The sequence below is a fragment of the Thalassolituus marinus genome (assembly GCF_020320395.1).
In the GTDB taxonomy this organism is placed as follows: Bacteria; Pseudomonadota; Gammaproteobacteria; order Pseudomonadales; family Oceanobacteraceae; genus Venatoribacter; species Venatoribacter marinus.
In genome coordinates this window covers 1-100,692 of the sequence record NZ_JAEDAH010000097.1, presented here as the reverse complement: position 1 = coordinate 100,692, position 100,692 = coordinate 1, and the positions used below count along the sequence as shown (strand labels likewise).

Sequence of the window (100,692 nt, the reverse complement as noted above, 5' to 3'; positions counted from 1 at the left end):
CGAGAGGGGTAAGGCCCCTCTATGAGGACAAGGGGCTATGAATATTTCACAAAAGTTCAAATAAAAATTTGTGGGACAGCAGTGCGGTATTCACCGGCTTTTTTATGTCCGCAGCATCAATTCAGCGGACGTGCGATTTACCGGTTATCTGACCGATATCGTCAGTATCGGCGATTACCCGGTTGCGGCCCAGATGCTTGGCCTGATAAAGGCTTTTATCCGCTCGCTGCACCAGGGTTTCCATTGAATCGTCCAGCGACATGGTGGCACAGCCAATGCTGGCGGTAATTTGCAAGGGACCTTTCTCACTATCGAATTTCAGGGCGGCGATGCTCTGACGAATACGCTCGGCGATACGCAGTGCCCCGGCACTTTCGGCATTCGACAGCATGATCAGGAATTCCTCGCCACCATAGCGGAAGCACATATCAGTCTGGCGAATGCAATTCGCCATACACAGCGCAGCTTCTTTCAGAACTTTGTCACCCATGCTATGGCCAAATTCATCATTGACCAGTTTAAAGTGATCGAGATCCAGCATGAGAATCGACAACTCCTGGCCATGACGCTTTGACAGCTCAATCTCACGATTCAGGGTTTTGTCCAAGGCGACCCGATTGCTGGCACCGGTCAGGGGGTCGCGGAAAGCTGCCGCCAGCGCTTCGTGGTAACGTAAGGCATTGCGAACCGGATAGACCAGTGTCGTGAGCAGACCTTCAAGGTTTGCCAGTTCATGCTCACGAAAGCGGGTAGAGCGGTGGAAGTTAATATCACCCATATAGTCTTTGTGGGACTGCAGGCGATAACTTGCCGTGTGCACGCTGGTGCGGCCGATACTCATCAACAGGTTGCTGGCTGTGTGTGAGTAACTGATGCCATCGACCAGAACCGCATTCTGGATTTCGTTAAAGAAGATCTCCATCAGCTGGGACAGCTCAAGGGTCGTCTGCAGCTTGCCAGAAAGCTTCAGTAATAATTCCGGGCGGATATCCGGGCGAGCGGCCAGGTCTCCAAAGGAGGTGATGACCTTATCATCCTGTAATTCTGCACCGCCGTTGCTGTGTAACGGACTGACCATATCTACCTCGTCCAGGTAAAAAACTTCTTGGGAGGTAGAAAGCGATTTCTGTGCCAGTTTTGATGTTTGCTAAAAGTCCTTTTAAATCAATGATTTGTGATTTTCTTGGGCGGAATTTCGGCGGATCGTTGACTATTTGACGAACGAATGTTTTTTGCATTCGCCAAAAATATGGCTGAAATACGAGAGCCGGACGACGGTCGACCGGCACTCTGGAGCCGTCAGGCGGTAAGTTCGCCAGTCAGAGCGCGTGCATCCAGTGCCTGGCCATGCAGGGCGGCAGAATCTGGCCCCATCAGATAAAGGTAGGCAGGCATGATGCTTTCCGCTTCCGGTACATTGGCGGGATTCTCTGCGGGGTAGGCCGCGGCACGCATTGAGGTGCGGGTACCACCAGGATTGAGGCTGTATACACGCACATTGCTGGTGTTTTCCAGTTCTTCTGCCATGACCTGCATCAGGCCTTCGGTGGCAAATTTGGAGACGGAATAGGCTCCCCAGTATGCGCGGCCTTCACGACCAACGCTGCTGCTGGTAAAAATCACGGCAGCATCTGGCGCTTCGTTCAGCAATGGAAGCAGGTGCTTCATCAGTACAAATTGGCCATTGACGTTAATCTGCATGACCTTTTGCCAGGTGTCCCAGTGGTAGTTGTCCAGGGGGGTGCGCTGACCCAGCACGCCGGCGTTCAGCAGTACGCCATCCAAACGGCCGAAGTTGTCGGCAATCACCTGAGCCAGTTGCTGGTACTGACTTTCATCTTTTTCTTCCAGATCAAAGGGAAGTACCGCAGGTTGCGGAAGTCCTTCGGCTTCGATCAGGTCGTAGGTGTCGTTCAGAGCTTCCTGAGTACGGCCAAGCAGAATGACGGTTGCGCCAGCGCGGGCGTAGGTTTGCGCTGCTGTCCGACCAATACCATAGCCTGCGCCTGTCACTAAAATGACGCGACCATCAAGAATCTTTGCTTCGTTGCTCATGTTTTTACCTTTGCGGCTGGTGATCTGACTCCCGCAGCCGGTTTTCTCGTCAGTTAAACGGCAACGGCGGCAATTTCTGTTTGCCGCTCTTGCCGCTGATGGTTCATTGAATCAGGCTCAGCAGATCATTCGCTGAATGAATCTGGTAATCGGCCTGCCAGTTATCCGGGTTGTCGTGTGTCTCGATATAGCCATAGCAGGCAGCAATGCTGGTCATGCCTGCAGCCTTTGCTGCTTCGATATCGCGTATGTGATCGCCCACGTACCAGCACAGGCTGGCTTCAGTGTTCAGGTGTTCGGCAGCTTTCAGCAGCGCATCTGGTGCTGGTTTGCGATTGGCGACATCTTCCGGGCAAATCACGACTGGACTGTTGATGCCCTGGCGATGCAGAAACAGATCGGTATACAGGCGTGGTTTGTTGGTCACAACGCCCCAGCTGATGCCGAGCAAGCCGAGTCGTTTCAGCAGTTCATCAAAGCCTTCGAACAGTTTTCCGCTGAAGCCAACCACCTGCTCATACTGATCCAGCAGTTGCTGGCGGCGCTGCGGGAATTGCGGATGGTCATCGTTGATTTCCCAGGTCAGGCGGGTGAGGGCTGCGCCGCCGTTGCTGACCTGCTCGCGGATGGTTTCATTGCTCAGCCTGGGCAGGCCGCTTTGCTCGCGTAGCCCGTTGACGACGTCAAAGAAGTCTGGGGCCGTATCGGCCAGGGTGCCATCAAGGTCGAACAGAATCGCGGCAGGAATTACGCTGCTCATACGGCCTTACGCGTCGCCATCAGATAGTTAACGCTGACATCCTGATCTTTCAGGCTGTACACCTTGGTGATTGGGTTGTAGACCATGCCGGTCATATCTTCGGCCCGCAGTCCGGCTTCACGGCACCAGCGTGTCAGCTCGCTGGGTTTAATAAACTTGTGGTAATCGTGGGTTCCGGTCGGCACCAGACGAAGAACGTACTCAGCACCAATAATGGCGAAGGCGTAGGACTTGGGGCTGCGGTTAATGGTTGAAAAGAACACCTGGCCACCGGGTTTTACCAGCTTATGGCAAGCGCGGATGATGGAGGCCGGGTCTGGCACGTGCTCCAGCATTTCGAGGCAGGTGACTACGTCAAAGCTTTCCGGTTGTTGTGCTGCCAGTGTTTCGACGGCGATGCACTGGTAGTCAACTTTTACGCCGCTTTCCAGAGCATGCAGTTTGGCGGTGGTGAGGTTAGCTTCGCCCATATCGATGCCAGTCACATCCGCGCCGCGCTGGGCCATGGCCTCACTCAGAATGCCACCTCCGCAGCCAACATCGAGCACTTTTTTACCTGCCAGTGGCGCCAGACTATCGATATAGTTGGTGCGCAGAGGGTTGATGTCATGCAGTGGTTTGAATTCGCTTTCCATGTCCCACCAACGGGAGGCGAGGGCTTCAAACTTGGCAATTTCGCTCTGATCAACGTTGTTTGCCTGAATATCTGTCATTCTGGTTTCCTCTGTGGGCCTCAGGCCTCACGAATTCGGTTAAGCCACTGGTTGGCGTTAAAACGGATTTTATCTTCATCCAGTGTGGTCAGTTCACCATTGTTCAGTAATTGGCGGCCGGCGACCCAGACATCCGTGGTGTAGCGACTGCTGTCGGTATAGACCAGTTGTGATATCGGGTCATATACGGGCTGCTGTGGCAGCTGACTAAGATTGACTGCTTGCAGGTCAGCCCATTTGCCGGCTTCTATCGAGCCGGTCTGATCATCAATGCCCAGTGCTTTCGCGCCACCAAGTGTTGCCATGTGAAGGGCCTTACTGGCGGGAATCGCGGCAGCGTCAGCCGCAACGGCTTTGGCCAGCATGGCGGCTGTTTTCATTTCACCCTGAATGTTCAGGTCATTGTTGCTTGCGGCGCCGTCTGTGCCAATGGCAACGTTGATGCCGGCACTGGTCAGCGCATGAGACGGGCAGAAACCGCTGGCCAGCTTAAGGTTTGATTCCGGGCAGTGTACGACAGACGATCCGCTGTGCTGCAGGATGGCAGTATCTTCGTCGTTGATTTGCGTCATGTGGACACAGCTCACGCGCTCGGTAAGAAAGCCCAGGTCTGCCAATCGACGGCTGGGGCGGCAACCAAACTGCTCGATGGATTGCGCCACTTCAAAGGCGGTTTCGTGCAGGTGAATCTGAACCGGCAGGTCCAGCTGGTCGGCCAGTGTAGTGATCTGGCGTAACGGGCCATCACTGACGGTGTACGGGGCATGGGGCCCAAGGCCAAAGGTCAGCAGATCGTGGTGCTTATGGGCGTCGTGAACGGCCAGTGCTTTGCGTATGTACTCGTCGGCGTTCTGGGCGAAGTTGGTCGGAAAATCGAGGATTGGGGTAAAGCAGACGCTGCGTATTCCCGACTCAAGCACGGATGTGGCGGTGCCTTCAGGAAAGAAATACATATCGGCAAATGTCGTGGTGCCGCATTTCAGCATTTCGGCGATTGCCAGGCGGCTGCCGTCAGCCACAAAGGCCTGGTCAACCCATTGTCCTTCCGCGGGCCAGATGTGCTCCTGCAGCCACGTCATTAGTGCAAGGTCATCGGCCATGCCGCGAAACAGTGACATGGCGGCGTGGCCATGAGCGTTAACGTATCCGGGCAGCAGGGCGTGATCTGGCAAGTCGCGGATTTCGCTGGCGGTTCGTGTGGTTTCGCTCTGTGGTTCTATCGCCACTATGCGCCCGTCTTTCACGAAAACGGCATGCTGATCAAGGATGCTGGCACCCTCGTTGGTCATGGGAATTACCCAGCGTGCGTTGATCCTCAGATCTGCCTGCATTGAGAACAATCCTTCAGCTGAACGTAAGGCGTGCATTATAAACCGCCACATCTCCTGCGTCTTGGTGAAATAGCGCCGGGTAAGCGTTGCACTCGCTAGGTATCCTGTTGATTTATGGTATGATTCGGCACTTTATTGGCAGCCCCGTCCTGGCCTGGTATGTGTTTTGATCAGGCCGACGGCAGGCGACCAACCACAAGGACAGAGTCACCCCAAAATGACCATAACAGGGTGATCCGTACAGTACAGGCCGAGTATCTATGGGTGAGTTAGCCAAAGAAGTTCTTCCTATTAACATCGAAGACGAGCTGCAGCAGTCGTACCTCGATTACGCTATGAGCGTGATTGTGGGGCGTGCACTACCGGACGTGCGGGATGGTCTGAAGCCAGTTCACCGTCGGGTTTTGCATGCCATGAACGTGCTCGGTAACGACTGGAATAAGCCTTACAAAAAATCTGCCCGTGTGGTCGGTGACGTAATCGGTAAATACCACCCGCACGGCGATTCCGCTGTATACGACACCATTGTGCGTATGGCGCAGGATTTCTCCATGCGTTACACCCTGGTCGATGGTCAGGGTAACTTTGGTTCTGTGGATGGCGACTCAGCCGCGGCTATGCGTTACACAGAAATCCGTATGGAAAAAATCAGTCACGATATGCTGGCTGATATCGATAAAGAAACGGTCGACTGGGTGCCTAACTACGATGGCACCGAACAGATTCCCGAAGTGTTGCCAACCCGTGTACCGAACCTGCTGGTCAATGGTTCCTCAGGTATTGCGGTCGGTATGGCGACCAACATTCCGCCGCACAACCTGACTGAAGTACTGACCGGTTGTCTGGCGTTGATCGACAATCCGGAGCTGGATGTCGATGCGCTGATGGAATACATCCCGGGTCCGGATTTTCCGACCGGGGCTTTCATCAATGGTCGTGATGGCATTGTTGAGGCCTACCGTACCGGTCGCGGCCGTATCTATCTGCGTGCCCGCCATCATTTCGAAGAAGATGAGAAGAACGGCAAGGTCTCGATCATCTTCACCGAGATTCCTTACCAGGTTAACAAAGCAAGGCTGATCGAAAAGATTGCTGAGCTGGTAAAAGAGAAGAAACTCGAAGGTATCACTGAACTGCGCGATGAGTCTGATAAAGACGGTATGCGTATCGTGGTTGAGCTGCGTCGCGGCGAAATGCCAGAAGTGGTTCTGAATAACCTGTTTGCTCAGACTCAGTTGCAGGGTGTATTCGGTATTAATACCGTCGCTCTGGTGGATGGTCAGCCGCGCACCCTGAATCTTAAGCAGTTGCTGGAAGCCTTCGTTAAACACCGTCGTGAAGTGGTTACCCGTCGTACTATTTACGATCTGCGTAAGGCTCGCGAGCGTGGTCATATTCTTGAAGGTCTGGCGCTGGCGCTGGCTAATATTGATCCGGTCATTGAACTGATTAAAAAGTCTCCGACCGCTGCTGAAGCCAAAGAACGCCTGATTGCAACCGCATGGGCGCCAGGCGATGTGCTGGATATGCTCGAGCGTGCGGGTGAGGATGCCTGTCGCCCGGATGACTTGCCGGAAGAATTTGGTTTCCGCAATGGTATGTACCATCTGTCACCGGTTCAGGCACAGGCCATTCTGGACCTGCGCCTGCAGAAACTGACGGGCCTGGAACATGAAAAACTGATTGAAGAGTATCAGCTGAAGCTGACTGAAATCGCAGAATATCTGGAGATTCTGGCCAGTGCTGAGCGCTTGATGGAAGTGATCCGTGAAGAGCTTGAAGCGGTGCGTGCTGAATACGGCGATGAGCGCAAGACCGAAATTATTGCTCAGAAGCGCGACCTGACTATGGCCGATCTGATTCCGGAAGAAACTCTGGTTCTGACTCTCTCACATGGCGGCTATGCCAAAACTCAGCCGATGGATACTTACCAGGCTCAGCGTCGTGGTGGTAAGGGTAAGTCTGCAGCCTCTGTAAAAGACGAAGATTTTATTGAGCGTATGCTGGTAGTGAACAGCCACGATACCGTGCTGTGCTTCACCGACGCCGGTAAGGTTTACTGGCTGACGGTTTATGATATTCCACAGGCTAGTCGTAACGCCAAAGGGCGCCCGATTGTTAACGTCCTCAATCTGAGTGAAGGCGAACGTATTACCGCTATTCTGCCGGTTGATGAATACCGCGATGACCGCTACGTCTTTATGGTTACCGCAAAGGGGACCGTTAAGAAAACGACGCTCGATCAGTTCAGCCGTCCACGATCCGTCGGTCTGATTGCATGTGAGCTGGACGATGGTGACCATCTGGTCGGTGTGGCCATTACCGATGGTACCAAGGATATCCTGATGATGTCTGACGCTGGTAAAGCGGTCCGCTTCAAAGAGTCCGACGTGCGTGCTATGGGACGTGGTGCCCGGGGTGTGCGTGGTATCAAGCTGGCTGACGATCAGCGCGTTATTTCCCTGATCGTACCGGAAGAAGGCGGAACGATTCTGACGGCTTCAGAACGTGGTTACGGTAAGCGTACCGAGGTAACCGAATTCCCGACCAAAGGGCGTGGTACTCAGGGTGTTATCGCTATGGTGGTTAACGACCGCAACGGCGCTTTGGTGGGCGCTGTGCAGGTATTCAATGGCGATGAAGTGATGCTGATCAGCGATCAGGGAACACTGGTACGTACCCGGGTTGATGAAGTCTCTGTGCTGGGCCGTAATACTCAGGGTGTTACCCTGATTAAAGTCGACAGCAAAGAAAAACTGGTCGGTGTTGAGCGTATCTGTGACGCTGAAGAGTCTGAAGAAGACGGATCTGAAGAAGGCATTGAGGAGTAATAGCAGGTGAATGCTGTAACAGAACGTCCTGTGGATGATGAGATTGATCTGGCAGTAGTTGGCAAGTTACAGCGTAAATCCCTGAAAGCTGTTGGTTAATCAAGTGCAGGGATCGGTCGATCCCTGTTTTTGCTGATATCTGAGTGCGATATTAAATGACACGAGTATATAACTTCTGTGCGGGCCCTGCGGCCTTACCTACTGCTGTGCTTGAACGTGCTCAGCAGGAAATGGCTGACTGGCATGGCAAAGGCCTGTCTATTATGGAAATGAGCCATCGCAGCAAGGATTATGTTTCTGTAGCGGAAAAAGCCGAGCAGGATCTGCGTGATCTGTTGGCTATCCCGGATAACTACGAAGTCTTGTTCATGCAGGGCGGTGCAAGCAGTCAGTTTGCCATGATTCCAATGAACCTGTTTCGTGGGAATTCCGCCGAGGATTTTGTTGCTGATTACCTCAATACCGGGCAGTGGTCGACCAAAGCTATTAAAGAAGCGCAGCGCTACGGTCGGGTAAATGTTGCTGCAACAACAGAGCATAATAACTTCACCTCTGCACCATCCCAGGCAGAGCTGAAGCTCAGCGCAGAAGCGAATTTTGTTCACTACACTCCGAACGAAACGATCGGTGGCGTGGCTTTTGACTACATTCCGGATGTGGGTGATAAGCCGCTGGTCGCGGACTTCTCATCATCAATTCTGTCCGAGCCTCTGGATGTGTCTAAGTTCGGCCTTATCTATGCGGGTGCGCAGAAGAATATCGGCCCGGCTGGTCTGTGTGTGGTGATTGTGCGTGAAGACCTGTTGGGTAAAACCATCCCGGGTACGCCAACTATGTTCGACTACAAGGTCGCCGCGGATAATGCGTCTATGTACAACACGCCGCCAACCTATAGCTGGTATCTGGCTGGCCTGGTGTTTGAGTGGCTGAAAGAGCAGGGTGGCCTGACGGCTATGGCGGCAGTTAATCGCCGCAAAGCGGAGAAGTTGTATGGCTTTATTGATGCCAATGATTTCTATGCCAATCCGGTTGCTATCGCTAATCGCTCTATTATGAACGTGCCATTTACGCTTGCGGATGACGCGCTGGATAAAGTATTCCTGGCAGAAAGTGAAGCGGCTGGCCTGTTAAATCTGGCTGGTCATCGCAGTGTTGGCGGTATGCGTGCATCGATTTATAACGCGGTTGAAGAGCAGGCCGTTGATGCATTGATCGGCTTTATGGGCGACTTTGCCCGTCGTCATGGTTGATTCCATTGTAATTCTGAAGAAAGCAGGCAGCAGATGAGTGAAACACAGGAGCTTGATCAGCTCAGACAGCAGATTGATAGTCTGGATCAGCAGATCCAGCAGTTGATCAATCAGCGTGCCCGTTGTGCGCAGCAGGTTGCGGAAGTTAAGCAAAAGTATGCGCAACCGGGTGAGAGTGTTGTGTTTTATCGGCCCGAGCGTGAAGCTCAGGTTTTGCGCAAAGTAATGGAGCGTAATGAGGGGCCTCTGCCTGATGAGGGTATGGCTCGCTTGTTTCGCGAGGTGATGTCACAGTGCCTGGCGCTGGAAGAACCGCTGCAGGTGGCTTATCTGGGGCCGGAAGGCACCTTCACCCAGCAAGCTGCAGTAAAACACTTTGGGCATGCTGTGCAGTGTCGCGGTCAGGTTTCTATCGCAGATGTATTCCGTGAAGTTGAAAGCGGTGCGGCGCATTACGGTGTGGTGCCGGTTGAGAATTCAACGGAAGGTGTTGTTACTCATACCCACGACAGCTTTCTTGAGTCAGGTTTAAAAATCTGTGGCGAAGTGACGCTGCGTATTCACCACCATTTGCTCAATAAAAATACTGATGCTGAAATTACCCGTATTTACTCGCATGCTCAGTCGCTGGGGCAGTGTCGCCTTTGGCTGGATCAGAATTATCCGAATGTTGAACGGGTGGCGGTAAGTTCTAATGCTGAAGCTGCTCGTCGGGCGAGTCAGGAAGACGGTACTGCAGCAATTGCCGGTGAAGCGGCTGCCGAGCTGTACAATCTGAATGTGGTGCGGGCTAATATCGAAGACCGTCCGGATAATACGACGCGTTTTCTGATTATTGGCAGCCAGGAGACCCAGGCCAGTGGTGAGGATAAATCATCGATTCTGGTTTCCAGTCGTAATCAGCCGGGTGCTCTCTATCAGGTGTTGGAGCCATTCCATAAAGCCGGTATCAGTCTGACGCGAATTGAAACCCGTCCGGCGAGAACCGGAGCCTGGAGTTACGTGTTTTTCATCGATTTTGAAGGACATGTGAATGACGAAAAAATTGCTCCGGTGCTGAATGAGCTACGCCAGGTAGCACTGGACTTTAAATGGCTGGGTTCCTACCCGAAAGCTGTTCTCTGATTCCTTCAGCGCGCTTTGCGCGCTTTTTTCTGAGGCATGGTTATGTCTGTGAATTTTAAAGATTTAGCGGTTGCTGGCGTACAGACTCTGCATCCTTATCAGCCAGGTAAACCGATTGATGAACTGGCACGTGAGCTGGGGCTGAATGAAGCTGACATTGTTAAGCTCGCCAGTAACGAAAACCCTCTGGGACCGGGTCCTAAGGCGTTGGCTGCTGTCGAGCAGGCAATTGCAGACATAACCCTGTACCCGGATGGTTTTGGCTTTGATCTGAAAAAAGCATTGTGCGAGAAGCTCGGCGTTGAAATGAATCAGATCACTCTGGGCAACGGTTCCAGCGATATTCTGGATTTTATCACCCGCGTTTTTGTCAACGATGGTGATAACGTCGTGGTATCTCAGCATGCCTTTGCGATTTATGGCATTGTGGCGGCTATGGTGGGGGCTGAGTGTATTCAGGTGCCGGCAGTTGATTATGGGCATGATCTGGATGCGATGGCTGCAGCCATAAATGAGCGTACCCGCGTCGTATTTGTTACTAACCCGAATAACCCGACCGGCACCTGGGTTGGTCGTGATGCGCTTGTTTCATTCCTGAATAAAGTGCCTGACAACGTGCTGGTGCTGCTGGATGAAGCTTACTTCGAGTATGTTCACGAAGCTGACTACCCGGATGGTATTTCTCTGCTGGCAAATTACCCGAATCTGGTTGTGACGCGTACCTTTTCAAAGGCCTATGGTCTGGCGGCGTTGCGCGTGGGTTACAGCGTTTCCAGCCCGGAACTGGCTGATCTGCTCAACCGTGTTCGTCCGCCTTTCAATGTTAACTCGGCTGCGCTTGCCGCAGCCGCAGCCGCATTGAGTGATGATGAATATGTTGCCAGCAGCATTGCCGTTAACGATGCCGGTATGAAGCAATTGGAGCAGGCGTTTAACGCCATGTCGCTGTATTTTATTCCATCGGTGGGTAACTTTATCGCATTCCGTGTTCCGCAGGGTTTTGACGCTGCTGCTGTGTATCAGGGGCTGCTTCAGAAAGGCGTGATTGTGCGCCCGGTGGCTAACTACGATATGCCGGGTTTTCTGCGTGTCTCTATCGGTACAGAGACCGAAAATAAGGCCTTTATTGATGCGCTTACAGCGGTGTTGTCTTGAGTCTGGCAAGTAACTATGTTGTGCCACGTATTGCCGTTGTCGGCCTGGGGCTGATCGGCTGTTCGTGGGTGAAAGGTTTGCGCGACCGTGCGGCAGTAGCGACGGTTGTCGGCTATGACCGTAATCTGGATTCGATGCAGGAGGCCCTGCGTGTTGGTCTGATTGATGATTTCAGTACGGATATCCAACAGGTTGTACGCGATGCGGATCTGGTCATTTTGTCCGTGCCGATTCTGTCGATGCGTCAGGTGCTGTCTGACCTGAAACCGGCTCTGAACGATAAAACTGTACTGACTGATGTCGGTTCGGTGAAAGGGTCTGTTGCTGCTGATGTCGGTGAGGTGCTTGGTTTCGGTTTTTCGCGCTTTGTGCTGGGCCATCCTATAGCTGGCTCTGAAAAGAGTGGCGTCGCCGCCGCCGATGGCAACCTGTATGTGCGTCATAAAGTTATTCTGACGCCGGAAGAGCATACCTCTCCTGACGCTGTGGCTCTGGTACGCGCTGCCTGGGAAGTCGTGGGCGCCGATATCGAAGAAATGACGGTGGAGCATCACGATGAAGTGCTGGCTGCCACCAGTCATTTACCGCATTTGCTGGCCTACTCGCTGGTTGATACGCTGGCCAACAGCCACGAAAACAAAGAAATATTTAACTATGCTGCTGGCGGCTTTCGCGACTTTACCCGCATTGCCGCCAGTAGTCCGGTGATGTGGCGGGATATTTTCTCAGCCAATAAAGGGCAGATTCTCAAAACTCTGGATCTGTTCAGTCACGATCTCGCATTTCTGCGCCATGCCATTGAGCAGGACGACACGACCACCGTGATGGGTGTGTTAACCCGTGCTAAAGTGGCTCGCGACCATTTTTCTAAAATTCTTGCCCGCAGGGCGTATGTTGATCCTATGAAAACAGCCACTGTTAACTACATTGCGTCACCGTCAGGTGCTCTGTCTGGTTCCTTCCGTGTTCCGGGCGATAAATCCATTTCTCATCGTTCTATCATGCTGGGCTCTCTCGCCAATGGCACGACTGAGGTTACAGGTTTCCTTGAGGGTGAAGACAGTCTGGCAACTCTGCAGGCGTTCCGTGATATGGGTGTAGTGATTGAAGGCCCGCATCGTGGTCGTGTAACCATTCATGGTGTTGGTCTGAATGGTCTGCAAACGCCACCGAATACTCTGTATCTGGGTAACTCCGGTACCTCTATGCGTTTGCTGGCTGGCCTGATGGCGGGTCAGACCTTTGATGTGGAAATGAGTGGCGATGAATCCCTGTCCAAGCGTCCGATGGGACGTGTGGCTGATCCACTGCGTTTGATGGGTGCTCAGGTTGAGACGGCAGAAGGTGGTCGTCCACCAATGAAAGTATTTGGTGCCAATAAGCTGTCTGGCATTCACTACGATCTGCCAATGGCCAGTGCTCAGGTTAAGAGCTGTGTGTTGCTGGCTGGCCTGTATGCCGAAGGTGAAACCTCGGTGACTGAGCCAGCTCCGACTCGTGACCATACCGAGCGTATGCTAAAAGGCTTTGGCTACGATGTGCAGGTAGAGGGCAGTACGGTACGTATTAAGTCCGGCGGTGAACTGACGGCGACCAATATTGATGTGCCTTCGGATATTTCCTCTGCTGCCTTCTTTATGGTGGGGGCAAGCATCGCCAAAGGTTCTGACATTACACTGGAACACGTGGGCATTAACCCGACCCGTATTGGTGTGATCAATATTCTGAAAGCGATGGGTGGCAATATCGAGGTGCTGAATGAGCGCGAAGTTGGTGGTGAACCAGTGGCTGATATCCGTATCCGCAGTGCTCAGCTGAAGGGTATTCATATTCCTGAAGATCAGGTGCCGCTGGCCATTGATGAGTTTCCGGCGCTGTTTATCGCTGCTGCCTGTGCCGAGGGCGAAACGGTTCTGACCGGTGCTGAAGAGCTGCGGGTAAAAGAAAGTGACCGCATTCAGGCCATGGTTGATGGTCTGGTAGCATTGGGTGTGGATGCCAAAGGCACCGAAGATGGCGCCATCATCCAGGGTATGGGTGCGGAAGGCCGTTTTGCCGGTGGCGATATTGTGACCCACCACGACCACCGTATTGCCATGAGCTTTGCGATGGCATCGCTGCGTGGTTCTGCTCCGATCCGTATTCTGGATTGTGCAAACGTCGCAACCTCATTCCCGGGCTTTGTTGAGTTGTCCAATTCGGCGGGTCTGAGCATTGAGCAGAAGGAAGGTTAATGATGTCTGCACTGGTGCCTGTCATTACCGTTGATGGTCCTTCCGGGGCTGGCAAGGGAACAGTATGTGCCCGCATTGCCGCTGAGCTGGGCTGGCATTTGCTGGATAGTGGTGCGCTGTATCGTATCACCGGTCTCGCAGCTGACCGCCGTGGTATCAAACTGGACGATGAATCTTCAGTTGCCCAGGTGGCGGCTGGGCTGGATGTGCGCTTTCAGCCAACGCCTGACGGTGTTCTGACCATTCTGGAAGGTGACGACGTTACCACCACTATCCGAACAGAAGAGGTGGGTAGCCTGGCCTCGCAGGTGGCGGCTTTGCCTGCAGTACGTGAAGCGTTGTTGCAGCGTCAGCGGGATTTTCGTAGTTCACCCGGTGTCGTGGCTGACGGTCGCGATATGGGGACCGTGGTTTTCATTGATGCGCCGGTGAAGGTGTTCCTGACTGCCAGTGCCGAGGAACGCGGCCGCCGTCGCCATAAACAGTTGACTGAAAAAGGCATAAGTGCTAGTTTGCCCGCCCTTATCGAAGACATCCAGGCTCGCGATGAGCGCGACAGCAACCGTGCTGTAGCCCCATTGAAGCCCGCACAAGATGCACTTCTGATCGATAGCACGTCGATGACCATTGACGAAGTCTGCGACCAGATTATGACTCTTGTCCGAACTGCAGGACTGATCTGAGATGGAACTGGCACGCTCGCCGGCTTGAGAAGTTTTAAGAAAGCGTGCTTGGTTTTTTGTCTGACTAACCCCGAATGTCTGGCCATTTGGATAGCGCTACCCGGATAGGGAGCGTATTAACGAACAGGTGTATACCCATGAGCGAAAGCTTTGCAGCATTATTTGAAGAATCTCTGAAAGAACTGGACATGCAGACTGGTTCTATTGTTACCGGTACCGTTGTTGATATCGACAGCGACTGGGTAACTGTGAACGCTGGTCTGAAATCAGAAGCTGTTATTCCACGCAGCCAGTTCCTGAACGAAAAAGGTGAACTGGAAGTTGCTATCGGCGACGAGACTCAGGTGTCTCTGGAAGCGGTTGAAGACGGTTTCGGTGAAACCAAACTGTCCCGCGAAAAAGCCAAGCGCGCAGAAAGCTGGAAAGAGCTGGAGAAAGCCTTCGAAGCTGACGAAATGGTTATGGGTATCATCAATGGTAAAGTCAAAGGCGGCTTCACTGTTGATCTGAAAAACATCCGTGCGTTCCTGCCAGGCTCTCTGGTAGATGTACGTCCAGTTCGCGACACTCTGCACCTGGAAGGTAAAGAACTGGAATTCAAAGTTATCAAACTGGACGCCAAGCGTAACAACGTTGTTGTTTCACGTCGTGCAGTTCTGGAAGCCGCTAACTCTCAGGAACGTGAAGAGCTGCTGGCTAACCTGCAGGAAGGTCAATCTGTTAAAGGTATCGTTAAGAACCTGACCGACTACGGTGCATTCGTAGATCTGGGCGGTGTTGACGGCCTGCTGCACATCACTGACATGGCTTGGAAGCGCATCAAGCACCCAAGCGAAATCGTAGCTGTTGGCGATGAAATCGACGTTAAAGTTCTGAAATTCGACCGTGAGCGCAACCGCGTATCTCTGGGTCTGAAGCAGCTGGGCGACGATCCATGGGTAAGCATCAACGACCGTTACCCAGAAAACGCTATCGTTAAAGCGCGCGTTACCAACCTGACTGACTACGGTTGTTTCGCTGAGCTGGAAGAGGGCGTTGAAGGTCTGGTTCACGTTTCTGAAATGGATTGGACTAACAAGAACATCCACCCATCTAAAGTTGTTCAGGTTGGCGACGAGATCGATGTGATGGTTCTGGATATCGACGAAGAACGTCGTCGTATCTCTCTGGGTATCAAGCAGTGCACCATGAACCCATGGGAAGAGTTCGGTACTAAGTTCAACAAAGGCGACAAGATCTCCGGCAAAATCAAGTCTATCACTGACTTCGGTATCTTCATCGGCCTGGACGGCGGCATCGACGGTCTGGTTCACCTGTCTGACATCAGCTGGAACGATACTGGTGAAGACGCGGTTCGTAACTACAAGAAAGGCGACGAACTGGAAACCGTTATCCTGTCTATCGACCCAGAGCGTGAGCGTATCTCCCTGGGCGTTAAGCAACTGGAAAGCGATCCATTCTCTGAGTTCGTAGCTGAGAACGACAAAGGCGCTATCGTAACTGGTAAAGTTGTATCTGTTGATGCAAAAGCTGCCGTTATCGAACTGGCTGCTGGCGTAGAAGCTGTTCTGAAAGCGTCTGACATCAGCCGTGACCGTGTAGAAGATGCACGTAACGTTCTGAACGAAGGCGAAGAGATCGAAGCAGTTATCGTAACTGTTGATCGTAAGAACCGCGCTATCGCACTGTCTGTTAAAGCGAAAGACGACGCTGCTGACAAGGCTGCTCTGAAAGAACAGCGTGCTAAAGCAGAAGCTGAAATGACTGGTCCTACCACTATTGGTGACCTGATCAAAGAACAGCTGGGTCAGAAAGACTGATTTCTGATTTGTTCTGAAAAAACCCGCTTCGGCGGGTTTTTTTATGTCTGGCGATATTAAGGCTGCTCTGACCTCTGACCTCTGACCTCTGACCTCTGACCTCTGACCTCTGACCTCTGACCTCTGACCTCTGACCTCTGACCTCTGACCTCCGACCTCCGACCTCCGACCTCCGACCTCCGATATGACACAAATGTTGCCTGTTGTTGTTAAATGTTGCGCAAAAAACAAACATCGCTTGCAAAAGGGTTGAGCTAACTGCATGATTTAGCTAGGTTTATTGCCAGGCTTCGTTCTCAAGGAGGGAAAGGCTATGACAAAATCCGAGTTAATCGAGAAAATCGTCACCCGACAGCCACAGTTATCATCGAAAGATGTCGAGCTGGCGGTGAAGACATTGCTTGATCACATGTCTCAGACGCTGTCCTCTGGGGACCGTATTGAGATTCGTGGCTTTGGTAGTTTTTCACTACATTACCGGGCGCCGCGTGTGGGGCGTAATCCTAAGACCGGTGAAACAGTAGATCTTAAAGGTAAATTTGTACCGCATTTCAAGCCTGGTAAAGAGTTGCGTGACCAGGTGAATGACGCACTTGACGATGATGATGAGCTGTAAGCGGAGTTAGTTTTCTATGAAAAAGATCAGGCTTCTGCTGATTGTTATTCTGTTTATATTGGTGCTGGGTTATGCACTGGTCTTTGCTTCTGCTAACTCTCAGGCTGTTGCTATTGATTTTATAATTGGTTCTCCGGTATCTCTGCCGGTTGCCCTCTGGCTTGGACTGGCTCTTATGGTTGGTGTTGTGGCGGGAATGCTGACGGGTATGCTCTCCTCTGCGCGACATCGGGTTTCGCTAAGGCAGCTGAGGAAGGAGCTTGGCGATACGCGCCAGCGTCTCAATAAGTTACCCTGATCAACACTATGATGGATTCTGCACTGGTCTATGTGCTTTTACTGGCGGGGGTCGCAATTGGCTGGACTCTGGGGTTTCGCTTTGCACGCCAGGCTAAGAAATCCACTCCTGATGACTGGATTCCCAGTGTTGAATATCTTCTGGCCGAATCCAGTGATGCTTCACTTGAGCGATTGCTCTCTGCGTCACAAATGGATGATGACTCGATAGACCTCCTGCTCAAATTGGGGCGAACTTTGCGCGAAAAAGGGGAGGCTGATCGGGCTATTCATCTCCATCAATCTCTTTTTGCTAGAACCGGCTTGCCGAGGTCTGCCCAGGTACAGCTGGAGCTTGAGTTAGCTATCGATTATTACTTTGCTGGCTTGTTAGACAGGGCTGAGAGGCTTTTTCTCGAATTGCTGGATGCCCGGGGGCGTACGCAGGAAAGTGCTGCTCGCTATCTGATTGAACTCTATGAGGATGAAGGAGAGTGGCGGCAGATCCTTGAGCTTTATCGTAAGAAAAAACTTCCCGGATCGGCAGGGATGGATAAGAGGGTATCGCACGCGGCCTGTGAGATAGCGGAGATAGCTGCCAGGCAGGGCGATTACCTTGAAACGCAGCAGCTGTGCCGCCAGGCGTTGAAGATTGATTCGGCTTGTTCGCGAGCGTATGTGGTTCAGGGGAATCTGGCTTTTGATCAAAAAGAATACCGCGAAGCTATTCGTTGTTATTTGAAGGCTGTCGATATTGATGATCAGGCGGTTGTCAGTCTGCTGGAGCGACTGGTGGTCTGCTTTCGTGAAGTCGGAGACCTTAGTGGTCTGATGGTGCATCTCACGCGGCACTGGCAGCAGTCACATTACGTCCCTGCTCTTGTCGCTTCAACCGGCTGTAAAGCAGAGCAGGAAGGCGGGGAGGCTGCTGCTTCTGAATTGCTTCAATCTCTTGTTTCATCCCCTTCGAATCAGGGTTTCTTCGCGCTGGTTGAACTGGTTGTGAAGCACAAACTACAGCTCGATAAGTCGCAGTTGCTGGTGCTGTATGGTATTCTGCGCGACATTGTAAATAGCGAACCTAAATTTGTCTGTAAGTCCTGTGGCTTTAAGGCGAAGGAGTTTCAATGGCGCTGCCCAAGCTGTAAGGACTGGTCATCGGTGACGTCCTTTACGCCGGTCATGGCGAAATCGAAACTCGATCTGTAATGGAAGAATTCTTATGACCTCGGAAACAAATAAGGCCTCTCCTGTCATCTCCCCTATCGTCGTTGCCCTTGACTACCCAACCAGACAACAGGCTATTGATATGGCTGCCGCGCTGGATCCGGATCTTTGTCGGGTGAAGGTGGGTAAAGAGTTATTCACTTCAGCAGGACCTGCTGTCGTAGACGATCTTCAGTCGCGCGGATTTGATGTATTTCTTGATCTCAAATTTCACGATATTCCAAACACCTGCGCTAAAGCAGTAGGTGCTGCTGCGGATCTGGGCGTGTGGATGGTTAACGTTCATGCATCCGGTGGGAGACGTATGATGGAAGCGGCGCGAAATGAGATAGAGAAAAAATCTCATAAGCCACTGTTGATTGGTGTAACCGTGCTGACCTCGATGGAGCGCGAAGACCTTGCAGGTATTGGTCTTGATGTTGAGCCGCTAGAGCAGGTCAGACGACTGGCGGCACTAACACAAAACAGCGGCCTTGATGGCGTAGTCTGTTCAGCCCAGGAAGTCGCCGTTATTCGTGATGTTTGTGGTAACGATTTTCTTACCGTGACACCAGGTATTCGCCCGGTAGGCTCTGAGGTTGGCGATCAGCGTCGCATAATGACGCCAGCAGAAGCAATGAGCGCTGGTGTCAGTTATATGGTTATCGGCCGCCCGATTACACAGGTTGCAGACCCGGCTGTTGCTTGTGCAGAGATCCTGAAAACTCTTTAAAAGATCAAGAACATGGATGATCTTTACTGGTATTTAGTTCAGACAAAGCCGCGGCAAGAATTAAAAGCGGCGGCCAATCTCGAAGCTCAGGGAGGAGAGGTTTTCCTACCCTTTGCTCCCCGGGAAACCATTCGCCAGGGGCGGCTTAAGCTAAAGGAAGAGCTGTTATTTCCGGGATACCTTTTTCTCGGTCTTCCAGCGGCCAGCTCGTTATTGTCCAAAGTACGTTCAACCTATGGTGTTAACCAACTTGTTCGTTTTGGTGCCGAGCCGGTGATTGTGCGCCCGCAGCTGATTGCTGATTTGCGCTCTCGCCAGCAGGCTGAGCAACCTCCGCTGCATGATAAAGGCCAGGCGGTACGACTGTTGAGTGGGCCTTTTAAAGATTATGAAGCCATCTTCGATACGTATGAATCGGATCGCAGGGCTATGTTGTTGCTGACGATATTAGGTCAGCAAGTGGAGCTTATCGTTGCGCTGGACGAGATACAGGCAGCGTAAATAAGCGAGATACAATACGAGATAACAAGCGACCTGAGGGATTGTTCGCGTCTAACCCTGGGGCGGTAGCGTGTCTGTTGAAAGTAGCTTCCCTGATATCATTTGGTGTGCTGTCAAAGCTGACGAATATGCTGGGGACATTGATATGTCATACAGTGCAGGTAGGGTTGATAACGTCTCTCACTAAATTTATAACTAAGAGTTTCTGATATGCAAAAAGTTACTAAAGCGGTTATTCCAGTTGCAGGTCTGGGGACCCGAATGTTACCGGCCAGTAAAGCCATCCCTAAAGAAATGCTGACTCTGGCAGATAAACCGTTGATTCAGTACGTCGTGAACGAGTGTGCCGCTGCAGGTATTACAGAGATCGTTCTCGTTACCCATTCTTCCAAGAACGCTATTGAAAACCACTTTGATACCTCATTTGAACTGGAAACCACTCTGGAAGCACGTGTTAAGCGTCAGCTGCTGGATGAGGTTCGCTCCATCACTCCGCCTGGCGTTACTATTATGCATGTTCGTCAGGGGCTGGCTAAGGGGCTCGGTCACGCTGTTTTGTGTGCTAAGCCGCTGATTGGCGAAGCGCCATTCGCGGTTGTCCTGCCAGATGTGCTGATTGATGACTCATCAGCCGATCTTGAAAAAGAAAATATGGCGGCAATGATCAGTTCATTTGAGGATAGTGGTGCGTCCCAGATCCTGGTTGAAGCGGTTGCCAAAGATCAGACCGATAAATACGGTATTGTTGACCTTGATGGTGCTGAGATAGCGCCAGGAGAAAGTGTGAAGCTCACGGGAATGGTAGAAAAACCACCGGTGAATAAAGCGCCATCCAATCTGGCTGTTGTCGGACGTTATGTTTTACCGGCCAAAATCTGGTCGATCCTTGAGCATACGGCTCCGGGTGCTGGAGATGAGATTCAGTTGACGGATGCGATTGCAACCCTGATGGAATCTGATCAGGTTAATGCTTTCTATATGACCGGAAAGTCTCATGATTGTGGTGGTAAGCTGGGGTACATGAAAGCCTTTGTCGAGTACAGCATGCGTCACGATAAAGAAGGTGAAGCGTTCACCGCCTGGATCAAATCCCTTTGATTTCAAAAATCTATAGAATCAGCGGGAGGTGCATCAGTACCTTCCGCTTTGTTGTTTAAGGCAAGTCTGCATTTGGATGGAATAATGAAAATTGCTATTGCTGGTACCGGTTACGTAGGTCTTTCTAATGCAATGCTTCTGGCTCAACATAACGAAGTTGTAGCAGTTGATATCATCGAAGATAAAGTTGAAATGCTCAATCGGAAGGAATCCCCGATTGTCGATGCAGAAATTGAAGACTTCCTGAAGAATAAAGAACTGAACTTCAGAGCTACACTGAATACGGATGAAGCATATACGGATGCAAGCTTCGTCGTTATTGCAACGCCAACGGACTACGATCCGCAAACCAACTACTTCAACACCAAAAGCGTTGAATCGGTTATTAAAGATGTTATGGCGATTAACCCTGCTGCGGTAATGGTGATTAAATCGACCATTCCTGTAGGTTATACCAAGCGACTGAAAGAAGAGTTTGGCTGTGACAACCTGATTTTCTCGCCGGAATTCCTGCGTGAAGGTAAAGCTCTGTACGATAACCTGTACCCATCACGGATTATTGTGGGTGAGCAAAGCAAGCGCGCAGAAACCTTTGCAGGCTTGCTGAAGCAAGGAGCGGTTAAGCAGGATATTCCGGTTCTATTTACTGATAGCACTGAGGCTGAAGCAGTGAAGCTGTTTTCGAATACGTATCTTGCATTGCGTGTTGCTTACTTCAACGAGCTCGACACCTATGCCGAAACCCATGGCCTGGATGCCAAACAGATTATTCAGGGTGTAGGCCTCGACCCGCGTATTGGCAATCACTACAACAACCCATCCTTTGGATACGGTGGTTATTGCCTGCCGAAAGATACCAAACAGCTGCTGGCCAACTTTGATGATGTACCCAATAACATTATCCGCGCCATTGTAGACTCCAATACCACCCGTAAAGACTTTGTTGCCGACTCCATTTTGCGTCGTAACCCTAAGGTGGTTGGCATTTATCGTTTGGTAATGAAAACCGGCTCAGACAACTTCCGCGCTTCGGCCATACAGGGTGTGATGAAACGCATCAAAGCCAAAGGTATTGAAGTGGTGGTGTACGAACCTGTACTGGAAGAAGAGCGCTTCTTTAACTCCCGGGTAATTAAAGATTTAACGGAATTTAAACAGATTGCAGACGTTATTGTGGCAAACCGCCCATCAGCAGAGCTGGAAGACGTAGCTAACAAGGTATACACCCGCGACCTGTTCGGCAGTGACTAACCAACACCGCGCAGCGCCCGACCCGGAACGCCTAACGGATCTATTGTAGGAGCGACATTTTTGTCGCGATGAATTGTGAGCGTGTCATCCCCGTAAATGTCCGCTAGTCGAGTAGCGGATAAATGAATTTGTAAAAATCAAAGGATCAATTAAGTGAAAGTACTCACCGTTTTCGGCACGCGGCCGGAAGCCATAAAAATGGCACCACTCGTTCATGCATTGGCTGCCGATAACCGTTTTACCGCAAAAGTCTGCGTTACCGCACAGCATCGTGAAATGCTCGATCAGGTGCTGGAATTATTTGAAATTAAGCCAGAATATGACCTGAACATTATGAAACCGGGTCAAAGCCTGAATGATGTAACTACCGCTATTCTGACTGGTATGAAACCAGTGTTGGAAGAATTTAAGCCTGATGTTGTACTGGTTCATGGCGATACAGCGACTACCTTTGCTACTGCGTTAGCTGCCTACTATCAACAAATTCCGGTAGGGCATGTTGAGGCGGGGCTCAGAACAGGCAATATCTATTCTCCTTGGCCTGAAGAAGCCAATCGAAAGCTGACTGGTGCTATTACCACTTATCACTTTGCACCTACAGAAACCTCGAAGCAGAACTTACTGAACGAATCTATTTCCCCTGCCAATATTACCGTAACGGGAAATACGGTTATTGATGCATTGTTCTGGGTGCGTAATAAGATTGAACAGGATCAGGAATTAACAGAACAGTTGTCTGGTCAATATCCTTTCCTCGATGCAAACAAGAAACTCATTTTGGTTACTGGCCACCGTCGTGAAAGTTTTGGTGGCGGTTTTGAGCGTATATGCGAAGCGCTACGCCAGATTGCAATTGAACATCCTGATACCCAGATTTTGTACCCGGTGCATCTCAATCCTAACGTACAGGAACCGGTGAATCGATTGCTTAATGGAGTCACTAATATTTTCCTGATTCCACCACAAGATTACCTGCCGTTTGTGTACTTAATGACCAGGGCAAATATCATATTGACCGACTCGGGTGGAATACAAGAAGAAGCACCTTCATTGGGTAAACCCGTATTGGTCATGCGCGATACTACCGAACGACCAGAAGCTGTAGCTGCCGGAACAGTTGTTTTGGTTGGGACTGATGTAGAAAAAATTACCAATCAAGTAAAAACCTTGCTTACCGACTGTGCCGCCTATGAGCGTATGAGTAAAGCCCATAACCCCTATGGTGATGGGCAAGCTTGTGGTCGTATTCTTAACGCATTGATTAACGCCTGATTGTCTAAAAAATCTCCACTTAATAGTAAAGAATTAACTATGAACACCAAAACTGTATCCGTTATTGGTCTGGGCTACATTGGCTTGCCTACAGCTGCTGTTTTTGCTTCACGCAAAGTAAAAGTGATAGGTGTTGATGTAAACCAAAAAGCGGTAGACACCATTAATCGTGGCGAAATACACATCGTAGAACCTGATCTGGACATCGTTGTGCGCGCAGCAGTGACTGAACGTTACCTGCGCGCAACCACAGTTCCGGAAGCCGCTGATGCCTTCTTGATCGCTGTTCCAACACCATTTAAGGGTGACAATCACGAACCGGATCTTAGCTACATTCAATCGGCCAGCAAGGCAATTGCGCCTGTACTCAAAAAAGGCGACTTGGTGATTTTAGAATCGACTTCACCGGTGGGTGCTACCGAACAAATGTCTGCTTGGTTAGCAGAAGCCCGTACGGATTTAACGTTCCCTCAAACACACGGCGAACAGTCTGACATCCGCATTGCCCATTGCCCCGAGCGTGTACTGCCAGGCCATGTTCTCCGTGAGTTGGTGCAAAACGACCGCGTTATTGGCGGTATGACTCCTAAATGCTCCGAGCAAGCAGCTGCCTTATACAAAATATTCGTAGAAGGTGAATGCGTAATTACCAATGCCCGTACTGCCGAAATGGCCAAACTCACTGAAAACAGCTTTCGTGATGTAAACATCGCTTTTGCTAATGAGCTTTCTATTATTTGCGACAAGCTGGATATTAATGTATGGGAACTGATTGCACTGGCTAATCGACATCCACGAGTCAATATTCTGCAACCAGGGCCAGGTGTTGGTGGTCACTGCATTGCTGTAGACCCATGGTTTATCGTCAGCAAAACTCCGGGTGAAGCCCGTTTAATTCGTACCGCGCGAGAAGTGAACGATAGTAAGCCTGAGTGGGTAATTAACAAGGTCAAGCTTGCTGTGGCTGAATATCTTCAAGAAAATCCTGATAAAACAGCCAAAGATGTAACGATTGCTTGTTATGGTCTTTCTTTTAAACCCGATATCGATGACTTGCGTGAAAGTCCAGCCTTGCAAATTGCAATTGATATTTGTGACTGGCATGAAGGTATTGTTAATCTTGTTGAGCCTAATGTGGAAAGTTTGCCAAGTGAGTTTGAAAAGAGAGCAAATCTCGTTAGCTTAATCAATTCCATTGATAATTCAGATATTAACGTAATTCTCGTAGATCATAAGGAGTTTTTAACTAGTGTAGAACTTTTTAAAAAAAATACATATTTGATTGATGCAAAAGGCATAGTTTGAAGGTGGTGTTGTGAAGGTTTCAATTTTTCACAAGTCTATTGCTATGCTGCTTTCCGGTACAGCTATGTCACAGTTAATAGGCATTGCAACATTACCGCTTCTGACTAGATTGTACAGCGCTGATGAAATGGGGGTATTGGCCATATATACTTCTGTTGTGACGACGCTGTTAACTGTTGTTTGTTTGAGGTTGGAGTCAGCTATACCTGTTCAGAAAAGTGAAGAAGATGCAAAAGAAGTCCTATTTTTATGCATACAGCTCGCCGCCATAGTTTCTATGGTGGTTTTTCTGTTAACGATATGTGCATTCTCGTTTGATGTCTTGCCAGAAAATATGCTCGAGTATATTTATTTTATACCTGTTGGAGTTTTTTTTGGTGGGGTTTATGTTGCACTAAATGCGTTTGCGTTATTTAAGGGTGGATTTCAGTATATTGCTAAATCAAGGATTATCCAAGCGGTAAGTTGTGCTGCGGTCCAAGTCTCGGGCGCTTTTTTGTATCAATCTTCGGTATGGTTAATAGTAGGATTTATTCTTAATCTAAGTGCCGGGATTAACTACTTAAAAAAAAGATTGAACCTTAAAAGTGTTTTTTTCTTCTTGGATGTTAGAAAAAGTAAGCAACTTATTCAACGCAATAGTAGTTTTCCAAGATATTCAATAATTGAATCTCTTTTTAATACGGCAGGGGTTCAATTTCCTATATTGGTTATCGCATATGGTATGAGTGTTTCTGAAGCTGGGCTTATATTCTTGGCTATGAAGTTAATTCAAGCTCCCATGGCTATGCTGGGTACCTCGATAGCTCAAGTTTATTATTCTCAGGCTAGTAAAAAATTTGCTGATGGTGAAATATCGCAATTTACAGCCGATGTTTTGAAGATTGCACTCAGATTAGGAGTAGGACCAATAATAGGACTTTCTATATTGGCGCCATTAATAATTAAGTACTTTCTTGGTTATGAATGGGAGCAAGTAGGTCATTACATGTTGATTATGATGCCATGGTATGTGATGCAGTTTATATCGTCCCCTATGTCGCCAATTATGTATATCATGGAAAAGCAAAAGCTATTTATGTATATAACTATCTTTGGTCTATTTTGGAAGTTATCACTTGCATTTATTGGTGTTTTTGTTATGCATGATGCCGTTCAAATGTTGGTGATTGGGAATGTCATCTTTTATTTTTTATGCTTTTACACTTTTTTAAAGATTTCAGGTCTTTCTTTTTTTGCTGTTGCTGATGTAATAGCCAATTCTTTTTTTATTATATCGATTTGGGTTGTCGTTGCTTTATTGCTTAACTTTTTTCTCGAAGAGGTAGTTCGGAATGTTTAGGAAAATATTACGGCCTTTTTTAAGGTTTCTTCTGAGTTGTTTTTTTGAAGAAAAATATCTTAGGGGGCGATATTTTACAGAAAACTATATTGGTTATGGATGGGCATTGAAGTCAATATGGTTAAGGAATGTCCTAAGGATATATCGTCCAGTAGGTATTCCAATTTCGTCGAGTTGTATAGTTTCAAATCATAAAAATATGATTTTTCATCCGGATGATCTTCATATATTTCAAGTTCCTGGTGTTTATTATCAAAATTTTGATGCGAAGATAGTAATTGGTAAAGGAAGTTATATTGCACCTAATGTGGGTATAATAACGGCGAACCATAATTTAGTTGATCTTGATTTGCACAGTCCCGGTAAAGATGTTGTTTTAGGTGAGAATTGTTGGGTCGGTATGAACTCCATGATTCTACCTGGGGTTGTGTTAGGTCCGAGGACTGTAGTCGCAGCAGGTGCTGTTGTCACTAAGAGTTTTATTGAAGGTGATGTTGTGCTAGCTGGTGTTCCCGCTGTTGTAGTGAGTGAAAATTAGGAATGCTTGTGAGAAAAATCTATCTTGTTTGCCCTGCTAGTTTGAGCCAGATGCCTTATGTTCAAATATATATAAATACATTAAAAGAACTTGATATTGACTATGATATAATATCTTGGGATAGAAGAAGTGAACTCCAGGGGTTAAAGAGCAATACTTTTACTGATAATAATTCCTCGCTAAGAAAAGGTTTCTTAAGTTATTACCTTTTCTCTAGATTTTTTAAAAAAAAAATTGGCAAACATAAAAATTGCATTGTTGTTGCATTTGGAATACCTGTTTTTTTCTTTATGGGAAGGTCTTTTCTAAAGAATCATTCGGTGATACTCGACATTAGGGATCATCATAAGCTGCGATACATTTATCCTTTTTTATATCGGGATTTAAATCTATCTGTACTTAATGTTATCTCATCGAAAGGTTTCTGTTCATGGTTGCCAAAGAGTGCACGGTACACAGTAAATCATAATTTTATTTTGCCAGATGGCAGAATTCCATCTCCTAAGCCTATGGATTCCAATATTCACGTTATTTCATGCATTGGTGCGCTAAAAGATTTTGAAATTTTAAGCGAGCTATTGGTTTTCGCAAAAAACTTAGATGAAGCAAGAATTAAATTTAGCTTTCATGGTGAGGGCTTGATTAATGAGCAACTCAAGCATTTGGCAAGTGATCTTTCTACAGTTAATATTGAGTTGACGGGAGCGTATAGTAAAAATGATGAATACTATTTTTACGAGAAATCCGACTGGATTAATATGTTTATGTCGCCAAATAGTTTGAATAATAAAACATGTCTTTCAAATAGGCTGTATAATGCTGCGTATTTTGGGAAGCCATTATTATGCTATAGCGGTAGCTATATTTCTGAAGTTATTGAAAAATTTAATCTCGGTATCGTTTTTACCAGTGTGGATGATTTTTTTGATTCGTTTTTTGCTAAAGCTGCTGCTTTTGATTATGAGAATTATAATATTGGTAGGCAAAAATTTTTTGAATGGGTGTATTCAGAAAATCTAATTTTTGAGAAAAGGTTGAAAGCTATTTTGGGTGGTTCATAGCCATGGTGGAAAATTTTAATGATCGTACTGTTGCCGCTAAATTTATGACATTGGTTGTTGTTTTGGCTCCGATGTTTTTGCAGTATACAATTTTTTTTCCTTTCCTTCTTTTTCCTGAGTTTTTTTTAGTACTATTTTCAGCTTATTTTCTTTTGGTTAATAGAAGGGTTGATTTTTTCTACTCTGCTGTTGTTTTTTCTTTTTATGTTTATCTGTTGAGCATTACAATTATTTATTACTACTCTTATGGGTATCTGGATCTTTTTCTGAGTATTGGCACTTCTGCTAGATTCTTGCTGTATTTGTTCGTTGTTGTTGTTTTGTATCGTAATTTCAATCGTGATTTAGGTGCTCGTTTATTGGTTTATTTGGCTATTTTTAATAGTTTGTATGGCTTGGCTCAATATATTTCCTATAACTTTTTTGGTATTACATTGCCATGGTATTTTTCGTTCCTCAATATACAGTACGGCTCTCGTCTGATTAATGAGCAAGAAGATATATTCAGTGAATTTGGTTTTAGATTCTCAGGGCTTTTTTCTGAACCGGCTCATTTTTCTCAATACGTAGGTTTTGCTTTGTTGGTGGTTAATTTTTATAAGCCAAGTTTGGTTTTCTCAAGACGTTTTGCTATTTTCTCGACATTGTTGTTCGTCTTTGTGCTACTGCTTAGCTCATCAGGCACAGCTTTTATACTAGTTCTTTTTTTTATGTTGGTGTTTTTTTACAGAAATATTTTTGTAAGATTTTCATATTTAAAATTTGTAAAAATTCTCTTATTATCAATCTTTGTGTTTCTTTTGTTTTTCACTACTTCAATTGATGGGTTTTTCTCAGGGCTTGATCGAATTTTGAGGTTTGGAGAATCGTCCACGGTTTATGTTAGAGTTGTCCGGCCGATCGATGTTTTTTTGAATATTGATATTATGCGTAAAATATTCGGTGTTGGGTACGGAAATTTTTCAGTCTATTTAGATAGTATTGGAGGGTTTAATGATTATGAGCAGTCGCTTGGATTTGCTTGGACAAATTCACTTGGAGTTATGTTGGTAGGGGCTGGTCTTGTTGGTACGGCTTTTATTGTGTTTTTTTATTTGCGTGTGTTTTTAAAGTCTGATGCCTTTGGGCGAATAGTAGTTCTTTTTATACTTATTCATTTCTTTTTTTCGGATCTGCCTCATAATATGTTCTTTGTGTCATTTATTCTTTTTGCCCTTTCTCATGAATCTAGGTCTAAAGAAACTCTTGAGTGTTCTGCCCAATTTTCAAGGACAAATCTAAAGATGGCATAATCTGCCTGTGAGGAGTGTTCATGACCAAAGTAAGAAAATTCAATCCAGAGTTCAGAAGATAGGCTGCCAAGCTGGCCCTGCAGGCGGGTATCAGTTGTAGTCAGATTGCTCTCGAAATCGGTGTAGCCCCAAACCCCCTAAGCCGGTGGAGGCGTGAAGCAGAAGCTATCAGCGACAAAGCCATTCAACGCAGTGGAAATTCGCGGGTGAGAGGCTGCGCGTCTTAAACGCAAACTCGCATGACTCACCATGAAAAGAGATTTTTTGCGGGAAGCTGCAACGTACTTCGCCAAGGGCTAGACCTAAAATGCGAGTATTAGTCCCTACGCCTTATGTTGATGCCTGAAGGTATCTGTCAGTGATTATTGCGACTGGGAATTACGTATGCCAAGCAGGCTCCTGGCTGAGAATGGACGTATCACTGTTTGGATAAAGGACATTCATGCTGACAGTGGCGGCCGACAGCTGCTACCCGTATGCACGAAGATCTGCAGGCAGAAGATGAAAGGCTGAGCTTGAACCGTGTTCAAGGTTTATGGTTAAACATGGACTACAGGCTTGCCGCGCAAGAAAGGTCGTGGCTCAAAGCGTTAATCCGTGCCCCGCAGTGGTGTACGGAATCACCTGAAACGGAACCTCGGGGCACAGGAGCCAGACAGCAAACGGGTTACTGACATTACGGAAGTCAAAACTCAGCAAGGCAAATTGTATCTGTGCGTGCTGCTGGATCTGTACAGCAAATTGGTTGTAGGATGAGCGATTCATCACCGGTAGGACCGGAAAGTGGATATGAGAACCGTTGAGATGGCCGTCTGACAAAAGCAGAACGGCGGTGTATCAATCCGGCATTCAGATCGTGGTTCACAGTTTTTCAGTGGCGACTATCAGCGATTACCGAAGCAGCATGACCTGATAAGCAGTATGAGTGCTGTTGGCTATTGTTCTGACAATGCGGCTTGTGAAGGATTTTTGGGCGTTATTAAACGAGAACGGAGCAACCCCAAAGATCACCGCACTCAAGATGAAGCAAGATCGGGTATTTTTGGCTACGACGAACGTTTCCATAACCCGAGCATGAGAAGTAGACTGGCACCACAGTTCCAGAGATTTAGTGCTTTATTAAATCGTCCATGAAAATGGGGTATAACGCTTAGCGCTGCCCTTGATATTACATTCTTTAATACGAGTATTTTTAATGAGAGTTTTGTATCTGACTCCAGCTTGGTTTGGATTTGATAAATTTATTTACGAAGGCGCTCAGAATGTTACGGGCCTGCCTTCTTTTACGTACCCTTTGAAAGCTTTGGTCGAATCAGGTGTTTTCGTTGATATGGTTATTATTTATACTGATCAGCCGCGAGATTATAATATTCAGTCTGATTGGGTTAAAAAAATTACCTTCATGCATCAGTTTAAATATAATTTATCGTTACCTAAAAAGATTTTTTCTATTTTCCGATTTAGAAGACTAGTGGCTAGGCTGCTTGAGGAAAATGATTACGACTTTGTTTATGTTCACGGTTCTTCACCTTCTGTTGCTAATGATATTGTAAGAAGTTTTGGGGTTCCTTTGGGGCAACGACTTTACGGTACCTTTCTTTGGGATAAGGTGAAAAGAAACGGTGTGCTTAAAACAAAATTAAAGCATTTGGTCGAATATTTAAGTTTTGTTACAAAGAAAGAGTTTTTATTGGTAACGGATGATGGCTCGGGTGCAGACAAGTTAAAGAATACTATATTTCCAAAGGGAGATGAGCCTTATGATTTTTATTATTGGAAAAATGGTGTTTCTAGAATTTTCATCGAAAAGGAATACGAAAATTTTTTTATAAATAATTTTTTGCCAAAAGAGCAATTTATTTTCTATTGTGCAAGGTTTGATGCTTGGAAACGGCAGGATCGCGTTTTAAATATATTAAGTTTTCTTAAAAAAGTAGATGTCACTATTAAAGCTGTATTCGCAGGGCCTTTTGATACCCTGGGTATTGACTATTATAATGAAGTGGTCGATTTGGCAAAAGACATGGGTGTTTTGGATCAGTGTATTTTTCTTGGCTCTGTAAGTAAGGAAGATATATATCTTTATAACAAGTATGCTCTGGCGTCCTTGAGCCTCTATGATGTATGTAACGTTACCTCGGTATTTCACGAGATGATGACTTCTGGTGCCCTGATTATAACTAAGGATGAGGATGATGTTAGGCACTATATATCTAATGGTGAAAATGGTTTTTTAGTAAATGATGATGAGGAGTGTGCATGCTTAATCGAATCGATATATAAAAGACCGAGTTTATTTTCCCATGTTCGCGAAGGTGCAAGAAACACTTCGCAGAGGTTGACGATGGAGTGGTCAGAGCGTTCGCAGCATGAAGTTGAATTGATAAAAAAGTATATCAATTAAATATCAGGATTGATTATGTTTGTAAAGCAAAAATTGATGATAACCGGGGGCACCGGTTCATTTGGCAATGCCGTTCTTAAAGGCTTTCTGGATACCGATATTGCCGAAATTCGTATCTTCAGTCGCGATGAAAAGAAACAGGATGATATGCGTAGAAAGTACGCGAACCCGAAACTGAAGTTCTACATCGGCGATGTGCGAGATTATCAGGCAGTGCTGAATGCGACCCGTGGTGTGGATTACATTTTTCATGCAGCGGCATTAAAGCAGGTGCCATCCTGTGAGTTTCATCCAATGGAAGCGGTGAAAACTAACGTACTGGGTACTGAAAACGTATTGGAAGCCGCCATTCAGAATGAAGTGAAGCGCGTTGTGTGTTTAAGCACCGATAAAGCGGTTTACCCCATTAACGCCATGGGTATTTCAAAGGCGATGATGGAAAAAGTAATGGTCGCTAAATCGCGTAACGTAGATTCCACCAAAACTGTTATTTGTGGTACACGCTACGGTAACGTGATGGCGTCCCGTGGTTCGGTGATTCCGCTGTTTGTGGACCAGATGCGTGCTAATAAGCCCTTGACCATTACCGACCCGAATATGACCCGCTTTATGATGACGTTGGCCGATGCTGTAGACCTGGTGTTGTACGCCTTCGAGCACGGTAATAACGGCGATATGTTTGTGCAAAAAGCTCCGGCAGCGACGGTAGAAGTGCTGGCACAGGCTTTGTCAGATCTGCTCGGCAAGCCCGGTTACCCCATTAATGTAATCGGCACCCGTCACGGCGAAAAGCTGTATGAAGCCCTGTTAAGCCGGGAAGAAATGGTATGCGCTGAAGACCTGGGGGGGTACTACCGCGTCCCGCCAGACCTGCGCGATCTGAACTATGGCAAGTTTGTGGAGCAGGGCGAAGAGAAAATTTCTCACACTGAAGATTACAATTCGCATAATACCCAGCGTTTGGATGTGGCAGGTATGCAGCAACTGTTGTTAAAGCTGGAGTTCATTCGTGAGCTGCGTGATGGCCGTTACGTAAACCCCGAGGAGTAAGCCATGCGCGTATTGGTAACCGGCGCCAACGGCTTTATTGGTAAAAACCTGTTGGTGCACCTGGCGGAACGTAAAGACATTGAGGTTGTGTGTTTTACCCGCGAACATTCAGCGGCAGAATTGCCGGCCATGTTGGATGGTGTGCAGTTTGTATTTCACCTGGCCGGTATTAACCGCCCGCAAGATCCGACAGAGTTTACCACCGGGAATGCGGGCTTAAGCCAGCAGTTGGCCGATGCCATGTTGGCAACGGGTTGCAAAGCCCCGGTGGTGTATACCTCTTCCATTCAGGCCGAGTTGGATAACCCTTATGGTGTGTCTAAGCGTGCGGCGGAAGATGCCTTACTGGCCCTGCGCGAGAAGGGCGTGCCAGTTTCGGTTTTCCGCTTGCCAAATGTGTTTGGCAAGTGGGCCAAACCGAACTACAACTCTGCCGTGGCAACCTTTTGCCATAACATTGTGAATGACTTACCGATTCAGATTAACGACCCGGCGGCGGTGGTTAATTTGGTGTACGTCGATGATGTGATTGAGCATTTTTTGGCGCTGCTGGATGCTAAACGCACGGGCGAAGCCTTTGAAACAGTACAGCCGGTGTACCAAATTACTGTGGACGAACTGGCGCAGCAGTTATATCGCTTCCGCGATAGCCGCCAAAGTTTAATTACCGAGCGCGTGGGCACTGGGTTGGTTCGGGCCTTGTATTCCACCTACCTCAGCTATGTGCCGAAAGAGCGCTTTACCTACGAAGTGCCCAAATACGGTGATCCGCGTGGTGTATTTGTAGAAATGCTGAAAACACCTGATGCCGGTCAGTTTTCTTACTTCACAGCGCACCCCGGTATTACCCGTGGCGGGCATTACCACCACACCAAAACCGAGAAGTTTTTGGTGATTAAAGGCAAGGCCAGCTTTAAGTTCCGCCATATGCACACCGGTGAGTTTTACGAGCTGGAAACCACTGGTGAAAAGCCGGAAATTGTGGAAACCATGCCGGGCTGGACACACGACATTACCAATATTGGTGATGATGAAATGATTGTTATGCTGTGGGCGAATGAAATTTTTGATCGGGAAAAGCCGGACACCTACGCTTGCCCGTTAACGCCTGTGGATAAGTGAAACGCCTGTGGCTGAGTAAAACGCCTGTGGCTAATAAATAGTTGGGTACTTTGTTATGACAACCGTTGTTAAAAAATTAAAAGTGATGACCGTGGTGGGAACCCGCCCGGAAATTATCCGTTTGTCGCGCGTAATGGCCAAGCTGGATGAGCACTGCGAACACATTCTGGTACATACCGGCCAGAACTACGATTACGAACTGAATGAAATTTTCTTTCAGGATTTAGGCATTCGTAAGCCAGATCACTTTTTAAGTGCTGCCGGCAGCACCGGTGCAGAAACGATTGGTAATGTAATTATTAAGGTTGACCAAGTTCTGGCCGAAGTTAAACCCGAAGCGGTACTGGTGTTGGGCGATACCAACAGCTGTATGGCCGTATTGCCAGCCAAGCGCCGTAAGATTCCGACCTTCCACATGGAAGCCGGTAACCGTTGTTTTGATATGCGTGTGCCGGAAGAGATCAACCGCCGTATTGTTGACCATACCGCCGATATCAACATGAGTTACAGCACCATTGCGCGGGATTATCTGGTGGCGGAAGGGTTACCGCCGGATCGCATTATTAAAACAGGCAGCCCGATGTTTGAAGTGCTGAATTACTACCGTGAAGGGATTGAAGCCTCTACTGTGCTGGAACGGCTGAACCTGAAAGAAGGCCAGTTCTTTGTGGTGAGTGCACACCGTGAAGAAAACGTCGATTCCGACAAAAACTTTTTGAAACTGGTGGATGTGCTGAACACTGTTGCGGCGTATTACAACTTGCCGGTGATTGTTTCTACCCACCCGCGCACCCAAAAGCGCGTCGATGCTATGGGTGTTACCTTCCACCCGAACGTGCAACTGCTGAAACCGCTGGGCTTTAAAGACTACAACAAGCTGCAGTTAAGCGCGAAAGCGGTATTGTCGGATAGCGGCACCATTAACGAAGAATCATCCATTCTTAACTTCCCGGCCCTGAATATCCGTGAAGCACATGAGCGCCCGGAAGGTATGGAAGAAGCGGCTGCTATGATGGCCGGCCTGGAAGTGGAGCGTGTAATGCAAGGCCTGGCCATTCTGGAAACCCAAGCCCGTGGCGAGCAGCGTGATTTACGGTTAGTGGCTGACTACAGCATGCCGAATGTGGCTGACAAAGTGGTGCGCATTATTCACAGCTACCGTGATTATGTGATGCGGACGGTGTGGAAGCAGTACTGATGCGAATTCTCTTTATCAGCCAGTTGTTTGACCCAGAGTATTCAATTAAAGGATTGGGGTTAATGAAGCACTGGGTAGAACAGGGGCATGAAGTTGAAGTAATAACAACGTTCCCAAATTATCCTACTGGGCGTGTTTTTCCTGGCTATAAGCGCAAACTGAAACAAGTTGAAGTTATCGATGGCGTTAAGGTGGTAAGGCTTTGGAGTCATATTTCACACTCCAAATCCAAGCTGTCACGTGCGGCCACCTACCTTAGCTATACTATTCTGGCACTGTGTTACGCGTTGTTTAGTAAAAAACCAGACGTTGTTTACGCGTATCATCCTCAGGCAACTACTGGCTTGATTGGAATAATTTTAAAAAAACTGAAAGGCGTTCATTTTGTAACCGATGTTCAGGATTTGTGGCCCGATGCACTGGTAGCTACCGGCTTAAATAAGGCAGGGTTGGTTGTCCGGTTAATAGATCGTTGGTGTCGGATTGTATACATGCAAGCTAGCGCCATTGTCGTGCTGTCTCAAGGCTTTAAAACAGCTTTAGTTGAGCGGGGAGTGCCTGAAAGTAAGATACGGACTGTGTATAACTGGTGTCCGGAAGAATTGCACATTAGTGAAGCGCTCGACGGTCAGAATAATAAGGTGGCAGATCAAAAAACGAAAGCTCGGGTTGTTTATGCTGGCAATATCGGTGCTGCTCAATCACTTGCATCTCTTGTTGATGCTGTTGGTACCTTTCCGGATCCCACTGTTGTATTGGAACTCTATGGGAATGGGGTGGAGAAGGAAGAACTGGAAACACTGGTAAAATCTAAACATTACGGAAATGTTATTTTTAAAGGCTATGTGTCATCTTCTGATATTTTTGATGTTTTAATCGGTGCAGACATACTGGCAGTACATCTTCGTAGTGATCCTTTATTTAAAATTACAATCCCATCAAAAACACAGTCCTCCATGGCGGTAGGGAAGCCGATACTTATGGCCGTTGGAGGTGAAGTTAATGACTTGGTGATGCAGGCTGGTGCAGGGGTAACGGCTGAGCCACAGTCTGTTGAATCCATTCAGAAAGCCTTGGGATTGTTGTTAGCCAGGAAGTCTGATTGGGAACAAATGGGGCAGTCAGCTCGTGATTTCTATGAGCAGAATTTTTCTTCGCGAGTAAATTACCAAAAACTCGATGATGTTTTGAAGGACGTATCTCATGACAATTCGTGATGCCACTGAAAATGATTTGCCACAAATTGTAGCTGTTCATCAGAGAGCCTTTGATAGTTTTTTTTTGACTAAATTAGGCCCAAATTTTCTTCATCAATTATATGATGCTTTTGCCTTTCGGCGTGGTGGTGTCTTAAGAGTTCTTTGCAACGAGGATGGGCGAGTAGTTGGCTTTGCTGGTGGGGCTATTGATCCTGATAGTTTTTTTCAAGGGTTAAAGAAAGAAAAAGGATTCGTTTTCCTTATTCGTTCAATCCCGGGGTTATTAAAAAACCCTATCTTGGTATTGAAAAAGCTTTGGTATGCTGTCTTTTATAAAGGTGAGGTGCCATCAACATTATCGCAGGCTGCTCTTTTAAGTAGTATTGGTGTTGAACCTGAAATGGTGGGTAAGTCTTTGGGTAAGAAGCTGTTAGCTGATTTTGAAGAAGTGGTTCATAGCAGGGGAGCGAGCTCGCTATATTTAACTACCGATAAACTTGGAAATGACAATGTAGTCGCTTTTTATATTAAGAGCGGCTACAAGATTGAGTCTGAATTTGTACAAGCCGATGGTCGTAATATGCTACGGCTTATAAAGATTTTTAATGGTGCCTCTAATGAGTGATGTAAAGTTTCTACCATTTGCTTTGCCAGAGATTGGTGAAGAGGAAATTGCTGAGGTTGTTGATTCCTTGCGTTCTGGCTGGGTTACTACTGGCCCAAAGGCAAAAAAATTTGAAGAACAGTTTAGTGAGTTTTTAGGTGATGCTTCACTACAGTCCATCTCTGTAAACTCCGCTACTTCTGGGTTGCACCTGGCACTGGAAGCGTTAGGGGTTGGCCCGGGGGATGAGGTCATTGTTCCTGATTACACCTTTACTGCTACTGCAGAAGTGGTGCGCTATTTAGGTGCTACGCCTGTTTTTGTTGATGTTGATTCAGCAACCTTCAATATGTCTGCGGAATCCTTTGCTGCGGCCATTACCGATAAAACCAAGGTGGTGATGCCAGTTCATTTTGCCGGGCTGGCATGTGATATGGATGCCATTATTAAAGTTGCCAAAGCGCATGGTATTCGTATTGTTGAAGATGCAGCTCATGCATTGCCTACCCATTACAATGGCAAGCTGATTGGCACTTTGGATTCTGACTTCACGGTGTTCAGCTTTTATGCCAACAAAACCATGACTACTGGTGAGGGTGGTATGGTGGTAACCCGTGACGCAGAGCTTGCCAAGCGTTGTCGAATTATGCGCTTGCATGGCATAAGCCGGGATGCCTTTGATCGTTATACATCTACTAAGCCGGCTTGGTTTTATGAGATTGTTGCACCGGGCTTTAAGTACAATATGCCCGATATTGCAGCTGCCATTGGCATACATCAGTTAAAGCGATTGCCAGCATTTCAGCTGAAGCGTAATGACATGGCAGGGTTCTATAACCAAGAGTTATCAGGGTTGCCTTTGGTGCTACCTGCATTACCTGGTACTGGTTCTGAACATGCATGGCACTTGTATCCCATCCGTCTTAAGCCTGAAGCAGGTATTGCGCGGGATGAGTTTATACAGAAAATGGCTGATGAAGGCATCGGTTGTTCGGTGCATTTTATTCCTCTGCATTTACAGCCGTACTGGCGTGACACTTACTCTCTTACTCCTGAAGTGTTCCCAAATGCGCATGCCGCTTATGAGACGGAAGTTTCTTTGCCCTTGTACACTAAGATGACGTGTTCAGACCAGCAGCGTGTTGTTCGTGCAGTCAAGAAGGTGCTTGGTTGTGATTAAGCGGCTTTTAGATGTGCTGGCATCTTTTTTCGGGTTGCTGATTCTTGCCCCTTTTTTTGCCCTGATTGCAATATGGATTAAGTTGGATTCAGCTGGCCCTGTTTTTTTCAGGCAGAATCGAGTCGGTCGTTTTGGCGTGCCATTCAAAATCCATAAATTTCGTACCATGCGTGCGGATGCCGAAAAATCAGGCCGTTTGACGGTGGGAGCAGACTCGCGCATTACTCGTTCGGGGCATTTTCTGCGTAAGGCAAAAATTGATGAACTGCCACAGTTGATCGACGTTCTACTGGGGCGAATGAGTCTGGTCGGGCCGCGTCCGGAAGTTCAGGAGTTTATTGACTGTTATCCCATTGATGTTCGGGAGAAGGTGTTGTCTGTCAGGCCTGGTATCACAGACAAAGCTTCTATTGAAATGGTCGATGAAAACGAAATCCTCGCGAAATATAATGATTCAAGGCAGGCATATATCGATATCATTTTGCCGATAAAGCAATCTTACTATTTAGAATATGTTGATTCGAAGAGTCTGTGTCTTGATCTTAAATTGATTTTTCTGACTCTTAAAAAGATTATCACTCGTTAATTTTAGGTATTTTGAGATTTGCATGACTGGTTTTTATTCTCAGCACTTCTAATTCTAAATTTCACAAAGAGTTTATGGTTTATCTTGGTTTAGAAAACCCCAAAGATGCCGGTAACGTCGGTTCGGTTTTACGGGCGCTGGGGTGCTATCAGGCTGATGGCATCTTTTACACCGGCAGCCGTTATGACCGTGCCGTAAAACACAGTACCGATACGCGTAACGTGGCAGAAAAAGCGCAGATGTCTCATGTCGGGAGTCTGCTTCTGGTTAAAGAGCAATTGCCAGATGATACCCGCCTGATTTGTGTTGAGCTGGTTGTCGGTGCAACGCCGCTGCCGGAGTTTGAGCATCCTGAGCATGCGCTTTATGTGCTCGGCCCTGAAGATGGCAGTATTCCGCAGGATATTGTCAGTGCTGCCGATGAGGTGGTTTATATCCCTACGGTGGGGTGTATGAATCTGGCAGCAACGGTTAATGTTGTGCTTTATGACCGCCTGACAAAGCTTGGCCCGGCAAAGGACATTAAATCAGGGGATGTGCTGATAAAAAGCAGTCGGGATAACCGCAACAGGTTAAGGCGTTGAGGGTTTGACGTTCTGCGTGCTCGGTGTGTAGGAGCGGCCCATGGCCGCGAATCGGGTTGTTAAATCCGCTTATGCAGCGTTCATTGGTGGGCATCGCGGCCATGGGCCACTCCTACAGTAATAATCCCGTAACGTTTGCAGCGCATCCGAAACATGCCTGATAGGTTTGGGTTCAGGGGAATGTCAGCATACTGATGTGGTTATTGCAGCATTTAAAAGGATTTTTATGTTTGAAATACTTCATCATGGCGCGGTTAATGGTGTAACCGGTTCCTGTCATCAGCTGAAACTGGCGAGCGGGCTGTCGTTGTTGGTTGATTGCGGTTTGTTTCAGGGGGCGGAGTCCATTGACCGGGAAAGCGGAAACGAAGATTTTAACCGCAAGCAAATCGATTTTCCGCTGGCAGGTATTCAGGCTTTAGTGGTTACCCACTGCCATATTGATCATGTTGGGCGTATCCCTTATTTATTGGCGGCGGGATTTAACGGCCCGGTGTATGCCAGTGAGGCAACGGCACAGTTACTGCCTCTGGTAATTGAAGATGCTATTAAAGTAGGCGTCAGTCGTGATGAGCGGTTAATCCGCTCGGTGTTGCAGAAGTTGCAGTCGCTGTTGGTGCTGGTGCCTTATAAACAGTGGTTTGATATTGCGGGTATCGCTGGTTTAAAGGCAAAGTTTCATTGTGCAGGGCATATTCTGGGTTCTGCCTATGTGGAGTTTGATCTGGCGGCCGCCTCTTCGGCAGAAAAGCATGGTCGGAAAAAGTCCCATAAAATCGTATTTTCCGGTGATTTGGGTGCTCCGTACTCGCCGTTATTACCAGCACCAAAAGCCCCGTATCGTGCCGATACCCTGGTTATTGAAAGCACCTATGGTGACAGGGTGCATGAATCGCGCCGCCAGCGCCGCGCACAGTTGCAGCAGGTTATTGAAAAGTGTCTGAAGAATGGCGGGACGGTATTAATTCCGGCATTTTCGATTGGCCGTACGCAGGAGTTGTTGTACGAGCTTGAGGAGATTATTCACCGGGTTGGTGCGGCCAATACCCGTAACAGTGGCTCTGACAATGTGTGGGAGCATCTGGATATTATTGTCGATTCGCCGCTGGCTGCTGAATTTACCGCCAGTTATCGCGCATTAAAGCATCTGTGGGATGCTGAGGCGCGCAATAAGGTAAGGGCAGGGCGGCATCCGCTGGATTTTGAGCAGTTGCTTACTGTTAACCGCCATGCTGATCATCTGAATACCGTTGCTTATCTTAAAAAGACCGGCCGTGCGGCTGTTGTAATTGCCGCCAGTGGAATGTGCAGCGGTGGTCGTATTCAGAATTATTTAAAAGCCCTGCTGCCGGATGAGCGTACCGATGTGATATTTGTTGGTTATCAGGCGCGTGGTACAGCGGGGCGTGATATTCAGCAATATGGCCCGCGTTTCCGCGAGGGTAAATCACCTGGTTACGTGGTGCTGGATGGTCAGCGGGTAGATATTAAAGCGGGTGTGTATACGCTTGGTGGATACAGTGCCCATGCCGATCAGCGCGACCTGCTTAATTTTGTCAAACGTATGCGCCATAAGCCGCAGCATATCCGTATTGTGCATGGTGATGATGAGGCGAAGCGTGAGCTGCGGCAGCTCTACCGGGAGATGTTACCGGATACCGATGTGGTGATTGGCTAGGAGCGGCCCATGGCCGCGAATCGGTTTTTTAAAGTCGCTATGCTGCGTTGATGTTTATCGGCCCGCCGTTGGCGGGCATCGCGGCCATGGGCCGCTCCTACACAAAACGATGTATCACGGCAGAAATTCCGCTCTTACGGTTTCATCGCGAAAACAAAACGATGTATCACGGCAGAAATTCCGCTCTTACGGTTTCATCGCGAAAACAAAACGATGTATCACGGCAGACATTCCGCTCTTACGGTTTCATCGCGAAAGATATGTCACTCCCGGAGCTCCGTGTTACAGGAGCCACTCATGCTATTATGGGGCCATTATCAGAACACCAAAAATGAGGATGCGTGTGTGATTCAGAATTTACCGGATGCTTTTTATGCGATTAAACCAGACGCCTCTGTCGCGGCACAGCGTGTTGCTTTTGGCACATCCGGGCACCGTGGCTCTGCATTAAAAAGTACCTTTAACGAGTGGCATATTCTGAGTATTGCTCAGGCTGTGGCCGATTACCGCGCTCAGGCCAATATTGGCGGGCCACTGTTTCTCGGCCAGGATACTCATGCTTTGTCACAGCCTGCCTGGGAAACCGCTTTGCAGGTGCTGGCTGCTAACAATATTGATGTGCGTATTGCCGCGGGTGGAGAGGTTACGGCAACGCCGCTGGTCAGCCGTGCCATTCTCAGTTTTAACGCGTCTGAGCCGGCAGGGCAGGCCGACGGTCTGATTATTACGCCTTCGCATAATCCGCCGGAAGACGGTGGTATTAAGTACAACACCCCGGATGGCGGCCCTGCCGATAGTGACGTTACCGGCTGGATTGAACAGCGTGCTAACGAATATCTGCATAATGGCTGCACGGATGTGAAGCGCCTGGATATCAGTACGGCCAGCACGCAGGCGCAGGAATACGACTTTGTTGCTGAGTATATTGCCCAGCTGGGTCAGGTTGTTGATTTGCAGGCTATCCGTAACAGCGGGCTGAAACTGGGTGCTGATCCTATGGGCGGTACTGCGCTGCCGGTGTGGCAGGCGCTGGGCGCTGAAGCCGGTATGAATATCAGCGTGGTTAATCAGCAGGTTGATCCGGCATTTGCTTTTATGCCGCCGGATCACGATGGCCGTATCCGTATGGATTGTTCCAGTACCGCTGCGATGGCGAATTTGCTTAAGGTCAGAGATCAATTTGATATTGCCTTTGGTAACGACCCCGATGCCGATCGTCATGGTATTGTCGATTCTGCAGGCTTAATGAATCCGAATCATTTCCTGTGTGTGTGTTGATTATTTATTAACCCATCGTCCACATTGGTCAGCCACTCTGAAAGTGGGTAAGACCCTGGTTACCAGCTCCATGATGGACCGCGTGGTACAGGCGAATAACCGTGAATTGTACGAGGTGCCGGTCGGGTTTAAATGGTTTGTACCAGGGCTGTTTAATGCTGAGCTGGCATTCGGTGGAGAAGAGAGCGCTGGTGCCAGCTTTTTAACCCTGAATGGCAAACCATGGTCTACCGATAAAGACGGCATTGTATTGTGCCTGCTGGCCGCAGAAATTATGGCGGTAACGGGTCTGAAACCATCGGAATATTACGCCAGGCTGGTGCAGCAGCATGGTAATCCTGTTTATCGTCGCATCGATGCGCCAGCAACCCCGGCACAGAAAGCGGCTTTTAAACAGCTGACCGCCGACCGCATTCAGGCTTCACAGCTTGCCGGTTCTGACATTACCGCGGTACATACCCGTGCGCCAGGTAACGGGGCAGCTATTGGCGGAATTAAGGTGTGTACAGAGCAGGGTTGGTTTGCGGCACGTCCGAGCGGGACGGAAGATATTTATAAAATTTATGCAGAAAGTTTTGTCGGTGAAGAGCACTTAGGACAGTTGATTAATGAGGCGCAGAGTTTGCTGAGCGCGGTGCTCTGACAGGAGCTTCGCTTTTTAAAATCATCTGGCTTCCACGCTCTGCGTACATCTGGCTCCCACGCTCTGCGTGGTAGCCCTTGCTTGTACAGTGCATTCATACATGGAGCGTAGGAGTTGCATTCCCACGCGGAGCGTAGGAACGAGAAGCTTATTTAAGTGTTTTTGATGCATTTAAAGATGCATTTAACACCCAGTCCGGTGATTCTCCCTGCTTACTGTAGGCAGCCGGAGCTTCGAGTAATAGGTTAATCACGTCTTCTACGCGGAATTCATGACAGGCTTTATCCAGTCTGTTCAGTAAATTGTGGGTTTCAGGCCAGGACAAGTGCACTTCATTTGCAGTCATAATACGTGGGTGATCAGTGCCTTCTACATTGTCGCCAATCAGCAGCTCTTCGTAGAGCTTTTCGCCGGGGCGCAAACCGGTAAATTGCAGTTCAATATCACCATGCGGATTCTGCTCGGTTTTTTCTGTTAAACCTGATAGCCGGATCATTTTCTTCGCCAGGCTGGTAATTTTTACCGGCTCTCCCATATCCAGTACAAATACGTCGCCACCTTTACCCATGGCGCCAGCCTGAATGACCAGCTGCGAGGCCTCAGGAATGGTCATAAAGTAACGGATAATATCCGGGTGCGTAACCGTAATGGGGCCGCCTTCTTTAATCTGTCTGCGGAATAAGGGCACAACCGAGCCGGATGAGCCCAGCACATTGCCAAAACGTACCATGCAGAACAGGGTATCGCGCTGGCGTTCAGCCAGTGCCTGTAAAATCAATTCGGCCATGCGTTTAGATGCGCCCATTACATTGGTCGGGCGTACGGCTTTATCGGTAGAAATTAATACAAAGCGTTCGACACCGGCGGCGATCGCAGCCTCTGCACAGTACCAGGTGCCGAATACATTGTTGCGCACGCCTTCGACAACATTGTGCTCTACCATTGGTACATGCTTATACGCAGCGGCGTGATATACAGTTTGTACCTTAAATGTGCGGAAAATTGTTTCCAGTCTGTTCTGTTTCTGTACCGAGCCTAAGATTGAAATAATCGGGATACCAGTATCTTGAATTGTATTCAATTCATTCAGTTCTTGCTCAATAGAGTAGAGGCTGTATTCATTCAGTTCTAACAGGATTAGCTTGGCTGGCTTCTGCGCCAGTACCTGGCGGCAAAGCTCAGAACCGATTGAGCCACCGGCACCGGTAACTGCTACGACTTTGTCTTTAATGTTACTTTCAAGAAGACCTGTATCTGGGTTTACACACTCGCGTCCAAGTAAATCTTCGATCTCTACTTCACGCACTTCTTCAATTCTTGCTTTGCCACTGATAATGTCAGTTACAGAGGGAGCCGTAAGTATTTCAAGATTTTTGTCTGCAAGGGCTTCAATTAACCGTTTTCTTTGGCTGGTTCCTGTCCTGCCAAGCGCCAACAGGACTTTTTTTACATCAATTGATTTGCAGATCTCGTCGATGCTATTAGCGGGTAAAACTTTAAGTCCCTGAATGCTTGTTTTTTGTTTCTGGGGAGAGTCGTCAACAAATGCACATGGGCGGAATGACGTGCTGCTCGCCAAAGCCTGTGCTAGTGCAATCCCCTGCTGGCCTGCACCATATATAATGACTGGCTCAGCCGCTATTTTACCCAGCTGGGATACAATGCTGCGGATAAAGAGTCTCGGGGTACCTAGCAGCGCAAAAGCGGTGAAGAAGTAGATAATGACACTGGAACGTGGGATGGCGGCCGGAACGAGAAATGACATGGTCGCGAGTGTTGTCGCGGATATTGCAATTCCAATAGCTAAGGTGGTGAAAGCTTTGCTCGTCATAAAGCGTACGACGGCGCGATACAGGCCTAGCTTTATGAATACACCAATAGTTATAACCGCGGTGGCCATCGTTGCGATGTATACATTTGTTTCAATCGGGGGGGTAAATGTCCCGTGACGCAGAGCCATTGCCATATAAACGGCTGCTGGAATAGCTACCAGGTCGTATACAACAGATATGAATCTCTTCAGCGGACGTGATGCATTCAGAAGGATATTGATCATTCGCCGGAGGACTCCTGTCTAACTAATAACTTCAACCAGAACGGAAGAAAGTATAGTAGATTTCTCGTCCTGAGATGAATAAAGCAAGGGAAAAGGAAGAAGTGGCTCCCCGAGCTGGACTTGAACCAGCGACCAACGGATTAACAGTCCGCTGCTCTACCGACTGAGCTATCGGGGAACATCTAAGCAAGTGATGCGCATTATGCTGATGCAGATTTTCTCTGTCAAGCATCTGTTTGATTTTGTTGGCTTTTAATTTTTAGCGTCAACAGTGAGAAGGCTGATTGCAGGGCGATTAACAACCTAGGAGATGCTTTATCTGTCATAAATTTAAGGTATTCTTGGCGATCAGATTTCGCTTTAGTGCAATGGAGCTCGTATGAACCAGCAATACCCCGCTAATTCTGCGGTTTCGACCCCTGTCGTCGGCCCGGACGATGAAATTAATTTGACGGACCTGTTCCGTAATATCTGGCGTCAGCGGGGACTGGTGATCGGAGTTGCCTTATTTGTGGGATTGGCTGTTGTGGCATTCCATTTTTCCAAGGCGTCTTTTTCTGTATCGCAGCAGGTTGAATACCCCATTGCACTGACTTTTTTGAGTGGCGGTAAATACCCGAACGGAACGGTATTCAGCCCCCGTGATGTTATCGCCCCGGCGGTGATTAATGCGCTTGTCGCACAGGGCAAGATTGGAGTATCGGCTGACACATTGGTGAATGCGCTGAATGTTTCCTACTCTAACTCCCTTTACCAGGAGAGTGAAGACAAGCTGAATGCGTTATTGGCTAACGCCAAAACACCGCAGGAAATACGAGCTGCTGCCGATACGGCTTTGACTGAACTGCACGATAAATCCCATGGCTTTCTTACCCTTAGTCTGAATCTTCAGAAGGCTGGGCTGACTGCGGCGCAAGGTGCAGAGGTACTGACTGATGCTGTGGATACCTGGGCACAGCTGTCGATTGAGCGTGGCTTAACGAATGTCGACATTGACCGGCCTTTGGTTGCTTTCAGTGCGGCTGAAGGCATGAATCTGATCGACGTCTACGATGGTGCCACCACCTATCTGGAAGCACTGCGTTCTGCGGTAGGTAAGTTGTCCAAAATGCCTGGTTCCGGCAGCATGGTTGTCGATGGGCGGACTCTGAATGATATACGCCGCCAGTTGGTGATGCTGGAGGGTAGTGATATCGGCCCTTTGCGTGAGTTTGCCTATTCAAATTCTTCTGAACTGGCTGCGAAAGATCCGGCAATCATGGTACGTCTGTTTTCCCGTCAGCGTTTGTTGCGTCTGGAGCATGAGCGATTAACGAAGTTAGTTGCTTCCTACGATTCCGCACTGAATCAGCTGTCGAGCACCAGCACTCAGGTCCTGAATAAAACCGCTGGCAGTAATGAATCTTCCGGGGCGCAGTTTGACCAGTCATTTTTAGACTCTCTGCTGGTGTTGGGTAATAAACTGGGTGGTGTAGAGATGCGTCAGGATTTGTTCAAGCGCCGTACAGCTGCGACCGAAGAGTTGCTGGAACTTGAGAAAGAGATTGCGATTCTGGCGGGATCCGATGACAAGACCTATGGCAACCTGGATTCACAGTCAATTTTAAAGGCTGCTTTGGAAGGAGTTGAGACCAGTCTGAACACGATTCAGCAGCAGCTCGATAATTTTATCGGAGCTTATCGCGAGCAGACATTGCAAAGTGGTGGGCAATTGTTTGTGGCAGATGCTGCGCCGGTAGTGCGTGGTGGAAGCTTTCAGATGGGGCGGAAAATGGGGCTGCATCTGGCGCTGGGAATTATTCTTGGTGGCATGCTGGGTGTGATGCTGGCACTGATGCGTGCGGCGATGATTTCCAGCAGAAATAATAACCGCAGCTGAACAGCATAAAAAAGCCCGGAATTTACCGGGCTTTTTTATGCGTGTTGCCTGAGAATCAGTCCTTCGCTATGCGGCTGAAGGTGGCGCCTTTCTGGTCGCGGTATTTGGCATTTTCGCGTTTGTTATAAGGGCGCAGTGCCGGGCTTGAAAGCATCTCAAACGACATGGCGCAGATCACCATCCCCGGACGCAGCGCCAGTGGCAGTTTACCGTTGTTATAGAACTCCAGCACGATCTGCCCCTGCCAGCCCGGATCGATACGGCCGGCGGTTACGTGAACCATAAGGCCAAGGCGGGCAAGTGAACTACGGCCATCCAGCCAGCCAACAAGGTCGTCGGGAACGGTCACGGATTCCATGGTGGCACCAAGAATCAGCTCGCCGGGGTGGATGTACAGGGCTTCGCCTTCTTCGATTTCGATTTCTTTACTCATGATGCGATTAATATCGCGTTCCAGTTGCGCGCGTTCGCCGGACAGGTCCAGGTGCGTTACGGAATTGTTGTTGAATACGCGGAAGCGATGATCCAGACGGAGGTCAACGCTGATGCCGGCGATGGCGTCGTCAGCAGGTTGTGGCTCAATCACAATACTGCCATCGGCAATGCGTTGTTCAATATCACCGTCGCTGAGGCGCATAGTGGCTTCCTTCAATGAGTAAAAATCTGGCGCAGAGTTTACCGGAGCAGGGGGGGAATTGAAATCGGCGGCTCAGTCGCTGAGCGCGCTGATATCAATCTGGTAGCGTTTGCGCCCATCCTTTTTATCGATGAGGCGGACCAGCTGGTAATGATGATCTTTGGCGAACCAGGCGTACAGTTCTCGCCGGTTATTCTTGCGAATCTGTTTAACCTTTACCGCCTTCAGTTTACCGATACTGGTGTCGATGGTTTCTTCACCAATCACTTCAAACCTGAAAGGTTTGCTGCGGTTCTTCTCGAACACTTCATATGTCAGTGTCGTATCACCTTGTGCCAGATCGATACTCGCCTGCAGCATATAGCTCAGGTTGTCCTGGATTTCGGTTTCCCAGGCGTTGGTGTACGTCTGTTTGTTATCCAGGTCTTTAACCAGTTTTAACGGGTGGGAGAACAGCAATGCACGGTCAGGCTCGTTGAATAAGCCCGAAGCGTGGTACTGATATTCCTGTGGACGAATCTGTCGTTCGATTAAGGAGAACTCTGAAGTTTCCTTCAGGCTGGCGGCGCTGGTTTCAGCCTCGAAGGTTAGCAGCCAGTTTCCGTCTGGTGTTTTCTGCAGGGTGCGGGTGGCTTCAATGTCCAGGGTGAACCAGCCCAGGCTCCATTCCGTAACGTAGCTGGCTTTGAAAGGCGCAAGTAATTCATCCGTTGCAGAAGCATGCGCAATGACGGACAGACACGTAAAGGCTGCCAGTACAATCTTTATCAGATAGGCGCTGGGGTTCATCCCTGTGAATCGCATGTCCAAAAACCTGATGGTGTTGAGGCGAGTATACAGATGAAGACACGAATGGCTATGAAAAGATCCCGCCGCATCGGGCGGGATTTTTAGCAGAGGTCCGGCAGAGGCTCAGCTTTTCAGCTGCAGGCCATGCTCAGGCAGAGGTGTGCCATCAAGGCGCGCTTCGTTGCCGTGCATGTTAAGGCGACCTTCAACAAACCACTTAACGGCAATTGGGTAAATGACGTGTTCCTGGATCTGCACGCGTTTCTGCAGTGTTGCTGCATCATCACCATCATACACAGGCACAACCGCCTGAATAGCGGTTGGACCACCATCCAGCTCTTCGGTTACGAAGTGAACGGTTACGCCATGTTCGCTATCACCAGCATCCAGAGCACGCTGATGGGTGTGCAGGCCCTGATATTTAGGCAGCAGGGAAGGGTGGATATTCAGCATGCGGCCATGATATCGACGGGTGAAATCCGGCGTCAGGATGCGCATAAAACCTGCCAGTACCACCAGGTCGGGTTCATAGTCATCAATCATACGCATCAGCGACACATCGAAGGCTTCGCGTGAGTCGTATTCTTTGTGATTCAGAACGGCAGTTTCGATGTCACGGTCGCGGGCTTTCTGCAAGCCGGCAGCATCAGGACGATTGCTGATCACTGCAACGACTTCGGCATCAATATCGCCAGATTTTACCGCATCGGCAATGGCAACCATGTTGCTGCCGCTGCCGGAAATCAGAATAACGATGCGCGGCTTTTGCGGCGCATCGTTGCTCATAGGCTGGCTCATACGGTCAGATTACCAATGAACTCAACCTGAGCTTCACCTTCGTTAAGAGGTTGGATATCGCCGATGATCCAGGCTTGTTCGCCTTCAGCATTCAGCAGCGTGACGGCGGCGTCGGCCTTTTCTGCCGGTACAGCCACAATCATGCCTACACCGCAGTTGAAGGTGCGGAACATCTCAGCAGTCGCGACATTGCCAGCTTCCTGCAGCCAGTTGAATACTGCGGGCCACTGCCAGCTGTTAGTGTCGATAACGGCTTTGGTGCCTTCAGGCAGAACACGTGGGATGTTTTCCTGGAAGCCGCCGCCGGTTACGTGACACAGAGCGTGTGCTTCAGAAGCGTTAATCAGCTTCAGGGCAGACTTCACGTAAATACGAGTCGGTGCCATCAGTGCATCGGCCAGCGGCTGGCCATCCAGTTCCTGGCTCAGATCTGCACCGGAAACTTCGATGATTTTACGAATCAGCGAGTAACCATTCGAGTGAGGGCCGGAAGACGCCATGGCGATCAGCTTATCGCCCGCCTGAACTTTAGTGCCGTCAATGATCTGCGACTTCTCTGCGATACCCACACAGAAGCCCGCCAGGTCGTAGTCTTCGCCTTCGTACATGCCAGGCATTTCAGCGGTTTCACCACCAACCAGGGAGGCGCCAGCCTGTTCACAGCCTTCGCCGATACCGGAAACTACGGCAGCAGCAACGTCAACGTTAAGCTTGCCGGTTGCATAGTAGTCGAGGAAGAACAGTGGTTCTGCACCTGCAACCACCAGGTCGTTTACACACATGGCAACCAGATCGATACCGATGGTGTCGTGTTTTTTCAGGTCCATGGCCAGACGCAGCTTGGTACCTACGCCATCGGTACCGGAAACCAGTACAGGCTCTTTGTAGCCCTGAGGCAGCTCGAACAGTGCGCCAAAGCCGCCAAGGCCTGCCATCACTTCCGGACGGCGGGTGCGTTTGGCAACGCCTTTGATGCGTTCAACTAATGCGTTTCCGGCGTCGATATCAACACCAGCGTCTTTGTAGCTCAGGGATTGTTTGTCAGTCATGCCGTTGTCACAGATGGTGGCCAATGGAAAGACGCGTATTCTAACGATTTGTGCGTCGACCTGCATCATGCAAATACATAAAAAGACTGGGTATTTATTGACCACTCGGGCAGCAATTACAGCCCGGGGCTGCTTATCCACTGTGGTCGTGGCACAATACCGCCGTTTCATACCATATTGTTAAGGAAATCATCCGGTGCGGGCAGTCATTCTGGCAGTGTTGCTGGGGCTGAATATGTTCAGCCATGCGGTCATCGTCTCTGATTTGTATCAGGTGCGCATCAGCGTGACTGACCAATCTGAGGAAAGTCGGCAAACGGCTATTCAGGAAGCTCTGCTGCAAGTCGTGGTGAAGGTTTCGGGGCAGCGGGATAACGCGCAGAACGAGCAGGTTCTGGGTGCAGCAGCAGCGGCTGAGCGCTATATCCGCTCTTTCCGTTATATCCGCGATGATTCGGAAACCGGGCTGCGCCTTGAGGTGGATTTTGCTGCCAACCTGATTGATCAGTTGTTGCGTAGTGGCCAGCTCCCGGTCTGGGGTAAGAGTCGGCCACTGGTTCTTGTCTGGCTGGGTGTAGAAGACAACCTGCAACGCATTCGTGTGACTCCGGCAGTGGATGTCTGGCATTCGGCAATGGAGTCTGCTGCCAATGAGCGCGGTATTCCTTTGTTATGGCCTGCTTATGATCTCGAAGATGATGTGGCCTTGCCGGTGGAATCACTGTGGGGGATGTTTAAAGCGGATATCCTGCAGGCCTCTCAGCGTTATATGGCCGATGCTACTCTGGCTGGACGTCTTACACCTGATGGACAGGGTGGCTGGCAGTTTCGGGGGTTTCTGCAACATAAGGGAGACAATCTGGAATTGACGGCCAGTGCAGAAGAGCACGCCGTTGTTCTGCGTCAGGTGGCTGATCAGGTCGCGTCTTTTATGGCTGCGCGTTATGCCGTTCTTAACGACGGTACATCTGGTGGGTATCAGTTAATCATCGATGGCGTGGCTGATTTCCATGCGTATCAGAATATTCTTACGTACCTCAAAGCCAATGTGGCCATCAATGATGTAAAAATTATCTCGGTCAACGGACAGACCCTGACGCTGGAGCTCGATCTGGCGGCCGAATGGAATCAGGTCTGGACGACGCTGGCACTGGATAAGCGTCTTCTGCCAACAGAACAAGAATCGATTTATCACTGGCGCCACTGATGCAGACTACAGAACCACAACAGCAGCTCACTCTATCGGTATCGGTGCGCGATGACGCCCGTTTTGCCAATTACTACGCTGGCCCTAATGAGCAGATAGTGCAGCAGCTGCAGCAGCAATGGACCACCCATGGCGAGCCCTACATTTACCTGTGGGGAGCAGCCGGTGTCGGTTGCAGTCACCTGTTGCAGGCGGCCTGTCACTACGCGGAAGGTTTGGGTCATCAGAGTGTGTACCTGCCACTGGATGAGCTTATTGAATACAGCCCGGCTGTGCTGGAGAGTATGGAGCAGCTGCCGCTGGTCGCGTTAGATAATGTGCAGGCTGTGGCTGGTAGTGCGGAATGGGAAGAGGGCTTGTTCCACTTGTTTAACCGTATCCGTGATCGTCAGGGGCATCTGATTATTGCCGGTAGCCAGGCTCCGGGGCATCTCGGGGTTCAGTTGCCCGACCTGTCATCACGCCTTAGCTGGGGGATGGTGTATCAGGTTGAGCCGCTGGAAGATGACGATAAAATTCTGGCCCTGCTGCTGCGTGCCCGTCGCCGTGGTCTGAATATGAGCGATGAGGTTGCGCGCTACATTCTCACTCGCGGTCCAAGGGATATGCAGGGGCTGTTTGATGTGCTCGATGTGCTTGATCAGGCATCGCTGTCGGCACAGCGTAAGCTGACGATACCCTTTATCAAAACAGAAATGGGTTGGTAGAGCTGGGGCGGTCTCTCAGGCTCTTCGCAAACCATAAAAAAACGCCACATGATAGTGGCGTTTTTTTTATCGGCGTTGAGCTGAAAGATCAGGCCAGGGCTTTGTCCAGGCGGCTGATGGCATCTTTCAGAACGTCCAGGCTGGTAGCGAACGACAGGCGCATATAGCCTGGCGCACCAAATGCAGAGCCCGGAACCAGAGCAACGCCGGTTTCGTTCAGCAGCTTTTCGGCAAACTCAACATCCGATTCAATGCCGGCTTTTTTCATAGCTTCTTTCACGCTAGGGAAAGCGTAAAACGCACCATCACCTTCAATGCAGCTGAAGCCCGGAAGCTCGTTCAGTGCTTTAATCAGGTAGTCGTGACGCTCTTTAAAGGCAGTAACCATCGGGGTTACGCAGTCTCGACCGCCATTCAGGGCTGCTTCTGCTGCGACCTGCGAGATGGAGGTCGGGTTTGAGGTGCTCTGCGACTGAATCTTTTTCATGGCGCCAATCAGTTTGGCCGGACCTGCCGCATAGCCGATGCGCCAGCCAGTCATGCTGTAGGCTTTTGATACGCCGTTCAGCACGATGGTGCGGTCGTACAGTTCAGGACATACGGTCAGAATGTTCTCGAATGCGAAGTCTGCCCACCAGATGTACTCGTACATATCATCGGTAGCAACCATGACATTCGGGTACTTTTTCAGTACTTCTGCCAGAGCGCGAAGTTCATCTGCGGTATAGGCAACACCGGAAGGGTTGGATGGGCTGTTCAGTACCACCAGGCGGGTTTTGTCGGTGATGGCGGCATCCAGCTGCTCAGCGGTGATTTTGAAGCGGGTGCTTTCGTCGGTTTCGATAACCACCGGCACGCCTTCAGCAATCAGTACCATATCAGGGTAGGATACCCAGTACGGTGCAGGGATGACGACTTCGTCGCCCGGGTTCAGCAGAGCCAGGCTCAGATTGAAGAAGCTCTGCTTACCACCACAGGAGACCAGAATCTGGTTGGCTTCATAGCTCAGACCATTGTCTTTCTGCAGTTTGTTGATAATGGCTTTTTTCAGACCAGGAGTTCCATCCACCGCGGTGTACTTGGTGAAGCCGTTGTTAATCGCCTCAACCGCTGCCTGCTTAATGTGTTCCGGTGTATCAAAATCCGGTTCGCCTGCACCCAGGCCAATAATGTCTTTGCCCGCCGCTTTCAGTTCTGCAGCGCGGTTGGTCACCGCCAGAGTCGGGGAAGGCTTGATCTGGTTAACGCGATCAGACAATTGCAGGTCCAATTTGTGTATCCTCAATAACGCGATGGATGTTGGCAGAAATTCACGGAAGTCCGCGTCCTGCCGGTCAAAAAAACCGTATAATGCTACCTGATTTAAGCACTGACTGGAATCCTGATGAGTAAGGCTTTTGACATATCTGCAAAGTATCCGCCCGCCGGCGATCAGCCGGAAGCCATCCGTCAGTTGGTGGCTGGTGTTAATGCCGGCCTGCTGAAACAGACGCTGCTGGGGGTAACGGGTTCAGGTAAAACCTACACCATGGCGAACGTGATCGCTCAGTGCCAGCGTCCGGCCATTATCATGGCGCACAACAAGACACTGGCGGCGCAGTTGTACGGTGAGTTCAAAGAGTTTTTCCCGGATAACGCGGTTGAGTACTTTGTTTCCTACTACGACTACTACCAGCCCGAAGCTTACGTTCCCTCGTCGGATACCTTTATCGATAAAGATGCGTCGGTAAACGAACATATCGAGCAAATGCGTCTGTCAGCTACCAAGGCGCTGATGGAGCGGCGTGACGCGGTGATCGTAGCCACCGTGTCGGCCATTTACGGTTTGGGCGATCCGGACTCCTACCTGAAAATGATGCTGCACATTGTGCGCGGTGACAGTATTGATCAGCGCAGTATTCTGCGTCGTCTGGCTGAGCTGCAATACACCCGTAACGATGCCGATTTTCATCGTGGTACCTATCGTGTACGTGGTGAGGTTATCGATATTTTCCCGGCGGAAAGTGACGACGAAGCCGTACGGGTTGAACTGTTCGACGACGAAGTGGAACAGATCAGTACCTTTGACCCGCTGACCGGAGAAATACTCAGCCGCCTGGCACGGGTAACCATCTATCCGAAAACCCACTATGTGACGCCGCGCCAGACTATCCTCGATGCCATTGATGGCATTAAAACCGAGCTGGAAGAGCGTCTGGCGTACTATCGCGAACACAATTTGCTGGTGGAAGCGCAGCGTCTAGAGCAGCGTACCCGCTACGATATCGAAATGATGCAGGAGCTGGGTTATTGCTCAGGGATTGAGAACTATTCACGCTACCTGTCCGGACGGGAAGAAGGAGCGCCGCCTCCTACTTTGTTTGATTACATTCCTGATGACGCACTGGTGTTTGTCGACGAATCACACGTAACCATTCCGCAAATTGGCGGTATGTACCGTGGCGACCGTTCGCGCAAGGAAACATTGGTACAGTTTGGTTTCCGTCTGCCGTCGGCGCTGGACAACCGGCCGATGCGTTTTGAAGAGTGGGAAGCCATTGTTCCGCAGTGCATCTTTGTCTCGGCCACACCGGGCAACTACGAAAAAGAGCATCAGGATGCCGTGGTTGAACAGGTGGTGCGTCCCACCGGTCTGGTTGATCCGATTGTGGAAATCCGTCCGGCCACCGGTCAGGTGGACGATGTGCTGCATGAACTGCAGGAGCGGGTTGCCATTGGGGAGCGTGTATTAATTACCGTGCTGACCAAGCGCATGGCGGAGGATCTGACGGACTTCCTGCTGGAACAGAATGTACGGGTGCGCTATCTGCATTCAGACATTGATACCGTAGAGCGGGTCGAAATTATCCGTGATCTGCGTCTTGGCGAGTTTGACGTACTGGTGGGGATTAACCTGCTGCGGGAAGGCCTGGATATTCCGGAAGTGTCGCTGGTGGCGATATTTGATGCCGATAAAGAAGGCTTCCTGCGTTCCGAGCGCTCCCTGATTCAGACCATCGGCCGTGCAGCTCGTAACCTCAACGGTAAAGCTATTCTGTATGCCGATAGAATTACTGATTCCATGAATCGTGCGATGGACGAAACTGAACGTCGTCGTGAAAAGCAGGTGGCCTTCAACGAAGAACATGGCATTACCCCGCGTGGTATCACCAAGTCGGTGGAAGATATCCTCGAAGCCGCTCCGCCGCCGGGTAAAAAAGGCAAAGGTCGTGGTCGTACTCGTAAGGTTGCAGAAGATCATGCCGGCTATGACAGCGACTGGCGTGTACTGCCATCACAAGAGCTGGTGAAGCGCGTCGCTGAAGTAGAGGATCAGATGTTCCGCGCAGCGAAAGATCTGAACTTTGAGGAAGCCGCACGCCTGCGTGACCTGCTGCATGAAATGAAACAAAAGGTCATAGAAAACAGCTGATAGCCGACACAGGTCACGAAAGTTCAGCGCTGGCCTGTCTGGTTCACTTGTCTCGTGCGGTTCTGGTGATTATATTTAAGTTCATCAACAGAACTGAATTCGGCAGAGTGGGTGAGGAATGCATGGGGCGGTATCAGCATAGTCTGCTGTTCAGTCAGGCAGAAAGCCTGTCAGATCGGCTGCAGGATATTCACAGCAATATTCTGGCGGGCATTCCGGCGGTCGATCGCATATCCTGCGCGCTCTACGATCCAGCCACCGATCTGGTAAAAACCTTCATCAACAGTACCCACGAAGGGCACGCGATTTCTGGCTATCAGTACCAGCTGAAAGACAGTCGTTCTTTGTCGGTGCTGGCCGCCAGCGGCGATTACCGGGTGATCGACGATATTCGTATCGACATTCAGCCGGGCAATCAGCACTCCGACTGGTTGCTGGAGCAGGGCTATTCTTCCTCTTTTACCATTCCCATGATCAACGGCGGTGAGCTGCTGGGCTTCATTTTTTTCGACAGTCTTAAGGCTGGCGTTTTTACGCCTGAAGTTCAGCGTGATCTGCTGGTGTACTGCAACGTCGTTATGATGGTAATCGTATCGGAGCTGGCGGCGGTGAATACCTTGCTGGCCACGGCAAATGCAGCACAGGACTTTGTCCACGTACGCGATTTTGAAACCGGGGCCCATCTGCAGCGTATGGCGCGCTTATCGCGCCTGATTGCCCGAGCGACAGCAACGGATTTTGCTGTCAGTGACGAATTTGTTGAGCATGTGTATCTGTTCGCACCCTTGCACGATATTGGCAAAATCGGTATCCCTGACGAAATCCTGCTGAAGCCGGGGCGGCTTTCGGAAGAAGAGCGGCAGATTATGCAGGGACACGTTCAGAAAGGTGTGGAGCTGATTAACAGCGTGATGAAAAACTTCCACTTAAGCCACCTTGTGGATTCAAAAATCATGCTCAATATCGTTGCCTGTCATCATGAACTACTGGATGGCAGCGGTTACCCGCAGGGGCTCGCTGGTGATGATGTGCCTGCGGAAGCGCGCATTGTCGCAACCGCCGATATATTCGATGCACTGACCAGTTTCCGGCCCTATAAGAAAGCCTGGTCGATTGACGATGCGCTGGCAGAGCTTGATCGCATGGCGCAGGCCGGAAAGCTGGATACGCGCTGTGTACAGGCGCTGTATTCGCAGCGTGCAGAAGTGGATGAAATCGTTAGTCAGTTGGTGGGCACGGATCTGCCGGAAATGGCAGGTGATTGATTTTTAAGTAGTTATCGCAGCGCTGAGGTGCATCCGGGGTGTAAAAAGTGCTTGCGCGATAATCCCGGCATCGTTAAGATACGCGCCAATTCAGGACTATAGCTCAGTTGGTTAGAGCGCTACCTTGACATGGTAGAGGTCCCCAGTTCGAATCTGGGTAGTCCTACCAAATTTAAAAAAGCCGCATCTGCTGATGCGGCTTTTTTTATGCTCCGGACTCAGTGTTTTACTGAACTCTGCCTGCGTAGCTAGCGGCAGACACTACGGTTTCTGCCGGCATTTTTGGCCTTGTACAGTTCGGCATCAGCATCGGCCAGCATCTGGTCGAGCCTGAGTTCGTCGCATTCAGGATCGCAGCTGATAACACCAAAACTGGCCGTTGTGGTTATCCCCTGACCTTTGATGTTCACTGTGTTATTCATCAACGTCTGTCGTAAGCGTTCGGCTAGCTGACCTGCCTGCTCCAGATCTGTTTGTGGCAGTAATATGGCGAATTCCTCGCCGCCAATGCGGGCAACAATGTCTGCCTGACGCACGGTTTCTCTGGTCAGGCGGGCGATATGGAGCAGTACTTCATCACCACTCTCATGTCCAAACTGGTCATTAATCTGCTTAAAGTGGTCGAGATCAAACATGATCAATGACGCTGGTTGTTTAAAGCGGATGGTCTCTTTCAGTAACTGATTACCAAGATCTGAGAAGGCACGGCGGTTGTTCAGGCTTGTCAGTGGATCAATGCCAGCCAGAAATTCAGCTTCACGCCGAGCTGCATCCAGCTCGCTTTCCATCTGCTTGCGCTCGGTAATATCGGTGGCAATTTCAATGCGTACCAGGCGCCCGTCTGGCCAGTAGATGGCTTCGTCACGGCATTGAAACCAACGGTTGGTAACCGTATTTCTGAATTCCCACACGTACACGCCTGTGGGCTTAGCCTCGTCATTCCTCAAATGCTTGTTCGTGCAGAATGTACAGGGGCCAGACTGATTCTTTTGTAAATACTCCCAGCACCTGAGTTTGCCCGGGTCCCCCCATTTCTGGCGACCATATTCGTTTACAAACAGCAGCTCGTAGCTATCCATATCCGCAACATAAATAAGAGCATCCAGACTGTTCACAACGGTGAGCAGGGCGGGGTATGCGTCATTTGACTGCTTGTCAGGCTTCTTGTTCATGTCGGAATAATGGCTGAATCTCCCGTTAAGGGTAGACTCGTTTCGCGCACCGGGCAATCTGACAATATGTCGGGAAATGTCCGGTGGCGAAAAGGATGCTTGTTAAGCTTCTGTCGGGTTCAGAACTTCGAAGGTGAGCCCCGCATTTGCGGTCAGGCGGTCGATATAGCGGTCGTCAAATACCGATGCCGGTGTCCAGAAACCACCGCTTCGATGGTTTTTATTGCCATCCTGGTCGTGCAGGTCGCAGGCCAGGCTGATAATCGCTTCACCAAGGATCTTAGCGGTTGAGCCGTAGCCAGGATCTTTGTCGCCGGTGACTCGTGTCAACAGAGTCTGGTTGTCGTCTGTACGGCCGATAAAGCGGATATCGTAGTACCCAGCCTCCTGGGCTGCGGGAGACGGGCCTTCGCCCGGCTTTGGCAGGATGAATTTTTCCAGCAGGGCTCTGGTTGGTTTCATCGCAGCACCCAGCATAAATGCTCCCATGGCGCCGACCAGGGCAGCACCGGTCAGCCAGCCGCGCATACCGCGCCCGCTGAGCATAGATTCTTCATAGCGGAAGTTTTCACCGTAGGCGTGCTGACGTAAAGCATTCGAGCGATGAACGATACGGGTATTAATGGCGGCCATGATAAATGGCACCGTCCAGCTGTTGAGATCGGTATCCTTATCGACGCCTTTCTGATTGTACTGGCGGGTTTTATACGGGTGGCCAGTTGGACACAAAGCGTAGGGGTTGGCCAGTAGCTTTCTCAGCGATGGTTCGGCAATTACCTCTTTGGTCAGCTCAATGATACTGGCAATGGTGCCACCGGACATGCCGCCTTTCGCCGCTTTTACCCGCATATGCACATTCGTCAGCGGTTGTCCGAAGCGCTTCCCGGCCTGCTGCTGCAGGAAGTACACGCCCATATCCGATGGCACGGAGTCAAAGCCACACGAATGCACGATACGTGCGCCTGAAGACTGAGCTGCGCTTTCGTACTTATCCAGCATACGGCGAATCCACTGTGGCTCGCCGGTCAGATCGCAGTAGTCGGTACCGCTTTCTGCACACGCGCGCACCAATGGTTCGCCATACAGCGCGTAGGGACCAACGGTGGAAACAATGGCTCGGGTTTGTGCACACATGGTCTGCAACTGAGCATCGTCAGCGGCATCGGCAATCAGCACCGGAAGGTCGCTGGCAGCCTCGCCGAGAGAGGTCTTCAGTTCATTCAGTTTGGCGGACGAGCGTCCGGCAATGGCCCAGTTAATTTCCTGGCCGACACCGCAGCTCTGCAGCAGGTAGCGGGTAAGAATCTGACCAACAAAGCTGGTGGCGCCAAATACGACAAAGTGAAATGCAGGTTGTGACATAGCGGGGTCCGGTTTGTTATTGGTTTACCTTGGTCCTGACACTACCGTGCAAAAGCGGTCACGGTAAGGTGCATTTGGGCTATTTTCAGGAAAAAATTGTATATATGGAATTCCATATATACTATGCACCTCATGAAACCTCTTACTCTGTTTAAGTGCCTGTGCGATGACACCCGCCTCAAGCTGACCTTGCTGCTCAGTAACGGCGAGATGTGCGTATGCGATCTTATGACGGCACTGGACCTCAGCCAGCCAAAAATTTCACGCCACCTGGCACTGCTGCGCGAGCAGCAGCTGGTGGTCAGTGAAAAGCGTGGCCAGTGGGTTTACTACCGCTTGTCACCTGAGCTACCCGTGTGGGCGCTCGACATCATCGATCAGGCACTGACTGCCTGTCAGCAGGAAATAACAGCGCTTAAACCATTCAGTGAAGGGCAATGTTGCCGTTGAAGCCTATGTTGAAATTACTCTTTGTTTGTACTCATAACCGCTGCCGTTCGATTCTGGCAGAAGCCATTTGTCGTGATGTCGCTGGGGATGTATTTGACGTGCGCAGCGCCGGTAGCCAGCCTGCCGGTGTCGTGTTTCCCGGTACTCTGAGCTTTTTGCAACAACAGGGCATAAACACCGACGATTTACGCAGCCAGAGTTGGGATGAATTTGCCGATTTTGCGCCGGACGTAGTGATTACTGTGTGCGACAGCGCCGCCGGTGAAGCCTGTCCGTTATGGATGGGCAACAGTATCCGGGTGCACTGGGGGCTGACCGATCCGTCGAAGGAAAGCGATGCAGAAAAGCAGCAGGCGTTATTCAGCGCGGTAGCCGATACGCTGAGTCAGCGTATAGAACGCGTGCGCAAACAGGATTTTTCAGTGCTCAGTGCTGACGATATTAAACAGATTTTTACTCAGGCCGCCGGAGTGTAATTGTGGGGATTTTTGAGCGTTTTCTGACCGTATGGGTTGGCGTGGGCATGATCGCTGGTGTAGCGCTGGGGTTGCTGCTGCCAGATGTATTTAATGCCGTTGCTGCGTTAGAAGTGGCGAATGTGAATCTGCCAGTGGCGGTACTGATCTGGCTGATGATTTATCCGATGATGACGCAGATCGATTTCACAGCAATCCGTGACATTGGCCGTAAGCCACAGGGGTTAGTACTCACTCTGGTGATCAACTGGCTGATTAAACCATTCTCCATGGCGGCTCTTGGATGGTTGTTCTTTCAGGTGTTTTTTGCCGGTATGGTCGATGCCAGTACCGCCAGCGAATACATTGCCGGCATGATTTTATTAGGCGTTGCGCCCTGTACCGCCATGGTGTTTGTCTGGAGTCAGCTGACCAAAGGGGATCCTAATTACACCCTGGTGCAGGTGTCGGTGAATGACCTGATTATGGTGTTCGCCTTTGCACCGCTTGCGGCTTTTTTACTGGGTGTTTCTGATATTCAGGTGCCGTGGGAAACCCTGCTGCTGTCGGTGGTGCTGTATGTGGTACTGCCGCTGGTGGCCGGTATTGTCACGCGTAAACTGTTAACCGCAGACAAACTGCAGTCGTTTTCAGCCGGTATAAAACCGTTTTCAGTCATGGGGCTGATTGCGACCGTCGTGATTCTGTTTGCTTTGCAAGCACAGACTATTGTCGCTAAGCCCTTTGATATTGTACTGATTGCCATTCCACTGCTGATTCAGACTTACGGTATTTTCTTTATTGCCTACTTTATTGCACGCAAAATGCAGCTGGCACATAACATCGCGGCACCGGCCTGTATGATTGGCACCAGTAATTTCTTCGAACTGGCGGTGGCTGTGGCTATTGCACTGTTCGGTCTTAATTCTGGTGCGGCGCTGGCAACCGTGGTTGGGGTTCTGGTTGAAGTGCCGGTGATGCTGTCGCTGGTGGCTTTTGCTAACCGTACCCGTCACTGGTTTAACTGAGGCTGAGTAATGACTGATATCACTGAACCGGCGAACCTGCAGCCGGAATGTTTTAAAGCACCGGATGCCGCAGCCTTATTCCGCTCGCAGCCATCGACACATAAAGCAAAAATTCTGCTGTTGTATGGCTCGTTACGCCAGCGTTCGTTCAGCCGTTTAGTGGTGGAAGAGAGCGCCCGCATTCTGCAGAAAATGGGCGCGGAAACCCGTATTTTTAATCCCAGTGGCCTGCCGCTGCCGGATGACTGTGATGACAGCCACGCCAAAGTGCAGGAACTGCGCGAGCTGGTGCAGTGGGCGGAAGGCATGGTGTGGTGTTCACCCGAGCGTCATGGTGCCATGACCGGCATTATGAAAGCACAGATCGACTGGATTCCCCTGAGCATTGGTGCGGTACGACCAACTCAGGGAAAGACACTGGCTGTAATGCAGGTGTGTGGTGGTTCGCAGTCATTTAATGCGGTAAACCAGATGCGTATTCTGGGGCGCTGGATGCGCTGTCTGACGATTCCGAACCAGTCGTCGGTCGCCAAGGCCTGGGCAGAGTTTGACGATGATGACCGGATGAAGCCATCGCCGTATTACGATCGTATTGTCGATGTGTTGGAAGAGCTGATGCATTTCACACTGCTGACCCGTGACCGCAATGATGTTTTGCTTGATCGCTACTCTGAACGCAAAGAAACGGCAGAACAGCTGATGAGCCGGGTTAACCAGCGCTCCCTATGATGACTTCCGCGGTTGGCCTTGGCGATATCAATGCCCGTTTTCAGGTGTATATCGCCAATCGTCCGCCACTGGCGGAATACCAGGGCTTAACAACGTTGCGTCCGATGCAGCACGGCGAAATTGGCCGCATCGCGGCTGAAACCGGCAATCACTGGCGCAAGATTTTTAATGTCTATGCCAAGTTGCTATTTGCCGAAAATCCGCGTGGCTATGATCGCTGGCAAAGCCTGCGTGACGATTGTCTGTTGCAGGCCAGCAGTGGTACTGCGTTGCTGTTCTCGCCACCACCCTTGCAGGCGCAGGAAGGTTCGGTACGTCTGGTACTGGGCAAGGGCTATGCTGCCGAATGCGGTCTTAATGATGAGCTGCACTGGCTGGATGAGCGCTTTGCCCGGCATAGCAGTGGTCTGCTGGTGTGCCCGTACTTCGATTACCGTCAGTTGTCTGATGCCCGTATTCAACAGCTGATCGGCCTGCTGCCCTGACTGTCGCCTTGGTAAAAATACTCACGTGCCTGCGGGCGAAGCGTATTTATTGGGATACTGAGGCGGTATATCCTAAACTCAGTCTGTTTTTTCACTGCTGAATAAGAGAGCCGCGTAATGCCGGATGTTGTTCTGCTAAACGCAATTGCCCTGGCCTGGTTTATTACCTGCTGGGTTGCCTACACTCAGTTTGCCAAATACCGCGCCAGAACATCCGCATCGCTGTCATCTGTGTTGCACGTTCACCGTATTAACTGGATGCGTCGTTTATTGCAGCGTGACGTGCGCGTAGGAGATGCTGCGTTACTGGCAAACCTTGAGCGCAACGTAAATTTCTTTGCCTCGTCGTCGGTACTGATTCTGGCCGGTTTACTGACGGTCATGACGTCTGTCGATGATGTGCGGGATATGCTGTCTGGCGTATCCTTTGTGATGGCTGACAGCCTGCTGATGCTGGAGCTGAAACTGGCGACGCTGATAGGCGTATTTATCTACGCATTTTTTACTTTCACCTGGTCAATGCGTCAATTTGGTTTCGCTTCCGTACTGGTGGGAGCTGCACCGTTACCAATGGATGAAACCGTCACCGCAGCAGAGCGCCGTAGCTTTTCAATTTATGCCGCGAAAGTGATTGATCATGCCAGCCGCAGTTACAACTATGGCCTGCGTGCATTTTATTTTTCGTTGTCGGCACTGAGCTGGTTTGTACACCCGCTGGTATTTATGCTGACTGCGTCGTTTGTGGTATTTGTACTTTACCGCCGGGAATTTTTATCTAATTCCCTCTACGCCATGATGAAGGTCGAGAACGTCGGCGATAAAGTGTTTAAAGACGATAAGGAACTATCTGAGTAAATCTGCGCCTAGCCGGATTTTTCCAGCCACGCGGCGACATCCTGCGCGATATTTTCCCAGCCCGGCTCACTGATCAGCCAGTGAGCATGGTTCGGGTAACTGCGATATTCTGCATAGCGGTACCGAGCTGCCACTTTCTTATTCACGCTGGCGGGTGTGATGTGATCGTTCTCGCCGCTGATAACCAGCATAGGCTGCGTGACATGGGCCGGATTAACCACGGTGGCTTTGTTCGGGTCAATCAGCCAGAAGCCAATTTCAAACGCTGCCCGACCGCTTTCATAGCGCATTTGCAGATAGGCATCCTGTGCTGCTTGTCCTGAAAGTTTATTAAACAGCGCATAGCGTGCAGCCGCCGGCGATAATTTATTGGCTTTTCGCCAGAAGCCCCAGCGCGCCATAACACCAAAGAAGCTGCGCACGACCGACGGCGTTAATGCGTGAATACCTGCTGGCGATGCCGGGCACAGCAGCACGGCTTTATCGACCAGATTGCGTGCACACAGTATCTGCACCAGCAAGCCCCCCATGGAATGACCAATGACTATGGGTTTTCTATCCAGTGTCCGGATAAAGGCTTCCAGGTCGTTGGCGTAATCCGTAATGCTGGTTGTTCCCAGGCTGTCCAGCGATTGTTGCATGCTTTCATGGCCACGCAGGGCCGGGACATGGCATTCGTAGCCCAGTGATGTGAAGTAGTCCGCATAGGGCTGGAAAACCTCTGGTCCACACCACATACCATGAATAAATACGATGGGAGAACGGCGCTGTTCTGTCATAGTTCTGCTGATTTTCTTATGATGACTTGTTTATATGGTAAGTCATTGTCCGGGTAAAGGTACCAGACGGTCAGTTATCCTGTGATTTGCCCATGATCCCCCATACTGGAGAACACTATGTTTAACGCCATTCTGGTGATTGTGATTGCCGCACTGGTCATTTATGCCTTACGTCGAGCAGGCGTGGGCAGCAAAGGAGCGGATGAAAATATTGCCGCTGGTGAGCACCTGCTGGCGGAAAATGGAAAGCGTGAAGGCGTGCAACAAACAGCATCTGGCCTGCAGTATGAGGTACTCAGCGCCGGTCATGGCAGCGAGCATCCGGGAGCACGGGATAAAGTGCTGGTGCACTATCACGGAACGCTGGCAGATGGCACTGTGTTCGACAGTTCGGTACAGCGCAACGAACCGATCAGCTTTGGTCTGAATCAGGTGATTCCGGGCTGGACCGAAGGCGTGCAGTTAATGGTTGAAGGTGAAAAGACCCGTTTCTGGATTCCGTCAAATCTGGCCTATGGCAACAGCCGCGTGGGCAATATTCCGCCGGGTTCGCTGCTGATTTTTGATGTTGAGTTACTGAGCATCGGCGGCTGATCATATGTTCCGACGTTTGTTCGACTGGATTTATCGTCAGTTAGTAACGCCACCACCACCTTTGCCGCCATGGCAGGGTGAGTGGTCTGACTTTTTGCATGAGCACGTTGCCTTTTACCGCAACCTGTCTGCTGAAGAGCAGGCGGTGTTTAACCTGCGTATGCGCCACTTCTGGTCGACCACACGTATTGAAGCGTCGGATACCATAGAGCTGACCGACGAAGACCGCTTGCTGGTGGGTGCCAGCGCCATTATTCCGGTGTGGGGGCTACCCGACTGGCACTATATGAATGTCGCGGCCGTGTTTTTACTACCGGGGCTGTTCAATAATCAGTTTCAGTGTGGTCAGCCTGATTCGCGTTATTCAGGAATGGTTGGTAGTGGCCCGATGGCGGGAAAGCTGGTGCTCAGTAAGCCGGATCTGCATGCTGGTTTTGCCAACAGCGAAGACAAACGCAACGTCGGCATTCATGAGTTTGTCCACCTGCTGGATATGGCAGATGGCGTGGCCGACGGTTTTCCGGAACGGCTGGCAGCTAACTATGCCTGCAGTAGTCAGTGGTCGGCGCTGATTCAGGACAAAATCGGGGAGATGGGGGAATCACGCATCGGCATTGATAGTTATGCCTCAACCAATCCAGCTGAATTTTTTGCCGTAACCTCTGAATATTTTTTTGAGCGCCCGGAGCTTTTGCAGAAGAAGCATCCGCAGTTGTACCGGTGGCTGGCTGACTTCTATCAGCAGAACCGCGCACAGCAGGTCAGGCAGTTACGTGCCGCAGAAGCCGCTGCTCGCGCCAGTGGCAGAAAAGGGCGGCATCAGCCTGGCGAACGGTCGAAGAAATAACCCCGGAGGTATGGAATGTGCTGCAGGTGCATTCTATTCTGGCTTAATCTTCAGGCCCGAGAGTCGATGATGAAAAGAATCCTCAAGCCCGTTTTGGCCGCTGTAATCTTGTTGCTCAGCTCTGTTGCGTCTGCGCAGGAACCGTTGCGTGTTCAGCTGGGCACATTTCATATTCCACTGCTGGTGGAGTCGGCGACTGAGGGGCGCTTTGTTGATGTTGCGCGGCGAGTAGCAGACGAGGCTGGTGTGGCACTGGAGATCCAGTTTATGCCCACTCAGCGTACTCGTGATGCGTTTTTGCAGAAGGAGCTGGAGGGTTTCTTCCCGGCACTGGCTGGAACCCTGAGTGGAGACTATTCCGCTACGCTGCCGTTCAGTACCAAGCGTATCTATGCCTATACGCTGAAAGACGGACCGCTAATTCACAAAGCCGAAGGGCTGGCGGGGCATCAGGTGGGATTTACCCAGGGCTTTACCTATCCGGCGCCATTAATGTCGGTACCGGGTACTATCTACGAAGGTGTGAATACCGACCCGCAGAATTTACAGAAGCTTCTGGCTGGGCGCATTGACGTGTTTCTCGGTGATGAGATTTCGACTCAGGGCAATATCCGTCAGCTTAATGCGCAGGACGTCATCCTCTATGACGAAGCACGTCCTTTGGCGGTGCTACCGATTTTCTTTGCCTTTCAGGATGATGAGCGTGGACGGATGCTAACCCGGCGCTTCAATGAGGCCATCCGTCGGCTGGAGGCCGACGGCGAGTTGTGGCGCATTATTCACGCGCCCTGAAGAGCTTCGGCTTTCAGTTCAATGCTGTGTTCGTTATTGCCCAGCCACATCACACCATCCTGAATATTGGCCTGCAGGCGCATGGTGCGGTCGGCCAGTTGTTCCAGCTGCTCAATGGCGGCGTTATCAAATTCAAACACCTTCAGGTTGTTAAAGCGGCGACAGGTCGCAGCCATTTGTTCCCACCAGACAGAAAACGCACGACCGTGATAGCCATAAATGTGCACTTCCTTCGAGCGGTTACAGGCTTTGCGGATGCGTTTTTCATCCGGCTGACCCAGTTCAATCCAAAGCTCGATTTCATCGCTCAGGGAATGTGCCCACAGGTCTGGCTCATCGTCGGTACTCAGGCCACGGCTGAATTCCAGATTCTCCTCTGCATTTAATGCAAAGGCAGCGATGCGTACCATCATACGCTCCAGCGTTTCTGACGGATGCTGAGCGATGGTCAGGTTGTAGGTCTGGTAATGATGACGGTCCATATCCGAGACCATCAGTTCCGCTTTATAAATGGTTGCCTTCAGGGCCATGGCGTACTGCTTATCTGAGAGAAAAATAGGGCGCTATTGTACGGGCATTTTTCATTTGGCGGGAAACTATAAAAAAACAGCCGCAATCAGCGGCTGTTTTTTTCAGGATATAGTGCTTACAGCACGTCGCTCAGCAGGGCTTTCGCTTCATCCAGTAGCTTCTGCAGGTGGTCTTCACCGTCAAAGCTTTCGGCGTAAATCTTATAGATATCTTCGGTACCACTTGGCCGCGCTGCGAACCAGCCGTTTTCGGTGGATACCTTAATACCGCCAATGGAAGCGCCATTACCCGGTGCGGTGGTGTGTACTGCTGTGATCGCAGAACCCGCCAGCTCATCAGCCTTAATGCTGTCGGCAGAGAGCTTTTTGAACGACGCTTTCTGCTCTGGTGTGGCCGGTGCATCAATACGGCGGTAAACCGGGTTGCCGTGTTGTTTTACCAGTTTGGCGTAGTACTGCGACGGCTTGAGGCCGGTTACTGCAGTGATCTCTGCCGCCAGTAAGCACAGCAGAATACCGTCTTTATCGGTGCTCCAGGCGTTGCCGTCCAGAGTCAGGAAGCTCGCGCCGGCGCTTTCTTCACCACCGAAAGCCAGTTCGCCTGAGTACAGACCTTTTACGAACCATTTAAACCCGACCGGCACTTCATACAGTTCACGCTGATGAGACGCTACCACACGGTCCATCATCGAAGAGGTTACCAGTGTCTTACCGATTTTCAGTGCGCCGCTCCACTGCGGACGATGGGTCAGCAGATAATCCACGCACACACACAGGAAATGGTTCGGGTTCATCAGGCCGGCGGCATCGACAATACCGTGGCGGTCAGCATCCGGGTCGTTCGCCAGTGCGATATCAAACTGATCGCGGGCATTCAGCAGGTTGGCCATGGCCGCGGTGCTGGAGCAGTCCATACGGATACGACCATCGTGATCCGGTGGCATAAACGCAAAGGTTGGGTCCAGAGTCTCGTTTACCACGGTCAGGTTCAGACGTTCGTCTTTTGCCAGTGCCTGCCAGATTGGCAGGGCAGTGCCGCCCATCGGATCGGCGCCCAGCTTCAATGTGCTGTTGCGAATAGCATCCAGATCGACCACTTGTTCAAGCTGCGCGATGTATTCAGCAACGTAATCGTATTCTGTTGCAGCGGCGATAGCGGCTGGCAGCTCAACGGTTTTCACCTGAGTGCAATCCGCAGCCAGATATTCATTGGCGCGGGATTCAATCCAACCGGTCACGTCACCATCGGCCGGGCCGCCATCCGGCGTGTTGTACTTAATACCGCCGTCTTCCGGTGGGTTGTGTGACGGCGTGATGATCACACCATCCGCCAGACCAGCGGTTTTGCCAGTGTTAGCCTGCAGAATGGCACGGCTGACGAGAGGCGTTGCGGTAACCTGCTTGTGAGCGGCAACGCGCACGTCGACGTCGTTGGCAACTAATACGCGCAGTGCCGTTTCCCATGCCAACTGCGACAGGGCGTGAGTATCCAGACCTAAAAACAGTGGGCCGTTAATTCCGGCCTGGGCGCGGTAATCGGCCACGGCCTGGGCAATCGCCAGAATATGCTGTTCGTTGAAGGTGCTCTTTAACGCTGAGCCACGATGTCCGGAGGTGCCGAAGGTCACCCGTTGCGCGCTGTTGGCAGCATCGGGTTTCTGTTGCTGATAGGCGTCCAGTAAGGTCTTAATCACACTGCTTCCCTCATAAAAGCGGTATTCAAATCTCATATCGCAGGCGCTCCGGCCTGCCATGTGTGAAAACAGGCGCTACATTACCAAATCCATATAACAAAGAGCCACCGCTGCAGGCTATTTACCTGGCTTTCGGTGGTTTGGCACGTCGTTTATTGCCGGATGCACTTTTGCATGGCCAGCCATGCAGTGCATGTGAAGTAATAATGGCTCCCTTTGTAAGAAAGCGGCACCTTAGGCGACTAAGCACTGAGTCGAATAAATAAAAAATCCGGTGCGAGCCACGCTTGCCCGCAACAGAAGGAACTCTATATGACCTCCACCCAGCAAGCTGGTCGCCAGAGCGACGTTGTCCAGCTGAATCCTGGCGATAGCCTGCCAGCATTCTCATTGCCCGCTCTGGATGGTTCAATCTGGTCCAGTCGTGACCTGCAGGGCCGGCGAGCGCTGGTGGTGTTCTTCCGCTTTGCCAGTTGTCCGTTCTGCAACCTGCGTCTGCATCAGCTGATTCAGCGTCAGGCAGAGTGGCCACAAGACTTTACGGTGATCGCTGTGTTTGATTCATCTGCGGCAGAGCTGCGTCCCTACGCTGAACGTCACCATGCCCCGTTTCCGGTACTGGCGGATTACCGGGCAGAGGTACATCGCCGCTTTGGAGTGCGTTACTCCTGGCTGGGCGTAATACGCGGTATGCTCGCGCGCTTACCAACCGCGCTGTATTCCATGCTGGTAAAAGGCTACTGGCCAACGTCGGTTTCCGGTGCACTGCACACCATGCCAATGAACTTTCTGGTAGACGAGCAGGGCACAATCGTGACGGCGTATTACGGCAAGGACGAAGGCGATCATCTGCCTTTGGCAGCTATTGAGGCGTTTGCGCAGGGTGGTGAGGCGTAAGCAGATATTTTCAGGCAATAAAAAACCCGCTTGTCATTGCTGATAAGCGGGTTTTCAGAATTAGTGGTAGCAATGGGCAGACTTGAACTGCCGACCCCAGCATTATGAGTGCTGTGCTCTAACCAGCTGAGCTACATTGCCACTTCACACCTGATTGGCTGTGTGCCTCTCAAGTGGCGCGTATTATGCCAGCATTTTGCGGGCTGTCAAACACTTTTTCCTGATAATTTTCAACGAGTTAGACATTGGCGGAATCTCTGCCGCAAAAGCCTTGTGCGGGCGAATGCCTCCAGCCTCCAGCCTCCAGCCTCCAGCGTCCAGCGTCCGGCGTCCAGCGTCCGGCGTCCAGCGTCCGGCGTCCGGCGTCCGACATCCGGCGTCCGACATCCGACATCCGACATCCGACATCCGACATCCGACATCCGACATCCGACTCAAAACAAAAAAGCCCTGCCGTCTTCGCATAGGGCAGGGCTTCAGGCAGGGTGGGCGTCTCAGATGATGCCCTGTTCCTGCAGGTCGGCAATCAGGCTGTCGATGGTTTCCTGATCGGCGGCGAGACTGATGTCGGCGTGGTCAGCACCACCGGCAACCAGTACCACCAGACCGGCGTTCTTAAGAATCAGTGCTTCGTCGTTGCTGGCAACGGCGGCAACACGGCCCATCTCGAACAGGCGGCGATCCAGTGCGTTAACAATGGCTTCCGGCTCGACCGCGTTCACCGCAACGATGGCTGGCTTCTGGTTGAAGCGACGCGCTTTCTCGTCGGCGGTCACTGCACGGTTGTCGTCAGAATCGCTGGCAGCACCGACGATCATGCCAGCACCAATGGTGACGTTGGTCATACGGTCGATAACGATGAAAGCACCGGTGCCCGGAATCTTGCTGTAGCTGTCGAATGGTACGGCTTTTTCCAGCGATACTTCGACCAGCGCGATTTCGTTCAGCTTCACTTCGTCAGCCTGGCTCTGTTCCATGGTATTCACGTCCACCAGGTGATGGATCTTGCTGAAGGTGCCGGCGGTAGAGCTGGAGGCGAATTTCAGGTCGTATGGTTTGCCCGGAACCAGCGAGGCTTCGGTCATCCATACGATGTCTGCATTCAGTTTTTTACCGACCTGTGGCAGATCGTCGACTTTTACAATCACGTCGCCGCGGCTGATGTCGATTTCGTCTTCCAGAGTCAGGGTAACGGCCTGGCCAGCAAAACCTTCCTGCAGGTCGCCATCGTAAGTCACGATGCGTTCAACCTTGCTGGTTTTCTGCGATGGCAGCGCCATGATGGTATCGCCCGGATGAACGGTACCGGCAGCGATGGTGCCGCAGAAGCCACGGAAGTCGAGGTTCGGACGGTTAACGTACTGTACTGGCAGACGGAAGTTTTCCAGGTTCTTGTCCTTGGCTACTTCTACGGTTTCCAGAATCTCCATCAGAGTCTGACCGCTGTACCAGGGGGAACGGGAAGATTTCTCTACCACGTTGTCGCCATCAAGGGCCGACATTGGTACGAAGTAGATGTTGTCCAGCTGCAGCTTTTGAGCAAACTCGCGATAGTCGGCTTCAATTTTGTTGAAAACGCCTTCGTCGAAGTCTTTCAGGTCCATTTTGTTAACGGCCACGACAACGTGCTTAATACCCAGCAGCGATGCGATAAAGCTGTGACGCTTGGTCTGGGTCTGTACACCGTAGCGGGCATCAATCAGGATGATGGCCAGGTCACAGGTGGATGCACCGGTGGCCATGTTACGGGTGTACTGCTCGTGTCCCGGTGTGTCGGCGATAATGAACTTACGCTTGGCGGTACTGAAGTAACGGTACGCTACGTCAATAGTGATGCCTTGCTCACGCTCAGCCTGCAGACCGTCAACCAGCAGTGCCAGGTCGATTTTTTCGCCGGTGGTGCCGGATTTGGCGCTGTCTTTTTCGATAGCGGCCAGCTGATCTTCATAGATCATTTTGGAATCGTGCAGCAGTCGGCCAATCAGGGTCGACTTACCATCGTCCACGTTTCCGCAGGTCAGGAAACGCAGCAGTTCTTTGTTTTCGTGCTGCTTCAGGTATTCAAGAATATCGGAAGCAATCAGATCAGATTGATGTGACATTAGAAGTACCCCTCCTGTTTTTTCTTCTCCATTGAGCCGGATGAATCGTGGTCAATGGCACGGCCCTGACGTTCGGATGTGGTGGTCAGCAGCATTTCCTGAATGATTTCAGGCAGTGTGGCTGCTTCGGATTCCACCGCACCGGTCAGTGGGTAACAACCCAGGGTACGGAAGCGTACGGATTTCATTTCCGGCACTTCGCCTTCTTTCAGCGGCAGACGTTCGTCGTCGACCATGATCAGCATGCCGTCGCGTTCTACTACCGGACGCTTGTCAGCGAAGTACAGTGGTACCAGCGGAATGCTCTCGAGGTAGATGTATTGCCAGATATCCAGTTCGGTCCAGTTCGACAGAGGGAAGACACGGATGCTTTCGCCTTTGTTTACTTTGCCGTTGTAGATGTTCCACAGCTCAGGACGCTGGTTTTTCGGGTCCCAGCGGTGCTTGCTGTCACGGAAAGAGTACACGCGCTCTTTCGCACGGGATTTTTCTTCGTCACGACGTGCGCCACCAAAGGCTGCATCAAAGCCGTACTTGTCCAGAGCCTGTTTCAGCGCCTGGGTTTTCATCACGTCAGTGTGCTTGGAAGAACCATGGGTGAACGGGCCGATACCCTGTTCGACACCTTCCTGGTTGGTGTGAACGAGCAGCTCCATGCCAATCTCTTTGGCCATTTTGTCGCGGAACTCGATCATCTCGCGGAATTTCCACGTGGTATCCACGTGCATCAGCGGGAAGGGCGGTTTGCCCGGATAGAAGGCTTTACGTGCCAGGTGCAGCATTACGGCAGAGTCTTTACCAATAGAGTAAAGCATTACCGGATTGTCGAATTCTGCAGCGACTTCACGGATGATATGAATACTTTCCGCTTCAAGCTGCTTTAAGTGCGTCAGGTTGTACTCGGTCATTGTGTTCCCATAGCTCCCGGTATGTGTAAGGGGGGCATTCTTAATCGGGCGAAATATAGCAAGATGCCTGATATATAAGAAGGTTGAATTAATAACATTTAGCTATATGTATATGGACATAAAATCCGCTGCGGCATGACCAGGCTGCAAGCCGCTGTTTACCTGCCATGTGGCGGGCTTTTTAAGAGAGGATCAGGCGCTATGGCGCAGGAAGAAAAGATCGTTATTCAGGGGCCGGCCGGTGTGCTGGAAGCCCGTCATCAGCCAGCTCAGCAACAACGACTGGGGCTGTTGATGTGTCATCCGCATCCGCTGTTCCACGGCACCATGGATAACAAAGTGGTGACCACCGTAACCCGCACCGCTGCCGGCCTGGGATTGCCAACGCTGCGCTTTAACTTCCGTGGCGTGGGTAGCAGCGACGGTACGCACGACCACGGCGTTGGTGAGCAGGATGATGTGCTGGCGGCACTCAATTACTGTTATGAAACGCTGGGTTGGCAGGCTGTGATTCTGGCAGGCTTTTCATTCGGGGCTGGCATGGCTTGTCTGGCGTCCTGCCGCCAGCCGCAAGGCATCGCCGCGCTGCTTCTTTTAGCTCCGGCGGTTCACCACTTTGATGCCCCCAACCAGCTGCCGTATGAGTTTGAGACCTATGTCTATATGGGTGATGACGATGAGGTCGTGCCATTTGATGAGGTGGAAAGCTGGGCCGGTTTGGTGGTGCCAACACCGCATTTTCAGGTGTTTGAGCAGGGCGGTCACTTTTTCCATGGTCGGCTGACGGATCTGAAAGCCAGTCTGATGGACGATTTATCGCCGATTCTGAGTGCTCACGGAGTGCTGTAAGACTGTTCAGGATTTGCACTTTGGGCGCCGCTTCGCTACATTTCGCGCCCTGAAATTTGCGTGCTCTGCCTGTTCTGGCGGGGCCGCCGCTCACTTTAGCTCCACTGAATCCGGGAGACTTGCCGTGCCTACGCCTTGGGAACTTTACCAGGAAGATCTGAAACGCGACGACTTTTCGTACGACGCCGCTCAGGAAATGGCTGTAAAACATCTGCAGCGCCTGTTTGATGATCTGGTTGCCGCCGAAGCGCGCCGGGAAAATCAGGGTGTTTTCGGCAAGCTGGCGGGTAAGTTCAGCAAGAAGAAGCCGGAGCCGGAGATGGGCCTCTACTTCTGGGGCGGTGTGGGGCGTGGTAAGACCTATCTGGTTGATACCTTCTATGATGCGCTGCCGTTTAAACGCAAGATGCGTACGCACTTCCACCGTTTTATGCAGCGTGTACATAAGGATCTGACCGGGCTGGCGGGTGAAAAGAACCCGCTGACCATCGTGGCTGACCGTATTGCCGAAGAAGCCATCGTGATCTGCTTTGACGAATTCTTCGTATCGGATATTGGCGATGCCATGATTCTCGGTGGTCTGATGCAGGAACTGTTTGATCGTGGTGTAAGCCTGGTGGCGACCTCAAACATCGTGCCGGACGGTCTGTACAAGGATGGTCTGCAGCGCGACCGCTTTATTCCGGCAATTAAACTGCTGAATAAATTCACCGAAGTGGTCAACGTAGATTCCGGCGTAGATTACCGTCTGCGTACTCTGGAACAGGCCGAACTGTATCACTTCCCGCTGGATGCCGGTGCCGAAGCCAGTCTGCAGAAAAGCTTCGACAGTCTGATTCCGGATGCCCGTCATGTTAAAACCAACTGTGATGTGGATATTCTGGGTCGTAAAATTCCGGTTAAAGCCCGTTGTGACGATATCGCATGGTTTGAGTTTACGGCGCTGTGTGATGGCCCGCGTTCTCAGAATGATTACATCGAAATGGGTAAGCTGTTCCATGCCATTCTGATTTCTAATGTTCCGGTTATGGGTGTTAAGAATGATGATCTGGCGCGTCGCTTTATTAACCTGATCGACGAATTTTATGATCGTGGTGTGAAGGTGATTATGTCGGCCGATGCTGCCATTCCGGATATTTACGAGCAGGGTAAACTGGAGTTTGAATTCCAGCGCACTACCTCGCGTATGCTGGAAATGCAGTCGCACGATTATCTGGCACGTGAGCACCGTGCAGAGTAATGGATTCTGTGCATAATTAAAAAACAGCCTGCGGGCTGTTTTTTTATGGTTTTTTTCCGGATTTTTTGTCAGTTACCAGCATGCAGATTCATTCATTACAGGGCTATATCCAGAATATTTTTCTGGTGGAAGATAACAACCAGCTGATGCTGCTCGATGGCTGCTGCCGTGCTGATGTGCAGCAGGTGTGTGACTACATCCGTAACACGCTGCAGCGGCCGCTGAGTGATTTAAAGCTGATTGTGGTGACCCATATGCATCCCGATCATGCCGGTGGGGCGCACAAGCTGCGTGAACTGACGGGTGCAACACTGGCCTCGCACCCAAATGCACCGCGCTGGTATGCCGGTATTGCAGGGCGCACCGCACATGCAATTGACGTGTTGTTAACCTACTGGGTGGCCGGACGAATGGGTAAGCCGAAAACTCATATCTGGTATAACCCGATTCTCTCGCCGGATATGACGTTAACCGATGGCCAGACATTACCGGGTTTTTCTGACTGGCAGGTGGTGTATACCCCGGGGCATACCGACCACGATCTGTCGCTGTTGCATGTGCCGGAACACAAGATTTATGTCGCCGATTTAATGGTGATGGTTAAGCGTCAGGTTACGGCGCCATATCCTATCTGTCATCCGAACCAGTATCGGGAGTCGTTGCAGCGTGTGCATGATCTGCAACCGGCACAGGTGCTGTGTGCACATGTGCCGCCCCAGCGTGGCGAGGATGTGCCTTTTGCAAAACTGATTTCAGAAGCGCCAAAGACGCCGAAGAACCACTGGTACTCGACTAAAAATCGTATAAGCCGCAAACTCGGTGGCCAGAGCCGCGAGCATTAATCTTCGGCTCATTCAGAGCGGAGATGCGTTATGTCGACCTACTGGCTGCTGACCGCAGCCATCATTGCTGAAGTGATTGCTACCAGTGCGCTGAAAGCGTCGGATGGATTTTCCCGGTTATGGCCATCCGTAACCGTGGTAGTGGGTTATGCGATTTCTTTCTATTTACTCGCCATTGTGCTGAAAACCCTTCCGGTTGGTATTACCTACGCTATCTGGTCGGGTGTCGGTATGGTGCTGGTGGCCGTCATTGGCTGGTGGTTCTTTGCCCAGCACCTGGATGCCGCGGCCATAACCGGTATTGCGCTGATTATGGCCGGGGTTCTGGTGATCAATCTGTTCTCTTCATCCACGCACTGAATCAGGCGCGTTTAAGCGATGGCAGACCAAATTTCTTACTTAAAATCCGGTCGCGCAGAGTAACCGGTAGCCAGCGCGCAATCAGTGGTAGGGCACGGCTACCGTTGCCGATGCGGATGACCGGATCGGGCTTGCTGAGCAACTGCGCGATCAGTTCACTGGCAAATTCAGATGCCGGTGTCGGGTTATCCTGCGAGGCAGTAGCACGCGCTTCCATCTGTTCTTTCAGTGGCGCGTACAACGACTGTGGTGTCAGTTCCTGCGCCAGATTTGCCAGTGAGTTATCCCCGAACTTTGACTGAATAGCCCCCGGCTGCACGGTAATCACGTCGATCGCAAAGGGAGCAAGCTCCATGCGCAGGGCATCGCTGAGTGCATGCAGCGCTGCCTTGGTCGCACAGTAAGCACCGGAAAACGGCGTTGTCAGGATGCCGGACACAGAGCCGATATTCACCACCTGGGAACGCTGCTGGTCGCTGGCAGCGGCCCGTAACGCTGGCAGTAATGCCTGAGTCAGGGCAACCGGTGCATACACGTTGGTGGCAAACTGGCGCTGCAGGGCATCGCGGCTGAGTTCAGCAACCGGGCCCATGGCAGCATAGCCGGCGTTGTTGATCAGGCAGTTCAGCTGACCGCTGGTTTCCATAACGGTTGAGGCGGCACGCGCAACGTCCTGCGGGTTGTTAACGTCCATGGCGATGGTCGTAAGGTTGTCGCTGTGCAGGTTGGCAAGGCTGTCTGTATTACGGGCGCTGGCAAACACGTGCCAGCCCTGAGCCAGATAGGCTTCCGCCAGCGCGCGCCCGATACCGGACGAACAGCCGGTAATCAGAACGGAATTTTTATTCATAGTATTCACCGATGCAGAAAATTAAAGTGTGGCCGTGCGGTCAAACCAGGGTTGCGTCTGTTCCAGCTGTGCTGCCAGTTGAAATAACAATTCGTCCTTACCCAGTGGCGCAATAAACTGACTGCCCAATGGCAGCTCGTCGGCAGTCCAGTAGAGCGGCACAGACATCGCAGGCTGGCCAGTCATATTGGCCAGTTGGGTAAAGGGCAGCTTTTCCAGACTATCCATAGCCATCTGCTTCACCTGGCCGGTTTTCAGCAGCAGGCTGTGCAGGCCGAGGCCATTAATTACTTTCATTGCTGCGCGTTCCCATAGTGGTGGGCGAAAGGCACCGATCTCAACCGGTGCGCTGGCCAGTACCGGGGTGAGCAGCAGGTCATAACGCTGATGGTAGGTCGACATGGTCTGAGCAAACTGATTCCAGCGGCGCAGGGCGCTGACATAGTCCCCAGCGCTGATGGTTTTACCCAGCATTCCCAGAGCCTTGGTGGCGTCTTCCACGTCCAGATTCGACAGGCGGCTGTTCAGCTGCTGGGCAATAAAATCGAGGTCTGCGGCAACCTGGCCGAAGTACAGGGTCAGGTAACTGTCGGCCAGTGCTTCGCCATCCAGCTGCAGTGATACTTCTTCAACCTCATGACCCAGCCCCTGCAGTAATTTCACCGTGTGGGCTACCGCATTCCGCGCGTCGTCTGTGACCTCACGACCGATAAAGGATTCAGCGGTATAGCCGATACGCAGCGGTTGCAACGGGGTATGCAGTGCTTGCAGATAAGAGTCGGCGCGGCGAATCGGGTAGGGGCTGGAGCCATCGGCGCCAGCGATGGCGTCGAGCATGGCTGCGCTGTCACGTACTGAGCGGCTGAGAACATGCTCTGTTGCCGCGCCAGCCCAGTGGTCAGAAGCATAAGGCCCGGTCGGTACCAGCCCACGGCTTGGTTTCATACCAAACAGACCACAACAGGCTGCCGGAATACGGATGGAACCTCCGCCATCGCCAGCCGAGGCCAGCGGGACGATACCTGCTGCAATGGCGGCGGCAGAACCGCCGCTGGAACCACCGGGGGTGTGGTTGGCGTTCCACGGATTACGTGCGGCACCAAAGGCTTCCGGCTCGGTGACACCCATCAGCCCCAGCTCCGGGGTATTGGTTTTACCAAACATTACCAGTCCGGCTTGTTTGAAGCGTCGCGCCAGTTCGCTGTCACTGGGCGAGATACGACCTTTGAGGGCATTGCTGCCATTGCTCATCGGTGTGCCCTGCAGTGAGCACAGCAGGTCTTTGAGGAGAAAGGGAACACCGTGAAACGGCCCCTGTGGCAGGCCTGCCTTAATCTGCTGCTGCGCGTGTTCGTATAACGGCGTGACGATGGCGTTAATGGCCGGGTTTACGACTTCGGCACGATTAATGGCCAGCTCCAGTAATTGCTCCGGTCTGACGTCGCCGTTACGCACTAATTGCGCCAGGCCGAGACCATCGTACTGACGATATTCTTCGAATGAACGGATCATAATGACTTCTGGTTGTTATTATGTGAGCGCGCGTCAGGCACTGACTCATCGCGTATTAATGATCAGAAAGGTATCAAACCGTCGGTGCCGGGTAAACTTACCTGACTTTTATTACTGTTCTGCCGTTGGTCGCAAGGCCTGAGCCTGCATGGCAGTATCTATCAGCAGGGCATGCAGTTGCTGCTGGCGCAACCAGTCACTGGCGGCAGCGCCTTTCAGCATGGAGATGGTAGAGAGACTGCCGGCCAGCAGACAGCTGGGGGCAAGCACGGTAACTGACGCCCAGTGCTCCACCGGGTAGCCCGTGTGCGGGTTGAGGATATGGCAATAGCGCCGGCCGTTGGCCTCGAAATAGCGTTCGTAATCGCCGCTGGTGGCCATGCCGCCACTGTATACCGGCAGTGAGGCAAACGCAGATTGCGCTTCCCGCGGGTGGCGCACGCCCAGCATCCAGGGAATGGCCTCGCCGTTATCAGACAGGCGTGGGCCGATAATATGCAGATCGCCGCCAAGGTCGACGACACCCCAGGCTATACCGTGCTGGCGGGCAATGTTGGCGGCAGCGTCGGCGGCGTATTCCTTACCGATACCGCCAAAATCGAGCTCCATAGTGGCGGGCATGTGCAGCTGGTTGTTGTGACACTGCAGGGCGGCGAAGCCGATGCGTGGCAGCACACTGTGCAGTTGCTCTGCGCTGGGGCAGCGGCCGTCGCGGAAATTCCATACGCTGCGCAGTACCCCGGAGCTGATATCAAACAGACCATCACTCTGGCTGAAGCATACCGAGGCATAGTTCAGCAACCAGGCGGTTTCATCGTCGATGGTTGTTGGCTGACCAGCGTTACGGTTGATGTTGCTGAGTACGCTGTCGTCACGGTAACGACTGTATTTTTGCTCGATGCGGCGCACTTCGGCTTCCATCGACCGGGCAATATCCTGCACACCGGCAAAGGTCGCCGGCAGCAGGAATTTGCATGGCGAAGCCATGGCGCTGAAGCTGTGCTCCAGCAGCGGGGCGGTATTTACAGGGTCAGTATTTGTATTCAATGCCAAGACTGATAATCGAGTAGTCGACCAGAGCCGGAGTTTCATCGTCGGTCGATTGTACCAGAGCGAAGTTTTCACCGGAGAAGTACTGCTGCCAGTCGATGCTCAGCGTCCAGTTGTAATAACGCGCGCGGCTTTCCAGTCCATAGGCAAAGGCTCCGTAGGAGGAGAGGCGGTAGTCCGAGCTGTTGTACTGGTCTTGCGGCGGACTGAATTCCAGGCTGTAAAACTCAGCCGCGGTCTGACGGTAGTAGCGCAGCATTGGCGTCAGCTGAAAACTGAACGGCGCCATATTCAGGTTTTGCGCCCAGCGAGCGGTCAGCGTATGTGATCGGATACCCCAGTTGTCGGAGTAATAGCGGTAATCGCCGTGTATGGCTGCACCGCCCCAGAGCGGCATGAACTGACGGTACTGGGCGGTGACGGTCAGCTGATCCCGTTGCCCCGGGCGGCGGTCTTCCCAACGGTACGGGTCTGACAAATAACCACTGAGGCGGGTATATCCCAGGCCGACCTGAATCACGCGGTTTTTATCAATAATCTGCGTGATGCCTTCGTACAGGGAGACGCTGCGTTTACCGCGACCATCGGCCCGGCTGCGGTCTGCGGAAATATCAGCATCGGTCGGTGAAAGCTCGTCCAGCGACATGCTCAGTGAGCCATTCAGGGTGGTGTGTTTGTTAAATAATTCCAGTGAGCCGTCGACGCCCAGCGCCAGTGAGCGGTAATCGTTCTCGATAGAGATCGCTGCCAGCCCGCCGAGAGTGCCGTCGATCTGGCCATTCATTGCGCCGCTGAAATAGCGTTTGGGTGCGACTTTCAGGTCGTAGCGGGTTTCGTCGATGCTGGCACCGGACATCACCAGTGCACTGCGGCCGTCGGCATTTTCATAAGTGTGCATTGGCGATGCACCGCTGAGGGTTTCGTACTGAAATTCGCTGTTCAGGTACCAGTCATCGGCCAGTGGCCGGGAGTAGCGAAACTGGTGAATATCAATGCTGTAACGCTCTGTCACGCCAGTTTGTGTGCGCTCAAGTGGTGCGTCGGCTTCGTTGTACTGGCTGAAACGATAGGCTGCTACTTGCTCTGTAGGCGCTGCTTCACCGAATGCCGGCATAGTGGCTGCTGCTGCGGCCAGCGCGGCCAGCGAATTACGTGTGGATTTACTCATGATGCCCTCTAGTTACAGCCGCAGCCGCCGCCAGCGGCCTGACCGCCGCCGGAAGATCCTTCTTTGGAGAAATGCACGTGATTATCCAGCGAAGCTTTCAGCGCGTCGCCTTGCCAGGACATAACATCGCTGGCCAGATTACCTCGTTCCCACGGTTTAACTGCTGTGCAGCCGCTGGTGAGCAGCAGGGCGGTCAGCAGTGTGATGGTCAGTTTGTGGTTCATCACTGTCCCTGTGTTATTTGGCCAGCAGGCTCATCACCTGAGCGCGAATCCCGGTGATATCGGAAGGTTTGAATCCCTGGTGTACTGCCTGAAGCTTACCCTGTCGATCAATCAGATAGGATGTTGGCATGCCGCGCACACCAAACAGTTCAGGTGTTTTACCTGTTCCGTCGTACAGCGTCGGGTACGCCACAGGGAATTCTTTCAGGAATGCACGTGCGTCCTTAACGTCTTCGTCGAGGTTGATGGCAACCACCTCAAAGCCTTTGCCTTTCAGCTCTTTACGCAGGGTATTCAGCGCAGGTAAGGATTTGCGACAGGGGCCACACCAGGACGCCCAGAAATCGACATACACCACTTTTCCCTTAAAGGAACTCAGGCCAGCCTGACCCTGCTGGGTCAGTAACGGCAGGCGGAAGTCGGGGACCTTGTCGCCGACTTCCAGAGCGGAGACGTTGTTCATTATCAGGGCCAGAAACAAAGCAGCCAGAACTCGCATTGTGTATTCCTCAGGAAAAAATGTTAAAGCCTTCCACACGCAGAGCATACGTTTCTGCCAGTGGACTCTGATCGACCGCCAGTAATTCGCGCAGCGCCTGATTTACGTGGGCGGGGGTCAGTTTGGCGCCGCCAGCATCCGGTAAACCGGTGCCGCGGTTCAGTGTTTGTGCCATGAAAGCATCCGTCGAACGGCCAAATACTTTGCCGCCGGTTGCACCCGGATGTACCACCATCATGCTGGTTACCGGCCAGTGGTCCTTGCCGTTACCCGAGTTGTAATAGGGGGTGCGGCCGAAGTCGGAGCCAATCACGACAGTGGTCTTGTTAGCGATGCCTGCGTACTGCAGTGCGGCCTGCAAAAAGTGCACACCTTCCAGCAGGTCACCCAGTTGCGGGTAAGCATTGGCGTCGTGATTACCATGGGTATCGAAGCCGCCGATATTGAGGTTGGCGGATGCTGCGAGTCCACTCTTGAACGCTGCGACCACCACTTCTGCCTGACTCTTGAGGCTGTTGGAGCGGCCGGCGTTCCAGTGATCGTCACGCAGCACATTGGCCTGCAGGTCATCCAGAGCAACGGTCAGTCCACCAAGGTTACTGTCTTCACCGCGGATACCAAACAGCTGGCTCAGCTGCTGACGGCGCATCGGCAGGCCTTCGTTCTGAATCTGGCGTTGAATGCGGGCTTGCTGGGCAGCACTGACACGGCTGTACTGGTCACTGCTGCGATCATAGGTACGATAGACAAAACCGCGATCGCCGCTGTAGTTGTTCGGGTCCGCCAGCTGACTGATAAAACCAGCGCTGCTGGCCCGGGCACGTGCGACCAGCGAGTCGGTGTAGTCGTAGCCACCATTGCTGATAAAGGCCATTGGCAGGGTTGGGTTCGTTGCCGCGGCAAAATAGGCGGCCAGGCTCGGGTAACCCAGCTCTTCTTTACCGGACCAGACGACACGGTTTCCGGTGTCGTGGTTGTTGGTGCCGGTATCGATGCCATTGATAATCGTCAGGCGATTACCATAGGTGTTAAAGAAGTTATCGAACTGACCTTCAATACGCGCCAGCACATCGGTATCCGTGGTGAATTCCGGGATCGCACTCCACTGTATATCACCGATGGTTTTATTGGCATCCAGATCCACCGAGTTGGTGGAGCCGTCGTAACGGGTTGACTGCTCAGCGTACAGTCCGTTCAGACCCTTCGGATCGCAGATGGACGTTGGGTCCCAGCCGCCGCTGGCGTTAACCACCACCAGAAAGCGGTCTGGTGCGGCTGCAGCGTGGGCTTTGTGAGCCCACAGTGGCACGTGCGCCGTTAAGCCGGTCGCGGCCATGAGTTGCAGAAATTGACGACGTTTCATGGCTCGCTCCTTATTCGTAAACAAAACGGTAATCAGACATGAGGTAGGTGAGTACGCCGATCCAGGCCCGGATCGCGTAGGTCTCATCCTGTTCAATGCGCATGGCTTCAGGCAGGTCGCCGTCAGTACGGCCATCCGCCTGACGATACCAGCGCGCCCGGCACTCCCATTCCATCCAGCTGCTCGGACGTGGGTCATAGCTGTCGGGATCGGCCAGCATAGCCTGCCCATCCTGAATCAGCGCATCGTACAGCTCGTAGCTGGCGTTGATTTCATCTGAGTCTGTCGCCAGGCGCTCACCCAGTAGCGTCCAGTGCAGGTGTACCAGGTTCTCGCGGATACGTTCTTCACCACCGGCACTGGCGGTGCCGTCGGTGTTATATGGTGTCGTGGTGGCGGCCACTAACGGGAACAGACGACGCTCCCTGACTGGCAGAGTGAAATCCAGTGCCGCCGAGCGACAGGCCATTTCGGTGGCCATGCGCATCTGAATGGCAATGGTCAGACCGCTGGGCTCCATAATGCGCTCAGTGATGCTGTCCGAATCCATACCACCGTACATGATGCGGTTGTTTTCTGTGCGGAATTCATCCCAGCCGAAGCCCAGGGTTGCCTGCAGTTTGCGTTGCATCTGCTCCGGGCTAAGGAACTGCGTGGCTCCGATATGCTCATTGGCAACGACTTTGCCTGCATCAATGGCTTCGGCGCGGAAGTAGGGGCTCATTACGATACCTTTCACGCCAGTTTTGATGTTCCAGCCGTCGCTGACCATTGCCTGACCAATGGTATTGAGAATGGCTCGCTGGCTGTTGTAGGCCGCGATATCTGCCTCACTGGCATCATCGCCCGGGCTGAGCAGTGGTTCCTGACCAATCAGACCTGTGTACAGCGTGCGCATGGTCGCTTTGACGAAGCGGGGATCGTTGGCAATCTCTGCCCCCAGCCATTGCACCATGTTGCGGAAGTAGCCGGTGGTTCCTGACAGTGGAATGGTTTTGCCACCCAGTCCGGCCGGTTCGATGTCGGAGCTGTCCCAGCTGTTACGCGAGGTGCTGCCGGTAACGACGTACTGACCGCGATCAGTGTAATGCTGGAAGGCCGAGGCGACCGGGTCCATCACCTGATGGCAGGCATAACAAGCCGGGTCGAGCAGCGTCGGGTTGGCAGTGCCGGAACCTATGCCATCCCCCGGGCGCTCACCTTCAATCTTGAGAATATCGGTGTCGAGGAAGTAATCGAACACAATGCGTGAACGATGACGATTACGGTTAGTGAAGGTTGTCGGGTAGCGGTTGAGGAACATCGGTGATGACAGTACGCCGGCGTGCGGGAAGCCGCCCAGTTCGTATTCCAGATCTTTGGTCACTCGAGCAGGTTTGAAGTCGGTAGGGTCGTAATACAATTGAATACCGTCTTCGTCACATACCGGTTCGCTCAGCTTGCGGAAGGTTGCCGTGCTATCAACCAGCTCTGCTTCATATACCTGCTGGCTGTACCAGTTCACCATCATGTAGTCTGCGTTCATGTACAGGGTATGTGGTTGTCCTGTCTGTGCGGCATAGCGCACCAGTTCCAGCGGAGCACGCGCAACGGCATCATTGGTGATGGTGCGCACGCAGGCACGGATCGAGGACTCTTCGTCTGCGGCATAAGTGTCGTTGTACCATTTGCGATTCGGGAAATCGTCGCTGTCGAGCAGGTTGATGCCCCCTTCAAACTGATTGCTGCTCAGGTATTTGTCCGTCAGCAATTGCAGGTTGAACATCTCCATCAGGTTGTCGTAGAAAATCTCTTCGTTCATCAGCTGGTTCAGTACCTGGCTGAGACCGGTTTCACCGTTGTTTTCCACGCTGGCTATTTCGGCATCGGTAGGCAGACGGCCGGCCAGTTTCAGAGCTGCACTGCGCAGGGTAACCACCATGTCTTCGTTGGTAACACCATCGAGGGAGGTTGCTGTGGCAGCCAGTGCGTAGTTGTTAAAGGCATAGAGAATGTATTCGGCGGTATCGGTGGCACAGCTGCCGGTACAGGCCGTGGTATTGCCAATCGGCATGGTCCGGCTGATTTCATCGGCCAGTACGCTGAGGGAAGTACAGGTGGCGCAGGCCACCAGAGAAGAGCCATTCGGTGTACCATTGCCATCAGTGCCGTGACATGACGCGCACTGGGCATCGTACTGGCGCTGGCCCTCCACATTGAGGAAGGTAAGGTTGCCATCCTCACCAGCGGATACGCCACCCACGTTGCCTGAATAGCCTTGCTCACATCCTGTCAGCACCAGCATAAAACCAAGCAGCGTCAGCACACTCAGTATCGGTTTCATCGTTCACTCCTGCGCATAGGCACGGTTGTGCTTCCTTACAGCCCATACGGAAGCCAGAGTCGTTGTTATAGTCAGCGCGTTTTATAACAAGGGTGCGGTAAAAAAACTGTGAACAGCTCAGAAAAAGCTGACGAAATCCTGACAAACGGCTGACATTTGACGACCAAGTGAAGCTGTCGATTTGTTCCGTCGTATCCGGGTTGGCCCGATAACAGAAGACGCTTATGAAAAAATGAAATGGGAGAATTGACTGCTAGACTGAAAAGATCAGAAGAAAGGATGGCTTGATGACTCTCTCCCGTTTACTGCCGCTGTTGCTGCTTTTCAGTATTTCTTCCCTGACCTGTGCCGATAATGGTTCTGATGTACCAGAAAATGTCACCTCGTCTCCGGCCTATGTCGTTCCCCTCAGTGATATCCATTCCGGCGAAACCCTCGACCGTGAACTGCAGTATTTTGAAGATACGACAGCCGGATTTACCATTAATGATGCAGGTGGGTTCAGCTGGCAACATCATACTGGCCAGAAAATGGCGTTCGGGTATACGGATTCCGTATTCTGGTTTCGTCTGAATCTGCACAATGACAGTCCACACCGTCAGGAGCGTTTGCTGCGACTTTCATACCCGGTACTGGACGATGTTGCCTTGTATATACGCTCCGACAATCAGACAGAATGGTCGCTGATGGAACTTGGCGACAAACAGCCGTTTTCTGACCGCCCCCTGAAGCATCGTCATTTTGTCATCCCGCTGAGTATGGCTGCGGAGGAAACGCAGGATATTATTTTCCGCGTTCAGACCTCAAGCTCCATGCAGTTTCCTCTGTCGTTATGGGAAGAACGTGATTTCTTTATTGACGATCAGACTCAGGTTCTTGGGATGGGGCTTTACTACGGCATCATGCTGATTATGGTGTTGTATAACCTGTTTGTGTTTATGTCTGTACGCGAAGCTAATTACCTTTACTACGTAATGTATGTGGCCAGCATGGCCGGGTTTCTTGCCAGCTTACAGGGCATCAGCTTTCAGTATCTGTGGCCTGAGGCAACGCAGTGGAATGATCAGAGTATTGTTGTATTTCTGGCCGGTGTTGTGCTTTTTGCCGCTATTTTTACCCGGAATTTTCTGCGCCTGAAAAAAATACTCTGGGTAAATGTGTCATTTAAAATTGTGGCAGCTTCTTCCATTCTGATTGCATTGCTGAGTAACTTCATTGCATACCACACCATGATCCGGGTGCTGATTGCGACGGCGATTGTCGGAATAACACTGTCAATCTCGATGGGGGTCTGGCGCTGGGCTCAGGGTTATTCGGCGGCGCGTTATTACACTATTGCCTGGTCCTCGATGTTACTGGGCGGTGTCATTCTGGCGATGAACAAATTTAATATTATTCCGCGTAATGTATTTACCGAAAATATTATTCAGTTTGGCTCAGCGCTGGAAGTTATTCTGTTGTCGTTTGCACTGGCGGATCGTTTGAATCAGGAAAAGCGCGAACGCTTTGAAGCACAACTGGCGGCCTTTGAGCATGAAAAAGTCGCGCGTCATGCTCAGGAAGAAGCGCTTGAGCAGGAACGTAATGCACGACTGGCACAGGAAAAAGCGCTGGAGCACGAACGTGAAGCGAGGGAAGCTCAGTCTCAGGCGCTGGAAATTCAGAAGCGTGCGACTGAGACACTTGAATTGCGAGTGAAGGAGCGCACGCTGGAGCTGGAAAGTGCCAACCGTCAGCTGGAACTGATGAGTATTACGGATTCGTTGACGAATGTTCGTAACCGTCGTTTTTTCGATCAGATTATGGCGCGTGAGATGTCCCGGGCGCAGCGGGAGCGGGAAAGCATTGCGGTGGTGATGGTGGATGTCGATTACTTTAAGAAAGTTAATGACACTCACGGGCATCAGGCCGGTGACGATATTCTGCGTATTGTCGCTCAGACCATACGCCAGACGGTGCACAGAAATACTGATTTACTGGCCCGCTACGGTGGTGAAGAGTTTATTCTGATCCTGCCAAATACCGAAGTTGATGGCGCCCGTCATGTAGCAGAGTGTATTCGCAAAACGATTGCCAACCTGAAGCTCGACCGTATCGCTGAGGGGCTGAGCGTAACGGTGAGTCTGGGTGTGCATGCTGCCGTACCGAATAAAGATGATAATGCCGATGATTGGGTACGTTATGCTGATGAAGCTCTGTATTACGCCAAAGCTAATGGGCGCAATCAGGTCGTGTTGTATCGCAGCTACGATTAAGCGGACGCGCATAAAAAAGCCAGGCAATGCCTGGCTTTTTTATGCGCGTCATTTTCACTCGCTGCGGTAGCCTACACGGAAGCCGCCCCAGTGTTTGCCGTTTACATAAATCGGTACTGACAGGTCGTGCATAACTTCGCCGGTATCACGTTTGTAAGTTTGCAATAAAAACGGATTGGTGTGACTGCCACAACGGGCACCAGTGCGATCATTAAAGATACGTTTGGTACGGCTGTGGAGCAGATCGACAGCATAATCGCCAGTCATTGGCTGTGCAAACTTGCGGTTGTGAGTCGGGAAGTAGCCATTCTTATCCACCGCACCGGCATATGCGATGAAGCCATTGCGTTCAAGTATTGGTTCCTGAATCGCAGGGAAGGTTTCATCACTGAATGAATCGTAGGCTGTTGTGTATTTTTTAGGATTGGTACCCGCTACAAGCTGGTAGTTGGTATCAAAAACATCGGACTCTTTCAGTTTATTGTTCTGAATAGCTTGAGCCAGAATGCCTCCAATGGCTTCTGCGGCTTCTTTGGCCTCACGGATAACCGTATCGTGCGGCTCGCCCAGCTCAGTTGAGCCAAATGCTTCGTATATTTTTTCTGCCGTCTCTGACAACCCCAGTGAGCGCTCGGACATGGCAGAAATTTCCGCTTCCGTAGCCTGCAGACGCTTGCTGGTTTCCTGAACGATAGAAGAGATGTAACCGATGCTCTGACTGTTGGTCTGGACGCTGCTGGCTAGGTTGCTCACGTTCGCTTCAATAATTTCAGAACGATTGAAAATATCGTTCAGGTGCGTGCTGATCATTTGGGTTGTCTGCACGTTCTTATCGATGGTTACGGTCAGCGAGTGACTGTTCGAAACTGCGTTTTTGATTTCCGTATTGATCAGATTAACGGTGTCGCCGATCTGTTGTGTCGCATCAGAGGTTTTGGCTGCGAGAGCGCGTACTTCGTCAGCAACAACAGCAAATCCGCGGCCTTGTTCACCTGCGCGGGCCGCTTCAATGGCCGCGTTCAGTGCCAGCAGGTTGGTTTGTTCAGCAATATCGCTGATCACACGCGTAACTGCTTTGATCTCTTCGGATTTGGCTTCCAGCTGTGAAATAAGCTCCGCGTTGGTATTCACCTGATTTCGCGTGCCTTCCATTTGCGGAATACTTTCATCCACGGCTTTTTTACCGCTCAGGTTAATCTGTTTGGCTTCCACTGCTGCTTCAGCCGCTTCTTTGGTCTGTGACACCATTTCATCAACGGTTTCATGAATCTGAGAAGCCGAGACGGCAATCTGATTGGTGTCGGTGACTTCTTCGTGAATCTTGGCTTTCATCTGGTCGGCCGCGTAGGACATCTCCGCGGCGGCGATGGCAATTTTGCCGCTGTGTTCTGACAGCCTGGCGCGCAACTCAGAATAAATGGACAGCTGTTTATCGAGTTGCTCCATATCCTCCCGAACGTATTCCGGTAATGGAAAGCGCTTCGGATCATACTGCTGGCTGTGATGGGTAAGCCTGTGGGAAATCTGATGAGACAGAATGATTTGTGGGCGAATAACCATGCGGTACAGCAAAAATGCCGTTACCAGAGTGGCAATCAGGGTGGCGAAAACCGTTTTCAGAGAAATGAGTTCGGGCAGGTTGACTGCCTGCACGGCGACCAGAGCGCTGGCGAGACCGGCCACCGACGCTATCAGAATACGCTTCGCGTGCTTGTTCATTGGTTTCTCCTGAAAAGCTGATACTTCCAGAGTAGACAATCAACAGCAGGAGCGCGGAGAAAATAGTCTAAGAGGCAGGTGTTGCGGACTGATATCAACAGGCGGAGATTCAGCGGCTATGACTTTCGGCATAATGCTGACTTTTACGACAGTGCTTGCCAGGAAAAAGGACGGGGGAATTACTTAGAAGGAATGGTGCCGAAGGAGAGACTCGAACTCTCACGGGCGTGAGCCCACTGCGACCTGAACACAGCGTGTATACCAATTTCACCACTTCGGCTTACTGAATTGCCATTGTGCTTTTCAGCACATTCACCATCTGCCTGAGGAAGGAGATGGTGCCCAGGGAGAGACTCGAACTCTCACGGGCGTGAGCCCACTGCGACCTGAACACAGCGTGTATACCAATTTCACCACCTGGGCAATTCAGGCCGCGCATACTATCACCGGCTTTGGGGGTTGAACAGCTTTTTAGGAACTTTTTTATGAATATTTTTCAGTGCAGCGGACAATGGCCGTATTAATCATCAGCACAACGCAACTTGCGTGTGAATAGCTGTACGTTATTGAAACAGAATATATTTTTGGAGATTTCGTCAGGGAATCTGACTTAAGAATGGTGCCGAAGGAGAGACTCGAACTCTCACGGGCGTGAGCCCACTGCGACCTGAACACAGCGTGTATACCAATTTCACCACTTCGGCTTACCAGATTGTCAGTACCTTGCGATACCGTTCGCCTGATTTCTCAAGCAACACCATTCATCAGAAGAGAAGAATGGTGCCCAGGGAGAGACTCGAACTCTCACGGGCGTGAGCCCACTGCGACCTGAACACAGCGTGTATACCAATTTCACCACCTGGGCATCAGTGCGTGATTAAATCATCGCAACTAACGACTGACCTGCTCTTTTGCTTGGTACCAGAGGCCGGACTCGAACCGGCACACCCGCAAAGGCGGGGGATTTTGAATCCCCTGCGTCTACCAATTTCGCCACTCTGGCGCATCAGTAGCTCGTCAGTGGCGCGCATAATACCCGGTCTATTGTGTCTGTCAACAACTTTTTTCTAATGATTTCCTTAACTTACCGCCTTATCTCCAGTATTCTTGCGCCAGTTTTTTGCTATCACTCCGCCTGACGCTGAGGCTTCGGCCCGTTCTGAGGCACCTGTCTGAACATTGTTATGAAAACCAGTGATTTTTACTTCGATTTGCCTGATGAGCTGATCGCACGCTACCCGATGGCGGAACGCAGTGCGTCTCGTCTGTTATGCCTGAACGGCAGTAGCGGAGAACTCGCACACCACACCTTCCGCGATATCCTGGATATGCTGCAGCCAGGGGATCTGCTGGTCTTTAATAATACCCGCGTCATTCCTGCACGCCTGTATGGTGAAAAAGCCAGTGGCGGAAAGCTGGAAGCGCTGATTGAGCGTGTCACCGGTGAGCATGAGGCGCTGGCCCACCTGCGTTCATCCCGTTCACCAAAGCCAGGCACCCGTATCTTTCTGGAAGGTGTAGAAGTAGAAGTTACTGGTCGCCAGGGGGCGCTGTTCGAACTTAAATTTCTCGACGAACGCCCGTTGCTGAATATTCTGGATGAAGTAGGCCATATGCCATTGCCTCCTTATATGGAGCGCGACGATGCAGAAGAAGACCGCGAACGTTACCAGACGGTTTATGCCGAGAAGCCCGGAGCGGTGGCTGCGCCAACGGCGGGTCTGCATTTTGATGAGCCGCTACTGCAGGCGTTGAAGGATAAAGGCGTAAACTTTGCGTTCGTTACCTTGCATGTCGGGGCGGGAACCTTTCAGCCTGTGAAGGTCGAAAACGTCAACGAACACGAGATGCATGCAGAATACATTGAAGTGGGTCCTGATGTTGTTGACGCCGTTAAGGCGACCCGGGCTGCGGGCAAGCGGGTTGTGGCTGTTGGGACTACTTCGGTACGCAGCCTGGAAAGTGCGAGTACCTCGGGCGAGATCGCTCCATTCTATGATGAGAGCCGTATCTTTATTTACCCGGGCTATCGTTTCCGCAGTGTTGACGCCATGATTACCAACTTTCACCTGCCTGAGTCCACGCTCATCATGCTGGTATCGGCATTTGCCGGTAAAGACAACACCATGGCTGCCTATGATGTGGCTGTGCAGGAGAAATACCGTTTCTACAGTTATGGCGACGCGATGTTTCTGTCGCAGCCGGAATTACCTATCGGGGAAAACGCATGAGCCGCGAATGTTTTATGAAGTTTGACCTGCATAAGCAGGACGAAGACAGCAAAGCCCGTCGTGGCCAGATTACCTTCCCGCGCGGCACCATTCAGACTCCGGCGTTTATGCCTGTCGGTACCTACGGTACGGTGAAGGGCCTGACGCCAGCCCAGATTAAAGATCTGGGTGCTGAGATCATTCTGGGCAACACTTTTCACCTGATGCTGCGCCCAGGCACAGAGATCATCAAACTGCATGGTGATCTGCACGATTTTATCGGCTGGGATAAGCCGATTCTGACTGATTCCGGTGGTTTTCAGGTATTCAGCCTTGGTGATATGCGTAAGATTACCGAAGAGGGGGTTGCCTTCCGCTCTCCGGTGAATGGCGAAAAGGTGATGATGACGCCGGAAAGCTCAATGCAGGTTCAGCGTGATCTGGGCTCCGACATCGTGATGATCTTTGACGAGTGCACGCCGTACCCGGCTACTGAGAAAGAGGCGGCAGATTCCATGCGCCTGTCGCTGCGCTGGGCAAAGCGTTCTAAAGACGCACATGGAGAAAACCCTTCAGCGCTGTTCGGTATTATTCAGGGTGGCATGTATGAGGACCTGCGTGATGAGTCGCTGGCTGGCCTGCTGGATATAGGCTTCGATGGTTATGCCATTGGTGGTCTCAGTGTGGGTGAACCCAAAGACGATATGATGCGCGTGCTTAAGCATATTGCGCCAAAAATGCCGCAGGATAAGCCGCGCTACCTGATGGGCGTGGGTAAGCCGGAAGATCTGGTGGAAGGCGTGCGCCGTGGCGTGGATATGTTCGACTGTGTGATGCCGACCCGCAACGCGCGTAACTCGCACATCTTTACTTCAACCGGTGTCATTAAGCTGCGTAATGCCGCGCATAAGACCGACAATGGTCCGATTGATGCTGAATGTGATTGCTACACCTGTAAGAATTTCAGCCGTGCCTACCTGCATCACCTTGATAAATGTAAAGAAATTCTGGGTGCCACTTTAAATTCGATTCATAACCTCCATTATTACCAGACGCTGATGGCCGGTTTGCGCCGCTCACTGGAAGAAGGTACATTTGCCGGGTTTGTTGATGAGTTCTATGCCAAACGGGGCATGAAGACCCCGCCACTCGAGCAGGACTCCTGAGCCAGGGAATAACGTCACTCTGCGTGCGCAGAGTGACCTGAAGATATTTGTTCGAAGACATTTGAGGGCGCGACATATTCGTGTCACATGAAATTGGGAGAATCCTTCTATGAAAGCAATTCTGGCCGCTCTGGCTTTAACAACTTCCTCTATGGCTCTGGCCGAGGGCGGTGCAGCACCAGCTGAACCAATGGGTATGATGGGCCAGCTGATTTTCCTGGGTGGCTTCCTGGTGATCTTCTACTTCCTGCTGTGGCGTCCACAGAGCAAGCGTCAGAAAGAACACAAAAACCTGATCGGCGGCCTGGCCAAAGGTGATGAAGTGGTTACTGCTGGCGGTATGCTGGGTAAGGTCATCAAAGTAACCGACGATTTCGTGGTTATTGAAGTTTCTGACGGTGTTCAGCTGCCGATTCAGAAAGTGGCTGTGACTGCAGCGCTGCCAAAAGGCACTATCAAAGATCTGAAAGCCTGAGTCTGACTCAGCCAACAGACGGTCTCCGCGGAGGCCGTCTTTGTTTTAAGAATAAGGACCAAGGGCAGTTCTATGCTCAATAAATACCCTTTGTGGAAAAACCTCCTCATCATGGCGGTACTGGTGTTTGCCTGTATTTACGCCGCTCCTAACCTTTATCCACCTGATCCTGCGATCCAGGTTACTCCGGCACGCTCTGGCGCTGAAATGTCTGAGCAGGTGCTCAGTCAGGTGCGAGAAGCTCTGGGTGATAAGCAGATTGAATTTTTCGGTGAGGAAGTAAAGGGCAGTACTGCGCTGTTTCGCCTGACTGCAACCGACAATCAGTTGCCGGCTAAAGACGCAGTGCAGCGTTTATTGGGCGATGAATATATTGTTGCTCTTAACCTGGCGCCAACCACGCCAGAGTGGTTGCTGAACATGGGTGCTGGCCCGATGACCCTGGGTCTGGACCTGAGCGGTGGTGTGCACTTCCTGATGGAAGTGGATATGGAAGAATACCTGAAAGGTAAAATGACCAACTACCGTGAAGAATTCCGTAACCGTCTGCGTGAAGAAAACCTGCGCTATCGCCGCATTCAGCTCGACGATGGCAAAGTCGTTATCAGTTTTGTCGATGCAGCTGTGCGCAGTGAAGGCAGCAGCTTTATCAGTCGCAACTATCCTGAGTTTCTGCGTGAAGAAAAGGATGGTGAATATGCCGATCTGGTACTGACCATCACCGAGCAGAAAATCAAAGAATTCGAAAACTACGCCATCAAACAGAACCTTACGACCCTGCGTAACCGGGTTAACGAACTGGGTGTAGCTGAGCCTCTGGTACAGCGCCAGGGCCGTAACCGCATCGTAGTGGAACTGCCGGGTGTGCAGGACACTGCTGAAGCGAAAAAAATTCTGGGTAAAGCCGCTAACCTTGAGTTCCGCCTCGAAGCTGAGCCAGGTGCCAGTCGCTTTGCAACAGAAGAGTATGGTTTCCGTAGCGAAGAGCGCCGTACCGCACGGCTGGAAAAGAAAATCATCACCACCGGCGACAGCGTGACCAACGCCCAGCCATCATTTGATGAAAATGGTTTCCCACAGGTAAATATCGATCTGGACTCCAAAGGCGGCGCGGTGATGACTCAGGTCACCCGTAAAGCGGTTGGCAAGCGCATGGCGGTGCTGTTTGTAGAGCGTAAGCCTAAAACCACCTATGACGTGGTGGATGGCAAGGAAGTCGCTAAGACCGTACAGGTAGTAGAAAAATCCATCATTTCTCTGGCAACTATCCAGAGCACGCTGGGCAACAGCTTCCGTATTACCGGTCTGGAGTCTGCTGAAGCGTCTGAGCTGGCGCTGTTGCTGCGTGCTGGTGCTCTGGCAGCGCCGATGTACTTTGTCGAAGAACGTACCGTTGGTCCAAGCCTGGGTAAAGAAAACATTGAGCAGGGTGTAAATTCCGTGATTCTGGGTCTGGCACTGGTGCTGGGTCTGATGGCGATTTACTACCGCCTGTTTGGTATGGTGGCGAACATTGCGCTGCTGGCCAACATTGTCATTCTGATTGCACTGATGTCGATGATTGGTGCCACGCTGACGTTACCGGGTATTGCTGGTATCGTATTGACCGTCGGTATGGCGGTGGATGCCAATGTACTGATTTTCTCGCGTATTCGAGAAGAACTTAAGGCGGGCCGCTCACCGCAGCAAGCCATCAATGAAGGTTATAACCGTGCTTTCCTGACCATTTTCGATGCCAACCTGACCACTCTGATCGTTGCCGTTATTCTGTTCGCAGTCGGTACTGGTCCGGTGAAAGGTTTCGCCGTTACCCTGTCATTCGGCATTATCACCTCCATGTTTACTGCCATCATGCTGACCCGTGCGATTGTTAACGCGATTTATGGTGGTCGTCGCATTGATTCACTGTCCATCGGAGGTCGCGTATGAACACCAATTTTGATTTTATGCGCCTGCGTAAGGCGGCAATGATTCTGTCGTTGTTGCTGATCGTGGTGTCGGTGGCCTCCATCGCCACCCGTGGTCTGAATCTGGGGCTGGATTTTACCGGTGGTACGTTGCTGGAAGTTCAGTACGAAAATGCAGAAGCGCTGGATAAGATTACCTCCACCCTGAATAACGCTGGCTACCGTGATGTTACGGTGCAGAACTTCGGCTCTGAAACCGACGTGCTGGTGCGTATGTCGGAAGCCTTCCGAGATAATCTGGGCAATGAGGTTCTGGCTGTTCTGCAGCAGGAATCCGCCGGTAACCAGCTGACGCTGCTGCGCAGTGAGTTTGTGGGCGCCCAGGTTGGTGAAGAGCTGCGTGACGAAGGTGGTCTGGCGTTGTTGCTGGCACTGTTTATCGTGATGATTTACGTGGCGGCACGCTTCCAGTTCAAATTCTCAGTCGGTGCTGTGGCTGCCTTGTTCCACGATGTCATCATCATTATCGGTCTGTTCTCGCTGTTCCAGTGGGAGTTCGACCTGACGGTAATGGCAGCATTGCTGGCGGTTATCGGTTACTCGCTGAATGATACCATCGTGGTATCGGACCATATTCGTGAAAACTTCCGCGTGCTGCGCCGTGGCGACGCCGCTGAAGTGATTAACTTCTCCATCAATCAGACGTTGGGTCGTACCATTATGACTTCCTTAACCACAGCCCTGGTGCTGCTGGCGCTGATGGTTGTGGGCGGTGATATCATTCACAACTTCTCTGTCGCACTGATGATCGGTGTTGTCGTGGGTACCTATTCATCGGTATTCGTGGCTTCCAGCATCCTGATGAGTATGAACATCAGTCGCGAAGACCTTATTCCACCAGAAGTGGAAGAAATCGACGACCGCCCATAAGGCAACGTCAACCTAATAAAAACGCATCTTCGGGTGCGTTTTTTCGTTTTTATCCGCTAGCACAGGTCATTTATGCTCAGCTATCGTCACGCTTTTCACGCCGGCAATTTCGCCGATGTACTGAAACACCTGATTCAGGTCGATATCCTCAGCTATCTGCAGCAGAAAGATAAACCCTTTGTGTACATCGACACGCACTCCGGAGCTGGTCTGTATTCTTTTAACAGTGAAGAAGCGGAAAAGAATGCGGAATATGAAACGGGCATTACCCGCCTGAAAGCCAGACCCGTGGCAGGCTGTGAAGACTATCTGCAAGTGGTTGCTCAGGTGAAGCCGGAATATGACCGCAGCAGTATTTCGCCTGACAGTCTGTACCCTGGTTCACCGCGTATTGCACAGATTATGCTGCGTGAGCAGGACAGGGCACAGCTGTTTGAATTACACCCGCAGGACCATCAGCGCCTGGATGAACTGATGCGCCGTGACCGTCGTATTACGGTATCCAAATCGGATGGTTTCAAGGGGCTGGTCGCCGCATTGCCGCCGAAGGAGCGCCGCGGACTGGTACTGATTGATCCGCCGTACGAAGTGAAAAGCGATTACGACACCGTGGTATCAACACTGGAAAAAGCACATCGACGATTTGCCACTGGCATTTATGCTCTGTGGTATCCGGTGGTTGATCGTGCGCGTATTGAGCAGATGGTTCAGGGACTGAAGAAGACCGGTATCCCGCGCATTCAGTTATTCGAGCTCGGGCTGAGCGCAGATACCGAAGGCCGTGGTATGACATCGTCTGGCATGATTGTGATTAATCCACCATGGACGTTAAAAAATAAAATGGATGAACTGCTGCCGCAGCTGGCTGAACGTCTTGGAGGCGAGCAGGGCGTATGGAAAAGTGAAGAGCTGGCCGGCGAGTAACCGGCCAGTTCCGGGCCAACGATTTCTGCTTAAACAACCACCGCCTGGGTGTGGTTCTGCTGAATCACATCCTGATATTTACCTTCAATCAGATGGCGTTTGATTTTCAGAGTGGGGGTCAGCAAGCCATTTTCCACGCTCCAGCTGTCGTTTATAACGATCAGGCTGTCGAGTCGTGCATGACTTTCCAGCTTGGCGTTAACCTTTTTCAGCGTTTTCTCAAGGCTGTGGCGAATATGCGAGCTATCATGAGCTTTTGCTTCCGGGGTCAGTACTACCAGAGCAACAGGTTGCTTGAGATTACTGCCAGTAACACAGATCTGCTCAATCAACGGGTTTTCCATCAGCAGTGATTCAATCGGTACCGGGGCTACATACTTACCTTTCGCTGTCTTGAATATTTCCTTCAAACGGCCGGTGATTTTAACGTAGCCTTCGCTGTCTATTTCGCCTTTGTCACCCGTGCGCAGCCAGCCATCGTCAGTGAATGCTTCGGCTGTTTTTTCAGGCTCCAGGTAATACTCCTGCATCACACACGGGCCTTTCAGCTGGATCTCTCCGTCATCAGAAATACGCAGACCAACACCTTCATAAGCCCGGCCAATGGTGCCGATTTTCTCGTGTCGGAATGGATAGCTGGTCGTGCCAAGACCATTGTTTTCAGACATACCCCAGCCTTCACAGATCTGAATGCCGAGCTTTTCATACCAGTGAATCGTTGCAGGTGATATCGGTGCCGAACCTGAACCGAACAGGCGGGTATCACCAAAGCCCAACTGTTTGCGAATTTTTCGGGCGACCAGTGTCCTGATGATTGGAATGCTAAGCAAACGGTTCAGTTTGGCTGGTGGGACTTTGGCCAGCACACCCATCTGGAAACGTGTCCACAGGCGTGGTACTGAAATGAAAATGGTTGGAGAAACTTCGCGCAGGTTGTCGGCGAAGGTATCCAGCGATTCGACGAAAGACACGGAAAAGCCGTTGTACAGGCTGGCACCCTCCACATAAACGCGCTCAGTGATATGCGCCAGTGGCAGATAGCTCAGCATGCGTTCTTTATTCGTTACTTTCAGCGTGTCGGCCAGTGCCTGGCAACTCCAGGCGTACGAGCCGAACGTGTTAATAACCCCTTTCGGGTTTCCGGTGCTGCCCGAGGTGTAGATGATGGTCATCACATCGTTGGCAGCTGGAATCGGCGAACTTGCCAATGCGGGTTGTTGCAGTAATTCATGCCAGCGGTAATGAGCCGGAATATCTCCGTAGGGGAACGCGAAGCGGGTTATGCTCTCATCGATGGCTGCGCACTGATTGATGGTGTCATCCAGTTTGCCAACGAAAATGGCTTTACAGTTACTGTGAGTCAGCACATAGCGAATCGTTTCCTGACCTGCGGTGGCGTAAATCGGCACCGATACATGACCGGCCATGGCTATGGCCAGATCGGTGATAAACCACTCGGCGCAGTTTTTCGACAGAATGGCAATATGGCTGCCTTGCTCGTAGTTCTGAGCGATCAGTGCACTGGCGATTCGTCGCACCTGTTCGGCGACCTGTTTCCAGCTCAGCTCATGAAAAATACCGTCAACGGGCTGACGCAGGTATACGTCATCCGGCGTGGTCTTTTCCCAGTGATAAAGCATCTCGAGCGGTGTTTTAACCTGCATAGACTGTTCCCTGTTATTTTTATTTTAACTGTCAGACCACGTTAAACATTTCCTTTCCGGCGTGCTGTAAAAATTCGTAAATAGCTGAACTTATGCTCAGCAAAGGCCGATCTGTACAGTAATTCGGGCCATTGTGTGGCGATGGCCGCAATTCACCGTTGTATGGCGCAAAGCCACATTGTTAGATCAGGACGGCGTTTATCTAATGCCCGGCCTGATAATAATGACTCACCACACTCTGTTGGGAACATAACAATGAAAGGGATACTCAGCCTGTTACTGGTGTCGCTGACGTTACTGGCACCTGTCACCCAGGCAGCCGATGATTTAAGCGATCGCAAGAAGGAGCGGCGGCGCGCAACCGTGATGGGGCAGCACCTGCCGCTGGAAAAGCGTATTCGGGCACTGCGTCAACTGTATGGTGATCAGCTGGAGGGGGGCAAGATCGTTCGCAGTTTCTGCGTCTGGGATATGCTCGGTAAATCCGGTCCGGTATACGCGACGGTAGAGGATCAGACGCTGCGTTCATTGCACTATGGTCTGCAACTTACGGTGGTGCCTTATCAGACCGAATCAGAACTGATAAATGATCTGAAAAACGGTACTTGCGATGCAGCCCTGATGAGCGGCAGCCGTGCGCTGGAATTCAATCGTTTCGCCGGCACGGTCGAAGCGCTGGGTGCAGTCCCGGATACCAACCACCTGCAGACCCTCATTCAGGTAATGGCCAGTCCGAAAATGGCGGACAGGCTCGAAGGCAATGGCTATGTGGTGATGGGGGTTGCTTCGCTGGGAGAGAATTACCTGTTCGCACGCAGCGAAGATATTTCTGGCCCGGGCAGTCTGAGCGGAAAAACAATAGCGGTGCCTCAGCATGACCAGTCGCTGCAGACTCTGGGCAAACAGCTGAAAGCGGTTGTGTCGGGTGGCGAGCAGCTGGGCATTGTGCAGCAGTTCGTATCGGGTCAGAGTGACAGCATGCTGGCGCCGCTGGTGGCCTTCTACGCCGCAGGAGCAGGGCAGGCCGGGGAAGAGGTTAAAATTCTCAACTACCCGTTATCACAGTCGACAATCCAGCTGATCGGGCGCCAGGAGCGCTTCCCGACTGAGCTTGCTCAGATGCTGCGCGAAGACTTTCTGTTTAAGTTTCCGCAGTACGTGAAACGCCTGGAAAAGGAACGTACCAATATTCGCGCCAGTCTGTGGCGTGACATGGCACAGCTTGATCAGTCTGCTTTTGAACAGCGCATGCAGAAGCTGCGTTTGTACATGCGGGATCGTGGTGACTACGACGCCAGTATGCTGAAGCTGGCACGTAAGGTGCGCTGCAAAACTGATCCGCAACGCACGGAGTGTGTTAACCCGGTTGAGTAATACTTAACTGAATAACGTATCAGTCGCCTTGTCGGTAATTTCCCGCACCGCCTGGTGACTGATCTTCCGCTCGGCAGAAATGGCATAAAACTCCTGTACCAGATCTTCTACCTCGCCGATGCAATGCACGCCGAACTGATGACATATTTCGTCGCGAATGGCTGATGGAGCAAAGAAGAACCCATGACCTTCACTACCAAATGCCTGCAGCAAGGCTGAATCGTCGAACTCACCACTGATGCGTACGCTCAGCTGCATGCGGTTGAGCCAGCTGAGTAGTTCTGTACGCAGACCTGAGGCGTTATCAGTAGGCAGTAACAATGGAGCGTCATGCAGGCAGGCGGGAAAGCTTCCCGGATATTCCTGCAGAAGGCTTGGGGCGGCAAAGCACGCCAGCGGGCTGCGGCCAAGCAGGTGATTGAAACAGCGCACATTCATACCAGAGGGGATGGGGCTGTCGGCCAGTACCAGATCAAGGCGGTGCACGGCCAGTTCGCCCAACAGCACTGGCATCTGCTCTTCATGGCAGATGATGCGCATACGTCCAGGACCGGTCAGTGCCGGTGTCAGCAGGCGGTGCGCGATAGATTTTGGCAGTGCGTCCACGATGCCAACGCGAAACTCTGCCGGACGTTCAGCGGTTCCCTGATGCATTACTTCCTGCAGTTCGTCACCAAGGCGGAACATCTCGCGCGTGTAATCGAGTACAACCCGACCGGCATCCGTTAGTTCCAGGCCCCGACCCGCCTTGGCGAACAGTTGATTACCGAGCTGGTCTTCCAGCAGGCGTAACTGACCACTGATGGTTTGTGGCGTCACATTGAGACGGCGAGCGGCGGCGTGAACGCTTCCTTCTTCCGCCACCGCGTGAAAATACTGCAGATGCTTGTAGTTCAGGCGTTTCACATAAACCTCAACTGCTCGAAAAAACCGAACAAATAGCTTAAGATAATTCGAATATTATTTTCTATTGACGCTGACTACAATGATTTTCAATTGATCAACAGGAGTTGAAAATGAACCGTCCTGATTATCTGAATATGAAATCAAATTCTCATGCAGAGCCTGTGGTTCTGGATGCAGCCCCTCAGGGTAACACCTACGAGGTTGCTACGGATGGCCGCAAGGTTCTGCGAAACACTTACGCACTGCTGTCTATGACACTGGTATTCAGCGCTGCGGTAGCGGGTATGTCTATGGCCTTTAACTGGCCGCACCCGGGTCTGATTCTGACTCTGGTGGGCTATTTCGGCTTGCTGTTCCTGGTTGAAAAGACCAAGAACTCTGCGGCAGGTATCGCATCGGTATTTGCTCTGACTGGCTTTATGGGCCTGACGCTGGGACCGATTGTGTCGGCCTACGCCAAGCTGCCTGGTGGTACAGAGATGGTGATGACCGCTCTGGGTGCTACTGGTGTGATCTTCTTCGCGATGTCCGGTTGGGTACTTGCTACTGGCAAGGAACTGAGCGGCATGGGTAAGACTCTGACGGTAGGTATTCTGATGGCATTTGTGCTGTCTATTGCCAATATCTTCATGGGTCTGCCAATGGTGTCGCTGGCGGTATCTGGCATGTTCGTCCTGCTGATGAGCGGCCTGATCGCTTACCAGACCAGTGCGATTATTCATGGCGGCGAAACCAACTACATCTCCGCGACCGTAACTCTGTACGTATCGATCTACAACCTGTTCCTGAGCCTGCTTCAGATTCTGGGTGTGATGGGTTCGGACGAGTAAAACCCCTTTAGGAATTCTCTGTGCTCGAGAAGTTGGCCGCAGTTCTGGATGGGAACTGCGGTTTTTTTTCGTCTGTAGTCAGGGGAGTTGTCTAAACTGGGAGAATGAGAACATTCATACTATTGCTTATTTTCACGCCATTGCTTGCTCAGGCTGAGGACATTTGCCGTGACAAGGATGCTAAGGCTGCCGGCGATGAAAAGGCACTGAGTTACTTCCGTCAGAAAGGAGAGATCTTTCATCCGGCCAGGGTGCAGAAGGTTCACCATCCCAGCCGCTTCAAGGAAGTGGCCAGTTACGTGCGTTACGGCGATAAGCACTACACCATCTTCACGCTGGTCAACACCGACTGTGTTGCCCATTTCCGCAAGCGTACGCGCCAGGGCGATTGAACACTTAACCGGTTGAGTCTTTCGGGCGGGTCCAGATCAAAAGCAGGCAAAGAGCAGAGCAGGCCAGTTGCGCCATGACGACGGCGGTAATGCTTTCCGGCAGCAACGCAGACAGCGCTGAAATAAGGTTCATCGCACTTTACCGGGAAACGCCGCTTTGATTTTCAAAAAGAAGTAGTCGTTGTCCCGGTACCCATACGCCATTCTC

The 100,692-nt window shown here is 51.1% G+C and carries 91 protein-coding genes, 8 tRNA genes and 1 pseudogene; 63 read left to right on the top strand and 37 right to left on the bottom strand.

Going from position 1 to position 100,692, the window contains the following annotated elements:
* Positions 1–121 precede the first annotated feature (121 nt).
* From I9W95_RS15875 to I9W95_RS15855, 5 genes are all read right to left on the bottom strand, one after another.
* A complete protein-coding gene (locus I9W95_RS15875; RefSeq protein ID WP_225676635.1) occupies positions 122–1,078 on the bottom strand; it encodes a GGDEF domain-containing protein in 957 nt (318 codons plus the stop codon).
* Positions 1,079–1,299: 221 nt separating this feature from the next.
* The gene (locus I9W95_RS15870; protein WP_225676634.1) at positions 1,300–2,055 is read right to left on the bottom strand and encodes a YciK family oxidoreductase; all 756 of its coding nucleotides are present in this window, start codon (positions 2,053–2,055) and stop codon (positions 1,300–1,302) included.
* Between the two features lie 103 nt (positions 2,056–2,158).
* Positions 2,159–2,815 carry an HAD family hydrolase gene (locus I9W95_RS15865; protein ID WP_225676632.1) on the bottom strand — a complete coding sequence of 219 codons (657 nt, stop codon included), beginning with the start codon at positions 2,813–2,815 and terminating at the stop codon, positions 2,159–2,161.
* On the bottom strand, positions 2,812–3,528 hold the full coding sequence (gene ubiG, locus I9W95_RS15860; protein ID WP_225676630.1) for a bifunctional 2-polyprenyl-6-hydroxyphenol methylase/3-demethylubiquinol 3-O-methyltransferase UbiG: 717 nt from the start codon (positions 3,526–3,528) through the stop codon (positions 2,812–2,814). Before ubiG ends, I9W95_RS15865 begins: the two co-directional genes overlap by 4 nt.
* 20 nt (positions 3,529–3,548) lie before the next feature.
* Positions 3,549–4,859, bottom strand: coding sequence for a TRZ/ATZ family hydrolase (locus I9W95_RS15855; RefSeq protein ID WP_225676628.1), 1,311 nt, complete (start codon positions 4,857–4,859; stop codon positions 3,549–3,551).
* Positions 4,860–5,119: 260 nt separating this feature from the next.
* Here I9W95_RS15855 and gyrA point away from each other — a divergent pair, with 260 nt between their 5' ends.
* The 33 genes and pseudogenes from gyrA (at position 5,120) to I9W95_RS18545 (ending at position 41,974) form a co-directional block, all read left to right on the top strand.
* Positions 5,120–7,690, top strand: coding sequence for a DNA gyrase subunit A (gyrA, locus tag I9W95_RS15850; protein ID WP_225676626.1), 2,571 nt, complete (start codon positions 5,120–5,122; stop codon positions 7,688–7,690).
* Positions 7,691–7,845: 155 nt separating this feature from the next.
* Positions 7,846–8,940, top strand: coding sequence for a 3-phosphoserine/phosphohydroxythreonine transaminase (serC, locus tag I9W95_RS15845; protein WP_225676624.1), 1,095 nt, complete (start codon positions 7,846–7,848; stop codon positions 8,938–8,940).
* Positions 8,941–8,973: 33 nt separating this feature from the next.
* Positions 8,974–10,065: a prephenate dehydratase gene (pheA, locus tag I9W95_RS15840; protein WP_225676622.1), complete on the top strand. Its 1,092-nt coding sequence runs from the start codon at positions 8,974–8,976 to the stop codon at positions 10,063–10,065.
* Positions 10,066–10,107: 42 nt separating this feature from the next.
* Positions 10,108–11,220 (top strand): histidinol-phosphate transaminase, encoded by a 1,113-nt coding sequence (gene hisC / locus I9W95_RS15835; protein WP_225676620.1) that lies wholly within the window; start codon positions 10,108–10,110, stop codon positions 11,218–11,220.
* Positions 11,217–13,454, top strand: a complete 2,238-nt coding sequence (locus I9W95_RS15830) for a bifunctional prephenate dehydrogenase/3-phosphoshikimate 1-carboxyvinyltransferase (protein ID WP_404818770.1) — start codon at positions 11,217–11,219, stop codon at positions 13,452–13,454. Before hisC ends, I9W95_RS15830 begins: the two co-directional genes overlap by 4 nt.
* A gap of 2 nt (positions 13,455–13,456) precedes the next feature.
* Positions 13,457–14,137 carry a (d)CMP kinase gene (gene cmk, locus I9W95_RS15825; RefSeq protein ID WP_225676642.1) on the top strand — a complete coding sequence of 227 codons (681 nt, stop codon included), beginning with the start codon at positions 13,457–13,459 and terminating at the stop codon, positions 14,135–14,137.
* Positions 14,138–14,274: 137 nt separating this feature from the next.
* Positions 14,275–15,957: a 30S ribosomal protein S1 gene (gene rpsA, locus I9W95_RS15820; protein WP_225676618.1), complete on the top strand. Its 1,683-nt coding sequence runs from the start codon at positions 14,275–14,277 to the stop codon at positions 15,955–15,957.
* Between the two features lie 313 nt (positions 15,958–16,270).
* Complete coding sequence (ihfB, locus tag I9W95_RS15815; RefSeq protein WP_225676616.1) at positions 16,271–16,573, top strand: integration host factor subunit beta; 303 nt, start codon at positions 16,271–16,273, stop codon at positions 16,571–16,573.
* Between the two features lie 16 nt (positions 16,574–16,589).
* Positions 16,590–16,871 carry a LapA family protein gene (locus I9W95_RS15810; RefSeq protein ID WP_225676614.1) on the top strand — a complete coding sequence of 94 codons (282 nt, stop codon included), beginning with the start codon at positions 16,590–16,592 and terminating at the stop codon, positions 16,869–16,871.
* A gap of 8 nt (positions 16,872–16,879) precedes the next feature.
* On the top strand, positions 16,880–18,058 hold the full coding sequence (locus tag I9W95_RS15805; protein ID WP_225676612.1) for a tetratricopeptide repeat protein: 1,179 nt from the start codon (positions 16,880–16,882) through the stop codon (positions 18,056–18,058).
* A gap of 13 nt (positions 18,059–18,071) precedes the next feature.
* A complete protein-coding gene (gene pyrF, locus I9W95_RS15800; protein WP_225676610.1) occupies positions 18,072–18,788 on the top strand; it encodes an orotidine-5'-phosphate decarboxylase in 717 nt (238 codons plus the stop codon).
* Positions 18,789–18,800: 12 nt separating this feature from the next.
* Positions 18,801–19,289 carry a transcription termination/antitermination NusG family protein gene (locus I9W95_RS15795; RefSeq protein WP_225676609.1) on the top strand — a complete coding sequence of 163 codons (489 nt, stop codon included), beginning with the start codon at positions 18,801–18,803 and terminating at the stop codon, positions 19,287–19,289.
* A 210-nt stretch (positions 19,290–19,499) separates the two neighbouring features.
* Complete coding sequence (galU, locus tag I9W95_RS15790; RefSeq protein WP_225676607.1) at positions 19,500–20,387, top strand: UTP--glucose-1-phosphate uridylyltransferase GalU; 888 nt, start codon at positions 19,500–19,502, stop codon at positions 20,385–20,387.
* Positions 20,388–20,471: 84 nt separating this feature from the next.
* Positions 20,472–21,638: a nucleotide sugar dehydrogenase gene (locus tag I9W95_RS15785; RefSeq protein ID WP_225676606.1), complete on the top strand. Its 1,167-nt coding sequence runs from the start codon at positions 20,472–20,474 to the stop codon at positions 21,636–21,638.
* 153 nt (positions 21,639–21,791) lie between these two features.
* Positions 21,792–22,910 (top strand): non-hydrolyzing UDP-N-acetylglucosamine 2-epimerase, encoded by a 1,119-nt coding sequence (wecB, locus tag I9W95_RS15780; RefSeq protein WP_225676604.1) that lies wholly within the window; start codon positions 21,792–21,794, stop codon positions 22,908–22,910.
* 39 nt (positions 22,911–22,949) lie between these two features.
* Positions 22,950–24,215, top strand: a complete 1,266-nt coding sequence (wecC, locus tag I9W95_RS15775) for a UDP-N-acetyl-D-mannosamine dehydrogenase (protein ID WP_225676601.1) — start codon at positions 22,950–22,952, stop codon at positions 24,213–24,215.
* Positions 24,216–24,225: 10 nt separating this feature from the next.
* Positions 24,226–25,557, top strand: coding sequence for a lipopolysaccharide biosynthesis protein (locus I9W95_RS15770; RefSeq protein WP_225676599.1), 1,332 nt, complete (start codon positions 24,226–24,228; stop codon positions 25,555–25,557).
* Positions 25,550–26,095 carry an acyltransferase gene (locus tag I9W95_RS15765; protein ID WP_225676597.1) on the top strand — a complete coding sequence of 182 codons (546 nt, stop codon included), beginning with the start codon at positions 25,550–25,552 and terminating at the stop codon, positions 26,093–26,095. The genes I9W95_RS15770 and I9W95_RS15765 overlap by 8 nt, the downstream gene beginning before the upstream one ends.
* 8 nt (positions 26,096–26,103) lie before the next feature.
* A complete protein-coding gene (locus I9W95_RS15760) occupies positions 26,104–27,156 on the top strand; it encodes a glycosyltransferase family protein (protein WP_225676594.1) in 1,053 nt (350 codons plus the stop codon).
* A 2-nt stretch (positions 27,157–27,158) separates the two neighbouring features.
* On the top strand, positions 27,159–28,448 hold the full coding sequence (locus I9W95_RS15755; RefSeq protein WP_225676592.1) for a hypothetical protein: 1,290 nt from the start codon (positions 27,159–27,161) through the stop codon (positions 28,446–28,448).
* A gap of 71 nt (positions 28,449–28,519) precedes the next feature.
* Positions 28,520–29,582: pseudogene (locus I9W95_RS15750) on the top strand (IS3 family transposase).
* A 61-nt stretch (positions 29,583–29,643) separates the two neighbouring features.
* Positions 29,644–30,852, top strand: a complete 1,209-nt coding sequence (locus I9W95_RS15745) for a glycosyltransferase (protein ID WP_225676590.1) — start codon at positions 29,644–29,646, stop codon at positions 30,850–30,852.
* Positions 30,853–30,867: 15 nt separating this feature from the next.
* On the top strand, positions 30,868–31,902 hold the full coding sequence (locus I9W95_RS15740) for a polysaccharide biosynthesis protein (protein WP_225676588.1): 1,035 nt from the start codon (positions 30,868–30,870) through the stop codon (positions 31,900–31,902).
* A gap of 3 nt (positions 31,903–31,905) precedes the next feature.
* Entirely contained in the window at positions 31,906–33,024 is a 1,119-nt protein-coding gene (wbjC, locus tag I9W95_RS15735; protein ID WP_225676586.1) for a UDP-2-acetamido-2,6-beta-L-arabino-hexul-4-ose reductase, read from the top strand.
* Between the two features lie 55 nt (positions 33,025–33,079).
* The gene (wecB, locus tag I9W95_RS15730) at positions 33,080–34,222 is read left to right on the top strand and encodes a non-hydrolyzing UDP-N-acetylglucosamine 2-epimerase (protein WP_225676584.1); all 1,143 of its coding nucleotides are present in this window, start codon (positions 33,080–33,082) and stop codon (positions 34,220–34,222) included.
* Positions 34,207–35,439, top strand: a complete 1,233-nt coding sequence (locus I9W95_RS15725) for a glycosyltransferase family 4 protein (protein ID WP_225676582.1) — start codon at positions 34,207–34,209, stop codon at positions 35,437–35,439. Before wecB (I9W95_RS15730) ends, I9W95_RS15725 begins: the two co-directional genes overlap by 16 nt.
* On the top strand, positions 35,426–36,046 hold the full coding sequence (locus I9W95_RS15720) for a GNAT family N-acetyltransferase (RefSeq protein WP_225676580.1): 621 nt from the start codon (positions 35,426–35,428) through the stop codon (positions 36,044–36,046). The genes I9W95_RS15725 and I9W95_RS15720 overlap by 14 nt, the downstream gene beginning before the upstream one ends.
* Positions 36,039–37,205, top strand: a complete 1,167-nt coding sequence (locus tag I9W95_RS15715; protein ID WP_225676578.1) for a DegT/DnrJ/EryC1/StrS family aminotransferase — start codon at positions 36,039–36,041, stop codon at positions 37,203–37,205. The genes I9W95_RS15720 and I9W95_RS15715 overlap by 8 nt, the downstream gene beginning before the upstream one ends.
* Positions 37,198–37,791: a sugar transferase gene (locus tag I9W95_RS15710; RefSeq protein ID WP_225676575.1), complete on the top strand. Its 594-nt coding sequence runs from the start codon at positions 37,198–37,200 to the stop codon at positions 37,789–37,791. Before I9W95_RS15715 ends, I9W95_RS15710 begins: the two co-directional genes overlap by 8 nt.
* A gap of 74 nt (positions 37,792–37,865) precedes the next feature.
* Complete coding sequence (locus I9W95_RS15705) at positions 37,866–38,375, top strand: RNA methyltransferase (RefSeq protein WP_225676573.1); 510 nt, start codon at positions 37,866–37,868, stop codon at positions 38,373–38,375.
* A 226-nt stretch (positions 38,376–38,601) separates the two neighbouring features.
* A complete protein-coding gene (locus I9W95_RS15700; protein ID WP_225676571.1) occupies positions 38,602–40,053 on the top strand; it encodes an MBL fold metallo-hydrolase RNA specificity domain-containing protein in 1,452 nt (483 codons plus the stop codon).
* 345 nt (positions 40,054–40,398) lie between these two features.
* Positions 40,399–41,331: a phosphohexomutase domain-containing protein gene (locus I9W95_RS18550; RefSeq protein WP_318653627.1), complete on the top strand. Its 933-nt coding sequence runs from the start codon at positions 40,399–40,401 to the stop codon at positions 41,329–41,331.
* Positions 41,321–41,974 (top strand): phosphohexomutase domain-containing protein, encoded by a 654-nt coding sequence (locus I9W95_RS18545; RefSeq protein WP_318653626.1) that lies wholly within the window; start codon positions 41,321–41,323, stop codon positions 41,972–41,974. The genes I9W95_RS18550 and I9W95_RS18545 overlap by 11 nt, the downstream gene beginning before the upstream one ends.
* Before the next feature lie 148 nt (positions 41,975–42,122).
* On the opposite strand, the gene I9W95_RS15690 is transcribed toward I9W95_RS18545, so the two are convergent.
* Both I9W95_RS15690 and I9W95_RS15685 read right to left on the bottom strand, forming a co-directional pair.
* Positions 42,123–44,030 (bottom strand): polysaccharide biosynthesis protein, encoded by a 1,908-nt coding sequence (locus I9W95_RS15690; protein WP_225676569.1) that lies wholly within the window; start codon positions 44,028–44,030, stop codon positions 42,123–42,125.
* A gap of 102 nt (positions 44,031–44,132) precedes the next feature.
* Positions 44,133–44,208 (bottom strand) — tRNA-Asn (locus I9W95_RS15685).
* Between the two features lie 201 nt (positions 44,209–44,409).
* Here I9W95_RS15685 and I9W95_RS15680 point away from each other — a divergent pair.
* A complete protein-coding gene (locus I9W95_RS15680) occupies positions 44,410–45,909 on the top strand; it encodes a hypothetical protein (RefSeq protein WP_225676566.1) in 1,500 nt (499 codons plus the stop codon).
* A 55-nt stretch (positions 45,910–45,964) separates the two neighbouring features.
* Here I9W95_RS15680 and dcd read toward each other — a convergent pair whose 3' ends face one another.
* From dcd to purM, 4 genes are all read right to left on the bottom strand, one after another.
* A complete protein-coding gene (dcd, locus tag I9W95_RS15675) occupies positions 45,965–46,546 on the bottom strand; it encodes a dCTP deaminase (protein ID WP_225676564.1) in 582 nt (193 codons plus the stop codon).
* A 72-nt stretch (positions 46,547–46,618) separates the two neighbouring features.
* Positions 46,619–47,350, bottom strand: coding sequence for a DUF3108 domain-containing protein (locus I9W95_RS15670; protein ID WP_225676562.1), 732 nt, complete (start codon positions 47,348–47,350; stop codon positions 46,619–46,621).
* A 108-nt stretch (positions 47,351–47,458) separates the two neighbouring features.
* The gene (gene purN, locus I9W95_RS15665) at positions 47,459–48,121 is read right to left on the bottom strand and encodes a phosphoribosylglycinamide formyltransferase (protein WP_225676561.1); all 663 of its coding nucleotides are present in this window, start codon (positions 48,119–48,121) and stop codon (positions 47,459–47,461) included.
* Between the two features lie 8 nt (positions 48,122–48,129).
* Positions 48,130–49,182, bottom strand: coding sequence for a phosphoribosylformylglycinamidine cyclo-ligase (gene purM / locus I9W95_RS15660; RefSeq protein ID WP_225676559.1), 1,053 nt, complete (start codon positions 49,180–49,182; stop codon positions 48,130–48,132).
* A gap of 196 nt (positions 49,183–49,378) precedes the next feature.
* On the opposite strand from purM, the gene I9W95_RS15655 reads away from it, so the two are divergent.
* Positions 49,379–50,389, top strand: coding sequence for a DUF2066 domain-containing protein (locus I9W95_RS15655; RefSeq protein ID WP_225676557.1), 1,011 nt, complete (start codon positions 49,379–49,381; stop codon positions 50,387–50,389).
* On the top strand, positions 50,389–51,096 hold the full coding sequence (gene hda / locus I9W95_RS15650; protein ID WP_225676555.1) for a DnaA regulatory inactivator Hda: 708 nt from the start codon (positions 50,389–50,391) through the stop codon (positions 51,094–51,096). Before I9W95_RS15655 ends, hda begins: the two co-directional genes overlap by 1 nt.
* A gap of 88 nt (positions 51,097–51,184) precedes the next feature.
* Here the strand turns inward: hda and I9W95_RS15645 are convergent, their stop codons facing one another.
* Positions 51,185–52,366, bottom strand: a complete 1,182-nt coding sequence (locus I9W95_RS15645; RefSeq protein WP_225676553.1) for a pyridoxal phosphate-dependent aminotransferase — start codon at positions 52,364–52,366, stop codon at positions 51,185–51,187.
* A gap of 114 nt (positions 52,367–52,480) precedes the next feature.
* Between I9W95_RS15645 and uvrB the strand changes: the two genes are divergently transcribed.
* From uvrB to I9W95_RS15630, 3 genes are all read left to right on the top strand, one after another.
* The gene (gene uvrB / locus I9W95_RS15640; protein WP_225676551.1) at positions 52,481–54,508 is read left to right on the top strand and encodes an excinuclease ABC subunit UvrB; all 2,028 of its coding nucleotides are present in this window, start codon (positions 52,481–52,483) and stop codon (positions 54,506–54,508) included.
* Between the two features lie 122 nt (positions 54,509–54,630).
* Positions 54,631–55,773, top strand: a complete 1,143-nt coding sequence (locus tag I9W95_RS15635; protein ID WP_225676550.1) for an HD-GYP domain-containing protein — start codon at positions 54,631–54,633, stop codon at positions 55,771–55,773.
* A 92-nt stretch (positions 55,774–55,865) separates the two neighbouring features.
* Positions 55,866–55,942, top strand: a tRNA-Val gene (locus I9W95_RS15630).
* A 79-nt stretch (positions 55,943–56,021) separates the two neighbouring features.
* Here the strand turns inward: I9W95_RS15630 and I9W95_RS15625 are convergent.
* Positions 56,022–56,684: a GGDEF domain-containing protein gene (locus tag I9W95_RS15625; RefSeq protein ID WP_225676548.1), complete on the bottom strand. Its 663-nt coding sequence runs from the start codon at positions 56,682–56,684 to the stop codon at positions 56,022–56,024.
* A gap of 363 nt (positions 56,685–57,047) precedes the next feature.
* Entirely contained in the window at positions 57,048–58,307 is a 1,260-nt protein-coding gene (locus tag I9W95_RS15620; protein WP_225676546.1) for a saccharopine dehydrogenase family protein, read from the bottom strand.
* A 132-nt stretch (positions 58,308–58,439) separates the two neighbouring features.
* Between I9W95_RS15620 and I9W95_RS15615 the strand changes: the two genes are divergently transcribed.
* The 6 genes from I9W95_RS15615 to I9W95_RS15590 all read left to right on the top strand — a co-directional run bounded on the left by I9W95_RS15615 (position 58,440) and on the right by I9W95_RS15590 (position 62,309).
* Positions 58,440–58,757, top strand: coding sequence for a metalloregulator ArsR/SmtB family transcription factor (locus tag I9W95_RS15615; protein ID WP_404818766.1), 318 nt, complete (start codon positions 58,440–58,442; stop codon positions 58,755–58,757).
* A gap of 5 nt (positions 58,758–58,762) precedes the next feature.
* A complete protein-coding gene (locus I9W95_RS15610) occupies positions 58,763–59,233 on the top strand; it encodes an arsenate reductase ArsC (protein ID WP_225676542.1) in 471 nt (156 codons plus the stop codon).
* Between the two features lie 2 nt (positions 59,234–59,235).
* Complete coding sequence (gene arsB / locus I9W95_RS15605; protein ID WP_225676540.1) at positions 59,236–60,240, top strand: ACR3 family arsenite efflux transporter; 1,005 nt, start codon at positions 59,236–59,238, stop codon at positions 60,238–60,240.
* A 9-nt stretch (positions 60,241–60,249) separates the two neighbouring features.
* Positions 60,250–60,969 carry an arsenical resistance protein ArsH gene (gene arsH, locus I9W95_RS15600; protein ID WP_225676538.1) on the top strand — a complete coding sequence of 240 codons (720 nt, stop codon included), beginning with the start codon at positions 60,250–60,252 and terminating at the stop codon, positions 60,967–60,969.
* Entirely contained in the window at positions 60,966–61,454 is a 489-nt protein-coding gene (locus tag I9W95_RS15595) for a DUF6942 family protein (RefSeq protein WP_225676536.1), read from the top strand. The genes arsH and I9W95_RS15595 overlap by 4 nt, the downstream gene beginning before the upstream one ends.
* A gap of 117 nt (positions 61,455–61,571) precedes the next feature.
* A complete protein-coding gene (locus I9W95_RS15590) occupies positions 61,572–62,309 on the top strand; it encodes a DUF599 domain-containing protein (protein WP_225676534.1) in 738 nt (245 codons plus the stop codon).
* A gap of 8 nt (positions 62,310–62,317) precedes the next feature.
* Here I9W95_RS15590 and I9W95_RS15585 read toward each other — a convergent pair whose 3' ends face one another.
* Positions 62,318–63,088, bottom strand: a complete 771-nt coding sequence (locus I9W95_RS15585; protein WP_225676532.1) for an alpha/beta hydrolase — start codon at positions 63,086–63,088, stop codon at positions 62,318–62,320.
* Positions 63,089–63,205: 117 nt separating this feature from the next.
* On the opposite strand from I9W95_RS15585, the gene I9W95_RS15580 reads away from it, so the two are divergent.
* The 3 genes from I9W95_RS15580 (at position 63,206) to I9W95_RS15570 (ending at position 65,321) form a co-directional block, all read left to right on the top strand.
* Positions 63,206–63,682 (top strand): FKBP-type peptidyl-prolyl cis-trans isomerase, encoded by a 477-nt coding sequence (locus tag I9W95_RS15580; RefSeq protein ID WP_225676531.1) that lies wholly within the window; start codon positions 63,206–63,208, stop codon positions 63,680–63,682.
* A 4-nt stretch (positions 63,683–63,686) separates the two neighbouring features.
* Positions 63,687–64,529, top strand: coding sequence for a M90 family metallopeptidase (locus tag I9W95_RS15575; RefSeq protein ID WP_225676529.1), 843 nt, complete (start codon positions 63,687–63,689; stop codon positions 64,527–64,529).
* 93 nt (positions 64,530–64,622) lie between these two features.
* On the top strand, positions 64,623–65,321 hold the full coding sequence (locus tag I9W95_RS15570) for a substrate-binding periplasmic protein (protein WP_225676527.1): 699 nt from the start codon (positions 64,623–64,625) through the stop codon (positions 65,319–65,321).
* Here I9W95_RS15570 and I9W95_RS15565 read toward each other — a convergent pair.
* Together I9W95_RS15565 and pgm are read right to left on the bottom strand one after the other, a co-directional pair.
* Positions 65,309–65,851 carry a YaeQ family protein gene (locus I9W95_RS15565; RefSeq protein ID WP_225676525.1) on the bottom strand — a complete coding sequence of 181 codons (543 nt, stop codon included), beginning with the start codon at positions 65,849–65,851 and terminating at the stop codon, positions 65,309–65,311. The genes I9W95_RS15570 and I9W95_RS15565 overlap by 13 nt on opposite strands.
* Before the next feature lie 116 nt (positions 65,852–65,967).
* Positions 65,968–67,581, bottom strand: coding sequence for a phosphoglucomutase (alpha-D-glucose-1,6-bisphosphate-dependent) (gene pgm, locus I9W95_RS15560; protein WP_225676523.1), 1,614 nt, complete (start codon positions 67,579–67,581; stop codon positions 65,968–65,970).
* A 276-nt stretch (positions 67,582–67,857) separates the two neighbouring features.
* On the opposite strand from pgm, the gene I9W95_RS15555 reads away from it, so the two are divergent.
* A complete protein-coding gene (locus I9W95_RS15555) occupies positions 67,858–68,442 on the top strand; it encodes a peroxiredoxin family protein (RefSeq protein ID WP_225676521.1) in 585 nt (194 codons plus the stop codon).
* A 64-nt stretch (positions 68,443–68,506) separates the two neighbouring features.
* On the opposite strand, the gene I9W95_RS15550 is transcribed toward I9W95_RS15555, so the two are convergent.
* The 3 genes from I9W95_RS15550 to cysD all read right to left on the bottom strand — a co-directional run bounded on the left by I9W95_RS15550 (position 68,507) and on the right by cysD (position 71,452).
* A tRNA-Met gene (locus I9W95_RS15550) sits at positions 68,507–68,583 on the bottom strand.
* A gap of 353 nt (positions 68,584–68,936) precedes the next feature.
* Positions 68,937–70,544: a sulfate adenylyltransferase subunit CysN gene (cysN, locus tag I9W95_RS15545; RefSeq protein WP_225676519.1), complete on the bottom strand. Its 1,608-nt coding sequence runs from the start codon at positions 70,542–70,544 to the stop codon at positions 68,937–68,939.
* Positions 70,544–71,452, bottom strand: coding sequence for a sulfate adenylyltransferase subunit CysD (gene cysD, locus I9W95_RS15540; RefSeq protein ID WP_225676517.1), 909 nt, complete (start codon positions 71,450–71,452; stop codon positions 70,544–70,546). Before cysD ends, cysN begins: the two co-directional genes overlap by 1 nt.
* A 201-nt stretch (positions 71,453–71,653) precedes the next feature.
* Between cysD and I9W95_RS15535 the strand changes: the two genes are divergently transcribed.
* From I9W95_RS15535 to I9W95_RS15520, 4 genes are all read left to right on the top strand, one after another.
* Positions 71,654–72,301, top strand: a complete 648-nt coding sequence (locus I9W95_RS15535; RefSeq protein WP_225676515.1) for an alpha/beta hydrolase — start codon at positions 71,654–71,656, stop codon at positions 72,299–72,301.
* Positions 72,302–72,425: 124 nt separating this feature from the next.
* Positions 72,426–73,541 carry a cell division protein ZapE gene (gene zapE / locus I9W95_RS15530; RefSeq protein WP_225676513.1) on the top strand — a complete coding sequence of 372 codons (1,116 nt, stop codon included), beginning with the start codon at positions 72,426–72,428 and terminating at the stop codon, positions 73,539–73,541.
* A gap of 80 nt (positions 73,542–73,621) precedes the next feature.
* Complete coding sequence (locus I9W95_RS15525; protein ID WP_225676512.1) at positions 73,622–74,383, top strand: MBL fold metallo-hydrolase; 762 nt, start codon at positions 73,622–73,624, stop codon at positions 74,381–74,383.
* 30 nt (positions 74,384–74,413) lie between these two features.
* A complete protein-coding gene (locus tag I9W95_RS15520) occupies positions 74,414–74,743 on the top strand; it encodes an SMR family transporter (RefSeq protein WP_225676510.1) in 330 nt (109 codons plus the stop codon).
* Between the two features lies 1 nt (position 74,744).
* Here the strand turns inward: I9W95_RS15520 and I9W95_RS15515 are convergent, their stop codons facing one another.
* The 8 genes from I9W95_RS15515 to I9W95_RS15480 all read right to left on the bottom strand — a co-directional run bounded on the left by I9W95_RS15515 (position 74,745) and on the right by I9W95_RS15480 (position 83,732).
* A complete protein-coding gene (locus I9W95_RS15515; RefSeq protein ID WP_225676508.1) occupies positions 74,745–75,593 on the bottom strand; it encodes an SDR family oxidoreductase in 849 nt (282 codons plus the stop codon).
* 21 nt (positions 75,594–75,614) lie between these two features.
* Entirely contained in the window at positions 75,615–77,105 is a 1,491-nt protein-coding gene (locus I9W95_RS15510; RefSeq protein ID WP_225676505.1) for an amidase, read from the bottom strand.
* Between the two features lie 111 nt (positions 77,106–77,216).
* Positions 77,217–78,152, bottom strand: a complete 936-nt coding sequence (locus I9W95_RS15505; RefSeq protein ID WP_225676503.1) for an FAD:protein FMN transferase — start codon at positions 78,150–78,152, stop codon at positions 77,217–77,219.
* A complete protein-coding gene (locus tag I9W95_RS15500; RefSeq protein WP_225676501.1) occupies positions 78,136–79,323 on the bottom strand; it encodes a DUF3570 domain-containing protein in 1,188 nt (395 codons plus the stop codon). Before I9W95_RS15500 ends, I9W95_RS15505 begins: the two co-directional genes overlap by 17 nt.
* Positions 79,324–79,331: 8 nt before the next feature.
* A complete protein-coding gene (locus I9W95_RS15495; protein WP_225676500.1) occupies positions 79,332–79,547 on the bottom strand; it encodes a DUF4266 domain-containing protein in 216 nt (71 codons plus the stop codon).
* A gap of 13 nt (positions 79,548–79,560) precedes the next feature.
* Positions 79,561–80,046 (bottom strand): TlpA family protein disulfide reductase, encoded by a 486-nt coding sequence (locus tag I9W95_RS15490; RefSeq protein WP_225676498.1) that lies wholly within the window; start codon positions 80,044–80,046, stop codon positions 79,561–79,563.
* A 10-nt stretch (positions 80,047–80,056) separates the two neighbouring features.
* Positions 80,057–81,409 carry a DUF1501 domain-containing protein gene (locus I9W95_RS15485; RefSeq protein ID WP_225676496.1) on the bottom strand — a complete coding sequence of 451 codons (1,353 nt, stop codon included), beginning with the start codon at positions 81,407–81,409 and terminating at the stop codon, positions 80,057–80,059.
* A 10-nt stretch (positions 81,410–81,419) separates the two neighbouring features.
* Positions 81,420–83,732, bottom strand: coding sequence for a c-type cytochrome (locus I9W95_RS15480; RefSeq protein ID WP_225676494.1), 2,313 nt, complete (start codon positions 83,730–83,732; stop codon positions 81,420–81,422).
* Positions 83,733–84,019: 287 nt separating this feature from the next.
* Between I9W95_RS15480 and I9W95_RS15475 the strand changes: the two genes are divergently transcribed.
* Entirely contained in the window at positions 84,020–85,987 is a 1,968-nt protein-coding gene (locus I9W95_RS15475; protein WP_225676491.1) for a sensor domain-containing diguanylate cyclase, read from the top strand.
* 54 nt (positions 85,988–86,041) lie between these two features.
* Here I9W95_RS15475 and I9W95_RS15470 read toward each other — a convergent pair whose 3' ends face one another.
* From I9W95_RS15470 to I9W95_RS15445, 6 genes are all read right to left on the bottom strand, one after another.
* The gene (locus I9W95_RS15470) at positions 86,042–87,706 is read right to left on the bottom strand and encodes a methyl-accepting chemotaxis protein (RefSeq protein ID WP_318653625.1); all 1,665 of its coding nucleotides are present in this window, start codon (positions 87,704–87,706) and stop codon (positions 86,042–86,044) included.
* A gap of 193 nt (positions 87,707–87,899) precedes the next feature.
* Positions 87,900–87,986, bottom strand: a tRNA-Leu gene (locus I9W95_RS15465).
* A gap of 56 nt (positions 87,987–88,042) precedes the next feature.
* A tRNA-Leu gene (locus I9W95_RS15460) sits at positions 88,043–88,129 on the bottom strand.
* A gap of 194 nt (positions 88,130–88,323) precedes the next feature.
* Positions 88,324–88,410: transfer RNA gene (locus I9W95_RS15455), tRNA-Leu, on the bottom strand.
* Between the two features lie 74 nt (positions 88,411–88,484).
* Positions 88,485–88,571 (bottom strand) — tRNA-Leu (locus I9W95_RS15450).
* Between the two features lie 51 nt (positions 88,572–88,622).
* Positions 88,623–88,709, bottom strand: a tRNA-Leu gene (locus I9W95_RS15445).
* 181 nt (positions 88,710–88,890) lie between these two features.
* Between I9W95_RS15445 and queA the strand changes: the two genes are divergently transcribed.
* The 6 genes from queA (at position 88,891) to I9W95_RS15415 (ending at position 95,318) form a co-directional block, all read left to right on the top strand.
* Positions 88,891–89,937 (top strand): tRNA preQ1(34) S-adenosylmethionine ribosyltransferase-isomerase QueA, encoded by a 1,047-nt coding sequence (gene queA / locus I9W95_RS15440; RefSeq protein WP_225676489.1) that lies wholly within the window; start codon positions 88,891–88,893, stop codon positions 89,935–89,937.
* Positions 89,934–91,082, top strand: a complete 1,149-nt coding sequence (tgt, locus tag I9W95_RS15435) for a tRNA guanosine(34) transglycosylase Tgt (RefSeq protein WP_404818765.1) — start codon at positions 89,934–89,936, stop codon at positions 91,080–91,082. The genes queA and tgt overlap by 4 nt, the downstream gene beginning before the upstream one ends.
* Positions 91,083–91,191: 109 nt before the next feature.
* Positions 91,192–91,557 carry a preprotein translocase subunit YajC gene (yajC, locus tag I9W95_RS15430; protein WP_263866237.1) on the top strand — a complete coding sequence of 122 codons (366 nt, stop codon included), beginning with the start codon at positions 91,192–91,194 and terminating at the stop codon, positions 91,555–91,557.
* Positions 91,558–91,629: 72 nt separating this feature from the next.
* Complete coding sequence (gene secD / locus I9W95_RS15425) at positions 91,630–93,486, top strand: protein translocase subunit SecD (RefSeq protein WP_225676487.1); 1,857 nt, start codon at positions 91,630–91,632, stop codon at positions 93,484–93,486.
* On the top strand, positions 93,483–94,394 hold the full coding sequence (secF, locus tag I9W95_RS15420) for a protein translocase subunit SecF (RefSeq protein ID WP_225676485.1): 912 nt from the start codon (positions 93,483–93,485) through the stop codon (positions 94,392–94,394). Before secD ends, secF begins: the two co-directional genes overlap by 4 nt.
* A 72-nt stretch (positions 94,395–94,466) precedes the next feature.
* On the top strand, positions 94,467–95,318 hold the full coding sequence (locus I9W95_RS15415; RefSeq protein ID WP_225676482.1) for a 23S rRNA (adenine(2030)-N(6))-methyltransferase RlmJ: 852 nt from the start codon (positions 94,467–94,469) through the stop codon (positions 95,316–95,318).
* Between the two features lie 29 nt (positions 95,319–95,347).
* On the opposite strand, the gene I9W95_RS15410 is transcribed toward I9W95_RS15415, so the two are convergent.
* A complete protein-coding gene (locus I9W95_RS15410) occupies positions 95,348–96,982 on the bottom strand; it encodes an AMP-binding protein (protein ID WP_225676480.1) in 1,635 nt (544 codons plus the stop codon).
* 255 nt (positions 96,983–97,237) lie between these two features.
* Between I9W95_RS15410 and I9W95_RS15405 the strand changes: the two genes are divergently transcribed.
* On the top strand, positions 97,238–98,356 hold the full coding sequence (locus I9W95_RS15405) for a putative solute-binding protein (RefSeq protein ID WP_225676478.1): 1,119 nt from the start codon (positions 97,238–97,240) through the stop codon (positions 98,354–98,356).
* Between the two features lie 3 nt (positions 98,357–98,359).
* Here the strand turns inward: I9W95_RS15405 and nhaR are convergent, their stop codons facing one another.
* Positions 98,360–99,262 carry a transcriptional activator NhaR gene (gene nhaR / locus I9W95_RS15400; protein WP_225676476.1) on the bottom strand — a complete coding sequence of 301 codons (903 nt, stop codon included), beginning with the start codon at positions 99,260–99,262 and terminating at the stop codon, positions 98,360–98,362.
* Positions 99,263–99,372: 110 nt separating this feature from the next.
* On the opposite strand from nhaR, the gene I9W95_RS15395 reads away from it, so the two are divergent.
* Together I9W95_RS15395 and I9W95_RS15390 are read left to right on the top strand one after the other, a co-directional pair.
* Positions 99,373–100,092: a Bax inhibitor-1/YccA family protein gene (locus tag I9W95_RS15395; protein ID WP_225676474.1), complete on the top strand. Its 720-nt coding sequence runs from the start codon at positions 99,373–99,375 to the stop codon at positions 100,090–100,092.
* A 104-nt stretch (positions 100,093–100,196) separates the two neighbouring features.
* Positions 100,197–100,484 carry a hypothetical protein gene (locus I9W95_RS15390; RefSeq protein WP_225676472.1) on the top strand — a complete coding sequence of 96 codons (288 nt, stop codon included), beginning with the start codon at positions 100,197–100,199 and terminating at the stop codon, positions 100,482–100,484.
* A 4-nt stretch (positions 100,485–100,488) separates the two neighbouring features.
* On the opposite strand, the gene I9W95_RS18420 is transcribed toward I9W95_RS15390, so the two are convergent.
* Positions 100,489–100,617, bottom strand: coding sequence for a hypothetical protein (locus I9W95_RS18420; protein ID WP_263866236.1), 129 nt, complete (start codon positions 100,615–100,617; stop codon positions 100,489–100,491).
* Positions 100,618–100,692: the final 75 nt, after the last annotated feature.

Excerpts from the sequence above, each read along its gene's own strand:
- I9W95_RS15875 (WP_225676635.1), bottom strand. The coding sequence starts at position 1,078 with ATGGTCAGTCCGTTACACAGCAACGGCGGTGCAGAATTACAGGATGAT.
- I9W95_RS15870 (WP_225676634.1), bottom strand. The coding sequence starts at position 2,055 with ATGAGCAACGAAGCAAAGATTCTTGATGGTCGCGTCATTTTAGTGACA.
- I9W95_RS15865 (WP_225676632.1), bottom strand. The coding sequence starts at position 2,815 with ATGAGCAGCGTAATTCCTGCCGCGATTCTGTTCGACCTTGATGGCACC.
- ubiG (WP_225676630.1), bottom strand. The coding sequence starts at position 3,528 with ATGACAGATATTCAGGCAAACAACGTTGATCAGAGCGAAATTGCCAAG.
- I9W95_RS15855 (WP_225676628.1), bottom strand. The coding sequence starts at position 4,859 with ATGCAGGCAGATCTGAGGATCAACGCACGCTGGGTAATTCCCATGACC.
- gyrA (WP_225676626.1), top strand. The coding sequence starts at position 5,120 with ATGGGTGAGTTAGCCAAAGAAGTTCTTCCTATTAACATCGAAGACGAG.
- serC (WP_225676624.1), top strand. The coding sequence starts at position 7,846 with ATGACACGAGTATATAACTTCTGTGCGGGCCCTGCGGCCTTACCTACT.
- pheA (WP_225676622.1), top strand. The coding sequence starts at position 8,974 with ATGAGTGAAACACAGGAGCTTGATCAGCTCAGACAGCAGATTGATAGT.
- hisC (WP_225676620.1), top strand. The coding sequence starts at position 10,108 with ATGTCTGTGAATTTTAAAGATTTAGCGGTTGCTGGCGTACAGACTCTG.
- cmk (WP_225676642.1), top strand. The coding sequence starts at position 13,457 with ATGTCTGCACTGGTGCCTGTCATTACCGTTGATGGTCCTTCCGGGGCT.
- rpsA (WP_225676618.1), top strand. The coding sequence starts at position 14,275 with ATGAGCGAAAGCTTTGCAGCATTATTTGAAGAATCTCTGAAAGAACTG.
- ihfB (WP_225676616.1), top strand. The coding sequence starts at position 16,271 with ATGACAAAATCCGAGTTAATCGAGAAAATCGTCACCCGACAGCCACAG.
- I9W95_RS15810 (WP_225676614.1), top strand. The coding sequence starts at position 16,590 with ATGAAAAAGATCAGGCTTCTGCTGATTGTTATTCTGTTTATATTGGTG.
- I9W95_RS15805 (WP_225676612.1), top strand. The coding sequence starts at position 16,880 with ATGATGGATTCTGCACTGGTCTATGTGCTTTTACTGGCGGGGGTCGCA.
- pyrF (WP_225676610.1), top strand. The coding sequence starts at position 18,072 with ATGACCTCGGAAACAAATAAGGCCTCTCCTGTCATCTCCCCTATCGTC.
- I9W95_RS15795 (WP_225676609.1), top strand. The coding sequence starts at position 18,801 with ATGGATGATCTTTACTGGTATTTAGTTCAGACAAAGCCGCGGCAAGAA.
- galU (WP_225676607.1), top strand. The coding sequence starts at position 19,500 with ATGCAAAAAGTTACTAAAGCGGTTATTCCAGTTGCAGGTCTGGGGACC.
- I9W95_RS15785 (WP_225676606.1), top strand. The coding sequence starts at position 20,472 with ATGAAAATTGCTATTGCTGGTACCGGTTACGTAGGTCTTTCTAATGCA.
- wecC (WP_225676601.1), top strand. The coding sequence starts at position 22,950 with ATGAACACCAAAACTGTATCCGTTATTGGTCTGGGCTACATTGGCTTG.
- I9W95_RS15765 (WP_225676597.1), top strand. The coding sequence starts at position 25,550 with ATGTTTAGGAAAATATTACGGCCTTTTTTAAGGTTTCTTCTGAGTTGT.
- I9W95_RS15755 (WP_225676592.1), top strand. The coding sequence starts at position 27,159 with ATGGTGGAAAATTTTAATGATCGTACTGTTGCCGCTAAATTTATGACA.
- I9W95_RS15745 (WP_225676590.1), top strand. The coding sequence starts at position 29,644 with ATGAGAGTTTTGTATCTGACTCCAGCTTGGTTTGGATTTGATAAATTT.
- I9W95_RS15740 (WP_225676588.1), top strand. The coding sequence starts at position 30,868 with ATGTTTGTAAAGCAAAAATTGATGATAACCGGGGGCACCGGTTCATTT.
- wbjC (WP_225676586.1), top strand. The coding sequence starts at position 31,906 with ATGCGCGTATTGGTAACCGGCGCCAACGGCTTTATTGGTAAAAACCTG.
- wecB (WP_225676584.1), top strand. The coding sequence starts at position 33,080 with ATGACAACCGTTGTTAAAAAATTAAAAGTGATGACCGTGGTGGGAACC.
- I9W95_RS15720 (WP_225676580.1), top strand. The coding sequence starts at position 35,426 with ATGACAATTCGTGATGCCACTGAAAATGATTTGCCACAAATTGTAGCT.
- I9W95_RS15715 (WP_225676578.1), top strand. The coding sequence starts at position 36,039 with ATGAGTGATGTAAAGTTTCTACCATTTGCTTTGCCAGAGATTGGTGAA.
- I9W95_RS15705 (WP_225676573.1), top strand. The coding sequence starts at position 37,866 with ATGGTTTATCTTGGTTTAGAAAACCCCAAAGATGCCGGTAACGTCGGT.
- I9W95_RS15700 (WP_225676571.1), top strand. The coding sequence starts at position 38,602 with ATGTTTGAAATACTTCATCATGGCGCGGTTAATGGTGTAACCGGTTCC.
- I9W95_RS15690 (WP_225676569.1), bottom strand. The coding sequence starts at position 44,030 with ATGATCAATATCCTTCTGAATGCATCACGTCCGCTGAAGAGATTCATA.
- I9W95_RS15680 (WP_225676566.1), top strand. The coding sequence starts at position 44,410 with ATGAACCAGCAATACCCCGCTAATTCTGCGGTTTCGACCCCTGTCGTC.
- dcd (WP_225676564.1), bottom strand. The coding sequence starts at position 46,546 with ATGCGCCTCAGCGACGGTGATATTGAACAACGCATTGCCGATGGCAGT.
- I9W95_RS15670 (WP_225676562.1), bottom strand. The coding sequence starts at position 47,350 with ATGCGATTCACAGGGATGAACCCCAGCGCCTATCTGATAAAGATTGTA.
- purN (WP_225676561.1), bottom strand. The coding sequence starts at position 48,121 with ATGAGCAACGATGCGCCGCAAAAGCCGCGCATCGTTATTCTGATTTCC.
- purM (WP_225676559.1), bottom strand. The coding sequence starts at position 49,182 with ATGACTGACAAACAATCCCTGAGCTACAAAGACGCTGGTGTTGATATC.
- hda (WP_225676555.1), top strand. The coding sequence starts at position 50,389 with ATGCAGACTACAGAACCACAACAGCAGCTCACTCTATCGGTATCGGTG.
- uvrB (WP_225676551.1), top strand. The coding sequence starts at position 52,481 with ATGAGTAAGGCTTTTGACATATCTGCAAAGTATCCGCCCGCCGGCGAT.
- I9W95_RS15635 (WP_225676550.1), top strand. The coding sequence starts at position 54,631 with ATGGGGCGGTATCAGCATAGTCTGCTGTTCAGTCAGGCAGAAAGCCTG.
- I9W95_RS15620 (WP_225676546.1), bottom strand. The coding sequence starts at position 58,307 with ATGTCACAACCTGCATTTCACTTTGTCGTATTTGGCGCCACCAGCTTT.
- I9W95_RS15615 (WP_404818766.1), top strand. The coding sequence starts at position 58,440 with ATGAAACCTCTTACTCTGTTTAAGTGCCTGTGCGATGACACCCGCCTC.
- I9W95_RS15610 (WP_225676542.1), top strand. The coding sequence starts at position 58,763 with ATGTTGAAATTACTCTTTGTTTGTACTCATAACCGCTGCCGTTCGATT.
- arsH (WP_225676538.1), top strand. The coding sequence starts at position 60,250 with ATGACTGATATCACTGAACCGGCGAACCTGCAGCCGGAATGTTTTAAA.
- I9W95_RS15595 (WP_225676536.1), top strand. The coding sequence starts at position 60,966 with ATGATGACTTCCGCGGTTGGCCTTGGCGATATCAATGCCCGTTTTCAG.
- I9W95_RS15590 (WP_225676534.1), top strand. The coding sequence starts at position 61,572 with ATGCCGGATGTTGTTCTGCTAAACGCAATTGCCCTGGCCTGGTTTATT.
- I9W95_RS15585 (WP_225676532.1), bottom strand. The coding sequence starts at position 63,088 with ATGACAGAACAGCGCCGTTCTCCCATCGTATTTATTCATGGTATGTGG.
- I9W95_RS15580 (WP_225676531.1), top strand. The coding sequence starts at position 63,206 with ATGTTTAACGCCATTCTGGTGATTGTGATTGCCGCACTGGTCATTTAT.
- I9W95_RS15575 (WP_225676529.1), top strand. The coding sequence starts at position 63,687 with ATGTTCCGACGTTTGTTCGACTGGATTTATCGTCAGTTAGTAACGCCA.
- I9W95_RS15565 (WP_225676525.1), bottom strand. The coding sequence starts at position 65,851 with ATGGCCCTGAAGGCAACCATTTATAAAGCGGAACTGATGGTCTCGGAT.
- pgm (WP_225676523.1), bottom strand. The coding sequence starts at position 67,581 with ATGAGATTTGAATACCGCTTTTATGAGGGAAGCAGTGTGATTAAGACC.
- I9W95_RS15555 (WP_225676521.1), top strand. The coding sequence starts at position 67,858 with ATGACCTCCACCCAGCAAGCTGGTCGCCAGAGCGACGTTGTCCAGCTG.
- cysN (WP_225676519.1), bottom strand. The coding sequence starts at position 70,544 with ATGTCACATCAATCTGATCTGATTGCTTCCGATATTCTTGAATACCTG.
- cysD (WP_225676517.1), bottom strand. The coding sequence starts at position 71,452 with ATGACCGAGTACAACCTGACGCACTTAAAGCAGCTTGAAGCGGAAAGT.
- I9W95_RS15535 (WP_225676515.1), top strand. The coding sequence starts at position 71,654 with ATGGCGCAGGAAGAAAAGATCGTTATTCAGGGGCCGGCCGGTGTGCTG.
- I9W95_RS15525 (WP_225676512.1), top strand. The coding sequence starts at position 73,622 with ATGCAGATTCATTCATTACAGGGCTATATCCAGAATATTTTTCTGGTG.
- I9W95_RS15520 (WP_225676510.1), top strand. The coding sequence starts at position 74,414 with ATGTCGACCTACTGGCTGCTGACCGCAGCCATCATTGCTGAAGTGATT.
- I9W95_RS15515 (WP_225676508.1), bottom strand. The coding sequence starts at position 75,593 with ATGAATAAAAATTCCGTTCTGATTACCGGCTGTTCGTCCGGTATCGGG.
- I9W95_RS15510 (WP_225676505.1), bottom strand. The coding sequence starts at position 77,105 with ATGATCCGTTCATTCGAAGAATATCGTCAGTACGATGGTCTCGGCCTG.
- I9W95_RS15500 (WP_225676501.1), bottom strand. The coding sequence starts at position 79,323 with ATGAGTAAATCCACACGTAATTCGCTGGCCGCGCTGGCCGCAGCAGCA.
- I9W95_RS15495 (WP_225676500.1), bottom strand. The coding sequence starts at position 79,547 with ATGAACCACAAACTGACCATCACACTGCTGACCGCCCTGCTGCTCACC.
- I9W95_RS15490 (WP_225676498.1), bottom strand. The coding sequence starts at position 80,046 with ATGCGAGTTCTGGCTGCTTTGTTTCTGGCCCTGATAATGAACAACGTC.
- I9W95_RS15485 (WP_225676496.1), bottom strand. The coding sequence starts at position 81,409 with ATGAAACGTCGTCAATTTCTGCAACTCATGGCCGCGACCGGCTTAACG.
- I9W95_RS15480 (WP_225676494.1), bottom strand. The coding sequence starts at position 83,732 with ATGAAACCGATACTGAGTGTGCTGACGCTGCTTGGTTTTATGCTGGTG.
- I9W95_RS15475 (WP_225676491.1), top strand. The coding sequence starts at position 84,020 with ATGACTCTCTCCCGTTTACTGCCGCTGTTGCTGCTTTTCAGTATTTCT.
- I9W95_RS15470 (WP_318653625.1), bottom strand. The coding sequence starts at position 87,706 with ATGAACAAGCACGCGAAGCGTATTCTGATAGCGTCGGTGGCCGGTCTC.
- queA (WP_225676489.1), top strand. The coding sequence starts at position 88,891 with ATGAAAACCAGTGATTTTTACTTCGATTTGCCTGATGAGCTGATCGCA.
- tgt (WP_404818765.1), top strand. The coding sequence starts at position 89,934 with ATGAGCCGCGAATGTTTTATGAAGTTTGACCTGCATAAGCAGGACGAA.
- yajC (WP_263866237.1), top strand. The coding sequence starts at position 91,192 with ATGAAAGCAATTCTGGCCGCTCTGGCTTTAACAACTTCCTCTATGGCT.
- secD (WP_225676487.1), top strand. The coding sequence starts at position 91,630 with ATGCTCAATAAATACCCTTTGTGGAAAAACCTCCTCATCATGGCGGTA.
- secF (WP_225676485.1), top strand. The coding sequence starts at position 93,483 with ATGAACACCAATTTTGATTTTATGCGCCTGCGTAAGGCGGCAATGATT.
- I9W95_RS15415 (WP_225676482.1), top strand. The coding sequence starts at position 94,467 with ATGCTCAGCTATCGTCACGCTTTTCACGCCGGCAATTTCGCCGATGTA.
- I9W95_RS15410 (WP_225676480.1), bottom strand. The coding sequence starts at position 96,982 with ATGCAGGTTAAAACACCGCTCGAGATGCTTTATCACTGGGAAAAGACC.
- I9W95_RS15405 (WP_225676478.1), top strand. The coding sequence starts at position 97,238 with ATGAAAGGGATACTCAGCCTGTTACTGGTGTCGCTGACGTTACTGGCA.
- I9W95_RS15395 (WP_225676474.1), top strand. The coding sequence starts at position 99,373 with ATGAACCGTCCTGATTATCTGAATATGAAATCAAATTCTCATGCAGAG.
- I9W95_RS15390 (WP_225676472.1), top strand. The coding sequence starts at position 100,197 with ATGAGAACATTCATACTATTGCTTATTTTCACGCCATTGCTTGCTCAG.
- I9W95_RS18420 (WP_263866236.1), bottom strand. The coding sequence starts at position 100,617 with ATGAACCTTATTTCAGCGCTGTCTGCGTTGCTGCCGGAAAGCATTACC.